Annotated in this window: 115 protein-coding genes and 2 tRNA genes (2 of these 117 cut by a window edge); 41 read left to right on the top strand and 76 right to left on the bottom strand. The window is 45.3% G+C overall.

The window, feature by feature from the left end; translation table 11 throughout:
- Positions 1-561, bottom strand: partial view of a GNAT family N-acetyltransferase gene (locus ACHWTJ_RS07480; protein WP_394679345.1) — the 5' portion only. The gene continues 12 nt to the left of window position 1, outside the view; the window shows 561 of its 573 coding nt (coding positions 1-561); the start codon lies at positions 559-561; the stop codon falls past the left edge of the window.
- Between the two features lie 130 nt (positions 562-691).
- Here ACHWTJ_RS07480 and ACHWTJ_RS07475 point away from each other — a divergent pair, with 130 nt between their 5' ends.
- Positions 692-1,903: an MFS transporter gene (locus ACHWTJ_RS07475; RefSeq protein ID WP_394679344.1), complete on the top strand. Its 1,212-nt coding sequence runs from the start codon at positions 692-694 to the stop codon at positions 1,901-1,903.
- A 16-nt stretch (positions 1,904-1,919) separates the two neighbouring features.
- Here the strand turns inward: ACHWTJ_RS07475 and ACHWTJ_RS07470 are convergent, their stop codons facing one another.
- The 3 genes from ACHWTJ_RS07470 to ACHWTJ_RS07460 form a co-directional block, all read right to left on the bottom strand.
- On the bottom strand, positions 1,920-2,477 hold the full coding sequence (locus ACHWTJ_RS07470; protein WP_294745923.1) for a DUF402 domain-containing protein: 558 nt from the start codon (positions 2,475-2,477) through the stop codon (positions 1,920-1,922).
- Between the two features lie 105 nt (positions 2,478-2,582).
- Positions 2,583-4,040: a 6-phospho-beta-glucosidase BglA gene (bglA, locus tag ACHWTJ_RS07465; protein ID WP_394679343.1), complete on the bottom strand. Its 1,458-nt coding sequence runs from the start codon at positions 4,038-4,040 to the stop codon at positions 2,583-2,585.
- A gap of 24 nt (positions 4,041-4,064) precedes the next feature.
- Positions 4,065-5,957, bottom strand: a complete 1,893-nt coding sequence (locus ACHWTJ_RS07460) for a beta-glucoside-specific PTS transporter subunit IIABC (RefSeq protein WP_394679342.1) — start codon at positions 5,955-5,957, stop codon at positions 4,065-4,067.
- Between the two features lie 164 nt (positions 5,958-6,121).
- Here ACHWTJ_RS07460 and ACHWTJ_RS07455 point away from each other — a divergent pair, with 164 nt between their 5' ends.
- Together ACHWTJ_RS07455 and ACHWTJ_RS07450 are read left to right on the top strand one after the other, a co-directional pair.
- Positions 6,122-6,832, top strand: a complete 711-nt coding sequence (locus tag ACHWTJ_RS07455; protein ID WP_294741201.1) for a GntR family transcriptional regulator — start codon at positions 6,122-6,124, stop codon at positions 6,830-6,832.
- An 18-nt stretch (positions 6,833-6,850) separates the two neighbouring features.
- Positions 6,851-7,306, top strand: coding sequence for a hypothetical protein (locus ACHWTJ_RS07450; RefSeq protein WP_223040433.1), 456 nt, complete (start codon positions 6,851-6,853; stop codon positions 7,304-7,306).
- A 92-nt stretch (positions 7,307-7,398) separates the two neighbouring features.
- Here the strand turns inward: ACHWTJ_RS07450 and ACHWTJ_RS07445 are convergent, their stop codons facing one another.
- Complete coding sequence (locus ACHWTJ_RS07445) at positions 7,399-7,740, bottom strand: hypothetical protein (RefSeq protein WP_294741198.1); 342 nt, start codon at positions 7,738-7,740, stop codon at positions 7,399-7,401.
- 321 nt (positions 7,741-8,061) lie between these two features.
- Between ACHWTJ_RS07445 and ACHWTJ_RS07440 the strand changes: the two genes are divergently transcribed.
- Complete coding sequence (locus ACHWTJ_RS07440; RefSeq protein ID WP_195864900.1) at positions 8,062-9,447, top strand: MFS transporter; 1,386 nt, start codon at positions 8,062-8,064, stop codon at positions 9,445-9,447.
- 42 nt (positions 9,448-9,489) lie between these two features.
- Here ACHWTJ_RS07440 and ACHWTJ_RS07435 read toward each other — a convergent pair whose 3' ends face one another.
- The 3 genes from ACHWTJ_RS07435 to ACHWTJ_RS07425 are packed head-to-tail and all read right to left on the bottom strand — an operon-like array spanning position 9,490 to position 11,422.
- Positions 9,490-10,122, bottom strand: coding sequence for an HAD hydrolase-like protein (locus ACHWTJ_RS07435; RefSeq protein ID WP_394679341.1), 633 nt, complete (start codon positions 10,120-10,122; stop codon positions 9,490-9,492).
- On the bottom strand, positions 10,119-10,613 hold the full coding sequence (locus ACHWTJ_RS07430) for an AAA family ATPase (RefSeq protein WP_394679340.1): 495 nt from the start codon (positions 10,611-10,613) through the stop codon (positions 10,119-10,121). Before ACHWTJ_RS07430 ends, ACHWTJ_RS07435 begins: the two co-directional genes overlap by 4 nt.
- Positions 10,610-11,422 carry an MBL fold metallo-hydrolase gene (locus ACHWTJ_RS07425; RefSeq protein ID WP_394679339.1) on the bottom strand — a complete coding sequence of 271 codons (813 nt, stop codon included), beginning with the start codon at positions 11,420-11,422 and terminating at the stop codon, positions 10,610-10,612. Before ACHWTJ_RS07425 ends, ACHWTJ_RS07430 begins: the two co-directional genes overlap by 4 nt.
- Before the next feature lie 130 nt (positions 11,423-11,552).
- Between ACHWTJ_RS07425 and ACHWTJ_RS07420 the strand changes: the two genes are divergently transcribed.
- The gene (locus ACHWTJ_RS07420) at positions 11,553-11,936 is read left to right on the top strand and encodes a VOC family protein (RefSeq protein ID WP_394679338.1); all 384 of its coding nucleotides are present in this window, start codon (positions 11,553-11,555) and stop codon (positions 11,934-11,936) included.
- 79 nt (positions 11,937-12,015) lie between these two features.
- Here the strand turns inward: ACHWTJ_RS07420 and ACHWTJ_RS07415 are convergent, their stop codons facing one another.
- On the bottom strand, positions 12,016-12,417 hold the full coding sequence (locus ACHWTJ_RS07415) for an Rrf2 family transcriptional regulator (protein WP_294741189.1): 402 nt from the start codon (positions 12,415-12,417) through the stop codon (positions 12,016-12,018).
- Between the two features lie 264 nt (positions 12,418-12,681).
- A complete protein-coding gene (locus tag ACHWTJ_RS07410) occupies positions 12,682-13,071 on the bottom strand; it encodes a thiol-disulfide oxidoreductase DCC family protein (protein ID WP_394679337.1) in 390 nt (129 codons plus the stop codon).
- Between the two features lie 193 nt (positions 13,072-13,264).
- Between ACHWTJ_RS07410 and ACHWTJ_RS07405 the strand changes: the two genes are divergently transcribed.
- Positions 13,265-14,008, top strand: coding sequence for an SDR family oxidoreductase (locus tag ACHWTJ_RS07405; RefSeq protein ID WP_394679336.1), 744 nt, complete (start codon positions 13,265-13,267; stop codon positions 14,006-14,008).
- Between the two features lie 55 nt (positions 14,009-14,063).
- Here ACHWTJ_RS07405 and ACHWTJ_RS07400 read toward each other — a convergent pair whose 3' ends face one another.
- Genes ACHWTJ_RS07400 through ACHWTJ_RS07385 form a run of 4 tightly spaced genes read right to left on the bottom strand, consistent with a single transcriptional unit; the run spans position 14,064 to position 15,802 of the window.
- A complete protein-coding gene (locus ACHWTJ_RS07400) occupies positions 14,064-14,522 on the bottom strand; it encodes an NUDIX hydrolase (RefSeq protein WP_394679335.1) in 459 nt (152 codons plus the stop codon).
- On the bottom strand, positions 14,494-15,219 hold the full coding sequence (locus ACHWTJ_RS07395) for an alpha/beta fold hydrolase (RefSeq protein WP_394679334.1): 726 nt from the start codon (positions 15,217-15,219) through the stop codon (positions 14,494-14,496). Before ACHWTJ_RS07395 ends, ACHWTJ_RS07400 begins: the two co-directional genes overlap by 29 nt.
- Positions 15,209-15,622: an RDD family protein gene (locus tag ACHWTJ_RS07390; RefSeq protein WP_394679333.1), complete on the bottom strand. Its 414-nt coding sequence runs from the start codon at positions 15,620-15,622 to the stop codon at positions 15,209-15,211. Before ACHWTJ_RS07390 ends, ACHWTJ_RS07395 begins: the two co-directional genes overlap by 11 nt.
- A 12-nt stretch (positions 15,623-15,634) precedes the next feature.
- Positions 15,635-15,802 (bottom strand): hypothetical protein, encoded by a 168-nt coding sequence (locus ACHWTJ_RS07385; RefSeq protein ID WP_294745884.1) that lies wholly within the window; start codon positions 15,800-15,802, stop codon positions 15,635-15,637.
- A gap of 126 nt (positions 15,803-15,928) precedes the next feature.
- Here ACHWTJ_RS07385 and ACHWTJ_RS07380 point away from each other — a divergent pair, with 126 nt between their 5' ends.
- Positions 15,929-16,852, top strand: coding sequence for a zinc-binding alcohol dehydrogenase (locus ACHWTJ_RS07380; RefSeq protein WP_394679332.1), 924 nt, complete (start codon positions 15,929-15,931; stop codon positions 16,850-16,852).
- Here ACHWTJ_RS07380 and ACHWTJ_RS07375 read toward each other — a convergent pair.
- Together ACHWTJ_RS07375 and ACHWTJ_RS07370 are read right to left on the bottom strand one after the other, a co-directional pair.
- Entirely contained in the window at positions 16,834-17,430 is a 597-nt protein-coding gene (locus ACHWTJ_RS07375; RefSeq protein WP_294741177.1) for a hypothetical protein, read from the bottom strand. The genes ACHWTJ_RS07380 and ACHWTJ_RS07375 overlap by 19 nt on opposite strands.
- A complete protein-coding gene (locus ACHWTJ_RS07370) occupies positions 17,431-18,162 on the bottom strand; it encodes a DUF5694 domain-containing protein (RefSeq protein WP_294741175.1) in 732 nt (243 codons plus the stop codon). It abuts the gene before it with no gap.
- Between the two features lie 109 nt (positions 18,163-18,271).
- Between ACHWTJ_RS07370 and ACHWTJ_RS07365 the strand changes: the two genes are divergently transcribed.
- Complete coding sequence (locus ACHWTJ_RS07365; RefSeq protein WP_394679331.1) at positions 18,272-18,625, top strand: hypothetical protein; 354 nt, start codon at positions 18,272-18,274, stop codon at positions 18,623-18,625.
- Positions 18,626-18,753: 128 nt separating this feature from the next.
- Here the strand turns inward: ACHWTJ_RS07365 and ACHWTJ_RS07360 are convergent, their stop codons facing one another.
- The gene (locus ACHWTJ_RS07360; RefSeq protein WP_294745864.1) at positions 18,754-20,106 is read right to left on the bottom strand and encodes a phenylacetate--CoA ligase family protein; all 1,353 of its coding nucleotides are present in this window, start codon (positions 20,104-20,106) and stop codon (positions 18,754-18,756) included.
- Between the two features lie 172 nt (positions 20,107-20,278).
- On the opposite strand from ACHWTJ_RS07360, the gene ACHWTJ_RS07355 reads away from it, so the two are divergent.
- Complete coding sequence (locus tag ACHWTJ_RS07355) at positions 20,279-21,133, top strand: effector binding domain-containing protein (RefSeq protein ID WP_394679330.1); 855 nt, start codon at positions 20,279-20,281, stop codon at positions 21,131-21,133.
- A gap of 55 nt (positions 21,134-21,188) precedes the next feature.
- Here the strand turns inward: ACHWTJ_RS07355 and ACHWTJ_RS07350 are convergent, their stop codons facing one another.
- Complete coding sequence (locus ACHWTJ_RS07350; RefSeq protein ID WP_394679329.1) at positions 21,189-22,538, bottom strand: phenylacetate--CoA ligase family protein; 1,350 nt, start codon at positions 22,536-22,538, stop codon at positions 21,189-21,191.
- Positions 22,539-22,783: 245 nt separating this feature from the next.
- Positions 22,784-23,173, bottom strand: coding sequence for a hypothetical protein (locus ACHWTJ_RS07345; RefSeq protein ID WP_294741164.1), 390 nt, complete (start codon positions 23,171-23,173; stop codon positions 22,784-22,786).
- 161 nt (positions 23,174-23,334) lie between these two features.
- Between ACHWTJ_RS07345 and ACHWTJ_RS07340 the strand changes: the two genes are divergently transcribed.
- Together ACHWTJ_RS07340 and ACHWTJ_RS07335 are read left to right on the top strand one after the other, a co-directional pair.
- Complete coding sequence (locus ACHWTJ_RS07340) at positions 23,335-24,759, top strand: NAD(P)H-binding protein (protein ID WP_394679328.1); 1,425 nt, start codon at positions 23,335-23,337, stop codon at positions 24,757-24,759.
- 121 nt (positions 24,760-24,880) lie between these two features.
- The gene (locus tag ACHWTJ_RS07335) at positions 24,881-28,468 is read left to right on the top strand and encodes a dynamin family protein (protein WP_394679327.1); all 3,588 of its coding nucleotides are present in this window, start codon (positions 24,881-24,883) and stop codon (positions 28,466-28,468) included.
- 54 nt (positions 28,469-28,522) lie between these two features.
- Here the strand turns inward: ACHWTJ_RS07335 and ACHWTJ_RS07330 are convergent, their stop codons facing one another.
- From ACHWTJ_RS07330 to ACHWTJ_RS07320, 3 genes are all read right to left on the bottom strand, one after another.
- The gene (locus ACHWTJ_RS07330) at positions 28,523-29,431 is read right to left on the bottom strand and encodes a LysR family transcriptional regulator (protein ID WP_294741158.1); all 909 of its coding nucleotides are present in this window, start codon (positions 29,429-29,431) and stop codon (positions 28,523-28,525) included.
- Between the two features lie 12 nt (positions 29,432-29,443).
- Positions 29,444-30,394 (bottom strand): magnesium/cobalt transporter CorA, encoded by a 951-nt coding sequence (gene corA, locus ACHWTJ_RS07325; protein WP_394679326.1) that lies wholly within the window; start codon positions 30,392-30,394, stop codon positions 29,444-29,446.
- Between the two features lie 95 nt (positions 30,395-30,489).
- A complete protein-coding gene (locus ACHWTJ_RS07320; RefSeq protein ID WP_294741154.1) occupies positions 30,490-31,038 on the bottom strand; it encodes a hypothetical protein in 549 nt (182 codons plus the stop codon).
- A 284-nt stretch (positions 31,039-31,322) separates the two neighbouring features.
- Between ACHWTJ_RS07320 and ACHWTJ_RS07315 the strand changes: the two genes are divergently transcribed.
- Both ACHWTJ_RS07315 and ACHWTJ_RS07310 read left to right on the top strand, forming a co-directional pair.
- On the top strand, positions 31,323-32,441 hold the full coding sequence (locus ACHWTJ_RS07315; RefSeq protein ID WP_394679325.1) for an NAD(P)/FAD-dependent oxidoreductase: 1,119 nt from the start codon (positions 31,323-31,325) through the stop codon (positions 32,439-32,441).
- Positions 32,442-32,483: 42 nt separating this feature from the next.
- Complete coding sequence (locus ACHWTJ_RS07310; RefSeq protein ID WP_294741150.1) at positions 32,484-32,807, top strand: hypothetical protein; 324 nt, start codon at positions 32,484-32,486, stop codon at positions 32,805-32,807.
- Between the two features lie 78 nt (positions 32,808-32,885).
- On the opposite strand, the gene egtD is transcribed toward ACHWTJ_RS07310, so the two are convergent.
- The 5 genes from egtD to ACHWTJ_RS07285 form a co-directional block, all read right to left on the bottom strand.
- The gene (gene egtD, locus ACHWTJ_RS07305; protein ID WP_394679324.1) at positions 32,886-33,842 is read right to left on the bottom strand and encodes an L-histidine N(alpha)-methyltransferase; all 957 of its coding nucleotides are present in this window, start codon (positions 33,840-33,842) and stop codon (positions 32,886-32,888) included.
- On the bottom strand, positions 33,842-35,122 hold the full coding sequence (gene egtB, locus ACHWTJ_RS07300) for an ergothioneine biosynthesis protein EgtB (protein WP_394679323.1): 1,281 nt from the start codon (positions 35,120-35,122) through the stop codon (positions 33,842-33,844). The genes egtD and egtB overlap by 1 nt, the downstream gene beginning before the upstream one ends.
- Before the next feature lie 123 nt (positions 35,123-35,245).
- A complete protein-coding gene (guaC, locus tag ACHWTJ_RS07295; RefSeq protein ID WP_394679322.1) occupies positions 35,246-36,229 on the bottom strand; it encodes a GMP reductase in 984 nt (327 codons plus the stop codon).
- A gap of 161 nt (positions 36,230-36,390) precedes the next feature.
- The gene (locus ACHWTJ_RS07290; protein WP_394679321.1) at positions 36,391-36,897 is read right to left on the bottom strand and encodes an NUDIX domain-containing protein; all 507 of its coding nucleotides are present in this window, start codon (positions 36,895-36,897) and stop codon (positions 36,391-36,393) included.
- Positions 36,884-37,441: a GNAT family N-acetyltransferase gene (locus tag ACHWTJ_RS07285; protein WP_394679320.1), complete on the bottom strand. Its 558-nt coding sequence runs from the start codon at positions 37,439-37,441 to the stop codon at positions 36,884-36,886. The genes ACHWTJ_RS07290 and ACHWTJ_RS07285 overlap by 14 nt, the downstream gene beginning before the upstream one ends.
- A 144-nt stretch (positions 37,442-37,585) precedes the next feature.
- On the opposite strand from ACHWTJ_RS07285, the gene ACHWTJ_RS07280 reads away from it, so the two are divergent.
- The 6 genes from ACHWTJ_RS07280 to ACHWTJ_RS07255 all read left to right on the top strand — a co-directional run bounded on the left by ACHWTJ_RS07280 (position 37,586) and on the right by ACHWTJ_RS07255 (position 42,303).
- Entirely contained in the window at positions 37,586-37,846 is a 261-nt protein-coding gene (locus ACHWTJ_RS07280) for a hypothetical protein (RefSeq protein WP_394679319.1), read from the top strand.
- Positions 37,847-38,089: 243 nt separating this feature from the next.
- The gene (locus ACHWTJ_RS07275) at positions 38,090-38,290 is read left to right on the top strand and encodes a cold-shock protein (protein ID WP_023468529.1); all 201 of its coding nucleotides are present in this window, start codon (positions 38,090-38,092) and stop codon (positions 38,288-38,290) included.
- An 83-nt stretch (positions 38,291-38,373) separates the two neighbouring features.
- Positions 38,374-38,739, top strand: coding sequence for a nuclear transport factor 2 family protein (locus ACHWTJ_RS07270; protein WP_294749975.1), 366 nt, complete (start codon positions 38,374-38,376; stop codon positions 38,737-38,739).
- Between the two features lie 124 nt (positions 38,740-38,863).
- Entirely contained in the window at positions 38,864-39,928 is a 1,065-nt protein-coding gene (gene serC / locus ACHWTJ_RS07265) for a 3-phosphoserine/phosphohydroxythreonine transaminase (RefSeq protein ID WP_394679318.1), read from the top strand.
- Entirely contained in the window at positions 39,929-41,086 is a 1,158-nt protein-coding gene (locus tag ACHWTJ_RS07260) for a phosphoglycerate dehydrogenase (protein ID WP_394679317.1), read from the top strand.
- A 14-nt stretch (positions 41,087-41,100) separates the two neighbouring features.
- Positions 41,101-42,303 (top strand): DUF1015 domain-containing protein, encoded by a 1,203-nt coding sequence (locus ACHWTJ_RS07255; RefSeq protein ID WP_294749981.1) that lies wholly within the window; start codon positions 41,101-41,103, stop codon positions 42,301-42,303.
- 75 nt (positions 42,304-42,378) lie between these two features.
- Here ACHWTJ_RS07255 and ACHWTJ_RS07250 read toward each other — a convergent pair whose 3' ends face one another.
- The gene (locus ACHWTJ_RS07250; protein ID WP_294741130.1) at positions 42,379-44,157 is read right to left on the bottom strand and encodes a glycoside hydrolase family 13 protein; all 1,779 of its coding nucleotides are present in this window, start codon (positions 44,155-44,157) and stop codon (positions 42,379-42,381) included.
- A gap of 194 nt (positions 44,158-44,351) precedes the next feature.
- On the opposite strand from ACHWTJ_RS07250, the gene ACHWTJ_RS07245 reads away from it, so the two are divergent.
- Together ACHWTJ_RS07245 and ACHWTJ_RS07240 are read left to right on the top strand one after the other, a co-directional pair.
- On the top strand, positions 44,352-45,065 hold the full coding sequence (locus ACHWTJ_RS07245; RefSeq protein ID WP_058705331.1) for a YebC/PmpR family DNA-binding transcriptional regulator: 714 nt from the start codon (positions 44,352-44,354) through the stop codon (positions 45,063-45,065).
- A 243-nt stretch (positions 45,066-45,308) separates the two neighbouring features.
- Positions 45,309-45,602, top strand: a complete 294-nt coding sequence (locus ACHWTJ_RS07240) for a hypothetical protein (RefSeq protein WP_023468536.1) — start codon at positions 45,309-45,311, stop codon at positions 45,600-45,602.
- A 40-nt stretch (positions 45,603-45,642) separates the two neighbouring features.
- On the opposite strand, the gene ACHWTJ_RS07235 is transcribed toward ACHWTJ_RS07240, so the two are convergent.
- Positions 45,643-45,894, bottom strand: coding sequence for a hypothetical protein (locus ACHWTJ_RS07235; RefSeq protein WP_294741127.1), 252 nt, complete (start codon positions 45,892-45,894; stop codon positions 45,643-45,645).
- Between the two features lie 356 nt (positions 45,895-46,250).
- Between ACHWTJ_RS07235 and ACHWTJ_RS07230 the strand changes: the two genes are divergently transcribed.
- The 7 genes from ACHWTJ_RS07230 to mnhG are packed head-to-tail and all read left to right on the top strand — an operon-like array spanning position 46,251 to position 52,050.
- Entirely contained in the window at positions 46,251-48,656 is a 2,406-nt protein-coding gene (locus ACHWTJ_RS07230; protein ID WP_394679316.1) for a Na+/H+ antiporter subunit A, read from the top strand.
- Positions 48,653-49,093, top strand: a complete 441-nt coding sequence (locus ACHWTJ_RS07225; RefSeq protein WP_214854251.1) for a Na(+)/H(+) antiporter subunit B — start codon at positions 48,653-48,655, stop codon at positions 49,091-49,093. Before ACHWTJ_RS07230 ends, ACHWTJ_RS07225 begins: the two co-directional genes overlap by 4 nt.
- A gap of 1 nt (position 49,094) precedes the next feature.
- Positions 49,095-49,436 carry a Na(+)/H(+) antiporter subunit C gene (locus ACHWTJ_RS07220; protein WP_023468540.1) on the top strand — a complete coding sequence of 114 codons (342 nt, stop codon included), beginning with the start codon at positions 49,095-49,097 and terminating at the stop codon, positions 49,434-49,436.
- On the top strand, positions 49,429-50,916 hold the full coding sequence (locus ACHWTJ_RS07215) for a Na+/H+ antiporter subunit D (RefSeq protein WP_394679315.1): 1,488 nt from the start codon (positions 49,429-49,431) through the stop codon (positions 50,914-50,916). Before ACHWTJ_RS07220 ends, ACHWTJ_RS07215 begins: the two co-directional genes overlap by 8 nt.
- A gap of 3 nt (positions 50,917-50,919) precedes the next feature.
- A complete protein-coding gene (locus tag ACHWTJ_RS07210; RefSeq protein WP_023468542.1) occupies positions 50,920-51,396 on the top strand; it encodes a Na+/H+ antiporter subunit E in 477 nt (158 codons plus the stop codon).
- Between the two features lie 47 nt (positions 51,397-51,443).
- Positions 51,444-51,680, top strand: a complete 237-nt coding sequence (locus tag ACHWTJ_RS07205) for a Na(+)/H(+) antiporter subunit F1 (RefSeq protein ID WP_369792030.1) — start codon at positions 51,444-51,446, stop codon at positions 51,678-51,680.
- Complete coding sequence (mnhG, locus tag ACHWTJ_RS07200) at positions 51,664-52,050, top strand: monovalent cation/H(+) antiporter subunit G (protein WP_294741118.1); 387 nt, start codon at positions 51,664-51,666, stop codon at positions 52,048-52,050. Before ACHWTJ_RS07205 ends, mnhG begins: the two co-directional genes overlap by 17 nt.
- A gap of 40 nt (positions 52,051-52,090) precedes the next feature.
- Here mnhG and ACHWTJ_RS07195 read toward each other — a convergent pair whose 3' ends face one another.
- The 22 genes from ACHWTJ_RS07195 to gltB form a co-directional block, all read right to left on the bottom strand.
- Positions 52,091-52,534, bottom strand: a complete 444-nt coding sequence (locus ACHWTJ_RS07195; RefSeq protein ID WP_294741116.1) for an Rrf2 family transcriptional regulator — start codon at positions 52,532-52,534, stop codon at positions 52,091-52,093.
- Between the two features lie 211 nt (positions 52,535-52,745).
- The gene (locus ACHWTJ_RS07190) at positions 52,746-53,618 is read right to left on the bottom strand and encodes a glycerophosphodiester phosphodiesterase (protein ID WP_294743339.1); all 873 of its coding nucleotides are present in this window, start codon (positions 53,616-53,618) and stop codon (positions 52,746-52,748) included.
- A 189-nt stretch (positions 53,619-53,807) separates the two neighbouring features.
- On the bottom strand, positions 53,808-55,049 hold the full coding sequence (odhB, locus tag ACHWTJ_RS07185) for a 2-oxoglutarate dehydrogenase complex dihydrolipoyllysine-residue succinyltransferase (RefSeq protein WP_294741115.1): 1,242 nt from the start codon (positions 55,047-55,049) through the stop codon (positions 53,808-53,810).
- Between the two features lie 35 nt (positions 55,050-55,084).
- Positions 55,085-57,925 carry a 2-oxoglutarate dehydrogenase E1 component gene (locus ACHWTJ_RS07180; RefSeq protein ID WP_294741113.1) on the bottom strand — a complete coding sequence of 947 codons (2,841 nt, stop codon included), beginning with the start codon at positions 57,923-57,925 and terminating at the stop codon, positions 55,085-55,087.
- A 311-nt stretch (positions 57,926-58,236) separates the two neighbouring features.
- Positions 58,237-58,965 carry an amino acid ABC transporter ATP-binding protein gene (locus ACHWTJ_RS07175; protein WP_294741111.1) on the bottom strand — a complete coding sequence of 243 codons (729 nt, stop codon included), beginning with the start codon at positions 58,963-58,965 and terminating at the stop codon, positions 58,237-58,239.
- Positions 58,962-59,606 (bottom strand): amino acid ABC transporter permease, encoded by a 645-nt coding sequence (locus ACHWTJ_RS07170; RefSeq protein ID WP_053453585.1) that lies wholly within the window; start codon positions 59,604-59,606, stop codon positions 58,962-58,964. The genes ACHWTJ_RS07175 and ACHWTJ_RS07170 overlap by 4 nt, the downstream gene beginning before the upstream one ends.
- Positions 59,607-59,637: 31 nt before the next feature.
- Complete coding sequence (locus tag ACHWTJ_RS07165) at positions 59,638-60,405, bottom strand: transporter substrate-binding domain-containing protein (RefSeq protein WP_294741108.1); 768 nt, start codon at positions 60,403-60,405, stop codon at positions 59,638-59,640.
- 201 nt (positions 60,406-60,606) lie between these two features.
- Positions 60,607-60,690 (bottom strand) — tRNA-Leu (locus ACHWTJ_RS07160).
- A gap of 42 nt (positions 60,691-60,732) precedes the next feature.
- On the bottom strand, positions 60,733-61,665 hold the full coding sequence (locus ACHWTJ_RS07155; RefSeq protein WP_294745796.1) for an alpha/beta hydrolase: 933 nt from the start codon (positions 61,663-61,665) through the stop codon (positions 60,733-60,735).
- Between the two features lie 21 nt (positions 61,666-61,686).
- A complete protein-coding gene (locus tag ACHWTJ_RS07150; RefSeq protein ID WP_023468553.1) occupies positions 61,687-62,028 on the bottom strand; it encodes a hypothetical protein in 342 nt (113 codons plus the stop codon).
- A 15-nt stretch (positions 62,029-62,043) separates the two neighbouring features.
- Complete coding sequence (locus tag ACHWTJ_RS07145) at positions 62,044-63,054, bottom strand: S66 peptidase family protein (RefSeq protein WP_394679314.1); 1,011 nt, start codon at positions 63,052-63,054, stop codon at positions 62,044-62,046.
- 188 nt (positions 63,055-63,242) lie between these two features.
- The gene (locus ACHWTJ_RS07140) at positions 63,243-63,605 is read right to left on the bottom strand and encodes a DUF779 domain-containing protein (RefSeq protein ID WP_294741101.1); all 363 of its coding nucleotides are present in this window, start codon (positions 63,603-63,605) and stop codon (positions 63,243-63,245) included.
- 22 nt (positions 63,606-63,627) lie between these two features.
- Complete coding sequence (gene adh / locus ACHWTJ_RS07135; protein WP_294741099.1) at positions 63,628-65,148, bottom strand: aldehyde dehydrogenase; 1,521 nt, start codon at positions 65,146-65,148, stop codon at positions 63,628-63,630.
- Between the two features lie 196 nt (positions 65,149-65,344).
- The gene (locus ACHWTJ_RS07130) at positions 65,345-65,869 is read right to left on the bottom strand and encodes a TraR/DksA C4-type zinc finger protein (protein WP_294741098.1); all 525 of its coding nucleotides are present in this window, start codon (positions 65,867-65,869) and stop codon (positions 65,345-65,347) included.
- Positions 65,870-65,937: 68 nt separating this feature from the next.
- Positions 65,938-66,735 (bottom strand): hypothetical protein, encoded by a 798-nt coding sequence (locus ACHWTJ_RS07125; protein WP_294741096.1) that lies wholly within the window; start codon positions 66,733-66,735, stop codon positions 65,938-65,940.
- A 265-nt stretch (positions 66,736-67,000) separates the two neighbouring features.
- The gene (locus tag ACHWTJ_RS07120) at positions 67,001-68,143 is read right to left on the bottom strand and encodes a mannitol-1-phosphate 5-dehydrogenase (protein ID WP_294745790.1); all 1,143 of its coding nucleotides are present in this window, start codon (positions 68,141-68,143) and stop codon (positions 67,001-67,003) included.
- 2 nt (positions 68,144-68,145) lie between these two features.
- The gene (locus tag ACHWTJ_RS07115) at positions 68,146-68,583 is read right to left on the bottom strand and encodes a PTS sugar transporter subunit IIA (RefSeq protein WP_294750377.1); all 438 of its coding nucleotides are present in this window, start codon (positions 68,581-68,583) and stop codon (positions 68,146-68,148) included.
- A gap of 34 nt (positions 68,584-68,617) precedes the next feature.
- Positions 68,618-70,048 (bottom strand): PTS mannitol transporter subunit IICB, encoded by a 1,431-nt coding sequence (locus ACHWTJ_RS07110; protein ID WP_050678286.1) that lies wholly within the window; start codon positions 70,046-70,048, stop codon positions 68,618-68,620.
- Between the two features lie 193 nt (positions 70,049-70,241).
- Positions 70,242-72,254 (bottom strand): BglG family transcription antiterminator, encoded by a 2,013-nt coding sequence (locus tag ACHWTJ_RS07105; protein WP_294750375.1) that lies wholly within the window; start codon positions 72,252-72,254, stop codon positions 70,242-70,244.
- Positions 72,247-72,540 carry a hypothetical protein gene (locus tag ACHWTJ_RS07100; RefSeq protein ID WP_294745780.1) on the bottom strand — a complete coding sequence of 98 codons (294 nt, stop codon included), beginning with the start codon at positions 72,538-72,540 and terminating at the stop codon, positions 72,247-72,249. Before ACHWTJ_RS07100 ends, ACHWTJ_RS07105 begins: the two co-directional genes overlap by 8 nt.
- Positions 72,541-72,698: 158 nt before the next feature.
- Positions 72,699-74,165 carry a glutamate synthase subunit beta gene (locus ACHWTJ_RS07095; RefSeq protein ID WP_394679313.1) on the bottom strand — a complete coding sequence of 489 codons (1,467 nt, stop codon included), beginning with the start codon at positions 74,163-74,165 and terminating at the stop codon, positions 72,699-72,701.
- Entirely contained in the window at positions 74,162-78,634 is a 4,473-nt protein-coding gene (gene gltB, locus ACHWTJ_RS07090) for a glutamate synthase large subunit (protein ID WP_394679312.1), read from the bottom strand. Before gltB ends, ACHWTJ_RS07095 begins: the two co-directional genes overlap by 4 nt.
- Positions 78,635-78,928: 294 nt before the next feature.
- Between gltB and ACHWTJ_RS07085 the strand changes: the two genes are divergently transcribed.
- Positions 78,929-79,771 (top strand): transporter substrate-binding domain-containing protein, encoded by an 843-nt coding sequence (locus tag ACHWTJ_RS07085; RefSeq protein WP_294741083.1) that lies wholly within the window; start codon positions 78,929-78,931, stop codon positions 79,769-79,771.
- A 2-nt stretch (positions 79,772-79,773) separates the two neighbouring features.
- Complete coding sequence (locus ACHWTJ_RS07080; protein ID WP_394679311.1) at positions 79,774-80,451, top strand: amino acid ABC transporter permease; 678 nt, start codon at positions 79,774-79,776, stop codon at positions 80,449-80,451.
- A gap of 88 nt (positions 80,452-80,539) precedes the next feature.
- On the opposite strand, the gene ACHWTJ_RS07075 is transcribed toward ACHWTJ_RS07080, so the two are convergent.
- Positions 80,540-82,381, bottom strand: coding sequence for a putative bifunctional diguanylate cyclase/phosphodiesterase (locus ACHWTJ_RS07075; RefSeq protein ID WP_394679310.1), 1,842 nt, complete (start codon positions 82,379-82,381; stop codon positions 80,540-80,542).
- Between the two features lie 145 nt (positions 82,382-82,526).
- Between ACHWTJ_RS07075 and ACHWTJ_RS07070 the strand changes: the two genes are divergently transcribed.
- A complete protein-coding gene (locus tag ACHWTJ_RS07070) occupies positions 82,527-83,156 on the top strand; it encodes an FMN-dependent NADH-azoreductase (protein ID WP_394679309.1) in 630 nt (209 codons plus the stop codon).
- On the opposite strand, the gene ACHWTJ_RS07065 is transcribed toward ACHWTJ_RS07070, so the two are convergent.
- The 6 genes from ACHWTJ_RS07065 to ACHWTJ_RS07040 form a co-directional block, all read right to left on the bottom strand.
- Positions 83,153-84,028: a helix-turn-helix domain-containing protein gene (locus ACHWTJ_RS07065; protein ID WP_394679308.1), complete on the bottom strand. Its 876-nt coding sequence runs from the start codon at positions 84,026-84,028 to the stop codon at positions 83,153-83,155. The two genes, ACHWTJ_RS07070 and ACHWTJ_RS07065, sit on opposite strands and share 4 nt — an antisense overlap.
- Before the next feature lie 28 nt (positions 84,029-84,056).
- The gene (locus tag ACHWTJ_RS07060; protein ID WP_394679307.1) at positions 84,057-84,923 is read right to left on the bottom strand and encodes a helix-turn-helix domain-containing protein; all 867 of its coding nucleotides are present in this window, start codon (positions 84,921-84,923) and stop codon (positions 84,057-84,059) included.
- 36 nt (positions 84,924-84,959) lie between these two features.
- Positions 84,960-85,841 carry a helix-turn-helix domain-containing protein gene (locus ACHWTJ_RS07055; protein ID WP_394679306.1) on the bottom strand — a complete coding sequence of 294 codons (882 nt, stop codon included), beginning with the start codon at positions 85,839-85,841 and terminating at the stop codon, positions 84,960-84,962.
- An 80-nt stretch (positions 85,842-85,921) separates the two neighbouring features.
- Positions 85,922-86,800 (bottom strand): helix-turn-helix domain-containing protein, encoded by an 879-nt coding sequence (locus ACHWTJ_RS07050; protein WP_394679305.1) that lies wholly within the window; start codon positions 86,798-86,800, stop codon positions 85,922-85,924.
- 11 nt (positions 86,801-86,811) lie between these two features.
- The gene (locus ACHWTJ_RS07045; protein WP_394679304.1) at positions 86,812-87,699 is read right to left on the bottom strand and encodes a helix-turn-helix domain-containing protein; all 888 of its coding nucleotides are present in this window, start codon (positions 87,697-87,699) and stop codon (positions 86,812-86,814) included.
- Positions 87,700-87,788: 89 nt separating this feature from the next.
- Positions 87,789-87,859 (bottom strand) — tRNA-Thr (locus ACHWTJ_RS07040).
- 437 nt (positions 87,860-88,296) lie between these two features.
- Between ACHWTJ_RS07040 and ACHWTJ_RS07035 the strand changes: the two genes are divergently transcribed.
- Together ACHWTJ_RS07035 and putP are read left to right on the top strand one after the other, a co-directional pair.
- Positions 88,297-89,472 (top strand): MalY/PatB family protein, encoded by a 1,176-nt coding sequence (locus tag ACHWTJ_RS07035; protein WP_394679303.1) that lies wholly within the window; start codon positions 88,297-88,299, stop codon positions 89,470-89,472.
- Between the two features lie 260 nt (positions 89,473-89,732).
- Positions 89,733-91,205, top strand: a complete 1,473-nt coding sequence (gene putP / locus ACHWTJ_RS07030; RefSeq protein WP_294741068.1) for a sodium/proline symporter PutP — start codon at positions 89,733-89,735, stop codon at positions 91,203-91,205.
- A gap of 56 nt (positions 91,206-91,261) precedes the next feature.
- Here the strand turns inward: putP and ACHWTJ_RS07025 are convergent, their stop codons facing one another.
- Positions 91,262-92,053 carry a class I SAM-dependent methyltransferase gene (locus ACHWTJ_RS07025; protein WP_394679302.1) on the bottom strand — a complete coding sequence of 264 codons (792 nt, stop codon included), beginning with the start codon at positions 92,051-92,053 and terminating at the stop codon, positions 91,262-91,264.
- 41 nt (positions 92,054-92,094) lie between these two features.
- Positions 92,095-92,409 (bottom strand): hypothetical protein, encoded by a 315-nt coding sequence (locus ACHWTJ_RS07020; RefSeq protein WP_035396953.1) that lies wholly within the window; start codon positions 92,407-92,409, stop codon positions 92,095-92,097.
- 204 nt (positions 92,410-92,613) lie between these two features.
- Between ACHWTJ_RS07020 and ACHWTJ_RS07015 the strand changes: the two genes are divergently transcribed.
- From ACHWTJ_RS07015 to ACHWTJ_RS07005, 3 genes are all read left to right on the top strand, one after another.
- A complete protein-coding gene (locus ACHWTJ_RS07015) occupies positions 92,614-93,096 on the top strand; it encodes a GNAT family N-acetyltransferase (RefSeq protein ID WP_064299696.1) in 483 nt (160 codons plus the stop codon).
- A 125-nt stretch (positions 93,097-93,221) separates the two neighbouring features.
- Positions 93,222-93,920, top strand: a complete 699-nt coding sequence (locus ACHWTJ_RS07010; RefSeq protein ID WP_294745765.1) for a queuosine precursor transporter — start codon at positions 93,222-93,224, stop codon at positions 93,918-93,920.
- Between the two features lie 59 nt (positions 93,921-93,979).
- The gene (locus ACHWTJ_RS07005; protein ID WP_294741061.1) at positions 93,980-94,336 is read left to right on the top strand and encodes a PilZ domain-containing protein; all 357 of its coding nucleotides are present in this window, start codon (positions 93,980-93,982) and stop codon (positions 94,334-94,336) included.
- A 68-nt stretch (positions 94,337-94,404) separates the two neighbouring features.
- Here ACHWTJ_RS07005 and ACHWTJ_RS07000 read toward each other — a convergent pair whose 3' ends face one another.
- Positions 94,405-96,075: an alpha-glucosidase gene (locus tag ACHWTJ_RS07000; protein WP_394679301.1), complete on the bottom strand. Its 1,671-nt coding sequence runs from the start codon at positions 96,073-96,075 to the stop codon at positions 94,405-94,407.
- 224 nt (positions 96,076-96,299) lie between these two features.
- Between ACHWTJ_RS07000 and ACHWTJ_RS06995 the strand changes: the two genes are divergently transcribed.
- The 3 genes from ACHWTJ_RS06995 to ACHWTJ_RS06985 are packed head-to-tail and all read left to right on the top strand — an operon-like array spanning position 96,300 to position 98,239.
- Positions 96,300-96,917, top strand: coding sequence for a hypothetical protein (locus ACHWTJ_RS06995; RefSeq protein ID WP_294741057.1), 618 nt, complete (start codon positions 96,300-96,302; stop codon positions 96,915-96,917).
- Positions 96,918-96,965: 48 nt separating this feature from the next.
- Positions 96,966-97,760 (top strand): thymidylate synthase, encoded by a 795-nt coding sequence (locus ACHWTJ_RS06990; RefSeq protein ID WP_294741055.1) that lies wholly within the window; start codon positions 96,966-96,968, stop codon positions 97,758-97,760.
- Entirely contained in the window at positions 97,757-98,239 is a 483-nt protein-coding gene (locus tag ACHWTJ_RS06985; protein ID WP_394679300.1) for a dihydrofolate reductase, read from the top strand. Before ACHWTJ_RS06990 ends, ACHWTJ_RS06985 begins: the two co-directional genes overlap by 4 nt.
- 45 nt (positions 98,240-98,284) lie before the next feature.
- On the opposite strand, the gene ACHWTJ_RS06980 is transcribed toward ACHWTJ_RS06985, so the two are convergent.
- Both ACHWTJ_RS06980 and fumC read right to left on the bottom strand, forming a co-directional pair.
- Positions 98,285-99,802 (bottom strand): diguanylate cyclase, encoded by a 1,518-nt coding sequence (locus ACHWTJ_RS06980; protein WP_294741051.1) that lies wholly within the window; start codon positions 99,800-99,802, stop codon positions 98,285-98,287.
- An 80-nt stretch (positions 99,803-99,882) separates the two neighbouring features.
- Positions 99,883-101,277 carry a class II fumarate hydratase gene (fumC, locus tag ACHWTJ_RS06975; protein ID WP_294745751.1) on the bottom strand — a complete coding sequence of 465 codons (1,395 nt, stop codon included), beginning with the start codon at positions 101,275-101,277 and terminating at the stop codon, positions 99,883-99,885.
- A gap of 116 nt (positions 101,278-101,393) precedes the next feature.
- Between fumC and ACHWTJ_RS06970 the strand changes: the two genes are divergently transcribed.
- The gene (locus ACHWTJ_RS06970; RefSeq protein WP_394679299.1) at positions 101,394-102,698 is read left to right on the top strand and encodes a hemolysin family protein; all 1,305 of its coding nucleotides are present in this window, start codon (positions 101,394-101,396) and stop codon (positions 102,696-102,698) included.
- Here ACHWTJ_RS06970 and ACHWTJ_RS06965 read toward each other — a convergent pair.
- The 3 genes from ACHWTJ_RS06965 to ACHWTJ_RS06955 are packed head-to-tail and all read right to left on the bottom strand — an operon-like array spanning position 102,684 to position 105,239.
- Complete coding sequence (locus ACHWTJ_RS06965) at positions 102,684-103,085, bottom strand: reverse transcriptase-like protein (protein ID WP_294741047.1); 402 nt, start codon at positions 103,083-103,085, stop codon at positions 102,684-102,686. The genes ACHWTJ_RS06970 and ACHWTJ_RS06965 overlap by 15 nt on opposite strands.
- A complete protein-coding gene (locus ACHWTJ_RS06960) occupies positions 103,078-104,037 on the bottom strand; it encodes a GTP-binding protein (protein WP_294741046.1) in 960 nt (319 codons plus the stop codon). Before ACHWTJ_RS06960 ends, ACHWTJ_RS06965 begins: the two co-directional genes overlap by 8 nt.
- A gap of 11 nt (positions 104,038-104,048) precedes the next feature.
- Positions 104,049-105,239, bottom strand: a complete 1,191-nt coding sequence (locus tag ACHWTJ_RS06955) for an HD domain-containing protein (protein WP_294749748.1) — start codon at positions 105,237-105,239, stop codon at positions 104,049-104,051.
- Positions 105,240-105,381: 142 nt separating this feature from the next.
- On the opposite strand from ACHWTJ_RS06955, the gene ACHWTJ_RS06950 reads away from it, so the two are divergent.
- A complete protein-coding gene (locus ACHWTJ_RS06950) occupies positions 105,382-105,867 on the top strand; it encodes a hypothetical protein (protein WP_294741042.1) in 486 nt (161 codons plus the stop codon).
- Between the two features lie 272 nt (positions 105,868-106,139).
- Here the strand turns inward: ACHWTJ_RS06950 and ACHWTJ_RS06945 are convergent, their stop codons facing one another.
- The 10 genes from ACHWTJ_RS06945 to ACHWTJ_RS06900 form a co-directional block, all read right to left on the bottom strand.
- On the bottom strand, positions 106,140-106,706 hold the full coding sequence (locus tag ACHWTJ_RS06945) for a deaminase (RefSeq protein WP_294741040.1): 567 nt from the start codon (positions 106,704-106,706) through the stop codon (positions 106,140-106,142).
- A gap of 49 nt (positions 106,707-106,755) precedes the next feature.
- Positions 106,756-107,964, bottom strand: coding sequence for a toxic anion resistance protein (locus ACHWTJ_RS06940; protein ID WP_394679298.1), 1,209 nt, complete (start codon positions 107,962-107,964; stop codon positions 106,756-106,758).
- On the bottom strand, positions 107,951-108,694 hold the full coding sequence (locus tag ACHWTJ_RS06935; protein WP_294741037.1) for a 5-bromo-4-chloroindolyl phosphate hydrolysis family protein: 744 nt from the start codon (positions 108,692-108,694) through the stop codon (positions 107,951-107,953). Before ACHWTJ_RS06935 ends, ACHWTJ_RS06940 begins: the two co-directional genes overlap by 14 nt.
- A 253-nt stretch (positions 108,695-108,947) precedes the next feature.
- Positions 108,948-110,291, bottom strand: coding sequence for a sodium-dependent transporter (locus ACHWTJ_RS06930; protein ID WP_294741036.1), 1,344 nt, complete (start codon positions 110,289-110,291; stop codon positions 108,948-108,950).
- Between the two features lie 179 nt (positions 110,292-110,470).
- Complete coding sequence (locus ACHWTJ_RS06925; protein ID WP_394679297.1) at positions 110,471-111,343, bottom strand: diacylglycerol/lipid kinase family protein; 873 nt, start codon at positions 111,341-111,343, stop codon at positions 110,471-110,473.
- The gene (locus ACHWTJ_RS06920; protein WP_394679296.1) at positions 111,340-112,857 is read right to left on the bottom strand and encodes an ABC transporter permease/substrate-binding protein; all 1,518 of its coding nucleotides are present in this window, start codon (positions 112,855-112,857) and stop codon (positions 111,340-111,342) included. The genes ACHWTJ_RS06925 and ACHWTJ_RS06920 overlap by 4 nt, the downstream gene beginning before the upstream one ends.
- Positions 112,854-113,585: an ABC transporter ATP-binding protein gene (locus ACHWTJ_RS06915; RefSeq protein WP_294741031.1), complete on the bottom strand. Its 732-nt coding sequence runs from the start codon at positions 113,583-113,585 to the stop codon at positions 112,854-112,856. The genes ACHWTJ_RS06920 and ACHWTJ_RS06915 overlap by 4 nt, the downstream gene beginning before the upstream one ends.
- Before the next feature lie 192 nt (positions 113,586-113,777).
- Complete coding sequence (locus tag ACHWTJ_RS06910) at positions 113,778-114,410, bottom strand: 3D domain-containing protein (protein WP_294741029.1); 633 nt, start codon at positions 114,408-114,410, stop codon at positions 113,778-113,780.
- A 348-nt stretch (positions 114,411-114,758) separates the two neighbouring features.
- Positions 114,759-114,968 (bottom strand): hypothetical protein, encoded by a 210-nt coding sequence (locus ACHWTJ_RS06905; RefSeq protein WP_023468601.1) that lies wholly within the window; start codon positions 114,966-114,968, stop codon positions 114,759-114,761.
- A 60-nt stretch (positions 114,969-115,028) separates the two neighbouring features.
- A protein-coding gene (locus ACHWTJ_RS06900; RefSeq protein WP_394679295.1) for an NUDIX hydrolase crosses the window boundary here: on the bottom strand, positions 115,029-115,343 show its 3' portion. Its footprint extends 288 nt past the window's final position; the window shows 315 of its 603 coding nt (coding positions 289-603); its start codon lies off the right edge, out of view — the gene reads right to left on this strand; it ends in the stop codon at positions 115,029-115,031.

Raw genomic sequence — 115,343 nt, 5'->3', positions numbered from 1 at the left:
AATATAATCTTCTCGTGTGATCGCATAAATCTTTAAATCCCAGAAACGCTCTTTAACGAATAAAGCACTCCGCGAGATTCCTTCGAACGTCATACCGATCTTTTCCATGACACGAGCAGATCCATCATTTGCAACAAAACAACGAGCTTGAATGCGCTCGAGTCCGAGTGTCTCAAAACCGTACTGTACGAGACGCGCTGCTGCTTCCGGCATCAAACCCTTCCCCCAGTACTCGCGCGACAGCGCATAACCGAGTTCTGCTTGCTGTTGCTCAAACGAGACTTTGATGAAATCAATCGTTCCGATGACCCGTCCGCTCGTTTTGTCTTCGATTACCCATGGTGCCGGATTCCCTAGTTCGTATTGGCGAAGGATGTGTTCGACGAATTGTTCAGAATCCGTGAGGCTTTTATGCGCATGCCAGCTGACATATCTTGCTGTCTCTTCATCTTTCGTATAGGCATAGATATCTGTTGCATCTTCTGTGCGAACCGGTCGCAAACGGAGTCGTTCCGTTTCAAGTACAGGCAATGCTTGATATAAATCGATGGTCGTTAACATGATCGAACCCTTCTTCCTTTGATTTTTTCCAAGTATACCCACTCTCCCATAAAAAGTATAGAGATATACGAAAACGTTATCAGGATTTTCTGGTATACTATTGGAAAATGATGTAAGAAAGGATGCTGTCATGTCTTCTCGGGAACGAATACTCCTAAGTGCGCTCGGTATTTCACAGTTTGGTGACTTCATTTATCTCGTTGCGATCAACGTCTACATCTATCGCTTGACCGGTTCAGCGTCAGCCGTTGCTGCGCTGTGGATCATCAGTCCGATCGTCTCTCTCATCATCAAGTCGTTCGCGGGGAGTTGGGTCGACCGATCCGACTTGCGTCGACTGTTGATTCAGACTGATTTGTTGCGTGCTTTCTTAATCGGTATTATGCCATTTCTACCACTATCGTTGCTTTACATCGACTTGATCGCCTTAGCCATCATCAAATCGGTCGTTGAACCGGCAACGTTGACTTATATCACGACGCTTGTTCCCCAAAACGACCGGACGTCGTTTAATGCCTATCGTAGTCTAATCACCTCAGGTGCCTTTTTGATTGGTCCGGCTCTCGCTGGTGGACTGCTCTATGTTGCTTCTGCTGATGTTGCCATTTGGCTCAACGCTGTCTCGTTTCTCGGATCAGCTATCCTGCTGATGCGCTTGCCGCGTTTTACCACTTCGGTCGAACGAGGGATGCGGCTGCAAGACATTATATCCGATTGGCGGCTTGTCTATCAGTTCAGCAAAAGCGCACGCTACGTAACCGGATTATACATCCTCGCGATGCTGATGATGATCGCGACACTTGCACTTGATACGCAAGAAGTCGTCTTTTTACAGCGAAGCATCGACTTATCGGAAACCGATTATGGTTTACTGATGAGTCTGACTGGGATTGGTTCCGTCGCCGGCAGCTGGGTCGTCGCCCGCTACGCTAAAACGCTCTCCGTTCGGATGATGCTGACGATCGGTTATGTGTTCGTCGCCGTCGGTTACATGCTGTATGCGAGTGCGAATTCGTTTTCAATCGTCTGTATCGGTTTCTTGTTACTCGGTTGTTTCCACGCATTTGCAGGGACCGGTTTCCTAACGTTCCAACAGACGAATATTCCACTCCACTTAATGGGACGCTTTACGAGTCTATACGGTGTCGGTGTCAGTCTGCTACAGATTCTAGCAATCGTCGCGATCGGTATGCTCGGTGACATCTGGTCGATTCGTTTCAGTACGCTTCTATTTGCCGGTCTCCTCGTAATCGTGACGATCTGTTTTCTTGGATTGATTCTCCTCCCGCGCAAGCAACAGTATTTCGCAACGAACGAGATAAACGAAGAACGACATGCCTAAAAAACAGGGAACCCCGTCAACGCGGTGTTCCCTGTTTAAGTTGCTGTTCTAACCGTTTTTTCATTACTTCGGCATGTGCGACGAGATGAAAAGATCCATCTTGTAATTGTTTTTGCAGTCGCTTCGCTTCTACCCAAGCGAGCGCATATTCCGCTTCTGAGACAATCCCTTGCTCACGTGCTGCTTCCAGTTCATCCGTATCGACTAATAAGACTTCTCCTGATGGCAAAACGATCAGATCGAGAAACAGATCCTCCCAGTAGACTCGTCCGTCCTCTACTCCGGTACAAAGACAGATATCGACATAGGTCTGTACTAACTGACCCGTGGCGTCAAACATCGAGGTCACGGCATGTTGGGCACCGCTTGGGAATTGTTGTACCCAGACGTAACCGGCGTCAGCAATTCGAATCGTTTCGTCACCATAACGGACATCTAACGGTAAAGCGACTTCAATCAGTTGAAGGAGTGTCACATGTCCTTTGAACACTTCGTTTTCTACTTGTTCATGAACATAGTGTCGTTGTGTGATGCGACGCCAGTCATGTCGATCGGCATAGCGTTTTTTGATCATTTACCGGTCCCCCGTTTTTTCCTTAGTGTGCCATACCCCACTACTTTTTCATTCTAATTCTTTTAAAAAAGAGGCAACGGATTTTTTCCGTTACCCCTTACTTCATCATTTGGCCGTCTCTGAACTGTGTAACGCAGCACCGTTCGTCTCGATGACGTGACGGTACCAATCGAACGAGTCTTTTTTCATCCGTTCCATTGATCCGTTGCCTTCGTTATCCCGATCAACATAAATCATGCCGTAGCGTTTTTTCATCTCACCTGTCGTAAAGGAGACGATGTCGATGACACCCCACGGCGTGTAACCGATCAACTCGACACCATCTTCGAGTACGGCTGCTTTGAACGCTTCGATATGCGCACGCAAGTAATCGATTCGCGCCGTGTCATGAATCTGACCATTCTCGATCGTATCAATCGCACCGAAACCGTTCTCGACGATGAACAACGGAATCTGATAGCGATCGTATAAACGATTCATCGCATAGCGCAGACCAACCGGATCAATCGCCCATCCCCAGTCGCTCGACTGGATATATGGGTTCTCGACACCATTCGCGAGACCACCGTTGACGATGTTGCCTGTGTTATTGACGACAGCATCATGTTTGACGGTCGTCGACATGTAGTAACTGAATCCAAGATAGTCGACCGTACCGTTTCGCAAGATTTCTGCATCACCGTCTAGGATCGGAACATCATACCCTTCCCGTTTGAACTCATTTAATGCATAAGACGGGTAGTAGCCGCGGACTTGGACGTCTGGGAAGAAGTAGCGCTGACGCATCGATGTCTCAGCGAGCAAAATGTCTTCCGGATGCGATGAGTACGGATAGATCGGTACGTGTGAGACCATTGCTCCGATTTCGAAATCCGGGTTGATCGCTTTCCCTTTTGCGACGGCAAGTGCACTCGCGAGCAACTCGTGGTGACCCGTTTGATACATGACTTCCATCGCGTTCTCTTCCGGGTCGAGGAGGACACCGGAATTCGTCCAGAGGAATAATGGATTGCTGACGTCCATCTTGTTGTTAATTTCATTGAACGTCATCCAGTACTTGACCTTGTCTTTGTAACGCGTGAAACAGACTTCCGCAAATTTTTCGAAGAACAGCGCTACTTTCCGGTTGCGGAATCCACCGTATTCACGTGCGAGGTGGAGTGGCATCTCAAAGTGCGACAGCGTGATGATTGGTTCGATGCCGTATTTCAGTAATTCGTCGAAGACGTCATCATAAAACTTCAGTCCTTCTTCGTTCGGTTCCGCTTCGTCTCCGTTTGGGAAAATCCGGCTCCAACCGATTGATGTCCGGAGACATTTCAGTCCCATCTCAGCGAACAGGGCAATATCTTCTTTATAACGGTGATAGAAATCAATCGCCTCGTGGTTCGGATAAAATTCATTCTCCTCTACTTGATCCGTGATGCGTCGTGCGACGCCGTGTGCTCCTGCCGTCAATACATCAACGACGCTCGGTCCTTTCCCACCAGCATTCCAGCCACCTTCGAATTGATGCGCCGCTAACGCACCGCCCCATAGAAAATCGTTTGGTAATGTCTTCATCTTCATATCCTCCTTCTTTTTCTCTTACTTGATGATCGTCAAAATCTGTGTATTTGCCGTCGTGACCGTCTCGTCCGTCGGTAGAATTTGCGCATAACTCTGTGTGTTCGTAATGATGATTGGTGTGATCGTCTCGAGTCCATGCGCTTCAATCGCTGTCGCATCAAACGTCATGAGGAGATCACTTGTCGTCACCGCCTCACCTTCTTTGACGTGAAGTGTAAACGGTTTGCCGTCAAGTGTCACCGTCTCAAGACCGACATGAATCAAGACTTCAACACCACTCGTCGACCGTAATCCAATCGCGTGACCTGATGGGGCGACCATGACGACGGTCCCGTCAAACGGGGCCGTGACCCGGTTGTTCGTCGGACGAATCGCTATCCCTTGTCCCATCGCACCGGATGCAAAGACAGGATCCGGTACATCTGATAAAGCAACGATCGTTCCTTCAAGTGGTGCGCGAAGCGTCTCTTCGTTTGTCAGCGTAGCGCTGACTTCTTGTTTTGCAACTAGTGTCGCTGTACTTGCAGGAGCTACGACCGGAGCAGCCTGCTCCCCGAAGCCGAACACTTGAATCAAGACGATCGGTAGAATCAAGGCAATCGCCGTTCCGATCAATAAGCCGATGATTGATGATGGATAGTCGGAGTCGATACCGTTGACGAGCGTCAATGGTCCCGGTAATCCGGCGTAGGCAAAGTAATATGGTTTAAAGAAACTCGCCGTGACAGCGCCGATTGCTCCCGAGATACAGCCATAGATGAACGGTTTCTTAAAGCGGAGCGTCACTCCATAGATAGCCGGTTCCGTGATACCGAAGATACCTGTCAGTCCTGCCGAGACCCCGACTTTTTTCGTTTCTTTGTTGCGTGCTTTTAAGATGACTCCGATGACGGCACCGATTTGGGCGATGACGGCAATCGTTTGGTAAGCCTGGAACGAGTCGCGTCCATATTGCTCGAAGTTCGCGAGCACCATCGGCGTGACACCCCAGTGGACACCGAAGATGACGATGACTTGCCAGAAGCCACCGATGATGAGACCAGCGACCGCAGGAGCATTCTCTGCTAAGTAGTTATACCCGTTTGCGATCCCCTCTGCACCCAGTGTCGTGATCGGTCCGATCAAGAGAATCGTAAGCGGCACCATCAACACCATACTGAAGAACGGGACGAACAACGGACGGACGACTTCATGGATCGTCTTGTTCAGGAATCGCTCGACATAAGACAGAATCCAGACGAGGAATAATGGCGGTAAGACCGATGACGTATACGTTGTCCCGGATAATGCGATTCCTAAAAACGTGATGGATTCACCAGCCGTGATGCGCGCTGCGATATCTGCCCATGTTGGACTGACAAGTGCCGCACTACAGGCGACCGCGATGAAGGCGTTGACCTTAAAATGATTCGCTGCCGTGATAGCAATGAAGATCGGCAAGAACGTAAACGGTGCCCATGAGATGAAGCTAAAGACTTCATAAGTACCCGTCTTCGCGAATGCTGGAAAAGCGAGCGTCGTCAAAATCAAAGTTCCCTGCAGAATCCCTGCTGCAGCTAAGATGTAGACGAACGGTGCAAAGACCGCTGACATCGTCGCAATGATTCGGTTGAGGACCGTCCCTTTCGGCGCCTCTTCCGTTTCCGATTGTTCCAAATTGACGAGCTTCAAAAATTCTTGATGGACTTCCCCAACGTGTTGACCAATGACGACTTGAAACTGCCCGCCAGACTCAACGACCGTAATGACGCCAGGTAATGCACTGACTGTTTCCTTGGCTGACGAATCCGATCGTTTCAAGACAAGACGAAGTCGTGTGGCACATCGGACGGCGCTGATGACGTTGTCTTCTCCCCCGACGGCTTCTAAAATCGAATGCGCCAATTGTTGATAATCGCGAACCTTGCCCATATCGTGTACCTCCCCTGAATATGACGCTTGAATACCCTTTCATTTTAATTGTACATGCACAATTAATCAATACATAAATAATTAAATTTAACATGTTATTAATCAAGAGAAGGCTTATGCTATACTGAAGAAAGAAAAAAGTTCGTAAGAAAAGAAGGTGTCTTATGCTGAAATACCAACAGACGGCCGATGAAATCGAACGGTACATAGAACAACATGAGTTGAAACAAGGGGACAAACTACCGATTCTCGAAGAGTTGATTCGTCAGTTCGCCGTCAGTAAAACGACGATGACAAAATCACTTGAGTTACTCGAACGAAAAGGGGTCATCTTTCAAGTCCGAGGAAGCGGGATTTTTGTCCGGAAGACGAATCGCACCGGCTACATTCGCCTGTTCTCGACCCAAGGATTCAAGCAGAATCTCGTCGGTCATACGATCGAGTCAACCGTTCTCGCACTCGAATCAATCGCTGCAACCGATAACATCGCGAAGAATCTCGGGATCGAGGCAGGTGAGACGATTTATTACGTCAAGCGAATCCGCTACATCGACGGCAAGATCCTCTGTCTCGAAGAGTCTTACTATCGTCAATCGATCGTTCCGTATTTGAATCGTGAAATCGTCGAGCAGTCAATCTTCGAATACTTAGAGACGGCACTCCAATTGAATATTGGGTTCTCGGATATGTATATGCACGTCGGGAAGTTAAGCGCTGAGTCGGCTCGTCATCTAGATCTCACCGAGGGCGATCCTGGATTAACGATTGAGACAGTATTTCATTTGACGAACGGTCGTCCGTTCGACTATTCCGTCATCACATACCACTATGAACATTCGCATTTCGTCGTCCAGGCAAATGGACTATATTTATGAGGAACGGAGCTAAATCAAATGAATCGTGAACTCATTCTGTATTATGGAATGCTTATACTCGGAATCATTACACTTTTTGGTGGTATCTTCTTTACGATTGATACATGGAAAGACTCGACAGAAACATTTAAAGACAAACTTCAGTTCATCTTTATCACGTTACTTGGAGTTGGACTACTTTACTGGACGGTCCCTAGCCTATCGCAAATCGTCTTCAAGGACTACGCTGTTATCAAAGGTGACTGTTATGTAGAGGAAAACTCAGGCAAGACACAATCCATGTCTATTATTTTCGACGCAACCGAGGATTATGAGGATTTTACCTTTCAAGATTATCCGGAATTAGGAGCGTACGGAGAAGACGTGCCCTATTTCTGTCGCGTCATTTCAACAAAGAACCATCGATTTCCGATTTCCTATAAAATCTACGATTTTAAGACACATAAACAACTCTCCTCTTCCGAAGATGATTAAAACAAAAAGGATTGCATGAGCAGATGCCCATGCAATCCTTTTGAAGTTCTTACAATTATGAGACAAGCCAATCGTTGTCTCATTTCATTGTGTTATAACCGAATTTCTTCTTTACTCGAATTTTCGAGATACAGTTCCCCATCAAACGTCGTCAAGGCAATCACTTTCCCGTCTTTTTCATACCACGCCGTCGCTCCTTCACGATCGAGTTCTTTCCAACCGGCTTGGCGAATCCGCGTTCCATAGAATAGACCCGGTCCATCGGTTTCCGAGACAAGACGCGTTTTGATTTTCCACTCACCTTGTTTTTCAACTGCCGTAGCAAATCGTGGCACCGGAAAACCGGATACCTTCGATTCTTGAAATCCAGCATACCAACCACCGACGACTACAATGAGTCCAAGACATATAATGGCGATCCATTTCTTTTTCATAAGCATTCTCCTTTACTTTCCACCCTCATTTTAAAATTACCAAAATATAGTCTTCTTTCCCTCATCCTAAAGGCCGATTACTGATTTTTTCGTCGTGAAAACACATGAAAATTGTTTCGAATTTATGAAAACACCCAAAAAATTTTCAATTTTTTTCATAAAAAATGCACACCTTTGTTCGTCCTTAGAGTCGCAACGGTTTGACAACTCCAGGCACAGAGCCATTTTCAGTCATTTTCAAGTGGTTAAGCACATTAGCAACTTGACTTCATTTCCTGCTATGGTACGATACGAACTTATTAAAGGGAGTGAACAGAACTTATGAAATTCAGAAAAGAAAAAGTCAATGTCGTTGACATGCAGCAAACCAAAAAAAGTGTCTATGCGACCGGAATTGGGAATGCGATGGAATGGTTCGATTTTGGTCTTTATTCCTATCTCGCAATCATCATCAGTCAAAACTTCTTTAGCGCTGTTGAAAATGATGAACTGAAGCTCGTCTTTACGTTTGCGACCTTTGCGATCGCTTTTTTAATGCGACCAATTGGTGGAATCGTCTTTGGACGCATCGGAGACCGACTCGGACGGAAGGTCGTTTTAACGACGACGATCGTCATGATGGCCGGTTCGACGCTCATCATCGGATTATTACCGACCTACGATCAAATCGGTATTTGGGCACCGATCTTGTTATTGTTAGCCCGCATTTTACAAGGATTCTCGACTGGCGGTGAATACGCTGGGGCCATGGTCTACATCGCTGAATCGTCACCTGATAACAAACGGAGTGCACTCGGAAGTGGACTTGAAATCGGAACACTCGGTGGATATATTCTCGCCTCATTACTGGCTACAACACTTTTCGTCACTTTATCGGATGATCAAATGGCATCTTGGGGATGGCGGATTCCCTTCATTCTTGGGGCACCACTCGGTTTATTCGGTCTCTATTTACGTCGTCACTTGGATGAATCACCGATCTTCGAAAATGAGATCAATGAAAATACAGAAGAGCCTGCGACATTCCGCGAAATTCTTCGCGACCACAAACGTGATATCATCGTTTGTTTCATCGCTGTCGCCTTCTTCAACATTACGAACTACATGCTCTTGTCCTACATGCCATCGTACCTCGATGAAGTCATCGGCATGTCAAGTTCGACAAGTACGATTCTAATTACTGGTGTCATGGTGATCATGATTCCGCTCGCTTACTTCTTCGGGAAGCTTAGTGACAAAAAAGGCAATCGCAATATCGTTCTTTTCGCGTTAGCCGGACTATCGTTACTTTCAATCCTGTCGTTCTTCTTGATTGGTCTTAAACCGCTCTTGTTCGTCGGAATCGGAATCTTCATCCTTGGCTTCTTCTTGGCAATCTTTGAAGGAACGATGCCGAGTCTTCTACCGAGTATCTTCTATACGGATGTCCGTTACCGGACACTATCGGTGACGTTCAACGTCTCGGTCTCAATCTTCGGTGGAACGACGCCACTCGTTTCGACATGGCTCGTCCATGCGACACAAAACCCGCTTGCACCTGCTTTCTATCTAACAGCAGTCAGCGTCATCGGCTTCGTCACGTTCTTCTTCTTCTTTAAGAATACAGCTGGTAAGGCACTGAAAGGGTCGCATCCAACTGTATCGAGTGAAAAAGAAGTCGCGTCGATCGCGAAGAAACCAGACGATGCCCTCTGGTGGGCAGAATAATTGCTATAAGTAAGAGCCGTCTTCCGCAGAAGACGGCTCTTTTTAGTAGACAGCACCCAACTCTTTTACGACACGGTCCGCGACTGCGAGTTCCTGCTCTTGCGCAAAATCGAACTGACAACCGATTGCTAACAGTCCGTTCGCATGCGCCGCTTTGAAATCAGATAAGCGGTCCCCAACAACGTAACCTGAAGAGATATCGTGCATCTTACAAATCTCCCGCACGAGTGCTGATTTATTACCGGAACGGATGTCTTCGATACTATAGACATGATCGATATAGGCTTCGAGTCCATATGTCGTCACGATTGCTGACAAGTAGGACGGCCACCCATTACTTGCGATATAAACAGAATGACCCGCTTGTTTCAAACGACTTAGCAACTCGATCGTTCCTGGATATAGGCACCCGTGACCCGCCTTGACTGCCTGCTCTATGCTACGTCGAAACTTTTGATCCGCAGCCTGTTGGTCTGTGGCTGAAAAGTCCGGTAGTAACGTCTGCCAGACTTCTGGTAACGAGACGCCCATGATCTGCTGATAGAGGGCGACTGGTGTCTCTCCCTCCCAGCGCCCCGTCTGACGCAACTCATGAAAGACATCTTCTAGCGCATGCGCAAGCACGGCATTCGTTTGAAACAACGTTCCATCCATGTCAAAAATGTAGTGTGTCATTCGCTCTCCCCTTTTTGCTCTTGTTTTATTTTCTGAATCATGGCTTCTATCGATCTATCCTCAGCAATCAGACGATCCGTCGGGCGGTGATCCCGATCAATCCACCAGCGTTTCATATCCGTCTCAGAAAACTCCGTCGGTTGCCGCATCGCATGGCGACGAATGGTTTCTTCGAATGTGACGTCAAAATAATACGCCGCGTAACGTGACGTAAAGCGACGTTCCAACCGGTCAATCATCTCACCGTACCAGTCCTGTGCAAGAATGCCTTCCAGCAGAATCGTTGCGTGGCGTCCGTCAGCAAGTCCGACCAACTCCTCGATCCAGCAAATCGCCGGATTTCCTGGTCCATCTTTTACGTTCAACATCTCCCTGCGGATGACATCTTGCGACAACAGGATGCTATCCGGTAAAACCGATCGTAACGCTTTGGCAAGCGTCGTTTTTCCACTACCAGAATTTCTGCGGATGACGATCAATCGCGACTTCATGTCGTGAACCAGTCCCCGTTCAAGGCAGCAATATACCGCTCTGCAGAGCGCGCCACTGCTTCAGACGCACCGGTTTCAATTTTCCGATGAAAGGCGTCATATAATTTTTCAAAGTGAAGCGGACGTAACGTTTCTGCTATTCGCGCGACCGTCTTTGCTGGAAGCGGAATCACATTCGGATAGCTGTACATGAAACTGACCCATGCCCGATCGGCAACGATCCGAACAATGTCTCCTGTCAACAATAGCCCCGCTGATGCATCTTTTCGTTCACAAATGACTGCTCCTTTGAAGTGACCACCGATGCGATGTAATATCAAATCTTCTGCTAACTCCAAGCTTTCACCACTCCAGAAGACGATGCGTTCGCTTGGTCGCGTCACGAATGACGCATCATCTTCATGAATATAGATTGGTACGTCAAAAGTCTCCGCCCATTCGACTTGTGTCGCGTAATAATGCGGATGTGATAAAGCAATCGCCTGAATTCCGACCAATTCGTCAAGCTGCTCTTTCGTTGTTGAATCAAGATATGTAATGCAGTCCCATAACAGGTTAAACGATTTTCCTTGGACAAGATATGCCGTCTGACCGATCCCGAACGCTGGTGTCGTCTGAATCGCATAGACGCCTGCTCCGTCGTCACTAATGACGTTTTGATACGTTCCTGACGTTTGCATGGCAGCGAGCGTGGTCCACGTTTGACCAATTGGATTAACATACTGTCGTTCCTCTGAGCAAATCGGACACGTTTCGCGCTCTGGATTGATTTGTTCGACACCACACGTCGTACAGATGATGGTTTCCATATCATCATTCCTTTCCAATTCGTAAATGATTTTCCTGATATATCATAACATATTCCATTTATAGGAATTAGAGGAATTAAGAGACGTTTATCGAAAGGAAATAGGTATCAAAAAGAAGGAGGAGATTTTTATGTCAATTTCGACCCATCTCATCGCACCCCGTATGAACGCTGTCTTTTTACATGTTCAGGATGTAAAACGTGCCGCCGCATGGTATCACCAGTTACTGCAGTTGCCGTTTGATGCGTCGTGTGTCTCGTCACCTGTTTACAATCTCCCACTCGAAGGTCCAACGAGTTTGACGCTCGACGATCATACGAATGACGCAACGTATCAACATCACCCTTCACCACATGCTTTATTTAATTTTTTTACAACAGATATTGATGCATCTTATCAGTTTGTGTTGTCGTTACAGGCACCCATCATCCGCGACATCGAGCGTTTCGATGATTTTTCTTACTTTACGTTTGCGGATCCTGACGGTAACGTCTTGATGCTCTGTACAGGATAAGACAAAAGCAGGTCGAACCACTGATGTGGCTCGACCTGCTTTGTTTAGGATGACGCTTTGACAGCTTCAAGTAGTAATTTCAATTAACCCATGTTGGCGCCATTAGATCAATCAACGTGTAAGCACTTAATGTTTCTTTGAAGGACGAAAACGCCCGATCAAATGCAAGACGCGTATTTTGTAAACTGCGATCGTCATGTGTTACAGACACGGTTTCCAGATAAGATACTTCTTCAAAAAGGTGAACGATTTCTCCCAGTGTGATCGTGTCCGGTGATTTTGCTAATCTAAAGCCACCATTACGACCCTGCACGGAAATGATGAGACCAAACTTACTCAATGCATGAACGATCTTCATTAGGTGATTCTTAGAGATACCATAATATGTTGCCACTTCTTGAATTTGTACGAGACGAGTCGGATGGGACGCCGAAAAAATAAGCACACGAATGGCATAGTCCGTAGAGCGAGTCATCTTCATGCATTTCACCTTCTTTTCTAATCCTTCATAATTAAAGATTAAAAACTCATTCTTCTCAAGAACCTTCAAAATGATCCTTTATTTAATTCAAGCGTGCATCTGCACATATATATCGACTATCTTAAAGGATTGGAAGGACTGAAATCTACAACTTTTTTCAGAAATAGGTAGAATGATATTTTAATTATCCTAATCTGTATGCTAAACGAGAAAAAATCCTTGTAAATAATAAAACCGCGACCAATTCGTCGCGGTTTTTCATCTTTAGTCGTGAAATCGAGCTCGCGTCTCTGGAGACAGCAGCGCGCACTGTTGCTTTTGCCCAAACCAACGATGGCGATTATTTGCAACGAAGTCATAGACGCGATCCCGAAGTGTACGTGGAACAATCTGAAGCACACTCAACAGACGCCATCCACCTTTTAAATGACGAGCAATCCGTAATGCAGCATCCGATTTGATATAGGGTACACCTCGGTCAATCACAACGACACTGTCAATCGTTTCCGAGAGATGATGACGCCGGACGAGCTCTTGCCCCGTCTCCCCTTGCAACGAAGCAAAATCATGATATCCTTTGTCTCGTTTCAAAATGAACTGGACACTCGCGTCACAGAGATTACATTCTCCGTCGAATAAGACGATTGCTTTCATGTTCGATTCATCCTTCCCAACCTGTTTAACGAATAATTTCGTACACTTTTTCTTTACGACACTTTAGGATAAAACATGCATCTATTTAGTATGTTAAATCTTGATAACGCTTTCTTTCGTTCTCTTTATTACGTTATACTGTTTTTGTAAACATTTGGTTTTTATGATTCCATTTACATGAAGGAGAATACATATGACGATACGACCGATTGCCATCGTGACCGGTGCCAGTCAGACACGCGACATCGGAGCTGCGATTTGCCGCCAGCTTGCCTCGTCTGGACATGACCTGGTCTTTACTTATTTTAAAGCAACAGCAGATTGGGTGGCTAGTTTTACGACCGAACTCGAAAATCATGGTGTCCGCGTCCTTGCGATCGAACTTGATTTAAGTCATCCTGATGCCGCTGACGATTTATTCGCACGCATTGAAGATTTTGGAACACCCAGCATCCTGATTAATAATGCTGCCCACTCGACGATGACAGATTGGCGAACACTTAATGCAACAAGCCTTGATCAACACTATGCCGTCAATCTCCGGGCACCGTTGTTGCTCGCGACACGTTTTACGAAACGATTCACTGAATCGAACCTAACGTCCGGTCGCATCGTTCAACTGACGTCCGGGCAGGATCTCGGTCCGATGCCTGACGAGATTGCTTACGCTACGACGAAAGGTGCCTTGTCGACGTTTACGAAGACTTACGCGACAGCCGTAGCACCGCTTGGCATCACCGTTAATGCGGTCAATCCAGGTCCGACCGACTCGACTTGGATGGATGAAGCAACCCGGACAACGCTTAAACCTAGTTTTCCGTTCGGTCGAATCGGTGCGCCAGAAGACGTCGCACGATTGATCCAATTCCTCGTCAGTCCTGACGGTGGCTGGGTGACCGGGCAAGTCATCCATTCCGAAGGTGGCTTTGAACGCTGAATATGTCGCATGTAAAAACATCCTTTTGACGTTAAAATCAGAAGGATGTTTTACGTTATCGAAAGACTGGACCCGGTTCCGTCAAAAAATCGTTCCAGGCGGTTTGATGCAGGTCGCTATAGAGTTCTGGCATCTGATCTCTTTCAAAAAAAGCAACATCGAGTGATTCATCGGCATCAATCGTCCATTGTCCCCCATTGATTCGGCAAACGGAAAAATGGACGATCGGTTGGGCGACATCCCCGTTTGGATACATCTCTTCGTATTTTGAATAGACACCACTCAAACGTTCGATCCTGACATGAAAACCGGTCTCTTCCAAAATCTCACGCTGTGCAGCTTCAACGAGCGACTCTCCTAGTTCCAGTGCCCCGCCGGGAAATCCCCATGCTTGTTGCTCCCGCCGTTTTTGAAGAAGAATGCGTCCCTCCTCGTCAAAGACAATCCCACCGGCAAAGTTCAACATCACTTTTTCCTGACCGACCTTACTGCGAAGAAAACGTATGTAGTCCATCTGTCGCTCCTTGAAGTTTGACGTGCTTCAGCCATGTGATCAGTTGCTCGATCATGGCATCGGTCACGGTATGATTGACACCTGGAAAAACGTCTAATACGGTCGTTTGCGCCATACCTGCTTGTACAGCGGTTGCGTGATAGAACTGCTGGATCGATAATGGAATGATGTCATCGGCATCCCCATGCAGGAGCAACCGCGGACGCTCATCCATCACGCTGATTGGATCGAGCTTCCATGGTACATCTGTTTCTTTGATGACCGGTCGCCCATCGCGCGCGCGAAATAAGCGTTCTGCTTCAAGATAGGCACCGCCCCCATTGATCGCAACGAGTGCTTTAATCGGCTGACGCGACATAATCCCGTGGGCAATGAACCCACCCATCGAGACACCGATCGCTATCACGTCTGAAACATGCCAGCCTAATTGTTCGATGATAGCTGTCGCTTCCGTAATCGATTGTTCGACGACGGACCAAAAATAGGTCGTCGTTACTTCTTTATCGTAAGGGTCATCAAACGGTTCTCGTTGATCATGTCGAACGAGTTCCGGAATGAAGACATCGTATCCTTCGTCAGCGAGTTGTTCAGCAAACGCTAGATAAGAGACAGCTGTCCCACCCCAACCATGATAGAGCAGGATGGCTCCTGTAGGTTGAGAGGCACGGACACAATGGACATGAAAATCAAGCTTCATTTTTTAGCTTCTCCTGGTTTAAGCGGACAATCGTTCTCGCGAAGTCATCTTCCGGTAACCGTTGTCCGTTCTCAAGAAACGGTTTCCAGTACGGTCGGATCTTAAATAACGAGACCGTATCACGATAGACTGTTCGACGAATGACTTGTTTTGTCGTCAACGGTAATCCGTTCTCGCTTTTAACCTGAATGCCACAAATCTGACCACCAATCGATTTTCCGTTCAACAGTTTTAATTGCGCGACTTCTCCTAGAAAACTGATCGTCGGTTGTGTGACGAAGGCGTGCACGACTTCTGACTTCACACGTCGTAATACCGTTTTTTCGATGACGACGGAAAGTCCAAGATAAACAGCTTGGTTGATGATATACGCACCGATTCGTCGTTTGGTCGTTAAATGCATGAATGGTCCTCCTTATACGTTAAAATAGACGACAGCGCCGAGTCCACTGACGGCAATCAAATAAAAGACGATCGCGAGTCGTTTGTGTGCGGCAGAAATATCCTTTCGGACGAGGATCTTACTATACCGAAACGTCAAAAATGCGAACACGAGCAATGCCAAAATCAATAATGGTTCCATTCAATCCACCCCCTATTCTTTCTTATTCTACATTATTTCTGGTTTCGAATTGTTATATTTTACAAGTAAAGTGATATATGCTTGATCCATGTGTCATCAATCCAACAATGAAATGAGGTTTACGTGTTGAACACTACAAAAATTTGCTGTCTTGTTGAGTCGAAGATGCCTGGTTATCTTGTTCGGGAACTGCCACCGCTTGGCATCCATGACGTCCACGTCCGCACTCTAGCCGGTGCCATCAGTATCGGTGCCGAACTTCCCCAATGGCTGGAACAAGATATGACCGAAACCAGTTATGACTATCCGCTCGAGACAGGATATGAAAGTTATGGCGAAGTGCTTGCAGTTGGTGACGCCGTCCAAATCGTCAAGCCCGGCGATCGGGTTGTCAGCTTCTATGGTCATCAAGATCAGGCGATCGTTCCTGAATCGAAGGTCCTCCCGGTTCCTGCTCATGTCTCACCACGTGAAGCCTTACTATTGATTCTGTCTTGTGACGCGGCAAAAGGCGTTCGAAAGCTGACATTGACACCCGACACAAGCGTCTTAGTTTCTGGAATGGGTACGATCGGTTTGCTGACGGTACATTACTTACGGCATTACGTTAACGTTCGTCATATTGATATCCTCGAGCCGCTTACGTCCCGAGCGGAGTTAGCGCGTCAATTAGGTGCACGTATTGTCACATCGGGTTCAAGTATGTATGACGTCGCCATCGAATGTTCCGGACGTCAAGCGGCCTTTGCCGAGCTTCAGTCTGCTGTTCGTCCTCATGGTGCAATCTGCGTCTTATCGGACGGCAACCGGGAAACCTTGATGTTGACGCCCGCATTTCACGCGAAAGAACTTCAGATCGTTGCATCGAGTGACGGCTGGGACTACCGCAAGCACGCAGACTGGCTCTTTTCAGATGATCGTCACGCGACATTGCCCGCATTGTTCGAACACGAGACTTCGTTTTCGGAGCTTGCCAGTTGCTTCGCTAGCTTAATGAAAACACCAGATCTCCCGATCAAAGTATTCGTTGATTATGAGCAGACGAGCTGAACACCGTTCGGATCCGTTCCTACGAGCGATACGTCGGAAAAGACTGCTTCTTGTAAGACGGTCTTCTCCCCGCGGACGGTTTGGATTTGTGAGATTGGTCGATCGAACAGTTTCGCTAAATCCGCCTCTAACCCTTCGCGCGGCGTCGCTAGGATTAGACGCTCAAGTGTCGTTCCATCAGTATCCGCAATTGCATCTTCATGGACTTGCAGTTCAATTCGTAATCCGTACGGTGTTTGCAAGAACGTCCGCCGCTCGTTCGCTTGGACTGTGAACGATAACGTTTCTGCGCGATCAAGAATTGTTTGCACGTCACCAGGCTGTATCAAAAATCCGATGTGATCGAAGCGAACTATTTTTCCGAATCCGATCGTCACATTGACCGCTCCCCGTTTCATTTCAATGATTCGGAATAAAATTTGATCCGTTCGAAAATCATCCCATGACAGAGGTGGATTAAATGACGAAAACTCTCCGTCCTTTTTCCCGATCCGCTGAGAAACGTGAAACCCGCGTGCCGTGTACCAGGCTTCTGTTTCTTCCAAATGTGGTGTCCAAATATGGTAGTGAAATAGCATTTACATACACTCCTTTTCGTTGTTCCAATCGTTCCACGTCATCACTTCGACTTGGTTCGAGTCATTCAAATATTGTCGTAATAACGGGAGGTGCGCAGCACCGTACAAACAAACGATTCGTTCGTTCGCCTGAGCGAGGTGCAGTAAACGATTTGCGATCTTTTGATTGCGGACTCGCCAGTAGCGTTCAACCCAAATCCGCCCGCTTTCCAGTCGTTCGATTTGATCATAGATTATAGCCGACGCTGCAATCGTTTCTTCAGCGTGCAATCGATCGAGCCATTCGGAGAAGGATAACTGCTCCATCGCGTGCTCTAACTGTTCAGTCCGATTCATCTCAGCCGCGACGATCGTCTCAAATGCTTTCGGATGATGTGATCGGACGATTCCTAAATCCGGTACGCCGGGTACGATTTCATTCCAATCGACCCCATAGAGATCTGCTATTCCTGCCATCCGGGCTAAGCGAAAGCCGATTTGTTGCCGTTCATTTTCGGTTAAATCGCTCTCGTGTTGATAGGTTTCATATGTATGTTGCAGGTCACTCATGCGTTCAGGTGCCGTCTCAAGGGCAACGCCTGTCGGTCGAAATGCGTTCAATCGAGCAACGACTTCTTGGATTTCTCGTTGCCTTCTCTCTGACGCGATATCAAATATTGCTGGACGAATCATGTCACCATTTGCCGGGCGATCGAGATGGAATATGCCTAAAAGTAAAATCTGAGGTTTCATCTATCTCCCTCCTTTTCCTTATTTTACCTTATACTTGGTAAAGGAAGCGACTTTTACCTATCATGAATTTACGTTACTATTCAACGAATACTCATATAAGGAGGTTCCGATGAAAAAGATATTCGTCATTGTGTTCATTGGATTTTTATTCGGATGCAGTCAAACTGATACAGAGGACGAAGTTAGTCATGCCATGATCGTCATTGTGAATAACAAAGAGTATAGCGGAACAGAAGCAGATGTGGATGCATTTAAGCAACAAGGAGAAAAAATTAGCACGATATTAAAGAAAACAAAAGCATATGAAATGCCCCAAGCGAACAGCCAATCGAATCTTTTTTCAGTCGGGTCCACCATCTATTCTGTTAAAGGAACAGAAGATTTTATTATCGTAAAAGACAAAGAAAATAAAAAATGGCTTTTAAAAAAGGTAAGGGATATCAAAAACAATTTGAATCAATGAGGCACTTTAACACTTTTAACGTGGTACCTCTTTAGAAGTACCAACAGCAGAGATGTTTTGTACTTTTACACGAGATATGGTGAGAAGCAATTAAAAAGTGGACAGATGGCGCCATCTGTCCACTTTTTTTATCCTGTTAAACTTGATTTAACGAGTAAAATTTTCCCGCTTTCCTCTGCATCGATATAAGAAACGGCTTGTACATCGAGATGGATATCACGACCGAATAAACGGTACAACCGTTCCATCAGAAGCCGTTCGTCTGATAGACTGAACCGCTCTGCGTCCGGAACGTAGTAGATCGATACGCTATCTGTCGTCATTTGAACATATTGAATACGCTCGATACTGTTTGGCAAATGTTTGACGATACTCGACAGTTGCGCTTCAAAAATCTTTTGTCCATCCGGTCTTTGGATGAAGGCCCGCCCCCTTCCGTCAATCGATTCGATGATTGGTCCCGGATGACCACAGGAACAGGTGCGCTGACTGAGCGTCATCCGATCTCCGACCCGGTAACGAATGAGGGGGGTTCCGTGTGTATCAAAACTCGTCACAAGAATCTCCCCGTCTGTATCGAGTTCGATGATCCCCATCTCATGGTGCAGATGTTTTTGACCAAACCGGCATTCCGAAACGATAGGTGCCCCTTCAGACGATGCATATTGATCAAAGACTGGTCCGTGAAACACTTCTTCGATGACTTGACGCTCTTGCGCGTCGATCCGTTCTGCCGTCGGGAAAATCGCAATCGGTTGACACGTCAAGCGGATCCCTTCTCGCTTCGCGAACCGGGCGAGCTCAATCATTGCTGACGGAAGACCATCGATCGTTTCTGGTTGAAAACGTTCGATAGCGTCAAGATACGCTGCCATCGTCCGTGGGGATATCCGTTTCACCGTGAACAGGAGTTGATTTTCCGCTCGATTCATCCGCCAGTAGACGTCCGTCTGTTGACGCTCCGGTACGAGATCCTGTGCCGTAAAACTGATTCGTCGCATGCCACGGTAGACACCGTGGGTCGCCTTGAAATAATCGAGATGGGCCATTCGAATCTGCATATCAGACACCGTATAGTGAACCTGAAGCGACATTCCCGTCGTCCCCCCTGTCTTCCCAAGAATCGGGGCCGCGACATCCGTCCGAATATCTTTCATTCGAGTACGCAATACATTTTTCGAAAGGACAGGAATTTGCTTCAATTCGGCTAAATCTGTTAACGGTAACCGGATTCTCATAGCAGCAAACAGTTCCTGATAGTAGACACTATGATGAGTACAGAATAAAAGAAAATTATTTAACCGCTCCAGTTGTTCCGCTTCCACGTCAATTTGCTTATTTTCCCGCTCAAGTAAACTTTGGAAGCGTTCCTGATAGACACGCCCATACCGTTCGCGATGCAATTGATACCCATAGAGGGTTGTGAAGAGGTGCTGGAGAAATAGAGGAGAGCGACTATAGATCTGCTCTTTGATACCCATGTCATCACGTCCTTTCGCAAGGGAAGTAACGATTACGATATCTCTACGATATCGTAAATAACTGACAGGAAGATGACAAAAACGTGGAAAAGTGCATCCTGACAAATTACTATCACCTTGGACAGGCCCGACGATCATCGCTCTACTATACTGATAACAAGGAGGTGACAAGATGTGGCTCGAATCGATTCAACGCGTCATTGATTACATCGAAGATCATTTAGAAGACTCGCTCGATCTCAACGTTTTGACAAGTGTGTCGCAGATGCAGACGTATCCTTTACAACGGACGTTTTCATTACTTGCGATGATGACGTTACCCGAATACATCCGTGGACGACGTCTGACGCTTGCTGCTCAACAATTGACACAGACGGACGAAAAAATCATCGATCTCGCTTTACGTTTTGGTTATGAGACGCCGGAAGCATTCACAAAAGCCTTCAAACGTCAGCATGGTTGTTCCCCGACGTTGATGCGAAACGAGCGACGTCCGATTCACGCCTATAACCGCCTGAGTATTCAGGTGACCTTGAAGGGACTGGAGCAAATGAATTACCAACTCATTGAACGACCGGCTTTGCAGATTTCAGGATGGCGAAAACATTTTCCGACGCAAGATGGTGCCCTACAACAACTGATTCCATTATTTTGGAATGATGTGAATCATTCCGGTAAAGATGCTACTTTGTTCAAACAAAATGACGGTCAGATTGAGGGTGTGGTTGGTGTCTGCTCCAATTTCACCGAAGTATCGATGGATTATTGGATCGCGACGACGACAACGGAAGTCCTGCCCGGTCAGGAAACGATGACGATTCCGGCGAGTCTTTGGGCGACGTTTCCAGTCGTTGGTCCGATGCCACATGCCATTCAAGAGATGTGGCAGCGTATCTATCAAGAGTGGCTCCCATCGCATAGATATGACCCACTGCCTCACGCCGAACTCGAAGTTTATTCGGCAGGCGACCCGTCTGCCGCCGATTATCAATCTGCCATCTGGATTCCGGTTTGTCCGCGCGACTGACAGTTTAAGGACATACGAAAAAGCGAGATCATCGATGATCTCGCTTTTTCGTATGTCATGCATACTGTTGTTTAATCAGTAACGTCTTTCCACTGATTTCTTTCGGAATTTCCGGTACCGCGCGCATGACGACATTCAATTGTCCCTCAAACAGTCGGTCCAGAACGAAAAAGAGTTTCTTCTCATGTTCTTTCTCGAAGCATCGCTCATCCGGAACATATAATAAAACAATCTCGTCTCGTGTCTCTTGAATATATTGAACGCGTTCGATGCAGTTCGGGAACGCTCGAACGATTCCCGCGAGTTCGCCCTCAAAAACACGGTGTCCGTTTCTAAGTTGAATGAAGCTTCTCCCCCGTCCGTCGATCGAAGCGATGATCGGACCTTGATGACCACAAGGACATGTTTCCCGACTGAGCGTCATCCGATCGCCGACGCGGTAACGGACGAGAGGTGTCCCGTGCGTATCAAAGCTCGTCACAAGAATTTCGCCGTCCTCATCGCGTTCAATGATACCCATCTCATAATGTAGATGTTTTTTCCCATACGGACATTCGGCGACGATCGGCGCCCCTTCTGACGACGCATACTGATCATAGATCGGCGCATGAAAGACGTCTTCGACGAGCGTTCGTTCTTCTGCCGTCATCATTTCTGCCGTTGGGAAAATCGCTTTAGGTCGAAACGTACAGGTCATCCCATATTTTTTAGCATATCGCGCAACTTCGATCATTCCTGAGGGCAAACCATCAATCGATTCCGGCTGAAACCGATTCAGTTGTTCAATGTATGCAGCAGCGGTTTTCGGATTGATGTTTTTAATCGAGAACAACATCTGATTGATGACTTTATTCGTCCGCCAATAAACCGGTGCCTTTTGTTGCGGGGAAGCGAGCGTTTGACCAGTAAAACTAGCTCGCCGCATCCCTTGATCGACTCCATGGGTCCATTTGAAGAAGTCGAGATGTGCCATTCGGATTTGCATGTCTTCCTTCGTATAATGAACTTGAATCGATTTACCGGTCGTACCGCCCGTTTTTCCTAGAATTGGAGCATGGACGCGCGCATGGATGGTCTCATTTTGTTGCCGTAAGATTTCTTTCGTCAAAGGGGGAATCTGTGTTAGTTCGTCAATCGATCGTAAAGGGAGCTCTAACGCAAGGGAAGAAAATAATTCTTGATAATACGGACTGTGCGTTTGGCAAAAATCAAGGAACTCGTTCAATCGATGCAACTGTTCTGCTCGAACGTCAATCGGTCGTCCTAACTTCTGTTTCAGTTCTTGTAAGCGTTGCTGATAGGTGGAACCGTATCGTTCATGGAACAGGCGACGTCCTTGTAAAGTCGTCAACAAATTTTGGATGAAAATCGGTGAGTGAAAGTAGATCGATTCTTTGAGCTGCATGATGTCACTCCTTCCATAGTTAGACCACCTTTTACTGATACTTTCATCTTATTTCCAATCACCGCCCATCTCAATTAGTTCTTCGTGAATAAACTTAGCTTTTATTTTCATGGCGATTTATTTTAATGAACTCTGATTCACGAACATCTTCTTATTGATTCTTGAACTTACAATTTTTCTTCCCTCACAAAAAATCCGATCGACGAAGAAGAGTACCTTCATTAATCGGATTCATACTAGAGTCGTTACGATTTTGCGACCTTTTGTAACATCTGACATCCGTAAGTCCGTAATTTAATCGCTTCGAGTACGAGCGACATCTGTTGCTCATCCAATCGTTCAATCAACTCGATGATTGTGATTGTCGTTCGTCCATTATACAGTTGAACAATCAAGTGGATGATTGCTTCTAACGCTGGACTCGGATAAGGTTCTGCCAGAAATTCACGATCAAAAAACTCACCACTATCCGGAAAGAAGTAATCCGAGAACCGTTCGAGCACTTGTGGTTGTCCTGTCGCAAGATACAGCATCGAGACCATCGCTGCATCTTCTCGGTGTTTCGGTTTTAAGCGTCTCCACAACAGATCGAACCGTCGTTCATGTCCCACTTGCATGAATTGTATCGACTGCATGGTTGAAGCCCCCCTTTGTTTTTATCACTTTCCTCGTCCATATCCATATCGTTTTATTCCCGATTCTTTTTATATTGAATCGTCCCATGTCAAAGTACCTGCGATTGAACCGACTCGATTGGGGGTACATTACAACAGATATAAGAGAGGAGTTTACATCCATGCCAACGCGCTTAGCTTTAGCCGGAGCCACCGGATACATTGGTCATAACCTACTGAATGAATTAAAGAAAAAATATGACGTCATTGCCCTTTCACGAAACGGTGACGACAAGGACAATGAGGAACGCGTCGAATGGCGATCGTGCGATCTCTTTTCTTTAAACGATACGATCGAAGGTATGAAAGGAGCGGACATCGCTGTCTACCTTGTCCATTCGATGATGCCTTCTGCCAAATTGACACAAGGATCGTTTGAGAATATGGACTTATTGTTAGCTGATAACTTCGCCCGTGCCGCAAAAGAAAACGGCATCCGGCAAATCATCTACTTAAGCGGTATCATCCCTGAGGAAACAGAAGACCTATCACGTCACTTAAAGAGCCGACTTGAAGTCGAACGCGTTCTCGGTGCGTACGGAACACCCGTGACGACGATCCGGGCTGCGTTAATCGTTGGTCCTAAAGGTTCATCGTTCCCAATCTTATCGAAACTCGTCAAACGCCTCCCCGTCATGGCACTCCCACGATGGACACGTAACAAGACCCATCCTGTAGCCTTACCCGACGTCATTCATGCCCTTGGTGAAAGTGTCGATCGTGACGACGTGAAAGACCGGGCTATTGATATCGGTGGACCGGAAGCAATGACCTATAAGGAAATGATCCTTAAAACAGCCGACATCATGGGTAAACGACAACCGACGATCGATATTCCTTTATTGACCGTGAAGTTATCCCGTCTTTGGGTGACGCTCGTGTCAGGGGAACCAAAAGAAACCGTCTATCCACTCGTTGAAAGCATGGTCCATGAGATGGTCGCAGATCCAGAAAAAATGATTCCCGGCATCAGTGACGGCAAAATCACATTCGAACAATCAGTCCGAGATGCGTTAAAAGAGGAGGAGGAACAAAAAGGATCTTCTTCCTCGTCTTCTTCGACACCAGACGTTCTTGACGTCCGTTCAGTCCAACGGGTCCTTTTACCAAAGGATCGAGATGCCGACTGGGCAGCCGACGATTATATGAACTGGTTGTCATCATTCGCCCGCCCCTTCCTATCGTCAACCGTGAAAGATCAAGTCGTTGGAATCCACATTCCGTTTTACGACCAACCGCTGCTGGAATTGACGAAGGAACCGGTTCACGATCGACACATGGCGACATACCGGATTACCGGTGGATTGTTTGCAAAAGTCGAGCAAGACAGCCGTGGTCGGATTGAATTCCGGCAAATTCCCGGTACGCAGGAATGCATCATTGCTATCCATGAATTCGTCCCTGCTTTACCGTGGATACTCTACAAGGCAACACAGGCGAATGTTCACCTGCTTGTAATGTATCTCTTCAAATTACACTTGTTGCGCCGGATTCATTCGACGGAACAAGAATCGACACGTGCGGACGAAATCGTTCCGTCCTCTTGATTCCGATCAAAAACGATTCGCCTCTTCCTTGGCGAATCGTTTTTGACGTTTGCAGAAGGATGACGAAACGGAAAAAATCGTGATACACTGGACGATGACTGAAAGAAAGGGGTTTCATTGCATGCGCTCATTTGAGGAACGATTATCGAACCAACTCGAGGCGACGGCTTCACTCGCCACATTGATTCAACCTTCAACGGATCAACTCCGTTTAGATAAACTAGATAAATTTGCTAGCAAACTATTAAAACGAGAGTTCACGATTGCGTTTGCCGGTCACTTTTCAGCTGGAAAATCGAGCATGATCAACGCCTTGACGGGTGAATCGGTCTTACCGACGAGTCCGATTCCGACGAGTGCGAACATCGTGACCCTTCAGCAAGGTGAGATGGATTCAGCAATCGTTCACTTTCATGAACAGCCGTCTGTTCGTCTGACAGCAATAGAGCAAGAGGAGCATCTTCAATCGCTTGGGAAAAGTGGTGATGTCCGACAAATCGATTTGACGCATGCCGCGTCCGCGCTGCCTCCTGGTCTCGTCTTGATGGATACGCCAGGCGTCGACTCGGTCGATGATGCCCACCGGGTCTCAACGGAGTCTGCCCTTCACTTGGCTGACATCTTGTTTTACGTCATGGATTACAATCATGTTCAATCCGAATTGAACTTCATGGTGACGGATGAATTACAAGCTGCCGTGCCGGAATTATATTTAATCGTCAATCAAATCGATAAACATCGTGACGATGAACTATCATTCGACGCCTTCCGTCGTTCGGTTCATGCGTCCTTCGCCGAACACGGTGTCGTGCCGAAAGGGATTTTCTTTACGAGCCTACGGAACCCAGCCCATCCGCATAACGATTTCACGGAAGTCGAACAACTCGTCAAACAAAGCATTCGCGACGCTCAACCGAAGTTGTTGACTTCTGCCGCTCTGACACTTGAAAGTCTTCACCAGGAGCATACACGTTATCTCACACGTCTCGTCTCAGAAACCTACGAGACGATGGCTGAGCAATTGAATGACACTGAGCGACAGGATCCGGCGAAAGTCGAAACCGAATTAGCGCGTGTCTCGCAACAGTTAGAAGCACGTCAACCGGACCGCTGGGTACAGACGTTTTCGCTTCATCGGGATCAACTTTTGAAAAATGCGACATTGATGCCGTTCGAATTACGCGAGAAGATGCGCCGCTTCCTCGAGTCACGTCAGAGTGATTTCAAGATTGGATTATTCCGTAGCGCGAAAAAAACGGAAGCGGCTCAAGCAGAGATCGCACAAGAGGTCCTCCGTGCCTATCAGACAGTGACCGCTTCTGAAATTTCGCTTCATTTACGTAACTTGATGAAACAATCGTTACGTGACCTTGGTCTTTTGCAGGATACGCATATCGTCGCAATCGATCAGCTCTCACTTGACCCACCGCTTTCCGTACTCGAAAGTGCCTTGCCAACCGGTATTACGATCACAGGTGAATCAGTGCTCCAGTTCACGAATCGTGTCGCCGAACAGACACAAGCATGGTTCGTCAAGGAAACGAACGCGTGGCGTGAGCTTATTCGTCAAGAGTTGACGGCAACTTTCCCGAAAGAACAAGCTGAACTATTGCAGCAACAGACGTTACTACAGCATAAATGGAATAGCGTTCAAGCATGGCAACAGGCTACCGTAGCACTCGAACGATATGAGCATGGCGTTGCGAGTCCATCCGACCAACAACTCGAACAGGCTCGGACGCAAGTTTCAATCTGGGAGGAGCAATTGATTCAGCAAGAAGCGGCGATCGTTTCCTTTACTGGGTACGAATCAGTGATAGAAACTACTGCGTTTGAAATTGCGACGACGATCAGTGAGCAACAAGCCGTCCGTTATGCACCGGAAGACGTCGCTCGAATCCGTCATCATCTGAATGGTCTTCAAGGTTTTGAAGATGCCGTCGCTTATTTGAATGACAAATTGGACCGACTGACACATCAATCGTTCACGATTGCCTTATTCGGTGCCTTCAGTGCCGGAAAATCATCGTTTTGCAATGCCTTACTCGGAGATAAGGTCCTTCCAGTCTCTCCGAATCCGACGACGGCATCAATCAACCGAATTCATCCGGTTGACGCTGCACACCCGCACGGCGTGGCAGAAGTCACGTTCAAGTCGGAAGCAGCGATGCTTGAGGACTTAAATGAAGCGATGGTCGGAACGATGACGTTCGAGTCAACGAAACAGGCATACGATACGCTCTTACCGCGTACCGCGTCACTGACGGATCCGTTCTTACGTGCTTTCTTGAAAGGATTCCCTGCCGTGCAATCCTTCATCGGTACCATCCAGACGGTCGATCAAGACGCTTTTAAACAGTATGTCGCGCAGGAAGAACGAAGCTGTTTTGTAGATGTCATCGATTTCTATTACGATAGCCCGCTAACACGTCTCGGCGTGACGCTCGTCGATACACCGGGAGCAGATTCAATCAATGCCCGTCATACTGAGGTCGCTTTTGATTACATCAAGAATGCGGATGCGATCTTGTTCGTCACGTACTTCAATCATGCCTTCGCCCGCGCTGACCGTGAATTCTTGATTCAACTCGGTCGTGTCAAAGACGCATTCGAACTCGATAAGATGTTCTTCCTCGTCAACGCAATTGATCTCGCTGCGTCTGATAGCGAACGTCAAGATGTCTTGAACTATGTCGCGACGGAATTGCAACGCTTCGGGATTCGATCGCTTCGACTGTATGGCGTCTCGAGCTTACAAGGACTCATCGAAAAGCAACAAGAACGATCGGATTCAACTTCCGGTTTACCTGAATTCGAGGAGGCATTCCATCACTTCCTAGCGGAGGATTTGACCGGTCTCGCCAAAGTATCGTTGTCTGAGCAGACGGAAAAGACCGTCCAGCGACTCGAACGATTTATCGCTGCGACTGAAGCGAATCTGTTGCGAAAAGAAGAACGGTTGGCTGAGTTATCTACTCTAGAACAGCAGGTCACGGATCGTTTCGAAGACAATCGCGCCGCTTTGATCGAACCTGCACTCAAAGCAGAGATCCATGAGCTGTTGCATCATGTCGTACAACGCATTTATTACCGTTTCCCTGACTTTTTCAAGGAAGCCTATAATCCTGTTCGTTTTGCTCAAACTGGCAAAGGAGTGGCATTACAGGATGCGTTAACGGAACTGTTAACGTTCCTTCGGTTCGATTTTGAACAAGAGCTCCGGGTCACACATTTCCGTGTCGACCAATGGCTCGAAGCTGCCTTGATCCGGCGTCAACAAGAGGAGCAACAGTTGCTAGAGCAATGGAACGAATCCTTCCAGCTCGCGCCTGTCACGGTCTCTCGATTAAATGACATGACGTTTGACGGACCTTTCGAAGATGCAACTCCTTATGTCGGCGTCAAACGCCACTTCCGGAATGCGAAAGCCTTCTTTGAAAAAAATGAGAAGGAGCAGTTGAAGGAGGAGCTGGCGACATTAACTAAACAAGAAGCACTCGCATATACTGCCACTCAAGAAGAACGCTTGCTCGCAGTCGCGGCGACACATCTGGACGTTTCTTTAACAGCCGTTTCAGAGCACCTGTTACGCCAAACACTCGAGCAACTTGAAAGTGAACGCGCGACTTTACAGGCACAAGAGACGCTGACCCCTTATAAACAAGCAGCTAAGCAGATTCGCAGTCTGACGCAACACGTCACTTCATGAAACATGATTATTCAACAAAAAGACCAGAGCGCGATGCGTTCCGGTCTTTTTTCTTCATCGCGCAGGCGTAGGCCAATACGACTGAAAATAGTGGACGATGTATTGATGAACGTGTCGGACGACAGGACGTAATTCTGTCCCGACGAGTCGGTTCAACGAGACATCCCATAACATCGGTGGGTCGAACGGGATGATTTTAATGTCATCCGCATGATGAAATCGTAGTATAGGCTCCGGTAGGATCGAGATGACGTCAAGTTCTTGGACCATCCCGATCAACAAATCCCATGCCCCTGACATGAAGAAGATATTCGGTTCTTGCTGCACTTTTCGAAACTCCGATAGTATTTGATGATGCAACATGAATCGGTCATTCAAGATGACGAGTGGTTCATTTCCGATATCACGATACGATAGCGCTTCTTTTGCTTGAAACGGGTGATTCGGACGCACGGCAACGACGACCTCATCTTCGATTAATCGAAAACGTTCGATACCATAGGATTCACCCGGTTCAATCAAAATCGCCAAGTCGAGTTCTTCAAGTAACAGTCGACGTTTCAGTTCAAACGCCCCCTCCTCGATGATTTCGAGTTCAATGCCAGGGTGTTCCGCCATGAACTTCGGAATCAGCTGCGAAAATAAAACTGGTAATATGACGGGTGGGATACCGAGACGGACCTTTCCTCGGACGACGTTCGAGCGTTCACGTAGATGACCCATCAATGCTTGATGACGTGTCAGAACGATCTTCGCATCCTCATACAATTGACGTCCCGTTTCCGATAATCCTATCAACCGTCCGTGCTTTCGAATGAATAGTTCTACTTGCTCCAGCTGCTCAAAGTCGCGAATCATCTGACTAAGCGCTGGTTGTGAGATCGACAAATGCTTCGAAGCACGCGTTAAATTATAGCCTTGCTCGACGATCGTTGTAAAAAAGAGCAATTGTCGAATATCCACTTACATCCCCCCTTATTCATCAAACCAGCGATTTTTTTTGAAGAACAGAATCATCCCTAAAGCGAGAAGTCCCATTGCCCCTAACGTTACGAAATAACCATACCGGGTCGTCAGTTCTGGCATATGTTCGAAGTTCATCCCATATATACCGGCGATGAACGTCAACGGCATGAAAATCGTCGTGAAGATCGTCAATGTCTTCATGATGCTATTCATCCGGTACGAGTTGAGAGAGATGAAATTATCTCGAAATTCAGATGTCATTAATCGGTTGTATTCAATCATTTCCGATAACTTCAGTAAATGATCGTATAGATCGCGAAAGAATGCCTGTTTCTTCGGATGAATCGATAACCGCTTCGATTCGACGACACGGTATAATAAGTCCCGCATCGGCATGACCGTCCGTGAGATTCGAAGTAACCGTGCGCGTAGTTCGAAAATTTCCTCCATCAACTGACGATCGTTTCCACGCGTCCGGTAGCGTTCCTCAAGTGCAAACAATTCATCTTCCGTCGCATGAACAATCGGAAAATAACCATCGACGATCTTGTCCATGATTTTATGGACGAGGTCGACCGTTTCTTGTTTGTCGAGGCGCTGGCTACACTGTTCAAACACGATATCAATTTCTGGCGAAGATTGCTCATGGTAGCTGACGAGATGACGGTCGCTAGCGAACAAATTGATTTCGCGACTCATCAACGTTCCTTCATCAAGCGCATGAAGGACAAAAAAGCTATGTTCTGTATAATATTCAAGCTTCGGGCGTTGTAAGTAATGGAAACAATCTTCAATCGCTAGCGGATGAAAATCAAAGACCTCAATCAATTTTTGCTTTTCTGTATCTGTCGGTTGATCGAAATCAACGAAATAGCGTGTGATGCCCGGTTCCTGTGTCCGACTTACATCATTGGTCAAAATGATTGTGTCATTCGCATCGATCAGTATACAACGAATCAACTTTTACTCCCCCTTTTCCTATGTAAGCGTACTATATTTTTTCAAATGCAACAAAAAAAGGATTCCTCCGTGGAGAAATCCTTTTCATATAGCAATCAGCCATGTTCAATATAAAAGCCGCTCCAATAGACTTGACGATACGTGAACTCTTTTCCACTCTTCGTCGTCACAAGCATCTCATCTTCTGCCATGACGGCAATTTTAATGGGTACTTCACCGTGATCCGTCAAATAATTGAGGATCTCAAGATGTCGATTCAACCAAAGACGACGGCGGAACCAACGAAAACGACTGAATGCCGCAGTAAAGTGGAGTAAGGCAAGCGCAAGGATAATTAATGCAAACGGAAGTGGAATATCGAACAACACAATCAAATATACATCTGCGATCAGCAAGGATAGCGAGAGACCCATTTCCGTCATCTCCATGAAAGATGCTTTATAGGTCGCAAAGTAGGTCATTACACGAAATAGGAAGATGACCGTAAGGTATGGTACGAAGTACATTTGAAACACATGGTCCGTGCCGCTGTTAACGAACATAAGCAACGGCAGGAAGAATAGCAATTTCCAGATTAGGATGGCGGAATAAAATAAAGTATGATCCGTGTAGCGTTTGCGTACGATGGCTTGACTCATATTCATTGCCTTCCCCTCCTTCATGATGGACCGTTTCAAAGTCGATGATGACAGGACATGATGCCTATAAGGGTATGTTTCCGAATTCAACTGTTTCTAATCGTCCAATTCACAGTTTTTAGAAACTGTATATTTAGTATACGTGATTGACTTCGGAAAGGTTCACTTTCCCCATCATTTCCCATCATTCGATGTGCTACCGATTCGACACCCGCTCTAGCTAGTCGCCCGGATCTTCTACTGCTACAATAAAAGATATTCCAATTGAACAGAATCGAGTTGAATCTTTCATGTACACCCATATCATCATCGGCGCCGGAATTCTCGGCGCCTCGACTGCCTATCATTTATCGAAGGCTGGTGAACGCGTCTTACTCGTCGATCGGAAGGAACCCGGTCGAGCTTCTCATGCAGCAGCCGGCATCATCTGTCCATGGATGACACAACGACGAAATAAGGCATGGTACCAATTAGCGAATAACGGGGCTCATTTTTACAAGACATTGATTCCTGAACTCGAAGCACTCGGTGAAACAAGTACGGGTTATCAGCAAGTTGGCACGATTGCCTTACACGAAACGTCAAAAATCGAAAAGATGGAGAAGATTGCGCAAAACCGTTTTCCGGAAGCTCCTGCCATCGAGCGCATCGAGCGACTCGATCAAGAACGTGTCAAGGCGCTTTTTCCGCTCGTCGAACAAATCGAGGATGCCTTATTCGTTTCCGGTGGTGCCCGCGTTGACGGACGTGCCTTATGTGCCGCACTGATTCGTGGTGCTGTCGAACACGGTGCGACTGTACTAGAAGGAGACGCTTCTCTTATCGTAGACAAGGGAGTCGTCACCGGTATAACTATGGAAAATGAACAGTACTCGGCAGAGCAGTTCATTTTAACGGCGGGCGTCTGGTTAAATGAACTGCTCCGCCCGCTTGAGCTTAAAATTGATTTGCATCCGGAGAAGGGACAGATTCTTCAACTCGATTTGACGGATTCTACATCCACGACATGGCCCGTCGTCATGGGACAACGCGGATTATATCTCGTCTCGATCCACGAAGGGAAATTGATCGTCGGTTCAACACACGAAAAACAGACCGATTATGACTTAAAGCCGACCGTCAAAGGGATGTATGCCTTATTGAATCGTGCCTTACCTGTTTTACCACGTCTCGAAGAAACGACGATTGATGAACTGCGTATCGGCTTGCGCCCGTATACGAAAAACTCCCTGCCGGTGATCGGACCGCTCCAAGATCATCCAAACGTGTTCCTTGCGAACGGACTCGGCGCATCCGGTTTGACGATCGGACCTTATCTCGGTAGCCAATTAGCGAAGCTTGCGAATCATCAAACACCTGATATCGAATGGACGACCTATGAACCTACGTACGTCTCACTTGATGCCTAACCAATTCAATGCTTCACATCGAAAGGAAGTACACCATTGTCCATGAAACCAGTAGTTTCACTTGAATTATTCGATGCTTTAGATATACGTGTTGGTACGATCCAGTCGATTGAAAATCGCATAGACGGCTCGATTCAGCTTGAACTACAATTCGATGGATTTACACGCCTCTTTTCACTCGACTGGGAATCACTGCGACCCGATGTTCATGAGTTGCTTGGAAAACAAGCGATTGCCGTACTCAATATACCTGGACGTACGCCTGAAGAGTCCGGTCGAGTGCTTGATATCGGTCGCTCGGAACAATGGATGCCGATTCTCGTCGTACCGGAACATCCGATTCCGGAGGGCGCACGTGTCGAATAAAGTAGAATATTTAGAAAAACACTCCCTGTGTCGCTTCTTAACGGAAGCTTTCACGCAGGAGTGTTTTTTGATGTGCCGTTACATTTTTTCTAAATAATGTACGCTGAATCGTTCATTGTCATCGATCCAGCAATTGACTGAATGAAAACCACTTTGACGGGCAAGTGTCTCAAACTCTTCTTTACTGTATTTATAGGAGTTTTCCGTATGAATCGTTTCCCCTTGTTTAAACGGAACAGTCACATCTCCAACTTGCACGAGTTGATCGAGTTGACTCCTAAGATGCATTTCGATTCGTCCTTTTTCTTCGTTATAAAAAGCATGATGTTCGAATCGTGTCACATCAAACGTTCCCTCGAGCATCTGATTCAAATGCGTCAACATGTTCAAATTGAATGCCGCCGTGACGCCGGCCGCATCGTTATAAGCCCGTTCAAGCACATCAACAGACTTTTTCAGATCAACACCGATCAAGAATCCATCTCCCGTTTCAAGAATTCGTGAGGAATGACGTAAGAAGCGCATCGCTTCCTCCGGTTCAAAGTTACCGATCGTCGATCCCGGGAAAAAGATGACTCGTTTTTGAGACTCCTCGACCGGTAAAGAAATCGATTGTGAGTAATCCCCACAGACCGCTTTAATATGCAGCGCAGGATACCGTTCCGACAATTGGCGTGCAGATTCCATCAGGAAGTCTTTTGAAATATCAATTGGCATATACGTGTCGAGATGTGTAAATGTCTCCAGTAACATCTGGATTTTTCGACTGCTGCCACTTCCATATTCAATCAGTGTATGCACATCCCCGATACTTCGTGCAATCTCCGCTCGATGCTGCTCCAAGATGGCGAGTTCTGTCCGTGTCGGATAATATTCCGGTTGTTGCGTAATCTGTTCGAACAATTGGGATCCGATATGATCATAAAAATATTTTGCCGGTAAGACCTTTTGTTCTCGCATCAAGCCTTCGATGACTTCTAAACGCATGTTTTGTTGCGGAGTATATAAATCGTACCCAATGACTGTCTCACGCATCACATGTCACCTGCCAATCGGAAGCCGCCAAATAACCAACGTTTATCAGGCGGGAAGAAGTTGCGGTATGTCTCGCGGATGTGATCGTCAGGCGTCACGCATGCTCCTCCACGCAGTACCATTTGATTACACATGAACTTTGCATTGTACTCTCCGAGCGCTCCCTCGAGCGGTTTACTGCCTGGATAAGAACTATAAGCGCTCGACGTCCACTCCCATACGTTCCCGAACATGCTCGCAAGCGTCGTCTCTGATTCTTCAACGGCTACCGGATGGAAGGTCCCGCTTCCCATCATATTACGTTTCGTGACGGAATCGACTTGGCGCGAAGCCCACTCCCATTCCGCTTCTGTCGGCAACCGTTTCCCTTTATAGCGACTATAAGCGTCCGCCTCATAAAAACTGACGTGACAGACCGGTTCATCGAGACGAAGTGGTTCGACGCCGTTCATCGTAAAGATCGTCCACTCCCCCGCGTCATCCTTCATCCAATATAACGGGGCTTTCCAGCCTTCTTTTTGAACCGTCGCAAAGCCGTCTGATAACCAATACTCTGATTTTTCATAACCCCCTGCTTCAATGAACGCTAAATACTCTCCATTCGTGACAGGACGCGTAGCTAGTTCAAACGGATGCAGCCACGTTTTATGACGTGGACTCTCGTTGTCAAACGCAAAACCGTCTCCTGTATGACCAATCTCGACGAGTCCTTCCTCGAATTGAATAAACGATGCTTCATTGACTGTATTTTCAGGCACATCTGGTGCCAACGACTTTGACTGATAAGCAGGTAACAGCGGATTCGTGAAAAAGTTATACTTCACGTCCATCAAGATCAATTCCTGGTGTTGTTGTTCGTGTTGTAGTCCCATCTCGACTAATGCTTCGATTTTTCGTTGGTCTTCTGGAGTCCGTTCTTCCTTCAAGAACTCGACCATTTGTCCATCGACATATGCCCGGTAAGCAATGATGTCTTCGACGGTCGGACGTGACAACATCCCTCGTTGTTGACGAGGCTGGTAAGGACCAATCGAGTTGTAGTATGAATTGAACAGATAGTTGTACTTCGGATGGAAAACGCGATAGTCTTCACTATATTCCTGTAGTATCATCCGTTCAAAAAACCAGGTCGTATGAGCGATGTGCCATTTCGGCGGACTCACGTCTGAACTCGCTTGAATGATGAAGTCTTCTGCTTCGAGCGGTTCAATCAAGGTAATTGTTTGGTTACGAACAGTGGCAAATTTTTCGATTAAGTACGATGTCGTTTCAAATAGCATGTCAATCACTCCCTATCCAAAATATTCCGAATCTTTTGGTCCATTTGATGTATACCCCTCCTATGGAAGAGTTATGCTAAAGAAACAAAAAAAGTCCGCTCCGTTAAGAGCGAACTGATCATTTTAATATATTTTATCACCGTTAAAGATCGAGTTCTTGACGACGACGTAGTCGACCGTCCGAATCGCTTGCAATTTGTTCCCGCCGGCATACGAAATTGCCGATTGTAAATCTTGCTCCATCTCAATCAACGTATCCACAAGACTCCCTTTATGCTCGACGAACATCTTCTTTCCTTCAACGTTCTTGCGTTCCCCTTTTTGGAACTCAGAAGCAGAACCGAAATATTCCTTGACGAGCACTCCGTCCACTTCATGTGTCTCACCAGGCGATTCTTCATGCCCTGCGAAGAGTGAACCGATCATGACCATCGACGCACCGAACCGGACTGACTTTGCGATATCGCCATGCGTCCGAATCCCACCATCCGCAATAATCGGTTTACTTGCTGCTTTTGCACACCAACGAAGTGCCGCGAGTTGCCAACCACCTGTACCAAATCCTGTCTTAATCTTCGTGATACACACTTTACCTGGTCCAATTCCGACTTTTGTTGCATCGGCTCCCGCATTCTCAAGTTCACGCACCGCTTCCGGTGTCCCGACGTTACCAGCGATGACGAAACTTGCAGGTAGAAGCGACTTGATGTGGCGAATCATTTGAATGACGGCTTCCGAATGACCGTGTGCGATATCAATCGTGATGTATTCCGGAGTCAGCCCTTCTGCTGCGAGCTGTTCGATCAGCTGATATTCCTCTTCCTTGACACCAACGCTAATTGAAGCGAATAGTTGGCGCTCTTGCATCATGCGAACGAATGCCAAACGACGAGCGGGTTCGAATCGATGCATGATATAGAAATAATCGCCTTCCGCTAAAAACAAAGCAATCGATTCATCAATGATCGTTTGCATGTTTGCCGGTACGACCGGAAGCTTGAAACGACGACCACCGAACTCGACTGACGTATCACATTCCGAACGACTACCAACGATTGATTTTGCTGGAATTAATTGAATATCTTCATAATCGAATACTACATCCATGAATAACACCTCTAATTACGAATATTTTTTAACATATTGGCGATAATCATTCGCCCCTTGACTACTATAACGAACTGTCCTCATAGTGTCAAAGAAATTTTCGCGCTTTTTAAGGTTTTTTAAGAACTTTATTCAGATACAACCAATTAAATGTTCGGTTTTTACTGGCTTTGACGTTGTAAATCTGTCAACCAATGTTCTTCCCAGTCAAAATAGCACGTTGCTTCGGATGCTTCAAACACATGATCAGGATAAGGGAGTGCTAGAGGTGGACGATCCTGTTTTGGGAAATATGCTAGTTGTTTCGATTCCCCATCAATCGCTTCGAGCGTTCCCCCGACTACCTTACACTCGAATACCGTCGCTACGTATTCCACTTCGTTTCCATCTGGATACGTCAAACGAAATGACTCTCCACCGAATGTCGCAATCAGACGAACCGGTCGGACGAATAGACCCGTTTCTTCATAGACTTCGCGAATGACTGCTTGCGCAGGAGATTCTCCTAGTTCGATTGCTCCAGCAGGCAAACTCCAAAACGGACCTCCTGGATCCTGAAAGAGGATGTGACCTGCTTCGTTTCGAATGATCGCGGCGACGCATGGTGTAAAAAGACGTTGCGTTCCGACAAGTTGGCGTAAATTAGCATAGTAATCAGAGATTGGCATGTTTTGACTCCTTCCGGTCTTCTTTTAATAGAGCAAACAAAATAAAGTCTTCCCAGGCATCGTTGATGAAAAGATTCTGTTTCGCGATTCCTTCTTTACGAAATCCAACTTTTTCAAGTACACGGATCGAGCCGATATTCTCTGGCATGACTTCAGCACGGATCCGGTGAAACTGGTGGACATCCAATAGATGGTCTACGAACAATCCGACCGCTTGAGCCATGTATCCTTTTCCACCATAGGCGGCATCCAACTGGTAGCCAATCATGCACGTCTCCGCTGGTCCCCGTTGAACGAACATCGCCGAAACATCCCCAATCAACTGGTCCGTCTCGCATAAAAAAACACCATACGCATAATAAGCATCTTGACGCATCAACTCTTGATGACGATGAATCCGTTCGCGTTGCCCTTCGATCGTGTATTGTTCTGGTGACGGCTTGATTGGCATCCAGTATTCAAAGTGATCACGATTTCGTAAGTTCACCTCAAGGACCGCCGCTGCATCTTCCAAGATGTACGGACGAATGTATACAGGAAACATATAACGCTCCTCCATTTCCATTATTATCTTTAGTTCAAGAAGTTTGCGTGTTTCATAATTCATGTAGCGGGAATCTACATAATAGTTTCATTACATTACAGTGACAGCATACTACAAAGAAGACTGTCGAAGAAGGAGTGACTTATGTATTCAGACACTGATTTGCTCAATCAAATCAAACAACGCGACCCTGTCGCGCTCGAACGCTTATACGATCGTTACGAAAAAACACTCTTTCTATTATTCCGTCGCACACAAGTTGATGATGCACTCATTCATACCGCGATGACACAACTATTCCGAACCGTATGGGAACAACCGACACGTTATCCGAACTTCCAAGGATTTATTTTGCATACATTACGACAACTCAGTAGTAAAAGAGAACATATTCCGATTCGTTGAAAGAATCAGTTATACTCTTTCGACATGAGCAGAATGAACCCTTCAATTCAATGATGTATTCAGAGAAGAACAGCTTCGTTTGTTCTTTTTTTGTTTTGTCCTTTCTTTTTCGATTCAGGCATGCTATATTATTAAGTAATTATTGTTGTTCGGTGGAGATACGAAGTGTTTCACTTTATATTCGATGAAATTGATCACGGTAGTAATAATCAGTGTGCCAGTCACACGCAGGAGGCAATACACATGGAACAAGGTAAAGTAAAATGGTTTAACGCAGAAAAAGGATTCGGCTTCATCGAGCGCGAAAGCGGAGACGACGTATTCGTACACTTCTCAGCAATCCAATCTGAAGGTTTCAAATCACTTGACGAAGGTCAAGAGGTTTCTTTCGAAGTTGAAGAAGGTCAACGTGGACCACAAGCAACTAACGTTGTAAAACTTTAATTTCTTTTAGACCCTGCTCACGCAGGGTCTTTTTTTTGTTTATATATGCTACACTAGCGATTCAGGAAGAAAGGAGATGTAACATGACACTCGAACAAACGATGCAACACCTTCAAGACGCTATGCTAAAAGGAGATTTATCACAAGTCTCGCCTCTATTATCTCCTGAATTCACGTTCATCGATGCGTTAGGGCGGTCATTCGATGCCGAGACCTACCTCGATCATTACGTGGATCCTGCAAACATCCGCTGGTTATCCCGGACCGATGATTTTTCATACATTGATCATTTCGAAGATACGGCAATCCAATATAGTTTGACAGAAGATCGATTTGAATACGGAACAACTCAATACGTTGGTCGTTTCCGGATCGTATCCATCTATCGTGCTACGTCAGATGGTTGGAAATGGCACTTTGGTCAATTGACATCTCTTGATCCGTCGTAACGGATTCAAGGGATGTTTTTGTTTTCATTTTCCATTCATCGTCAGTTGGAATTGCTTCTCATTTTTCATTCCGTTACACTTGAGTGGTACATATTTTCTGAAAATTCAAGAAGGAGTGTTCCTTATGACGGTTTATAACTTCTCTGCCGGTCCAGCAGTCCTTCCTGCCCCGGTCCTATTGAAGGCTCAATCCGAGCTACTCGATTATGAAAATTCAGGACAATCCGTTCTTGAAATGAGTCATCGTTCGCCAATCTTCGAATCGATTCGGGAGGCAGCTGAACAATCCTTACGGAGACTGATGTCGATTCCCGATTCGTACTCCGTATTGTTTCTTCAAGGAGGAGCTACACTTCAGTTCGCGATGTTACCGCAAAATCTGGCGACGAAGACCGGACGAATTGATTTCATCGATACCGGCGGCTGGTCGACGAAGGCGATTGCAGATGCCAAACTGTACGCCACGGTCAACGTGCTCGCCTCTTCCGCTGATCACGGGTATCGCTTCATTCCAGAAGGTCCGTTCACGTCAACAGCCGACTATTTGCACATCACTTGGAACAATACCCTCGAAGGGACGACGTATCAGACACCGCCTCATGTCGATGTGCCACTCGTCGCTGATGTCTCGTCATCGATTTTGTCTGAACCATTGCCAATCGAGTCATTCGATGTGTTGTATGCTGGTGCTCAAAAAAACCTTGGTGTCGCTGGTTTAACGGTCGTCATCGTGAAGAACGAGTTGCTTGATCGTGTTCCTGACACGATCGGTGCTTACTTACGGTATGACATCCATGCAAAACAGCGATCTCTTTATAACACGCCACCGACGTTTAGTCTTTATATGACGAAGTTAGTTCTCGATTGGATTGAAGAAACGGGACTCGAGACGATCGCGGCACGAAACATCTTACAAGCACGTATGTTATATGAAGCAATTGATCAATCCGAGCTTTTTCATAACCATGTAGCCGTCAAGGATCGAAGCCGGATGAACATTCCATTCTCGACCGGACGTGATTCAGAGGACGCTGCTTTCTTGAACTTCGCTGCGCGTCACGGTTTAATCAATCTTGCCGGTCACCGCTCGATTGGTGGAATGCGTGCAAGTCTCTACAATGCGATGCCGACCGAAGGGGTTACGGCACTGATTCACATCATGCACCGTTTTGAACAGGGGGAACGTTAAATGTATCAAATCCAACTATGGAATGATTTATCAGACAAAGGAATAAAACGATTCACAGACGACTATCACGTCCAGCGAGAAACGGAACAGCCAGACGCCTTTCTCGTCCGCAGCAAGGATTTACATGATATGCGCTTTCCGGATAGCCTCAAGGCCGTCGCCCGAGCCGGCGTCGGTGTCAATACGATTCCACTCGATCAACTTGCGAACCGCGGGATTCCTGTCTTTTCGACGCCAGGTGCTAATGCAAATGCCGTCAAGGAACTTGTCATCGGCAGTTTGTTTCTGACTGCTCGAAAACTCGTCCCAAGTCTGCTTTGGACGAACAACTTACGCGGACCGGATATTCCGGAGCGGATCGAAGCGAACAAAAAGCAATTCGTCGGAACCGAATTACTTGGGAAACGAATCGGAATCGTTGGACTTGGGGCAATCGGTGCAAACTTAGCCAACACTCTCCACGAGCTTGGCATGACCGTCACAGGCTATGATCCACACATGTCCGTTGAGTCCGCTTGGCGCGTCTCAAATCAAATTCAGCGAGCGACACAGCTTGAGGATCTCCTCGCGACAAGTGACTACATCACGTTGCACCTGCCGCTCGTTGACGCAACGACAGGTTTACTCGATGCATCACTCTTCTCGAAGATGAAACATGGCGCGACCCTACTCAACTTCTCGCGTGGCGAACTCGTTGACGAACAAGCGTTAGCCGAAGTGCTCCGGTCGGGTCGTCTGGCGAACTATGTGACAGATTTCCCGAACGCCTTCATCTTGTCCCTCCCCCGAGTCATTGCTTTACCGCATATCGGAGCATCAACAAGTGAAGCGGAGGAAAACTGTGCCATCATGGCGGTCGATCAACTGCGTCTGTTCCTTGAGACAGGAAACATCCGCAATGCTGTCAATTTCCCAGCCGTCGAGTTACCATTCACCGGAAAACGACGGATTACGATTGCTCACCACAACATTCCGAATATGGTCGGTCAAATCGCCTCGGTGTTAGCGCAAGAGTCGATCAATATCGCGAATATGATCAATGGTAGTAAAGATGCGATTGCCTATACAATTATCGATATCGATAACCATGCGGACGAGATAATTTCGCTCGATCGACTGAATCAGATTCCTGGCGTCTTGAAAACACGTCTACTTTAAAAGGAGTGATCCCCATGCCAACGTTTGAACCGTTTGCGGCGTTACGACCGGATTCAAAATATGCGGCAGACTTCGCTGCCCTGCCCTATGATGTCTATTCCCGCGAAGAAGCACGTTCTGAGATTCGGCGTCATCCGCTGTCTTTTTTACGGATTGATAAAGCAGAAGCTACCCTTCCGTCATTGATTGCTGAAGATGATCCACGCGTTTATCAGCAAGCAGCGCTTGCTTTCGAAGAGAGTCAAACAAACGGCATCTTACAGCTCGATCTGGACGAGACGTATTACATTTATCAGTTGTCAGATGGAACGCATACGCAATCCGGTTTCGTTGGATGTGTTGCCGTCAGTGATTATGAGACGAATCAAATTCGTAAACATGAATTCACACGTCCGGATAAAGAGCGCGACCGTGTGCGACACGTCGAGCAGTTACAAGCACACACGGGACCGATTTTACTTGCGCATCAGACGGATGAACAACTCGAAGCAATCGTCACGACGATTACTGCAGCTGATCCCCTGTATGACTTTACTGTCGATGGGATCACGCACCGGATTTTTAAAGTCATCGACCGCAATCATCTGTTGACGATTGGAAGCCAGTTCGCCCGTCACGACGCTCTCTATATCGCTGATGGGCACCATCGTGCGGCAGCGGCAGCCATTGCTGCCAGTCGGACGGATCAGGAGGAAGCACAACGTTTTCTTGGCGTCTCTTTCCCGCAGGATCAATTACGGATTCTCGGTTACCATCGCGTCGTTGAAGATTTGTACGGTCAATCCGTCGTTGACTTCCTCGAACGATTAGCCCATCGCTTTACGATTACAAAAGGACGTGCCGAACAAACGAAGCCTCATCAAATCGAGATGTATCTCAGCCAGCAATGGTATACTCTTTCGTACGATTCTAAACGAATAGGGACGAAAGCAAATCTCGACGTCTCGATTTTACAAGAAGAGTTGTTGACACCGTTACTCGGTATCGAAGATCCACGGACGGACGCACGAATCCAGTTCGTTGGTGGTCACAAGGGATATGCCGGTCTTGCGCAGATCGTCGACGCGGGACACGCTGCTGTCGCCTTCCACTTGCATCCGACATCAATCGAAGACTTAATGGCAGTTGCTGATGCCGGAGAAGTGATGCCACCAAAGTCGACTTGGTTCGAACCGAAACTTCGGAGTGGTTTATTAATCCATCCATTTCATATTTAAAGTAATACGCAACAAAAAAGGCAAGTCGTGGACGCAAGTATGTTCACGGTTTGCCTTTTCGTTCTGATGATGTTTTTATAGTTGCCTTAAAAGTGTAGCCGATAAAGCTGGTATTCGAACAGCTTCCGACACAGTTTCTTTATCTAATAATAAGAGATCCTCGAACATCCCTCCCAGAGCGAGCGACTGTGCTTCTTCACTTACATTGATTACGAGCAAGTAAACTTGTTCGCCCTGACGACGCTCGACGACTAGAAGTTGTTTGGATTCGTCGACTGTTTGGAAATGATAAGTTCCGGCATTTGCTAAAACCGGATGCTGTTTTCGGAGAGCAATCAACTGCGCAACGTGATCGAATAATTCACGGTTCTGCTTCGTCTCGTCCCACTCCATACACGCACGGTTGGCCGGGTCTTGCCCCCCAGTCATTCCAATCTCGTCACCATAATAAATGACAGGTGAACCCGGAAACGTCAAGAGTGTAGTGAAGAGTAACTTCATCCGGTCGGTATTTCCTTTCGCGCGCGTTAATGCACGCGGCGTATCGTGAGAGCCAATCAAATTGAACATGACCCCATTGACGTTTTGTGAATGCCAGTTCAAATTTCGACTGACTGCGTTCGAGAAATCACGGACCGTTGTTTCACCTGTCGCAAAACAAGTCAAAAAGCTCTCGGTCAATCCATAATTCATGACAGCGTCGAATTGATCACCGAGTAACCATGGTTGTGAGTCCGTCCAACATTCGCCAACGATATAACATGTTCCATTCGCCGCTCGGACTTCCTTTCGAAACTCGCGCCAAAACGCATGATCGACTTCACTCGCGACATCCAGACGCCAGCCGTCGATACCGAATTCCTCGACCCAGTAACGTCCTACGTGAAGCAAATAGTCTTTGACATCCGGATGGGCAGTATTCAATTTCGGCATGTTCCGTTCAAATGCAAACACTTCATAGTTTGGAATCGATGGATCGACCGGGAAGGAATCAATTGTAAACCAGTTAGCATATTTTGAGTCTTGTCCCTTCTCTAAGACATCCTGAAATGCGGGGTGATCTTCACTTATATGATTGAATACGGCATCGAGTAATACGCGGATCCCGTTCTCATGTAGCACCTCGATCATCTTCCGGAACGTTTTCTCGTCACCGAACGCAGGATCGAGTTTTAAGTAATCCAACGTATCATATTTATGATTCGATGGTGCTTCGAAGACTGGGCAGAAATAAATACCCGTAATACCAAGTCGTTTTAAATAATCGACGTGATCGATGACCCCTTGAAAATCTCCACCGAAGAAATTTTGAAAAGCTGGTGCCTCACTTCCCCACTCCTTCGTACCCGCTGGATCATTTGTCCGGTCACCATTCGCAAATCGTTCCGGGAAAATTTGATACCAGACCGTATCCTTCACCCAGTCTGGTGTATCGAAAACGTCGGTTGCATGAACGTATGGCACGGAAAAATAATACCCTGGGTGATCGAGTGGCGCATCATCATACCAGCCACGTTCCGTCAAAACGGCTGTCGTATCGCCATGAACCTCAAACCCATACCGTACGCGCTTTCGCTCTGGACGGATTGCAATGAACCAATAATCATACGTCGCATCATTTCCATTGTGTTGCATCGGTGTCCGCTCTATTTTCCATGATTTTTCTTTCTCCGGATCAAAATTCCAATCTCGGTCTTCTTCGTTTTCTGCTTCCCATTCATATGGATCGCCATGAATCAAATTTACTTCACGAACGTCATCCTTAGCCGTCATTAGTCGAACATGGACAGTCTCTTGGTCATATGCATAAACGAACGGTGATAATGCGCGATGAACTACCCCAGCCTGGTTCAAATTCTGCCACTCTCCCTTAAATTGATATTTCTCTATCGGTAAAGTTCCTTTCTTCCGCATCACTTAAACGTATTTAATAGAAAATCAAAGGTTCTACCGACATTTTAGTTCAGTCTGTCAGGTAGTTTAAGGTATACTGATAACGCATAGGAAATCACGGATTTCTGACATTACGGAAAGAGAGTGGATACGAAATGGGTCGTAAATGGAATAACATCAAGGAAAAAAAAGCATCAAAAGACAAAAATACGAGTCGGATTTACGCAAAGTTCGGTCGTGAGATTTATGTAGCGGCTAAACAAGGCGAACCCGATCCAGAATCAAACCAAGCACTAAAGGTCGTTCTCGAACGAGCGAAGACATACAACGTGCCACGTGCCATCGTCGATCGGGCGATTGAAAAAGCAAAAGGTGGAGCGGAAGAAAACTACGACGTCTTGCGTTATGAAGGGTTTGGTCCAAGTGGTTCAATGGTAATCGTCGAAACGTTGACGAACAACGTGAACCGAACGGCTTCTGACGTTCGTGCTGCATTCGGAAAAAATGGCGGAAACATGGGCGTGAGCGGATCCGTCGCTTATATGTTCGATGCGACGGCAATCTTTGCCTTCGAAGGTAAAACTGCGGATGACGTTCTTGAATTGATGATGGAAGCAGATATCGATGTGCGCGATATCCTCGAAGAAGACGAATCTGTCATCATCTACGCTGAGCCGGAACAATTCCATGCTGTACAAGAGGCGTTGAAAGCTGCAGGCATTACTGAGTTCTCACTTGCCGAACTCGTCATGCTCGCCCAAAACGAAGTCACGTTGTCTGAAGACGACGTTGCACAATTCGAGAAAATGATCGATGCACTAGAAGATCTTGAGGATGTACAACAGGTCTACCATAACGTAGAACTATAATCAAAAAGACAAGGGGATGGTCACGACCATCCCCTTGTCTTTTTGATTATAGTTTCTGTATCGGTTAACGCCCAAAATCGGTCACGCGCCGTCTGTATGTATCATAATGTATGAAACGCGTTTCATAACAAGAACAAAAAAGATTCATTTGTGATGTTTATTTCTTGAATTTAATGGGAATAGTAATATTCGGAGTTGATTATATCTTATTTTGCTTTGAAGAAATAAAAGGAGGAACGAACGATGACATATTCTTTAATTGAAACATTCAAACACATCGTAAGCGAGGCAACTAGCTTTAAGCGCGTTGATTTCGGAGGTTACGATATTTATATGCAGACAACAGATGGACGAACGATTACGGCACACATCCGCTATGATGGTGGTGGTACGGACTTCAATGAAGCTTATTTAATGCTTGAATCGAGTACCGGTCAACGTCGCACAGCGACCTTAACGCTTTATCAATTCGAACATCTCTCTTCTTATACTGCACACAGTGAACGGACACGTGCCCTAGTCACAACAAGTGCTTGATGATTATAAAACACGCCTCTCATTCGAGAGACGTGTTTTTTTAGTTCTCTTCTCGTTCTAAGCGCTCGAGTTCAGCGTGAGTTTGCGGAAAGCCATTCGCTTGCCAGTCTGCGCGATGAATGGAATCCAATTGTGTCAATCCTACCTCTGCCGGATCACTTTTAGCATCAACACTTGGCCGATGATCAATATCGTGAGAAGTCGTTTTTCGTTGTTGGTATTGTTGATATGCGATTGTTGCAATCGCCGCTAGACCACCTAAAACGACACCTGTCTTAAATGTTGCTCGCATGAATTTTCCCCCTCTGTGATCGATACGTAGACTCTTCATAAATGTACCCGTGTTCATAGATTTCGAATCCTTTTCATTTGAATTCGCTTGTTTTTCAAAAAAAATCAAAAAAAATTTTAGGTCTTTTCCACCGTGTTCCTACATATTTAACAAGCGAGTGAAAAAACGGCTCTATCCCTTATGCTTCAACGCTTCACGTCATGCAAGAAGGAAAAAGATACGCTATACTTGATTCAGAAACATCTTCAACGAACAAAATGAATCGTGTCTTCTATTGGACAGTTCCGAGCTTCAATGGCTTGCGTTCGCGTCCCTTTTTCATTTTTGGTCGTTGCTGTAACAAAGGAGGGAATTTCGTGTCCGTGATGCATGGGGCGATCCTACTGCCCATATTGATCAGTCTTTTCATCCCGCTTTTAGCGAAGCGCCTTCCGAACATTCATACCGGTTGGTTTGTACTTGTCGTACCTGTACTGCTCGTTTCGTATTTCAGCCGCTTTCTCCCTGGTACGATGTCAGGTGAGAACTTTACGGCACGCATGCCTTGGATACCATCGCTCGGTATCGATTTCGTCACCTATCTCGACGGCCTCGGCTTATTGTTCGCACTATTGATTACAGGAATCGGCTCACTCGTCGTTCTTTATTCCATTTTTTATTTAGATGCGAAAAAAGAATCACTTGGAACATTTTATGTCTATCTGTTGATGTTCATGACCGCCATGCTTGGGGTCGTGCTGTCAGATAACATGATCGTCCTCTATCTGTTCTGGGAATTAACATCGATTTCGTCGTTCTTATTGATTGCCTACTGGTACGAGCGAGAACGTTCTCGTTACGGTGCTCAAAAATCGATGCTGATCACCGTCTTAGGTGGACTAGCGATGCTTGGGGGAATTGCGATTCTCTCTACACTCAGTGGATCGTTAAGTATTCGTGAGACCTATGCGTCACTTGAGTCGATTCAAGGTGAACCCTTCTTTACGGTCGCCCTTGTTTTATTCTTGCTAGCTGCCTTCACAAAATCAGCTCAATTTCCGTTCCACATCTGGTTACCGGATGCAATGGAAGCGCCGACCCCTGTCAGTGCCTACTTGCACTCGGCAACGATGGTCAAGGCAGGGTTGTATCTTGTCGCTCGTTTCAGTCCTATTTTTGCGGATGAGTCGCTTTGGTTCTATCTCGTCTCATCTGTCGGAATATTCACCTTATTCTGGGGTTCACTCAATGCGGTGAAACAACACGATTTAAAAGGAATTCTCGCTTACTCGACGATTTCTCAGCTTGGATTGATCATGTCCCTACTTGGACTCGGAGCAGCCGCCTTGCACGTCGACGCGTTAGATGACGGATTATATACAATTGCAACAGTCGCTGCGATTTTTCACCTGATCAACCACGCGACGTTTAAAGGCAGTCTCTTCATGATGGCAGGAATCGTCGATCACGAGACTGGTACTCGCGATATTCGGAAACTCGGTGGTCTTGCGCAACTCATGCCGATCTCGATGTCGATTGCGATGATTGGGACCCTCTCGATGGCAGGTATTCCACCGTTCAACGGTTTCTTAAGTAAAGAGATGTTCTTGACGGGTGTTCTTGAAGTTTCAGGATCCGATTTGTTCCACTTGCCGTCTTACGGATGGATCATTCCGGTTCTCGCCGTCGTCGGAAGCATCTTTACGTTCGTCTACAGCATCTTGATCGTCCGTAGAACATTCTTCGGGAAACGCCAAGACGACAAGTTGCCGAAAACACCACATGAGGCACCGATTGGGATGTTAATCCCACCACTCGTCCTCGTCTCGCTCGTCGTCATCATCGGACTCTTCCCGAATCTATTGTCGGATACGCTGATCCGACCAGCAGTTGAAGCAGTCTTGCCGCAAGTCTTGGATGCAGGTGGCAAGATTGATGTGCATATTTCAATGTGGCATGGATTCAATACTGAATTATTCCTGACACTCGTGATCATCAGTGCTGGCGTAATACTGTATAAAACACTCCCACGTTGGCAATCGCTTTACAACCGGATGCCACGTGCTGTCTCACTGAATCATCAATATGACGCCTTGTTACGTCGTGGTGAACAGACATCGACACGGATCCACGATACGGTCATGACAGGCTACATGCGGTCCTACCTTGTCTATATCTTCGGATTCATCGTCATCTTGATTTTGACGGCATTATATGGGTTAGATGCTTTTCGCTTCGCGGTGGATCCAATTAGCTCGATTCATGCATATGAGATCATCCTCACCCTCGTTCTTATCTCAAGTGCCCTTTCAATCACCTTTGCACGATCGCGTCTGACATCGATCATCTTGCTCGGTGTGACGGGTTATACGGTTGCTCTGTTTTTCGTCTTGTTCCGAGCGCCAGACCTCGCCTTGACGCAACTCGTCATCGAGACGGTATCGGTCGCTTTGTTCCTGCTCGTTTTCTATCGTTTACCGGAAATCAGCCGGAAAGAAGAGCGCATTCCGTTCAAGCTAGGGAATGCCTTGATTTCAGCACTCGTCGGATTGACGGTGACACTCGTGGCCCTTGCTTCTCTCAGCCAACGATCGTTTAGTTCAATCGCCAAGTATTATATCGATAATGTCGCTGATCTTGCTGCTGGTGGGAACATGGTCAACGTCATACTCGTCGACTTCCGTGGCTTCGATACGTTGTTTGAGATTGCCGTTCTCGCACTTGCTGGAATCGGTATCTACACGATGATTAAATTCAGACGAACAGGAGGGATGGATAAATGAAAAAGCAGGCAAAAAAGCATACGAATGATGTCATCTTAGAGTCCGCGACTTCCTTTATCACGTTCATCATCTTCCTGTTTGCTGTTTACTTGTTCTTTGCAGGACACTATACACCGGGTGGTGGATTCATTGGTGGTCTCGTGACGGCGTCTGCTCTCGTCTTGATTTTACTTGCTTACGACATCAAGACATTGCGCCGGATTTTACCATTCGATTACAAATGGATCACAGCACTCGGTATGTTGATTGCTGTACTGACGGCTTCAGGAGCGCTTCTATTCAACGTACCGTTCTTCACACATGCCCATGATTATTTCAATCTGCCGTTATTCGGTAAGACATCGCTTCACACCGCGATGTTATTTGATCTTGGTGTTTACCTTGTCGTCGTCGGTGTGACGATGACGATTATTCAAACGATTGGGGAGAGTGATTGATATGGAAATCATCATGGCGATCGCCGCAGGCATCCTGACGATGTGTGCCATTTATCTCATTCTTTCGAAAAGTATTCTTCGCATTATTATCGGAACAGGGTTGCTCAGCCACGCTGCCCATCTGCTCGTCATGACGATGGGTGGATTAAAACGAGGCGCTGCTCCGGTTTTAAAGGACGGCGTGACTTCCTATACGGATCCACTGCCGCAAGCACTCGTCTTGACAGCCATCGTCATTAGCTTTGGTGTCACTGCCTTCTTCTTGGTACTCGCTTACCGCGCCTATCAAGAGCTCGGAACCGATAATATCGAGGAGATGAAAGGAACCGATTCGAATGATTAACTTACCGCTATTGCCAATCATCATCCCTTTGTTGACGGGTGTCATCTTGATGTTTTTCCCGAGACACCTCAAAGGACAACGGATCGTTTCCCTCTTTTCGACGATTTTGACTGTCTGTGCCTCCATCTATCTTGTGCTGACTGTCCGGTCAAACGGCATCTTAACAGTCACACTCGGTAGCTGGCCAGCACCTTTTGGTATCACACTCGTCTCAGACATGCTATCCGCTCTACTCGTCACGACGACGAGCATTCTTGTTCTTTGTATCATCTGGTATGCCATTGTCTACTTGAGCGTTTCCTATCAACGATACTACTATTTCATCGCCATTCAGTTTTTACTTGTTGGTGTCAACGGTGCGTTCACGACGGGTGATATCTTTAACATGTTCGTCTTTTTCGAAGTCTTCTTGATCTCGTCTTATGTTCTGATTGTTCTCGGCGGGAAGCCGGCACAATTACGGGAATCGCTCAAGTATCTATTGATCAATGTCATCTCGTCTGCCTTGTTCGTCATGACAGTTGCCTTCTTGTACGGTATCATCGGATCGCTCAGCATGGCGGATATCAGTCAGAAAATTTCAGAAGTCGGACAACCAGCAATCCTAAACGTCATCGCTTTGCTATTCCTAGTCGTCTTTGGATTAAAGGGCGCAATTTTTCCGCTTTACTTCTGGTTACCTGGTTCTTATCAAGTACCACCAACACCTGTTCTTGCCCTATTTGGTGCCTTGTTGACGAAGGTCGGGGTGTACGGGATTTTACGGACGTATAGTTTGTTCTTCTCAAACGAGATCGGAACGATTCATCAAATCTTAAGTATCCTTGCACTCAGTACGATCGTCATCGGTGTGATGGGCGCGCTCGCGACACGGGATGCGAAGCAAATTATCATTTACAACATCATCGTCGCGGTCGGGGTCATCTTGTACGGGGTTTCCCTCATGACGCCACAAGCTTTAGAAGGTGCGATTTTCTATCTTCTTCACGATATGTTGATTAAAGCCGCTTTGTTCCTGCTCGTAGGCATGATGGTCGGAATTGCCGGTTCGAGTAAACTAAAAGAAATGGGTGGCATGATTAAAGCCTATCCTGTACTCGGTTGGACGTTCTTCATTGCGGCGTTATCACTTGCCGGGATTCCACCGCTCAGCGGGTTCATCGGGAAATTCCTGATCGTTCGCGGAGGCATCGAAGCTGGTGAATTGATTGGACCAATCATTGTTCTACTATCCAGTCTGCTCGTCTTGTATTCGGTCGTTCAATTGTTCATGCGTGCCTTTTGGGGAACACCGAAGACCTACTCGGGTGATAAACAAGCGCTTGTTCCCAAGCTGCTTGTTCCTACGATTGTCTTAGTTGCGCTCAGCGTTCTCTATGGAGTAGGTGCTGAGGCGATGCGTCCACTGATTCAACAGGCCGTCGAACCGTTGACGAATCCAACGCTCTATATCGATGCCGTACTAAAAGGAGGTCGTTAATTCATGGCATTTCAAGTCTTGCTCAACTTATTTCTTGCATTCTTGTGGATGTTTCTCTCAAACAATTTCTCGGCCTCCGGTTTCGTCATTGGTTACGCGCTAGGGCTGATTGCGATGTTCGCTTTCCGTCGCGGCTTCAAAGGTCGCTTTTATCTCGGACCTGTCGTCGCACTCGTCCTATTGTTTTTCCGCTTTCTCTACGAGCTTGTCGTCGCGAACATCGATGTCTTGAAAATCATTTTAAAGCCGAAGTTAGATATTCAACCTGGTATCTTCGCCTATGAGACCGAACTCGATCAACCGTGGCAAATCACGTTGCTGTCAATGCTGATCACGCTGACACCGGGAACGCTTGTCGTTGATATCTCGGATGATAATAAGACACTCTACATTCATGCACTCCACATGCCAGAGGTCGATGAAGCGGTCGCTTCGATTCGCGATAGTTTTGAGAAAGCCATTCTGGAGGTGAGTCGGTGATGTTCGATATTTTAATCTATATCGCACTCGGGGGTGTCTTTCTCTCGATGCTTGGTCTGTTTTACCGGGTCATCAAAGGACCAAGTGTTGCGGATCGTGTCATCGCTCTTGATTCAATTGGTATCAGCTTGATTTCAATCGTGGGTCTTGTCTCGATCATCTTACGGACGAGCGACTACCTCGAAGTCATCCTGTTGATTGGTATACTCGCCTTCATCGGTACCGTTGCCTTTTCAAAATATATCGAGAAAGGAGAGATCATCGAACGTGATCGCAATCAATGAATGGATCGTCGCGGTCTTCGCCTTGCTCGGGATGGGATTTAGTCTCGTCACTGCGCTTGGTCTAATCCGCTTACCGGATGTCTATACGCGTGCTCACGCTGCATCAAAAAGCGCGACATTAGGTGTCATGTCGATTTTAATCGGCGTCATCATCTATTTCGTCACTGAAAATGGATTTTTCTCCTCTCGTGTCGTACTCGGTATCTTTTTCGTGCTCATTACGGCACCGATTGGTGGACATTTAATCGCTCGTGCTGCATATTACAGCAATGTGCCATTATGGAAATCGTCTGTTCGTGACGACTTGTTCCAGAATAAAGAACATGTGGAACCAAAAAAACGACAAGACGACGGATCATCGCATAGATAGGAAAAAACCCTCGTTTCGATTTACGAAACGAGGGTTTTGATTATGTTTGATGTATTGACGACGAGGCAAAGAGCAGATTTAACTCATCACGATTATCAAGTAGTTCTTCTAGCGTATGTTGTTCCAACTCCCGGATGAAAGCCCGGAGCGCTCGCCCCAACACACCTTTGAGACGACAACTTGGTTCGATGACGCAATGACCGTTGTTTCCGAAACATTCAACGATATCTAGTGGTTCCATTTGTCGTACGACTTTACCGATATTAATATCTTTAGGATCTTGAATTAAACGAAGACCGCCTGAGCGCCCTCTCGTTGATTCTACGTAACCTAGTTTCGTCAACTGTTGCGTTACTTTCATTAAATGATTCGATGAGATGCCGTAATGTTTGGCAATCTGTGGCATCGGCGTGATGACATCTCGGTTCACACCAAGATAAATCAACACACGTAATCCATAGTCCGTATACTGTGTAATTCTCACGATTCTCACTCCATTCTTTCCCAAAACTCCACTATTATCGTAACATGAAATATCCCAATCTCTATATTGTTTTATCCCAAGATTCATATATACGATTTTCTCTAAATAGATTACGCAAGAAATCAAATCTTAGATTTAAAATATATGATTTTCTAAAAAAATTCCTCTCTATTTCAGATCTGAAATAGAGAGGAATTTTTTTACTGGTAATTTAGATTTTTTGATATGCTTTGACAACGGCATTAAATCGATCTGCATAGTTCGTAAAGACACCTGTCACTCCATAATCTAGCATACGAACCATATCTGCTTTTTCGTTTACTGTGTACGGATGAAGTAACAAATCATGCTGACGGATTGCTGTGACGTTTTCACGAGTCAATGCTTTAAAAGAAGGACCGACTCCAACTGCATATTGACGAATTGCCGTTAATCGATCAGCTGTCAATGCTTTGACTTCGTTCGCTTCCATCAATTGAATCAGAGGGATATTCGGATCAAGCGTTTTTACTTTTTGTAAACTCGCTTCACTGAACGATTGAATTAAGACTTGACCAGGTTTTACACGATCACTTGAAAGGTCATAGGCTTTTAACGTATTCAATAACTTTTCTTCCATTCCTGGATAAACCTCTGGTGACTTTGTTTCAATATAATAGTTCGCATGCTTTCCATACGTCGAAAAAATTTCTTCAAGAGTCGGCACTTTCAATCCAGCGTATTCTTTTCGAGCAAGTGAAGGGTTTGCTTCATTGAACCAACTGCCTGCATCAAGCTTCTTAATTTCTTCAAGAGTCTTATCTTTGACAGCACCTGTCCCGTCCGTAGTCCGATCAACCGTTTCATCGTGCATCGCAATCAATTGACCATCTTTTGTCATCTGTAAGTCAATCTCGATGTAATCCGCTTTAAATTTCTTATGTCCCATTTCATAAGCTGGCATCGTATGCTCTGGTGCATACCCTGAAGCTCCACGGTGAGCGACGTTGATGATTCGATTGGGATCAAGCAATGATTTTCCCTTCGATTGTGCACCGACATCTTCTGTCGGAAGTCCTGTGCTTAATACGGCTCCTGCTACCATCGTTAATCCAATTTGTTTCAACATAATCAATTCCCCCTTGAAATATTCTTACAACTCCTATCCTAAATCGTTTGTATGAAGCTAATATAGAGAAGATGTAAATGTCCTTTCGTGATTTGATGACAAAGTGTTATCATGCCATAGAAAAAGACCCGCAACGAAACGGGTCTTTTCTTTTCAGTTCTCTGATCATGCTTCGAAAATCAATGATTCTGGATCTTCGAGTAAATCTTTAATGTGCTTCAAGAATGTAACGGCTTCTTTTCCATCAACGATTCGGTGATCGTACGAGAGTGCGACATACATCATCGGACGGTTTTCCATACGCTCGGCATCAATCGCAACAGGGCGCAGGTTAATTGCGTGCATTCCGAGAATCGCGACTTGCGGACCGTTCAAGATTGGTGTCGACATGAGTGAACCGAACGTACCACCGTTCGTGATCGTGAATGTACCACCTGTCAAGTCAGATAGACCGAGTTTGTTGTCACGCGCTTTGACGGCAAGTTGAATGATATCTTTTTCAATCTCAGCGAAGTTTTTCTTGTCCGCATCACGTACGACAGGAACGACGAGACCATCTGGTGCTGAGACCGCAATTCCGATATCGTAGAATTTCTTAAGGACAATTTCATCCCCTTGAATCTCAGCATTTAAATAAGGCATCTTCTTAAGTGCTGCAACTGCCGCTTTCGTGAAGAATGACATGAAGCCGAGCTTGACTTCGTTTTCTTTAACGAATTTCTCTTGGCGACGTTTACGTAGCGCCATGACCGCTGACATATCGATTTCGTTGAACGTCGTCAACATCGCTGCCGTTTGTTGAACTTCGACGAGACGATTTGCGATCGTCTTACGACGGCGTGACATCTTGATCCGCTCTTCCGGTTTCCCAGGAGTAGCAGCTGGAGCTGATGTCGGTGCAGCAGGCTTCGCAGCTGGTTTTGCTTGCTCACGTGGTGCTACTTCAAACGTCGCGACGTCTTGCACACGGATCCGACCAAGTGGATCTTGTGTCGCCACTTGTGCTAAATCGATTCCTTTTTCACGAGCCAGTTTACGTGCAGCCGGTGAAGCAATCGGACGATCCGCAACAGATGTACTTTCCGTAGCTGCCACAGCCACTGGTTGTTCCACTTTTTCTTCTACTTTTGAAGTTTCTTGTACTGTTTCTGTTGCAGCCGGTTTTGGAGTCTCGCCACCAGCAGAGATGACAGCAATCGTTTCCCCGACGCGGACTGTATCTCCCTCAGCAGCCATCACTTCCGTCAACGTACCCGCTTCATCTGACGGTACTTCGATGTTGACCTTATCTGTCTCGAGCTCAACGATGGCTTCCCCTTTTTCCACGTGATCACCTGGTTGTTTTAACCAAGATGCCACCGTTCCTTCAGTAATTGATTCGGCAAGTTCTGGTACTTTGATTTCCATCGTATTCTCCCCCTATGACTCGATTCTATCTTAAGTTATGATGTGTGATTTGATACGTGTGATGGTGCTGTTGGAGTAGAAGCAGTCGCTGTGAGCGCATCGTTGATGATACGTGCCTGCTCTACTTTATGACCTGACGGGTCACCTTCTGCTGTACTCGAACGACGACGACGACCGATGTAACGGACGGTTTGGATGCCGTTCGGTGCGACTGTCTCAAGTCGAGGTTCCATGAAGGACCATGCCCCCATGTTTTTCGGTTCTTCTTGCACCCAGACCATCTCTTCAACGGCTTCATAGCGCGCAATGACTTCTTGTAAGGCTTTCGCTGGGAACGGATACAACTCCTCGACCCGGACGATCTGTAGCCAATCGAGATTCTCATCTGATTTCGAAACGGCTTCAGCTAGATCGATTGCCATCTTACCAGAACAGAACACAAGACGTTTGACACGATCTGATGCTTCTCCCAGACCTGATTGTTCGATGACACGTTGGAAACTACCTTCCGTCAATTCAGAGACATCGGATGTCGCAAGCGGATGTCGCAAGAGACTCTTTGGTGTCATGACGACGAGCGGTCGGACTTCCTCTTTACCGAGAATCGCTGCTTGTCGGCGCAATAAGTGGAAATACTGGGCAGCACTTGACACGTTCGCGACCGTCCAGTTTTTCTCACCCGATAACGTCAAGAAACGTTCTAAACGACCACTCGAGTGTTCTGGTCCTTGCCCCTCATAACCATGCGGAAGCAACATGACGAGACCTGATGTTTGTCCCCATTTCGCGCGGCTAGCTGAGATGAACTGGTCGAAGATGACTTGACCCGAGTTCGCAAAGTCCCCATATTGCGCTTCCCATAATACGAGCGTTTCCGGAGCGAAGACGTTATAACCGTATTCAAAACCAAGTACACCTGCTTCAGACAACGGACTGTTGTAGACCGAGAATGAGGCAGTTGCTGTTGATAAGGCATGGAGTGGCGAGAAGCCTTCTCCTGTTTTCACATCATGAAGATTAATGTTCCGTTGTGCGAATGTTCCTCGTTCAGAGTCTTGACCGCTCAAGCGGATGGGTGTTCCATCCGAAAGAATGGAAGCAAACGCCAATGTTTCGGCATGTCCCCAGTCGATTCCGTTCTTCGTCGAGAACGCATCCGTCCGGCGCTTCAGGACCTTCTCAAGTTTATGGAACACTTGGAAGCCGTTCGGCCACTGTAATAATTCTTCATTGTACGCCGTCAATGTTTCAATCGAGACCCCTGTCTCGATGGTCGGAACGCCTTTAAAGACGACGTCCGGCATGACCCCACCATACTCTTTCTCCACATTCGGTACTTTTTCACGTGCCGTTTTCATTTGATCATTGATTGATGTTTCAATCGATTGAATTTCGTCAGCTGTCGCATCCCCGTTCGCGACAAGTTTTTTCCCGTACAAGACACGAATTGGATCATGTTTATGAATCAAATCGTATAAGACTGGGTTTGTGTTCATCGGTTCATCCATTTCGTTATGACCAAAACGACGGTACCCGATCAAATCAATCATGACATCCTTCTTGAACGTTGCCCGATACTCGCTTGCGAGCAACGCGACAGCGAGACAGCTTTCCGGCTCATCCGCATTGACGTGGAAGACTGGGATTTCATAACCTTTGGCAAGATCACTCGAGTAACGCGTCGAACGGGAGTCCGTCGGCTCCGTCGTGAAGCCGATTGTGTTGTTCGCGATGATATGAATCGTTCCGCCGGTGTTGTATCCTTTGAGATTCGCTAAATTCAATGTTTCAGCCACGATTCCTTGACCTGGGAACGCTGCATCGCCGTGAATGAGGATCGCTGCAGCAGTCGCTTGCTCTTGGCGTGGTGCTCCTTTTTGTGAGCGATCGTCTTGTGCTGCACGTGTGAAGCCTTCGACGACTGGGTCAACGAACTCAAGGTGCGACGGATTGTTCGCAAGTGTCATCCGCACGTTTCGTGTCTCTTGCTCGAGTTTGCGATTTAAACCGAGGTGATACTTCACGTCGCCCGTCCAACCGTACGTGATGCCGATTGACCCTTCAGATGGTACGAGGTCGTGGTTCGGTGCATGCTGGAACTCAGCAAATATCATTTCATATGGCTTTCCGAGTACGTGCGCCAAAACGTTCAACCGTCCACGGTGCGCCATTCCGATATTGATCGTCTCCGATCCGTTCGAAATGAGGTGCCCAACGATTGTGTCGAGCAACGGCACCATCGCGTCAAGTCCTTCAATCGAGAACCGTTTTTGACCAACGTATGTTTTATGCAAGTATTTTTCGAAGAGGTCCGTTTCAGCCAAGCGTTTGAACAACTGTTTCTTTTGTTCAGCGTCAAGCGTCGCTGTTAAAGCACCTTGTTCAATTTTTTGACGGAGCCATTTCTTTTCATCGAGATCATCGACATGCTGGAATTCAACTGCGGCTGCTCCCGTGTACTGTGCCTTTAAGTGTTCGATGCCTTCAAACGCGTCCTGTACACCAGTTGGTGGTTCCGGACAGACAAGTGAGACTGGCATTTTCCGAAGATCTGCCTCTGTCAGTCCATACAGACTTAATTCGAATAATCCTGTTTCTCGCGGATGGTCCTTCAGCGGATAGATATCCGCCGCAAGATGTCCTTTTGCACGAATTTGTTCCGCTAAACGATTCGCCGCAAGATATTTTTCAAAATCTCCCGTCTCGACTTGCATCGGTACGACTGGTTCCGTCACAGGTGCACCATGCTCTTCGAAATAAGCACGTGTCTCCTCATCAACAGATGTTTTGTCTTCTAAAAAACGCTCGTACAATTCAATGATGTAGCCAAGGTTTGGTCCATAAAATGCTTGTTGATCTTGCTCGTGGCCTGCCATGTACGGTTCCCCCCGTTTCTATATTTCTCCCCTTGCATCCAGTGAATACTAGACGCATTTCCAGCCCTCTACCTGTTAGCGCTTTCAAAAGGAATTGCATGGATGAAGCGCTGAACGTCATGAGAAGGAATGATCGTGTCATTCTTCCATGAAAGTGCCTTCGTTATTATATTACTACTCTTTTCCTGTGTGTGCATTTCGAATTCCCAAATTCTCGCGCTTAAATGTATAAGTTTTTCTTATGAGCGCTTAGCCAGTAATTTATGAATAAGTAAAAACCGGCGTATCCGTATTTAGATACGCCGGTTCCATCATAAAACTTTACTGAGGAACGATTGCGTCCGTTCATGCTGTGGGGAATCAAAGAGCGCTTGTGGCACATTCTCTTCGACGACATATCCACCATCCATGAATAAGACGCGGTCTCCGACTTCACGAGCAAATCCCATCTCATGGGTCACGACGACCATCGTCATGCCTTCAAGAGCAAGTTGTTTCATAACGGCAAGGACGTCACCGACCATTTCCGGGTCAAGCGCTGACGTAGGCTCGTCAAACAACATGATTTTCGGATTCATCGCGAGCGCTCGGGCAATCGCCACCCGTTGCTTTTGACCCCCAGATAATTCTCCAGGATAATTATCCGCTTTTTCCCTGAGCCCGACTTTATCAAGTAGTTCCAAAGCCCGTTTTTTTGCCTGTTCTTTATCCGATTTTCGTACTTTAATCGGTGCAAGCGTAACGTTCTCAAGCACGGTCTTATGCGGAAAGAGATTAAAATGTTGAAAGACCATCCCGACTTCTTCCCGAACTTTGTTAATATCGACCTTCGGATTCGTGATGTCAAAATCATCGATAATGACCGTGCCACCCGTAATTTCTTCTAGTCGATTTAAACAACGTAAAAACGTACTTTTTCCAGATCCCGATGGACCGATGACACAGACGACTTCTTTTTCGGCTATCGAGACGTTAATGTCTTTTAAGACTTCGTTCGAGCCGAATGATTTCTTTAGATTCTTTACTTCAATGATACTCATCGTAATGTAAACCTCCGTTCCAAGAACTTCGCCACTAGGGACAAGAGATAAATGATGACGAAGTACATTAATCCGACGACGGACCAGACGATGAATGGCTCAAACGTCGTTGATTGCTGAACCTGACCTTGTTGCGTCAAATCAGCGATACCGATGATTGATAACAACGATGTATCTTTTAAACTGATGATCGATTGGTTCGTAATCGTTGGTAACATCCGCCGGAATGCTTGCGGCAAGATAATCTGTACCATCGTTTGACGTCCTGTCATCCCGAGCGAACGCGCGGCTTCTGTTTGTCCCTTATCAATCGACTGGATACCAGCTCGAATGATTTCCGCAAAATAAGCACCCGCATTGATTGCGACCGTCAGTATCCCTGCATACATCCGGTCCATCGATAACCACTCGAGCGAGTTGAGTCCAAAATAGATGAAGAATAACTGGACGATGAACGGTGTTCCGCGAATGACATCGATATAGATGATCGCGATTCCGTTCAAAATCTTTGATGGTGACAACCGCATCAATGCGACGACTAAGCCAATCAGAAAGCCGACGATGACCGCGATGATGAAAATATACAATGTGACTTGAAGCCCTTCCAAGAAAAATGGAAATGCGGTTTTGACCACTTCCATTGGCTATCCCACTCCCTTATCGCCTTGCGACTTATTTCAGATATGTGTCAACGATTTTATCGTATTCACCGTTTTCTTTCAGATTCGCAAGTCCTTTGTTGATTTTTTTCATCAGATCCTCGTTCTCGCCTTTTAAGACAGCGATTCCGTAGTTGTCTCCGTTGAGACGGTCTCCGACAAGTTTTAATCCAAGGTTTTGTTGTTTGTTGGCGTATGAGATGACCGGATAATCTTCAATCAAAGCAGCTGCGTTACCGTTCTTCACTTCTTGGAACATTGCTGGGCTGTCATTGAACTGTGTGACCGTGAAGCCCAGTTTATCTGCATTATCCGTTGCATATTTTGCACCCGTCGTTCCCTTTTTGACGGCTACTTTTTTCCCTTTAAGATCGTTAACAGATTTAATACCATTCTCATCTTCTTTGACGACTAAAATAAGACCAGCTTTGAAGTATGGATCTGAGAATGTAACGACTTTCTTTCGTTCTGGTGTAATACTCATACCGGCAATAGCAACGTCCAGTTGATTTGCTTGAAGTGCTGGAATGATACCGCTGAAATCCATTGCTTCAAATTTAATTTTGAAGTTCTGATCCTTAGCGATCGCTTTCATAAGATCGATATCGATTCCCTTATACGTGTCCCCATCTTTATACTCAAATGGTGGATACGTAACGTCGATACCAACCTTATACGTCTTTCCTTCTGACGAGCCTTCATCTTTCGAACCGATACTACATGCACCTAGCACGAGAATACAGCTCATCAAAAGCGCTAACAAGATACTTCCTTTTTTCATGTTTGTTTCCCCTCTCCTATGTGTTAAAGATTGTTAACTCCACTTAGTACTTTCCCTGAAGAGTACCCTCTTTAAAACGTATTTTACCAGAAAAATTCTAAAAAGATAAATATTTCTGAATTTTTATTCGATGCAACCGTTTTCTATTCATTATCAAAAAGGAGGCAATCCCTTGATGGGATTGCCTCCTTCAATCATTTATGCCGCCGAGAGGACTTGAACCTCCACGGTGTTGCCACCACTAGATTCTGAGTCTAGCGCGTCTACCAGTTCCGCCACGACGACGTTGATTTATGATATTAATATAGCGGGTAACAAACTGAGTTGTCAATCATTTCGCAAGATGTTACGCACGAACTTCTCAACGACATCATCATACAATGCCGGATCCTCGAAATAGGCCATCGCATGAGCGGCATTCGGAATGACGACGAGCTCTTTATCCGTTGGACAAGCTTCATACAGCTCATACACCATGTCTGTCGGTACGAACGTATCCGCCCCACCATGGATGAACAAAATCGGTACTTGTGCCTTTTTGACCTGTTTCAGCGCTGATGCTTCCCGGAACGTGTAACCTGCCTTTAACTTCGTCAATACACTCGTCATGCCTAAGAACGGGAAGTGTGGTAGACGGTACATCCGCTTCATCTGATACGCAAGAACTGCATTGACGGACGTATAGGCACAATCAGAAATAATTCCTTTGATTTGTGGTGGGAGTCGTTCGCCACTCGTCATCAATACGGTCGCTCCTCCCATCGAAACTCCGTGCAAGAACAGTTTCGCATCCTGTCCAATCCGTTCAATCAGATAGTTCGACCAACTGAGACAATCCTCCCGGTCATGCCATCCGAATCCGATATAGTGACCGTCACTCATCCCATGTCCTCGATTATCCGGCATCATGACGTGGAAACCAGCCTGATGGTACAGATAAGCAAATCCAGCCAAATCCGTTCCGACTCCTCCATACCCATGCACGAGAATGACGATCCGATCTGACGGAACAGGAGACGGAAGGAAATGTCCGCGTAACGTCAAACCATCTTTCGCTTCAATCTCGATCCGCTCAAGCGGTTGCTCTTTGATCCACGTCTGTCCAGGTTGCATTAATCGGACCATCTCGTCACTCAAATCCCGATTATTCGATAAGAAAGGCTTCGGATTCGTGGCGATTGCCATCTCATAAAAATAATAACTCGCTGCTACTAATCCGGATCCGATGATTCCGATTCCAATTTTTGTTCTACGACGCATCTGCCCCACTCCTTCTTTCCGTTATAGCTCGATCTTCAGTTGAGCAGCATGGTCATCCTCTTCATCCTGCAAGACTTGTTGACGTAATCGTTGTTCCTGTTGCTGACGCCGGTAGGCGAATTCTTGTACGAGCTCTGTACCCGTGAATCCATCTTCGACGAGTTCGCTCAATAAATCCGTTTCTGTCTCGACGACCTCCCCCGGTCGTCGCATGACGAGAACATCTCCGACTTGTGCAATCAGCAATTCATCTTCTAGACGAAGTGCATCGTAAAAGGGTTCCGGTAACGTCATTCGACGTGTCTCCGGGTTGATATGGACGCGTTTATAAACGCCTAATGCTTGAAACTTACGACGTGCCATTGCGTGCTCTCCTTTTTAGTTGAACGTCAGATCGATTCGTGAATCTTTTCCTTGAATACGAACCGTTCCCGTCGCTCCATTAATTAACGTCACCTGCGGCGGCTGATGACCAATATCAAGATCATATAAGACTGGTAAGCCCGTCTCATCCGTTAGATATTGATACACGTCTAGCCACGTCAGATCTTCAGAAATCTTTGCAGACGTACGACCAAATAAAAAGCCAGCCGCATGGTCGAACCAACCAGCATACGCCATTTGTCGCAACGTCCGGTGCACCTCTGCCGAATTCGCTTCAGACACCTCAAAGTACCAGAGGATCGGTTCACCGTTGATCTCTTCACGCTGGAAACGCTGTACATTGCCATACGGTGTCCCAACCAGATGGCGAATCGTCTCCAGACACCCACCAATTAAACGTCCCGTCACTTCCGTTCGCTCATCCAGTGCTTTCCATTCTGTCGCTTCCGTCAGCTGAAATAATGGACCTGTTGGCCGTTCTTCGTTTGTCCACTCAGGTTGATAACGATCTGAAGCCCACTGTGTGACGGTTCCTCCAGATGGCGTCGAGAGCACCCGTCGCCACGCACTTGTCGTCTCGTCCCATTCTTCACTCCGAAGCTCAACGAAATTCGGACCATGTGCTGTCGCGATTCCCGTCTGAAGCGTCAGACTGAGCAATAGCGTACTAATGTCGGAATAGCCAAGCAGCCATTTCGTTTGGTAAGTAGTTGGCGTCAACTCAGGTAAAAGATCAATGGCGCGCTCCCCACCAAATGGCGGGATGACAGCATCAATCGTCTCATCCGTCATCATATGATTTAATTCTTCGGCGCGTTGTTTGACCGGCGCACTCTCAGCAAGTTGATGCGACCAAATCGTTTCACCCAAACGGACGTTCATTTGCCGTGCTTGTACCTGTTCAACTGCTCGTTCGACCCATTCTTGTTGCTGTTCACGTAATCCGGAGGAGGGCGCCGTCACTCCGATCGTTTGACCTGTCCAACCTAAAAATGGATATTTCATGGTGACCCCCTATAATGTCATAGTATGAAGCTATCTTCTCGTCAAAATATGAGTTCATTATACCGTTCTTATGCCGCTTTACCAACTTTTATCCTGTTCGAACGTCGTGATACGAACAAAAAACACGATTCCGTACAAGTGACCTGAATGAACAAGCCACCTCGACGAAACCGTGTATGATTCTTTCATTAGCTTGATGATGATAGTTCAGCGTACTCCTCTTGCGTGAACGCACGGGAGCGTGTCAAAAAACGTTTCCCTTCGACACCCTCAAGAGAGAACATTCCGCCTCGACCATCCACTACATCAATGATGAGTTGCGTATGTTTCCAATACTCATATTGATCTTCATGAATATAAAACGGACAACCACCGATCTCTCCCAGTTTTTTATCCTGATCTCCTAGGAATAGATCACCCTGTGCAAAACACATCGGGGAACTGCCATCGCAACAACCACCAGATTGATGAAACATCAACGGACCGTGTTTTTCTCTCAACTGGTCGATTAACTCTAGACAAGCTGCTGTCGCCTGAACACGTTCCACCATTTGTTTCCACGTCCTTTCCGACTTAGAAGAAACCAAGTTTATTCGGGTTGTAGCTGACGAGTAGGTTTTTCGTCCGTTGGTAATGATTAAGCATCATCTTATGATTTTCACGTCCGATACCTGACATTTTGTAACCACCAAACGCCGCGTGAGCTGGATATTGGTGATAACAGTTCGTCCAGACGCGCCCTGCTTCGATCGCACGACCAAACCGGTAAGCACGATTCATGTCGCGCGTCCAAACACCAGCACCAAGACCGTACAACGTATCATTCGCAATTTCGAGCGCTTCTTCTTCCGTCTTGAACGTCGTGACCGACAGGACCGGACCGAAAATTTCTTCTTGGAAGATTCGCATCTTATTGTGTCCTTTGAAGATCGTTGGCTGGATATAATATCCTTCTGCGAGATCCCCTTCGAGCATGTTGCGTTCTCCACCGATGAGACACTCCGCGCCTTCCGACTTACCGATTTCAAGATATGAAAGGATTTTCTCCATCTGTTCGTTCGAAGCTTGAGCACCCATCATGACGTCCGCATCAAGAGGATTTCCGATCTTGATGGCTTTGACACGCTCTAGAACACGTTCCATGAACGGTTCGTAAATCGATTCTTGAATCAAGGCACGCGACGGACACGTACAGACTTCTCCTTGGTTCAACGCGAACATCAGTAATCCTTCGATTGCTTTATCGAAGAAGGCATCATCCGCCTGCATGATATCCTCAAAGAAGATGTTCGGGGATTTCCCGCCGAGCTCGAGAGTGACCGGAATCAAGTTTTGTGATGCGTACTGCATGATCAAACGTCCTGTCGTCGTCTCACCCGTAAAGGCGATTTTTGCGATTCGTTTGCTTGAAGCGAGCGGTTTCCCTGCCTCGAGACCAAATCCATTGACGATGTTCACGACACCCGGTGGCAATAGATCTTCAACAAGTTCCATGAGTACCATGATGCTCGCTGGTGTTTGTTCTGCTGGTTTTAGAACGACACAGTTTCCTGCTGCGAGAGCAGGTGCTAATTTCCAGACAGCCATCAGGAGTGGGAAGTTCCACGGAATGATTTGACCAACGACGCCAAGTGGCTCATGGAAGTGATACGCTACCGTGTCTTGATCGAGTTCGCCAACTGAACCTTCTTGGGCACGGATGACGCCGGCGAAATAACGGAAGTGATCGATCGCGAGCGGTAGATCGGCGTTGAGTGTCTCACGGACAGCTTTCCCGTTCTCAAGTGTCTCTGCATAAGCGAGCATCTCGAGGTTTTCTTCCATTCGATTCGCGATTTTATTTAAAATGTTTGAGCGTTCCGTTACGGATGTTTTCCCCCATGCTTCTTTCGCGGCGTGTGCTGCGTCAAGAGCGAGTTCGATGTCTTCCTTAGTAGAACGAGCGACTTGGCACAATACTTTACCAGTGACAGGTGTCACATTATCAAAATATTCTCCCCCGACAGGTGCCGTCCACTTTCCATTAATGTAATTTTCATACCGTTCCTTGTACTGTACTTTTGACCCTTGCTTGTTCGGAATGTCATAAATCATGCGTTTTTTCCTCCCTCAACTAAAATGGTCAAGCAGTGAGACGGATGCTTGTATGCGCTTACATTTTAATATAGGCTAAAACAGCCCCCTCGATACCATCGTACCAAATTTAAATGAAAAGTCAAAAAATTCCGGTAAATATCTGTGGTTTTTTTCGAGAAAAAAACATCTCCATTTTCGGGAGATGTTTTGCCGGTCAAGACCGTGTCGGGTCAATGCCGTCTTCTTGGTCAGACGGTGTATCGGAACTACCGAAATCACTTACTTTCGAGAATCCATCCGTATCCCCGTCGATGTCTTTCCCGCGGGCTGTGACAGATGGATCCAGGACATCTTCTTCGCTTGGTCGCGAATTCGGATCGTTCTCGTTTTGTTCTGCTTCTTCCTGAGCATGCTCGATACATAATAACGTTTCCGGAATGATATCAAGACGTTCGATCTCGATGTCTTTTCCACAGACTTCACAAGTACCATACGTTCCGTCCTCGATTGCTTTTAGGGCACGATCCACATCAGAGAGCATATCCTCTTGCATGTCCGTGATCGCTTGATCGCGTTCCCGTAAGAATAATTCATCGCCGGAATCGGCAGGATGATTATCATAACTCGACAATTCGCCTTCATCGTAATCGGTATCCCGTTGTTCAATGTTTGATGTCGTCTTTTCTTTTTCCTTTAATAATCGTTGCTTGAATTCTTCTGTCTGCTGTTTAGATAACATGATTGTTCGACTCCCCTTCGTTAGAACCTCTGTTAAGAATGTAGCCTATTCGAAGAAGAGTTAAACCATTACGAACACTTATAAGAACGAATTGATCCATGAAGATCACAGATGACCGTCATACATTCATTCCCATCGTTAAAACAAATTTGATGTGATCGTCCGTTCTTGGATGTCGTGATGTCATCGATCCACAGTTGTGAAGCATCTGCCGAAGAAAGCATCGCGATTTTGTCACGAATCAAAAACAAGTCAAACGGTAACAGATTCAAGGATTGAATTGTTAACCCATGTTTACGAAAGAGTGGATCAAGCTGGTATTGCGAAAGACTATATAAAGATTTTTCCGTCCCACCAATCAGTAGTTGAATCGAATGTGACGGTTCATGGCTGTCAATTCGTTCCTTATGCAGGATGATTCGTCCGCGAACGCCTGATTCATCAAATATACGTTGTGTATCCTCTTGCGAAAACCGAGTCCCTCCTTCTTTGACCTTCAGCACGATATGCGCAAACTCCGCAAAGTCTGGTTTACCGATTTCGAGAGCAGGGATGTGACGTACTTCTTCACGTTCGATGATTTCGATTAAGTCCTGCTCGACTTGAAGACTGACCGTACCTGTTGAAAAGACGCGGACATCCATTACGAATTGATCAAGTACTGCATTCACTTCGATCGTGTACGTTAAATCTAGGTTTTTTTCTTGTTCAATTAATAGACGATTTAAGATGAGTTGATGCAGTAAATGGACTGGGGTACGTGATGAAAACTGACTCGAATAAATCAAATGCTTCGATCCAGATCCCTTTGTCGCTTTTGGTCGTGCTCCGTTTAATCTATATACGTTTACTTTATAATTCAACATATGTTCACCTTCTCTTACCTGAAAAATCGGAATAGAGATGTTCCGTTTATATAGCGTACAATGTATTTCAATCGTTAAATATTCGTTTTCGAATATTCCAAATTGAATATACAAATTGGAATCAATTTGTGTTAGTACATTCTTTATTATAAATGATGCATTTTACCTTCTGAATTTCGTATCACACGAATCCATTTTATCCAAACAATGTAAAAACACCTTATACATAATGTAAAAGGTGTTCATCATGCTATATGAATAAAACTTAAGCGATCGAATTGACTTCCTGTTGCATCGCTTCATAATGTTCAACAATTCGAGATCCGAGTGGATCCGTTGCGGACAATTTAAGATATGCGTTCAGCGCATCTTCGATTCCATGTTTTGTGATATACGCATTCAATTCAGAAGATTCTGAATCATTTGGATCGAAATAGGTCAGGGCTGCTGCGATCCCGCGCGCTAATCCATCTGCTTCAATCCCACGCTCCATCAATTCCTTCGCTGGTTTGACGAGTCGATCACTTGGACTCAGTTTACGAATCGGTGAACGAGCGACACGAATGATTTCATCATGAATTCGCGGGTTTTCAAAGCGCTTCATATTCTTTTGGATATATGCACTATGGTCAACCGGGTTAAAGCCGTACTTTTCAAGTAACAACCATCCTGTTTCGTAAAGGGCTGTCTGGACTCCTCGTCGGATGCGAGGATCCGTTAAACTTTCAGCAATCGTCTCTTTATGAAATAATGCTCCAAGGTACGAAGCAATCGCATGTCCTGTATTGACTGTGAACAGTTTCCGCTCGATGAACGGTTCGATATTTTCAACATACGTAACGCCTTCGATCCGTGGATAGGCTTCTGGTAATCCAGTCGTCTCAATCACCCATTCGAAAAATTCCTCCACTTCGACGTACAGAGGGTCTTCATGATGCTGAAGCGGCACGATCCGGTCAACCGCTGCATTCGGAAAATACCAATTCTCCTCTACCTGCTGATGTTTCGCCACCTCTGCTTGCAAGTGTTTTGACCCACCAATCATGTTCTCACACGCGATGACGTAGACAGGTGTCTGTTGATCACGTTGATGTAACCCTTCCGCGATCAAAGGAGCTACTTTCGACAACAAGCTCGGACCGACAGCTGTTGTAATCACATCTGCATCGCGAATCGCTGCAATGACTTGATCCGGTTCAGACAAACTGTTGAGCGCCGTTACGCCGTCGACTCTTTCACGTCCCCCTTGTTCAGAGGCATACCCTACTTCGTAGGTATGTCTCGTTTTTAATGCATCGACGACCGTCGTATTGACATCTACGAAACAGACTTCGTAACCCGTCTTGACGAGTTGTAACCCGATGAACCCACGTCCGATGTTACCGGCACCAAAATGGATAGCTTTCATGGTTACACCTCCGCTGTCAATAAGGCGATGATTTCTTCTTTTGATGTCGCTGCCACGATACGCGCGACGTTCTCCTCATCGGAGCAAATGACCGCGATATTCGATAGCAACTCGAGGTGTTCGTCCCCAACGCCAGCGATGCCGATGACGAGTCGTGCTTGTTCCGTTCCGAACGCTACGCCTTGCGGTACTTGTAGAATCGATAGTCCTGTTTTCTTGACCTGCGATTTAGCCGACTCTGTTCCGTGTGGAATCGCGACATGGTTGCCGATGTAGACCGTTGATAAAGCGTGACGCTCCTGCATTGAATCGATATAACCGGCTTCGACATATCCGTGATCGACGAGAAGTTGACCGGCAGCCGTAATGGCTGCCGTCTCGTCTGCGAATTGTTGGTCCAGTAATACGAGTTCCGGTGAAAGGTTCATTGTCGTTGTCATGTTTATTCCTCCTTGAATATCTCTATCTTTATTTTTATGAAATCTTGTTCCGTGCTGTTTCGATCTCATGGACGAGCTGGTCATAATATCCGGCATTCAAGAAATTATCGACTGATCGGTGTTCTGCCGTTGGGACCTGCTCCATCGCTCGCTCCGTCAAATCACGATGCGTGATGATTAGTTCAGCGTTTTGTGGCAATTGACTGATCGACGTATTCGTCACTTTGATCGGTAAGCCCGCTTTGTTGATTTTATTGCGAAGGACGGATGCCCCCATTGCACTCGAACCCATACCAGCGTCACAAGCGAAGATGATATGTTCGACTTCCGCAAGTGGTTTAGCATCAGCTGAAACGAGTGTCGAGGCAATCGATTGTTTGCCTTTCATCGCACTGACGTTCGCGCTTGCTTCTTCAAGTGATGTCTCTTTTGCTTTGCTTGTTTTCAATAAGACAGTCGAGACAACGAATGTCACAGATGCTGAAACAAGGACACCGGCGATCAATCCGACGTAAGAACCGCGGGATGCCATCGCAAGGACAGCGATGATACTACCTGGTGAAGCAGGTGCGACTAAACCGACATCAAATAGGACGAATGTGAGGATTCCACTCATACCACCTGCGATCATTGCAAGCAATAAGACCGGCTTCATCAAGACATACGGGAAGTAAATTTCGTGAATCCCACCGATGAACTGAATGAACGCAGCACCCGGTGCTGTTTTCTTTGCTGCACCAGAACCGAAGAACGAGTAAGCGAGTAACAATCCGAGACCCGGACCTGGGTTGGCTTCGAGTAGGAACAGTACCGATTTTCCTGCTTCATTTACTTGATCGAGACCAAGTGGGCTTAAGATGCCGTGGTTGATGGCGTTATTTAAGAATAAAATTTTCGCTGGTTCGATGAACAAACTAGCAAGCGGTAATAAGTGTGCACTGACGATCGCACCAACTGCTGCAGCCATGATGTCGTCAAGACCTGTCATGAGTGGTCCGAATACTTTGAATCCACCGAGCATCAACAACCCACCGATGATCCCGACCGAGAAATTGTTGACGAGCATCTCAAGACCTGGTTTGATTTTTCCTTCGATCAACTGATCGAACTTTTTGATGACGTATCCGCCAAGTGGTCCCATGATCATGGCACCGAGGAACATCGGAATCTCTGTTCCGACGATGACCCCCATCGTCGCGAGCGTCCCGACGACGCCTCCTCTGACGTCATGCATTAATTTCCCGCCCGTGTATCCGATCAGTAACGGTAAAAGATAGGTGATTGTCGGACCGACGAGTTCACCGAGTTCCTTATTTGGTGCCCATCCAGTTGGGATGAACAGTGCCGTGATGATCCCCCAGGCGATGAATGCACCGATGTTCGGCATGACCATACCGCTTAAAAAGCTTCCGAACCGTTGAACTTGTACACGGATGCCCCGTGCTCCATTTTGAGCTGTCGCCATTGCGTTAGCCTCCATTTCGTGTATGAGTTGATAAGATGATTGCTTTGCTATGACCTTATTGTAAGAGTACTGCAAGCGCTTACTCAATCTTTCCTAGTTCAGTCTTTGTCCAAGAAGTTGGACAGACTGAAAAGAAGCCTGCTTGACATAAAAAAATCCCTGTCACTTCAGGAATGGAGTGACAGGGATTTTTTCAAGTGTGACCTAGGAATTGATCAATGACCGTTCGAAACGTTCGATTCAAAAGCAGACGAATCGTCTGTTCCTCTCCGAACTCGAATTGATCCATTTGTTCGGGACTCTCGATGATCGCAGCACTGATCGAACTGAGTAATTCAAGTAGTTCATTCGATGTCTCTTCCGGTGCGACCAAGACGAGGAGCCGTTCGACGGATTGTAACTGTTGATCCATTCCGAGCAAGTCGATCGGTTCAGGCAATTCAAAGATGAGGAATCCCCCTCGTTGAATCGTCGCATCGCGTCCGTGAAACAGCGCAAGCCGCGTTCCCGGAATACCAAGACCTGACATCTCATGACGACGTAGCAATTGTCCAGAGAGCGAAACAGCTGACTTCGCCAATCCTTGCTCGACCATGCGTGTACTGATCTCAAACAAGAGCGATTCAATCCCATCGCCCACCCGCTCTAACCGTTCCATTCGGAATCCGTCCGATACTTGAATGGACGATGCAACGAGCCGATGCAATTGCTCAAGTTCGAGCCATTCCGTTTTCGTCTTTCGCGGTGCCGGCTGAAAGGATTTAGGCAAGGCGAGAATTAATTTCCGAATCCGTTCGACCTCATCCTGAGGAAGCAATGGGTTGACGAGAAGATGTGGTGGACGAATGTCAGGCAATGGTACAGTCGACAATACAAAGTCGTACGAGTCGATTGGTAACCGTTCGATGCCAAACAGGGATGAGTTATCGATGTGCTCGAGTTCAGCGAATTCTTGCCGTAGCCTATTCATCAGTAACTTCGAGGAACCGAGTCCAGCAGAGCAAACGACTAGAACACGATATGGAAGTTTTGGTGTCGGTTTGCTGAGAACGGCACCGAAATGCATGACCCAAAATGCTAAATCTACGTCTTCAAATGTCGCATCAGTGAAGATCGACAGTGCTGCTTGTTTGACCGCATCGAACAAGCGCGGATATTCCCGTTCGATTTGTTTGATGACATAGGACGGATTGACACTATTTTGACGGGTGTACGATTGAATATGCGAGACGAGTCCACGTTCTAGCGCATGATCCTTGGTAAAGTTCGTTCCATATAGTAAGGAGACATGCTCAATCAATCGTTTTACACGAAGGCGTGTGACGAGTTCTTCCGTATCTCCTGCGTCCGATTGAAAAAAAGCACGCAATTCTTCTGATAACCATTGGCGTTCGGCAATCGACAACGTGTCAGGTAATCGTTCTTCGACGCGTTCCACCCATTTGAGGATTTCGACCGGATATGCTTTTAACTCGTAACGCATTGGAAACTGATCTTTGCGTAACGCTTGTAACGCTAAGCTGAGTGTCGCACGCATGATTTGTCGGTCATTGAGGCGCCCTTCTTTCGTCAATGGCGCTATGACCGCGTACGCTTGATTGATCATCTCAAGCCAGGATGTTCGATTCATGCGTAACAGATGAGGTAATTGCCCAGCGTCGCCTTGTAACAATCGATAGAAAGCGAGAACATCCCATTGCGTAAAAATCAATGAAATCAGTAAACGGCGTTTGTTGATTTCTTCGCCGACGACTTCGGCACCAATCCCTTTTTTGCGCTTGATTTCAAGGTCATATTGTAGAAACCACTCATCAATCCGCTCTAAATCCTGGCTAACCGTGCTCGGAGCCACATACATCGCATGGGCGATTGCCTGTAATTTGACCATCCCTTCTTCTTGTAGTAGCCGATACGCTAACTCGACTTGACGATCTTCAGCGTTCGGTAATTGTTTATGTGATAACAAGAGTTGATCCCGTAATGCATGTTTGGCTTCGTCCGTTCCTTCAATTAAGAGGCCTCTGCCGCGGACATATGTCAAACGCAAATCATGATCTTCTAAAGACTGGGCAAGACGATCGCGTTCACGTTGAATCGTTCGTTCCGACGTCTCGAGCGTTTCCGCAATCTCTTGTATTTGAACAGGTTCCTCGCGTGATAAGAGAAAAAATAAGATATCATGTTCCCGTGGTGTAAATTCAGTCATGCAGCCTCACTCTTTTCTGCCAAGATTCGAGGATGACGTCATATTCAGTCGGATCAAGAATCCGATCGACTGGATAAACAGAACAATGTGTTTTCCATACGTGTCGATGGACGAGTTGTGTTTCTCCGACGATGAAAGATGCCTGATCAGGTAGTTCTGCGATCCGACATGTCTTGACGTCTGTCGTAATACCGCATTCAAGTAAGCGCTTTCTTAAAATCGTAGCCCCCATGATACTACTCGCCATTCCACTCTCACATACGAAATAGATGATTTCTGAATTCATTCGTCATACCTCCTCTTCATTTTATAAGAATAGCAGAAATATTTTCGATGTTTCACCTTGAAACAAAATCAATAGTTATTTTGGAACTGGCAGATTTCTTTGCCAAACACAAAAAAGCCTGGATTTCTGATAATGCCAGAAAATCCAGACGATGTAATTTAGCCGGTTTGTTGCATTGCTTTTAAATATTGTCCGACGGCTTCCGCTACTTCACGACCTTCGCGAATCGCCCAGACGATCAATGATTGACCCCGTCTTGCGTCACCTGCGGCAAATACACCTGGACGGTTCGTCGCGTAACGCGTCGTCTTGATTCTTCCTCGTTCCGACGCGACCATTAAATGTTCGAGTACATTCTCTTCGACACCACTGAATCCGATGGCGATCCAAACTTGATCGACCGGGAAGTAACGATCGCTCCCTTCGATTTCCTCGAAGATCACTGCCCCCGATTCATTTTTTGTTTTCGTCGTCTGAATCGTCCAGACACCGGTGACTTGACCCGATTCACTTGTTGTAAACCGTTTGATGGCGATCAAGTATTCACGGGGATCCCGACCGAATTGTTGAAAAGCTTCTGCGTACCCATAATCGATGGAGTAGAGTGACGGTGTATCGGGCCACATGTTGCCTGCTGCACGTGTCGTTCCCGGTTGTTCATGTTTACCGAATTGGACGACGGAGCGACAACGTTGACGGAGTGCTGTTGCCACACAGTCCGCTCCGGTATCGCCTCCACCGATGACGAGAATATCTTTATCTTTTGCGTCATGCTCAGCAGACAACGGTTCTTGCGAGAGCACGTGGCGTGTCACCCCTTTCAAATAATCCATCGCATAACCAACTCCACGCGTTGGCGCGTCCATCAATTTGCGTGGTTCCGTCGCGCCGACACATAAAATCACCGCGTCATATTCTGATTCAAGTGTCTCGAGTGTGATGTCTACACCGATCGTGACATTCGTCCGGAAGCGGATCCCTTCTGCTTCAAGCAAATCAACACGGCGCTGTACGACCTCTTTATCGAGTTTCATCGCTGGTATACCATATGTCAGTAATCCGCCGATCCGATCTTCCCGCTCATAGACCGTCACTTGGTGACCGGCTTGATTCAACTGATCGGCAGCCGCAAGACCGGCAGGACCCGAGCCGACAATGGCAATCGAACGTTTTGATCGTATTGCTGGAATTCGGGGCACGACCCATCCTTTTTCAAAGCCAATGTCGATGATCGTCCGTTCGATATCTTTGATCGCAACCGCAGGTTCATGAATCGACAACGTACACGATCCTTCACATGGCGCTGGGCAGACGCGACCTGTGAATTCCGGAAAATTATTCGTCTCAAGAAGGCGATCGAGTGCCTCTTGAAAGCGTCCTTCTTCTACGAGTAAGTTCCATTCCGGAATCAAGTTATAGACTGGACAACCAATCTTCACTTGATCAAATACTTCCCCTACATGGCAAAATGGGGTGCCGCAATCCATACATCGACTGGCTTGTTGACTCGCTTCTGCTTCCGTCAAAGCCGTCTTGTATTCCTTAAAATCACCCACTCGTTCGCTTGGATGTCGTTCCGTTCCACCCGAACGAGCAACTGTCATGAATTGATCGCGTCGTTTCATCGTACCCCTCCTGTTCTGCGCCCTAGATGTGTCTCAAATGCGAGCAACATCGCTTCTTCGGTGTTGTGTCCTTGTTTAGCGAAATCAGCCATCAACGTCGTCACTTTCTCATACGTCGAAGGAATGACGCGGATGAACGAATGAATGACATGATCCCAGTTCGCTAGAATCGCATCTCCCTGCTCACTTCCGGTCCGTGTGACGTGACGTTCGATGAACGTCTTCAGTCGCGCAATCTCTTCAACATGCGTGACAGGTCCCGTCGTAACAAGTTCTCGGTTGACACGTTGTAAAAATTGTTCCGGATGACGCGGCAAGACATAGGCGACACCACCTGACATACCGGCTGCAAAGTTTTTTCCGACATCGCCAAGGACAACGACGGATCCACCGGTCATATACTCGAGTCCATGGTTTCCGATTCCTTCGACGACGGCGACGGCTCCACTGTTTCGAACCGCAAATCGCTCACCTGCCTGACCGTTGACATAAAGTTCTCCACTCGTTGCCCCGTAAAGTGCAACATTACCAATGATCGACTGATCGGACGAGACGAACGAAATCGAACGTGGAGGATGAACGGCGATGATACCTCCGGACAAGCCTTTCCCGACGTAATCATTCGCTTCTCCCGTGACATCAAGCGTTACGCCGCGTGGTAAATACGCGCCTAAACTTTGTCCGGCAGATCCATTCAGTTCGAGTTTCAATCGATCCGTCGGCAGACCAAGAGCCCCAAATCGTCTTGTCAGCATGGCACCGGTCTGTGTTCCGATCGCACGGTCTGTATTTTGAATCGTTAAACGTAGTGTCTGAGGCTGACTGAAATCTGCCGACTCTAAATACGGCGCGATTTCACGCGCGTCAAAGGAACGCTCGACATGATGCTGTTGTTGTTCAGCCGGACCGTGTGTCACATGGACGAGTAGACGCGAAAAATCAAGACTCTTCGCTTTCCAATGCGTCCGTTGTCGCTCCGATGGTTCGAGTAGGTCCGTTCGCCCTACGAGGTCTTGCAGTCGTTTTACACCGAGTTTCGCTAAATGTTCTCGAACTTCCTCAGCAATGAACGTCATGAAATGGACGACGTCATCGGCAGATCCCGTGAATTTCTTACGGAGCTCTGGATCTTGTGTCGCGACACCTACAGGACACGTATCAAGATGACATGCACGCATCATGATACAGCCGACAGCGATGAGCGGCGCTGTCGCAAACCCATACTCATTCGCTCCGAGCATCGCGGCGAGGATGACGTCGCGACCAGTCAAGAGTTTTCCGTCGGTTTCAAGGACGACACGCTCGCGTAACCCATTTAATGTCAACGTTTGGTGGGTCTCAGCAAGACCAAGTTCCCATGGCAGTCCAGCATGTTGAATACTCGTCTTCGGCGAGGCACCCGTGCCGCCGTCATGACCACTGATGACGATGACGTCCGCAAGACCCTTCGCAACCCCAGCCGCGATCGTCCCAACGCCACCTTTTGCGACAAGTTTGACGCTAATCCGGGCTTGATCGTTCGCACGTTTTAAGTCATGAATCAACTGGGCCAAATCTTCAATCGAATAGATATCGTGATGTGGTGGGGGGGAAATCAATCCAACACCCGGTGTCGATGCACGCACCCGCGCAATCCACGGATAGACTTTTTCACCAGGTAATTGACCGCCTTCACCAGGTTTCGCACCTTGTGCCACCTTGATTTGTAATTCGTCCGCGTGAACGAGGTAATGACTCGTCACCCCAAAACGACCAGAAGCGATCTGCTTAATCCGACTCATCCGGAAGTCACCATTTTCATCCCGTTCGTACCGTTCCTCTTCTTCACCGCCTTCACCGCTATTACTCTTACCACCTAATCGGTTCATCGCGATCGCAAGCGTCTCGTGCGCTTCTTTAGATAACGAGCCGTAGGACATCGCACCCGTTTTGAAGTATTTAACGATTTCGCTGACAGGCTCGACTTCCTCGATCGGGATTGCCGTCGTCTCCTTGAACGTCAATAGATGTCGTAGCACCGTTACCGGTTCCTCCTGAATGCGTTGTGTATACTTTTGATAGAGCCGGTAATCATTCGTCCGGCATGCGTGTTGCAACAAATGAATCGTTGCTGGGTTGAAGGCATGATGTTCTCCCGCTTGACGGTACCGGAAGACACTGCCGGATTCTAAATGAATCCGTTCATCTGCAATTTGTTGTGCTCGGCGGACTTCTTCTTCCATTAGTTCAAGCGTCATTCCGCTTAATTGAGAAACCGTACCAGTGAAATGCTGTTCGATGACGGCGCGATCGATTCCGACTGCTTCAAAGATTTGCGCGCCCCGGTAGCTGAAGACCGTCGAAATGCCCATCTTCGACATGACTTTGACGACGCCTTCCGTGACTGCTTTTTGGTAACGTTTGTCGACATCCGTAAACCGATCGCCTACCGCTTCTTCAAGCGTCGCATATGCCAGGTACGGATAAATCGCATCCGCACCGTATCCGAGCAACATCGCGACATGATGGACTTCACGAATCTCTCCACCTTCAACGATTAAGCTGAGATTTGTACGTAATCCCTTGCGGATCAGCGCATGATGAATCGCACTCGTCACTAAAAGGATCGGCATCGGCAATGTACCGGGGCGTACGAGACGATCCGATAATGTCAATAATTCGTACCCATTCCGGGCAGCGGTTACAGCCTCATCAACGACCATTTCGAGCGCTTCTGCAAGCGAATCAGTAAACGTCGTCGAAATCGTTTTTTGCTTGAAGCCACTATGTTTAAGCGCATGGGCTTCGTCTGGTCGCAGAATCGGTGTCTCTAAGCGCACACGACGACAGTTCGCGCGGTTCGGCGTCAACAGCTCCCCTTGTCGACCAAGCCATGTCAGCGTCGAGGTGACAATCTCTTCGCGTAACGCGTCGATCGGTGGATTCGTGACTTGTGCGAACAGCTGTTTAAAATAACGGAACAAGGATTGAGGTCGTTCACTTAAGACCGCTAACGGTATATCCGTCCCCATCGCACCTAACGGATCCTTTTGTTCTTCGACGAGGGGGATCAGGTATTGATCGATATCTTCACGGGTATATCCGAAGTGTCGTTGTTTCGTACCAAGATCGACGAGCGTTTCCTTGAAGTCGTTACTTGAGAGGGACACGACTTCTTGAGCGAGCCATTCTGCGTAGGGGTGACGTGTCGCGAGTTCCCGTTTGATCTCTTCGTCTGCGATCAACTGACCGGACGCAAAATCGAGTAAAAGCAGTTCACCTGGTGCCAATCGTTTTTTGTACAAAATGTCTTGTTCACGAAGAGGGAGTACTCCTGCTTCTGACGACAACATGAAGTGACCATCGCGTAACAATACATATCGCGCTGGGCGTAAACCGTTTCGGTCAAGCGTCGCACCAATCTGTTTTCCGTTCGTAAAGACGATCGCAGACGGACCATCCCACGGTTCGATCATGCTGCTGTGGTACTCATAATACGCGCGCTTCGCAGGTCTGATCTCGGCATGTTCGAATGGTTCCGGTACGAGCATCAGTGCAGTCTCAGCGAGCGAGAGTCCGGACAGATGAAGAAACTCAAACGCATTATCAAGCATCGACGAGTCACTACCTGTCTCATCTAGAATCGGTAACACTTCCTCTGCCCGATTACCATACGTCGTCTCGGCCAGTCGACGTTCTCGACCGCGCATCGCCCGAATATTTCCTTGCAACGTATTGATTTCGCCGTTGTGAATCAAATAACGATTCGGATGGGCGCGTTTCCAACTCGGAAACGTATTCGTACTAAAACGCGAATGCACGATACCAAATCCTGATTGATAACGCTCGTCTCGTAAGTCATCGAAGTACGCGCGCAATTGATCCGTCGTCACGAGTCCTTTGTAAACAATTGTTTCACTCGAGCTACTCAGGACGTATTGTTCAAGACCGAGTTGCTCCGATTCACGTTCAAATGCGCGGCGAATCAAAAAGAGTGTTCGTTCAAATGTCAATCCTTCCATCGCCTGTGCACCTATAAAACATTGACGAATGACTGGCTCCGTGCGGCGAGCACCCGACCCAAGCACTTCTGACTGAACAGGTACAGTACGCCATCCTAAGACGTCTTGTCCTTCTGTCAAGATGATGGATTCTAATGTTCGTTCGAGTCGCATCCGTTCCCGTTCCTCACGTGGTAAGAACATCATGAAAACGCCATAATCCCCTTTTTTAGGGAAGGAAATGTGGCGAACCGTTTCACGAAACAAACGATCTGGTAATTGCGTTAAAATACCCGCCCCGTCTCCCGTCTTCGCATCGCTTCCTTGTCCACCACGATGTTCCATTTGACAAAGCATGGCCAATGCATGTTCAACAATTTCATGACTCGCTCGTCCTGTTTGATGTGCGTAAACCCCGATCCCGCACGCATCATGTTCCATACGAGGGTCGTATAATCCCTGCTGTTCAGGGTACTGATGAAATGTCATGGTAGCACTCTCCTTGCCTTCTTAATTTTCTGTATATTCAGTTAAATTATACTTTACACTCTTTTATGTTTATTCGCTACTATGCATAATCACCATTTTATTTAACCTTTGAAGATAGAAATACCATATATCAACATTGATAACGCTTACATAAACATGGATATTCATTCAATATTTTTTTTAGTTGAATTCTACACTTTGTGCGTGTATTACTTTGCCCGAACATAAGATTCCGTGGTATTTTTAACTATGAAAAGAGTTATTGATCATGGAAGTAGAGAGAGGAATCATACGATGAAAAAAACAATGCAATTTACGGGTCTCTTGATCGCAGGAAGCTCGATCTTATTAAGCGCATGTGGTCAGCAAGAGGAGAAGGCAACCGCATATGACAAGATTCAAAAAGATGGCACAATTGTTGTCGCGACGGCTGGTACACTTTTCCCGACATCTTACCATGAAGAGAAAAACAATAAGTTGACTGGATTTGATGTCGAAGTCGTCAAAGAAGTAGCAAAGCGTCTTGATTTGAAAGTGAAATTCAAAGAGATGTCATTCGACGGTATGTTGACAAGCGTCAATACAGGTCAAGTCGATCTCGCTGCTAACGACATTACGATCACCGATGATCGTAAAGAAAAATTCGCGTTCTCAAAACCATATAAATATACGTATGGTACGGCAATCGTCCGTAAAAGTGATTTATCAGGCATCAAGTCTCTTGAAGACTTGAAAGGTAAAAAAGCTGCCGGAGAAGCTACAACGACATATATGCAGATTGCTAAAAAATACGGTGCAAAAGAAATCACGTACGATAACGCGACGAACGATCAGTATCTACGAGATGTCTCAAATGGTCGAACAGACGTCATCTTGAATGATTACTACTTGCAAACACTCGCTGTCGATTTCTTCAAGGACTTCGATATTACGATTCATCCTGATATCGCTTATAATCCAAGTCAGGTTGGTTTAATCATGGATTTAGATAACAAGGAACTTCAATCCAACATTAACGAACAACTCGATAAAATGAAGGAAGATGGCACATTAAAGGAAATTTCGAAGCAATTCTATGCTGGAAAAGATGTTTCCCAAATGCCTGACGTCAAAACGACGATCGTTGATGTGAATTAACGATGTCTTCGATTGATTGGCGGTCCGTCTTCAATCCGGAATTGGCGGTCGAATCGTTTCCTTATATTTTAAGTGGACTGGGACAGACGCTATGGATTTCCTTGCTCAGTATGACCATTGGTCTCGGAATCGGGTTAATCCTTGCCCTTTGCCGTCTGTCTCGTTTTCGAGTATTGCGTATTGGAGCGAGCGCCTACATCTCGTTCATGCGAGGTGTTCCGATTCTCGTGTTGCTGTTCATGTTGTATTTTGGACTGCCGGTCATCAATATTCAACTGGACGCGTTAACAGCAGCAATTACCGGTTTTAGTTTGAATAGTGCTGCGTACATGGCTGAAATCATTCGCTCCTCCTTGTTATCGATTGATCGTGGTCAAGAAGAGGCGGCAGCTTCGCTTGGTTTATCGCGATATCGAACGTTCGTTGGTATTATTTTGCCACAAGCGATCCGAATCGCCATCCCACCGCTTTCAAACGTATTGCTTGATCTAGTCAAAGCCTCGTCGCTTGCCGCCATGATTACTGTCCCTGAAATTTTTCAAAAGGCAAAGATCGTCGGTGGACGCGAATTCGACTATATGACCGTCTATTTTGTGGTAGCGTTCATTTACTGGGGAATCTGCTCCTGTATCGCAGTCATTCAAGAGATTCTCGAGCGCCGTTTTGCCCGGTATCTCTGATTTATTATCTCGTATACGGCAATGCAAACAGGCGATGGAATGTGTCCATCGCCTGTTTGCTTATTAAATTAAATTGTGCGATACCTGTTTATCCTTCCCGATACATCGTTAAAAAATGTTCTAATTGCCGTGGTTGTAGTGGGCGGTGGAAGAGATATCCTTGTAACGTCTGACATCCTATACGTTCAAGCAATGTTGCTTCTTCTTCAATTTCAATTCCTTCTGCTACGATTGTCATATCTAATCGTTTTCCCAATTGAATGATCGTCTCGATCATCGCTCGTTTCTTTTCAGAATGAATTGCTTCTTGAACAATTTCTTTTGGAATTTTCAATTGATCGAACGGAAGTTCTACAAGCGATTGCATCGATGAGAAGCCGGTTCCAAAATCATCAAGTGCAATTCGTATGCCATACAAATGGAGTACGTTTAGCGTCTCTATGATTTGCTCGGTTCCTTCGATAAAAATGTGTTCCGTCATCTCGATTTCAAGAAGTGACGGAGGAAAACCTGTTTGCTTCAATATAGTGAGTACTCGATTCGTAAAATCAGGTTGTCGTAATTCCCACGGCGAAACATTCACTGAAATCGTTATAGGTTCCTTCCCTTCTTCCAACCAAGTTTTTCCCTGAAGACAGGCTTGACGCATGACCCATCGCCCTAATGTCTCAATGAATCGCGTTCTTTCTGCGAGTGGAATGAACTCAACTGGTGGAACAAAACCGTATTCCGGATGATTCCAACGAATTAAAGCTTCTACACCTGTAATTTTACGCGTTCGTGCATTGACTTGAGGTTGAAATAAAATAAAGAAGTCTCGATCTAATTCTGCATCGTATAAATCACGCGTTAGTTGAAGCGCTCGCTTCCTTTCATTTTGCGTTGCTAAGTCTGTGATCGCATACGTATTCTTTCGATTTGCTTTGGCTGTAAATAATGCAATCTCCGCATCATTGATGACATGATCTGTTGTTTCAGCGTTCATGTATGAAACACCGATGCTTGCAGTTACATTAATCTGCTTAAAGTCGATTTGAACACGCTCTGATACACTTATTAAAATGTCATCACATAGCGTTCGTGCATCGTGATGAGCTGGTGCGTGTAACAAAAAGGCACTCCCACTCGCTTTTGCAATCGTACAATCTGGAAAGCGGTTCATCAATCGCCGACCAATGATGTGTAATGTACGGTCACCAGTGCGGTAACCGAATGCATCATTTACAGTTTTGAAATCATCTAAATCCACGAGACAAATCATATCGCCGTCTTGTTTTTTATTATCCACTTCAATGACAAACGAAGAGCGGTTTGATAAACCTGTCACAGGATCCGTAAATGCTTGTTCTTGTAGACGGGCTAAGTAGTCAATATTTCTCTCGAGACGTGTCACATATTGATTATGAATCAGCAGACTGATAATCGTCGCAATTAATATGAGTCCGATCCGGGCGATATGGTCAGAAGCAAACATCGTCGTATTCTCTAGAAATGGAGTTTGATACCAAATATAAAGAAGAGAAACCGTCGTAATGCTTGTTGCATACAGCAGCATTGTCCGGTTGATGACGACTAAGGACGATAAAATGAAGAGAAGGGCACATGCCCAAACTGTTTGAACTCCCCGATCGATGAATGGAAAATATATATAAGGAATCAATAAAAAAACACTCGACATCATATGTGGTTTTAACCGGTCTGACAATGTACTTTTACCGATGAAGTATTGCACAACCCCGGCACTCGCAATGACGAGCGCGCGTATCCAATCCTCCCCGTTTAAACCGGAACGACTAAATAGGTTAGCAACAATATATAAAATGGCACCACAACTCGTCAAAACAAAAATGATCATCCCGAACAATTGATAATTTGCCCGAATTTCTCGATGATATTGCTGACTATTGGAAGAACGTCGCTGTGTTTTCACCGCCATCCCCTCTTTCTAGTTCCTGTCGTTTATTTTCCTTATCAGAACCGAAATAAAACCTGAATTTTCTAGAAATAATAAAAAAATGGGAAGTCATGATTTCGATTAGAATGGGAATAGATAGGTATAGAAAGGAGCGATCATTATGTCTCATTTACTATTTATCGAAGCAAACGATAGCACACATCAAAAAAAAGGCATTAGTTCTGAATTAAATGATGCCTTCCTGAATGCTTATCGTGAAAATCATCCTGAGGACAAAATCACCGTTTTGAATTTATTTGAGGAACGTCTCCCCTTCTTTGATTTAAAGCTTGCTAACGCGGCAGGTCGACTATTTAAAGGGGAGGAATTAACGGGAGATGATGCGATTCATGCGCAACGGCTTCAAGAATATTTAAACGGATTCTTAGATGCTGATAAGGTCGTTTTTTCATTTCCGATGTGGAACTTAACGGTTCCTGCACCGCTTCATAACTATATGGATTACCTCGCACAGGCTGGTCAAACGTTTCGTTATACAGCCGAGGGTTCGATCGGACTTGTTGAAGACAAACAAGTGCTGTTGATTCATTCACGCGGTGGTGATTACTCGACAAAAGAGAAAGCACCAAATGAACACGCGGTTCGCTATATGTTAGACTTATTAGCATTTTTCGGAATTGATGATGTATCGACAGTCATTTTAGAAGGGCATCAACAATACCCCGATCGTGCACTTGAATTGATTGAACAGGCACTTCGAGAGTGTCGACAATTTGGTATTTCATTTTAAGTGAGGAACAGAATATACTCTGCGTGTTCTTCCAGAAGCAGTTTTTCATGAATCGGCATATCAAATGCTCGAAATAAGGAATAAGCCATCGTAAAATCCCGTTGGATATCTGAGATATCACCACTCAATTGTTGAGTAAAGTATCCCCGTTGAAAGTAAAAGTGACCTAAATAATGACCGTCTTCCATCTGAAGACTTTCCTGAATACCTTGTTCGGTGATTTTTAGACCAGCAAGGTATTTTTTTTGCATAGACAGTTGTTGTCCATAATTATATAAAATCTTGATTCTAACTTTTTTTAATTCGATCGTTTCATATTTTAATTGAATCAAATTCTGAAAAAGGTCATCTGCCAATTCAAAATCACCATAATGGACATGCAGATTCGCCATCTCCAACTGAATCCGCAAATACAAAGTAGCTGAGTCAAACCAAAGGTGTTCCTTATTTAGTAACTGTTCGAATGATTGAACGGCTTCTAAGTAATGAAGTTGACCGCTTTTTTCCTGCACAATGATTTGATAAAATAATGCTAAATCACGTACTTGTTCATATCCTGCTGTAGACAATAGATGTTTGATCAGTTTAAGTGCATCTACATAATGATTAGTACGTAACAAATTTGCCAACTGTTCATCATACGATTGAAAGACATCACTTCGTAAATGATCTTGGAACAACATCGATAATGGTACTTTCAGCCGTTTTGCCACTTGTTGTAGCAAATCGATGGTAGGTGAATTTTTTCCGTTTTCGATTTTACTAATTTCAGCTTGGCTACAGATGCCTTCACACAACTCAGCTTGTGTAATCTTTTTTTCTTTTCGAATTCTTTTAATTTCATAGCCAATTGAGACAGGTAGATGTTTCAAAATATACTCCTTTCTTTCACTTTCACTATTACATTTGAAAGTAGAGAAATTGTTTTTTCCCTTTCAGGACTAGCGCGGCATGATTTTCATTATCAAAAGCAGTAAAAAGGGTGTAGGCATAGGTGAACGCATCACGAATATCGCGTTCTGGAGACATCAATTCTTCATAAAAACATCCCTTTTGATAATAGAAGTGACCTAACATCGCTGTAATTTTTCGTTCAACAGATAAAGCGATTCCTTTTTCAGTAATCTCTAGACCTGTTTCAAAATCATTTTGAAAATAAAGCTGTTGCGCATAGTTATATAGAACTTTACATAGTAACTTTTTTAGCGTATCGGTCGAATAATCATAGGTTAATAATTCTTGATAGATTTTTCTCGCGTATCGATATTGTCCGTTCAAATAATAATAGTTTGCGACTGACATCCGGATACGTAAGTAAAGAACAGGATACTCTGTTTCCATTTGTTGTTCATCCGATAAGCGAAGCAACTGAGAAATACATGTTCGATAATCGATATCTTTTTTCCCTTCACGAGCGACCCATTCAAAATAATGAATCAATAACTGAACGGAAGCTGGAAGGTTAATCGGTAAACGTTTCATGAATTCAAGCATCTCATCATATTGACGTTGCCTAGAAAAGTCCGATAGTTTTACATCATAGCGCTCAAATAGATTTATTTCATTTGAATCGATGAAGATTTGATCCATTGAAATACGTAACTTTTGAGAAAAACGTTGAACAAGATCAATCGTTGGTATTACTTTCCCAGTTTCAATCTTACTTAATTCCGCTTGACTGCATACACCCTTCGCTAATTCTTTTTGTGTCAATTTTCTTTCAATTCGTAGTTGTTTGATTTGTTTACCAAATGACTCGATACGCAACGATTCTCCTCTTCTCTCGTAAATTAAGAAGTGATCCTAGTCAGGCATTAACTGTAAAAAAGAACATTTCGTCTTTATAACGATTTCAGCATATTGTTTCATCTGAAAGGCAGAAAACAATTCATAGGCCATCATATAGTCATGTTTCGTCTGCATGCCGTCTACTTCCATCCGTTCATGAAACTCGCCACGCTGATAATAGAAGTGTGCTAAGTAGGATGTCTGTTTCAATTTTCGACTGAGCAGTATCCCTTCCTCAATGATACCAAGTCCCTTATCTGACTGATTCAATTTATATAATAACTTCGCATAATTATAAAGGACTTTAAGTCGTTCTTCTTTTAAACCGTTGATTTCTGCCGTTAACTGCAATACGTCATCAAATATTTTTTCTGCTTGTTGATACTGTTTGCACTCCGCATATAAAATGGAGAGCGCCATCTTGACTCGAAAGTAAAGAATTGGGTCCTGCACCTGTAAATCTTCTTGATCAATCAATCGTGTAAATAAAACTGAGGTCGTTCGATAATCAACATGATGCTGCCGGTAGGCAACTACGATTTCATAGTATCTTACTATGCGCCTTACTTCATCAGATAATCGACTCGAAGAGACTTGTTCTATAACATAGAGGCATTCATCAAATTTATTTTCTCTCACTAGCTTACGAAGTGTTTGATCAAGACTATGAGCATGTTCCAAACGATGTTCAGCATCATCTTTAACGAGTTTGGATACAGGTACACGAAGTTTTTTAGCAAGTTGATGTAATAACTCAACGGTCGGAATCACCTTACCATTTTCAATTTTGCTAATTTCAGCCTGGCTACAGATTCCTGCACTGATGTCTTTTTGTGATAAACTGTTCAGCTGTCGATAAAATTTCAATGTTTCCCCAATTTCGTTTATAGTTTCCATATTATTATCCTTCACAATTCAATTATCTACAATTTTTCATTAAAAAACCCTCTTTTTTAACATGAAGGTCTCGCTTTCTATTAATTCTCAAAAGAAAATAATAGATATTCTCTCTTTAAGTCAACGACCAACTCTTTCGTTGTTTGAAATTCAAATGCATGTAGCAATGTATAGGCAACCGTGTATGTTTTTTGAAATAATGGGTTGCCTACAGCTTCTTGATAGTTACCTAGTTGAAAATATAAATGCCCCAAAAGAAAGGTTTGTTGGGAATCTAAGCATAAATTAATTCCTTTTTGAATAAAAATATGTGCTTCTTCAAACATGTCTTGATAGAGAAGAATTTGAGCGTGATTAAAATAAATTTTGATCAAAGAAGTAACATATAAAGAACTTTCAAGTTTTTCTAATAACGTTTCAATTTCGATAAAAGCGCTTGTAGTTAAATGATACAACTCATGTTCAGCATATAGATTGGCAATTGCTGTTTTAATCCGAATGAATAAGGAAATGGATTCGTTCCAAACATCATATTTGAACAATAGATTGCTTAACAAGGAGGCGGCCGTTCTAAAATCAAATCGATCTTGTTTCATATCTACGATAATCTGAAAATAAGCACTTAATATAATTAAGTTTATGTTATCTTCATGATTATATTTTGAAATGAATTGTATAATTTGATCATAATTTTCCTCTCGCAATAAGTTTGAAATCTTATGATCAAAAAGCTCAACTTCTTCGTTAACATAAAGATTTTCGAATAAAATTGCTATTGGACTATTTAATCGAACAGCAATTTTCTGTAATAACTCTACTGTTGGTGAATTTAAGCCATTCTCGATTTTACTAATCTCAGCTTGGCTGCAAATCCCTTCACACAGTTCTTTTTGAGTCATTTTCTTCTCGATACGTAATTGTTTAACCTTTGTACCAATTGATGAAGTTAGATCATTCATCGTTATACTTCTCACTCACTTCCATCGATGGGGAATAGTAATAAATCGGATATATGTGTTTCAAGAATTTTTTGGTATGCGTGATTATTCGTCGCAATGAAAAATGAATACGCAATCGTGTACGATTCTTTTATACTTGTCTCAGTAGCTTGTAACGACTCTAAAAAGAAACCCTTTTGATAATAAAAATGACCGAGATATGTTAAATCCTGTAACTCTTTTGTCTCTTCTATGATTAATTCGACTTTTTGTAATCCCTCTTCAAATCTTTTTAATCTATATAAATTACGTAAATAGTTATACATTATTTTCATTTTAATTTTTTTGTACTCACGTGTTCGGTAAGGCAACTTTAACAAATCATCATATATTTGATGAGAATGGTTAAATTCTTCATGATTCGTATAAAGAACTGCAATCGCCATTTGAATTCTCGTATATAGTAGAAATGACTTTTCAATCAATTTTTCTTCAGCTACCAACTTCAATAATAATGAAATACACGTTCGATAGTCATTATTTCCTTTTTCATATTCAAGTAACTGTTGATGATAACGAACTAACGCTTGAACCTCAAATGTTCGATTCGTTTTAGCATAGTTATCTAAATCCTTTTTCATTTCTATATAAGTTTTTTCTCTCATATGCCGCAACATCTTTTGATCGATTTCATTCAATGTTTGAGCAACTATTTCGTCTTCAAAAAATTGCGTAACTGGGATTCGGAGTCTTCGACAAATTTGTTGTAATAAATCGATCGTCGGTGAGTTTCGATTATTTTCAATTTTACTAATCTCAGCTTGGCTACAAATCCCTTCACAAAGTGCTTTTTGTGTCATTCCTTGTTTTTTTCTTTCTTGCTTAATTTTATCGCCCACGGAATGAATGGCTGGATGCATAACGGTCACTCCTCAAATCAAAAATAATGAACTCACAAAAAAAGTCCTTCGTTTCAAGTATATATTACTTGAGACGAAAGACGTGTGTATGCTTCCGGCGAGAATCGAACTCGCACTGCAGCATTACCATTGCTGAGGTCTGCCATTAACCTACGGAAGCTTGAAAACCTGATTTTAGTATAACTTATAAAAAAAGACAAAACAAGAAGTCAACATGATTTCATGCAACTTCTTGTCACTTTTTTACAGTGTTGTTTTCGTTAATGAGTTATCATAGACGACTAAAACTGAATAATGTTCATCCGCTTTAGACGCGACGAATGTTGAAAACTTTAACGTAATAATGGCGTTTGACCCTACACCGTTGTTCTCAAAAAATTCGTTCAGTCTTTCTTCTAATTCTTCAGGCGATCGCCCAACGACTACTTTAGAATGCAACATGATCATCACTCCGTTCTGTTATGGTAGGTTCGAGTTAAGTAATTACCTGATAGTATTAATGTTAAACCTGTTATTTTCCGACTTGCTCCTTCCTCTCTTTATCCGCTATGGTGAAATGGAGTCATTCAACTTAAAAAGAACAGGATGTGAAGTCTGATGGAAAAGATTAATTTCGATGAAACGATTGAAAAACGAAATACGGGATCCGTCAAGTGGGACGGACTTCAATCGCTTTATGGATCAGATGAATTGATTCCGATGTGGGTCGCCGACATGGATGTTCGTCCACCGCATCATTTGACAGAACGATTGACAAGACGTGCTGCCACAGGTCATTTCGGTTACTCGATGTTTGAAGAAGAAGCAAAACAAGCGATTCAGCATTGGTTTCAGAAACGATATGATGTAACGATCACTACCGATTCCATTCTTTATTCAAGCGGTGTCGTTCCGGGACTTGCGCATACTGTCTTGGCACTGACCGAACCGAATGATCAAATCATCATCCAGACACCAGTTTATCCTCCCTTTCATCAGATTATTCAGAATAATCAACGGCAAATCGTTGAAAATCCACTTCTTTTAGACGGTGAGACGTACCGGACCGACTTCCCGCTTCTTGAGCAACAAATGCAGACTGCGCAGATGATGATTCTCTGTAGTCCACATAATCCAAGCGGCAAAGTCTTCACTCAAGAAGAACTACAGCGAATTGTGGCACTTGCAAAACAGTATGATGTGTATCTTGTGTCCGATGAAATCCACGCGGATCTCGTCTATCGAGGTTCCGTGCACACACCTATTCTTGCCTTTGATTATGAAAAAATCATTTTAGTCAGCGCACCATCCAAAACATTCAACATTCCGGGTCTATATGCGTCTTATCTGGTCGTACCAGACACTTCGATTCGTCAACGAATCGAGCGTGTTCAGCAACGCCATTTCGTTCATCCAAACGCGTTGGCTTCAACTGCCATTTCGGCAGCGTATGGAGATGCTGCGAGTGAACAATGGTTAGCGCAACTCCTCGATTATTTGGAAGAGAATCGTGACCATTCCGTTCATCGTATTCGTCAAGAAATGCCGAAATTAGATGTTATCATCCCGGAGTCTACATTCTTGTTGTGGATTGATTTCAAAGCTTTCGAACTCGATAGTAAAACGCGTGCTGATTGGCTCGTCAAGGAAGCAAAGCTCGCTTTGACACACGGTTCTTCATTCGGTTCAGGTGGAGAAACGTTCGAACGCTTAAATATTGGGTGTCCTCGAGCTCAGCTCGATCAAGCACTCGACCGCTTAAGCGTTGCATATGAACGGTTTTGGGCAAATTGATCAGAACTGAATGATCCTAACTATTTAGGATCATTCTTTTTTCAATTAAATATTCAGAAATTTTTAATTAGTAGAACTTTAATAGGGACTAAAACCGTCCCAACCCCTTCAGGCACTAGGCATGGTGGTACTTTTCATGAAAATGAAGTAACTTGCAAAGTCGTTTTATCCCCTGTAAGGTGGGAAACATATCATTTGGCGAACAGGTCAATGCGTGCTTGATCGCTGAAAAAACTATTGCATTTGGAGGATTTAACTTTATGACGCAAGAATGGATTTCGATCATCCTGTATCTTGTTCTCATGTTGGCAATCGGTTATTTTGCCTACAAGCGAACGACGAATACAGAAGATTACATGTTAGGCGGACGCGATCTCGGTCCTGGTGTCACGGCATTATCTGCTGGTGCCTCGGATATGAGTGGATGGATGCTCATGGGACTTCCCGGCGCCATGTATGCGACAGGTGTTTCAGCACTATGGCTCGCACTCGGATTATTGATTGGCTGTTACGTGAACTACTTAGTACTCGCCCCACGTTTCCGACTTTATACAGAAATGGCGAATGATTCGATTACGATTCCCGACTTCTTAGAGAATCGCTTTGAAGACAAATCACGTGTGCTTCGAACTGTATCTGCACTCGTCATCATTGTCTTCTTTACATTTTACACATCAGCTGGAATCGTTTCTGGCGGAAAATTGTTCGTCAGCTCATTTGGATTTGATTATCACTATGGTATGCTCTTGACGATTGCGGTCGTAATCGCCTACACACTTTTTGGCGGTTTTCTCGCAGTTAGTTGGACCGATTTCGTCCAGGGCTGTATCATGTTCATCGCACTCGTCCTTGTACCGATCGTCGCCTTGACAGACGTTGGCGGAGTCGATGGAGCATACAACTATGCTGAAAACTTAGACCCTTCCCTATTTGATCCATTTAAAGGAACAACAGTTCTTGGAATCATCGGATTCCTTGCTTGGGGACTTGGTTACTTTGGTCAACCACATATCATTGTCCGCTTTATGGCAATTCGTTCCGTCAAAGATTTAAAAAGTGCTCGTCGCATCGGTATCGGATGGATGTTCATCTCTATCATTGGTGCCATGATGACAGGACTTGTCGGAATTGCTTATTTTGAAGGACAAGGAAATGGACTAGGTGACCCGGAAACAGTCTTCATCCGTTTCTCGGACGTCCTATTCCACCCGTATATCACAGGGTTCTTGATGGCTGCGATTCTTGCAGCGATCATGTCGACGATTTCATCACAATTACTCGTTACTTCAAGTGCGTTGACAGAAGATTTTTATAAGACGTTCTTGAAAAAAGACGCATCGGATAAAGAACTCGTCCTGACAGGTCGAATTGCCGTTCTTGTCGTTGCCGTCATCGCAAGTATTCTCGCGTGGAATCCGTCAGCGACGATTCTTGCACTCGTCGGTTATGCATGGGCTGGATTCGGTTCTGCCTTTGGTCCGATCATCTTGCTTTCTCTTTACTGGAAACGGATGACGAAACAAGGTGCACTAGCTGGTATTATCTCAGGTGCCTTGACTGTTATCATCTGGGTTCAACTCGGACTTAGTACGACGCTTTATGAAATGGTACCTGGATTCTTCACAAGCTTGATCTTTACGGTCGTTGTCAGCTTGATGACGAAACAACCGGTCAATGCCGTTCAGGAAACGTTTGAAGAGATGGAAGACGAATTAAAAGACGCCGTTCAATAATCAGCAAATAACAAGTAAGACCTCTGTCAAAAAATTGGCAGAGGTCTTTTTTTGACTTACAGTTCAATCACGCCATAATGCAACTTCGACGTCTTTCGCTTAGTTCGTTCAAACCCAAACCGTTCAAACAAGGGACTCTCGTAATGTGCTTTTAACACGATGCGCTGACGTGCCACACGCTTCGCCTCCACCATCGCTTGCTCGGATAAGGCTTCATAATTCGCAAGCGTTCGTAAAGCATCGAGATGCGTCGATTCTTCGACGGTCTGTTCGAACATAGGATCAAAGTAGATGACATCAAAGGAATTATCCGGACATTCTTTCAAATAGGCGAGATGGTGTTTGACTCTCACTTCAATTCGTCGCATCGCTTGATTGATCGGTTCGTAGGATTCTTCCCACCGTTTTAATCCGTTCTTGACGATAAATGCTGTCTCAACCCGACTTTCTAAGCCGGTAATCTGACCTCGCTCTCCGATGGCATGACTCATGACGATGGCATCTGCCCCAAGACCAAGTGTACAGTCAAGCACACGCATCCCTTCCGATAAGCGTCCGATCGCAACGAGAGGGTCGCCTCCACCTGCATCAATTTGTTTGATGCGAAACACCGCACTCGAAGGATGGAAAAAGAACGATGTCGTCTCGCCTAATGGATATAAATCAAGCCGTTGTTTATCGACGACAAGCACCGGTAATCCTGTCTCCTGTTGCAAGTGTTCTATGCTTTTTTTCTGACGCACGACGTAGATAAAATGTATCGTATCATCCGCTAACAACTGCTTCACACGATGATGCACGTCGTCAGTCGGACGAAGACATGTCGTCAGTCCAATGGTTGGTTTCATAATGTGTTCCTCCACAAAAAAATAAGCTAGCCGGAGCTAGCTCATTTCTTTTTCTTCAATAATCCTTCGATATCTTCAATCAATGCTTTTTTCGAAATCAGGTCTTCTTGCTTTTCCTGTTCGACTTTTGCATCGACCGTCGTCCGCTTCATGAGTGCCTGAAGCGTCTCATCAATGCTTGACTTCAGATGATCGCGGTCTTCTTTATTAAGGGAAAGATCATGGTGAACTTCATCCCCTTGTTCATCTAATTGGCGTAAGCGTTCCGTCAATTGTTTCGCTTCACGATTCAAGTCCGAATACAATCGTTCGATTTGCTCTAGACGCAATTTGATTCCGTCACGTTCTGTGAACACGTTTTCCAGCCCCTTCCAGTATGCAGTTGTCTACATCATTACTTTACCATATTCCACGGGAATTAAAACAATCACAAGATGATTACAGAATGACTTTTTTTATATTTGTCACTACGCATCGGCTTTAGTTAATTTTTGCAATTGCACGGAGGGTATCGCTATAATGTAAACGAAGCATCAATTGGGATGAGGGAGGATTTTGTGATGGAATTGAGACGTCGAACATTACGTCATGTCGATCAAGCTGAGTACGATCATTTCTTGAAGTATGGCGAACAAGCATATGGACTGACTCCGCAAGAAATCAAAGGGTATGACCATGAGCTTGGAGAAGAGCGGGCTTTTGATTCCGTCGAGCACAGTTATCCTGAAGATTATTACTTTGATATCGTTGAAGCGGATACGATCGTGGGGCGGGTTCTGCTCTTAAAAATGGGTCACTACTTCCAACTCGACTTCATGGTGTTTGATCCCTATACGCGTCGGGGTCTAGCTACTCAAGCAGTTGCTGAAGCATTGACGTATTCCGGGGTACTAGATCGTCACGAAGTACGCGCGCGTGTCCTTGAACAATCACCGCACGCTTCGTTTGCAAAACGAATTTTGGAAGCGAATGATTTTACGTCGACAGAGAACTATTACGTCAAAGGAAGACGTCGTCGGTACTCTCTGCAACGAATGGGCTAAAGAACGTCCGAAAGACCATGGAACTCATGGTCTTTTTTTAATGCCCTTATCGCTTCATCACCTTTGACAGTTGATCGATTTCAGCGTACAATTTTCATCTGTATGAACAGAAAGGAGTACATCTCATGAACGAATGGTTATGGATCCCTTCCATTTTTTTAACGATGGGATTATTGATTTTCAGTTATTATTTATTTGGTAAGACAGGATTGTTGATGTGGATTGCCATCGCAACAATCATTGCAAACATCCAAGTTACACAAACCGTTGATATTTTCGGTTTCGTCTTTACGTTAGGGAACGTCGTGTATGGCAGTTGTTATCTAGCGACAGATATCCTCAATGAAAAATACGGAAAACAGGTCGCTCGTAAAGGCGTCTATATGGGGTTCTTCTCCCTGATCACGACGACCGTTCTCATGCAGTTCAGTCTCTTATATACACCACTTGCTGATAAGGCTGCACTCGAAACATCCGATTCCTTGCATTTATTGTTTGGACTCTTACCATGGATTGCTGTTGGCAGTCTTGCCGCTTATCTCGTCTCGCAACTATTTGATGTCTTTATTTATTCAAAGATCCGTCAGAAGACCGGCGAACGTAAACTTTGGTTACGGACGACAGGGTCAACCGTTTTAAGTCAGTTGCTTGATACGTTGACGTTTTGTGCGATCGCCTTTCACGATATGCCCTTCTCCATCTGGTGGCAAATATTCCTTACGACATATCTCGCAAAATTCGTTGTCGCTTGGTTCGCGACACCATTCATGTATTTAGCTAAGCGTATCCATCCGACGAAACGATCAACAGACGCTGCTGCATGACCTAAAAAAAGCTAGAAGACTTGACGAAATTGTCGGATAATGGGAGAGGAGGTGCCTACATGAAAATCAAACGGAATGAACCATTTCGATATACGCTAAAAAAACCAATAACAGGTGAATTTCATTTATTGAAAAATGACCAGCGTACTCCTAATGGACTGATGAAAATTCATAATATCTCACCGAACGGACTAGCAATCAGCACGGAATTAAAACTCCCCCTTCTGAAATCAATGAAAATTGTTGTTGAGTTCTCATTGATCGAGGGGCAAGAACCCTTGTGCATCGAAGGTCAACTACTGCATGAAAAGCCAGTTGGTCCCGAGAGACTGTATGGCATCCGCCTCTATCCGACTTCGACAGATCGGGAGACGATCATCGCTCAGGTTAAACAAGTCGCTCAATTGGAACGATAACGAATCACTGCAAAAAGAGGCACTGCTCACGCGAATGAGCAGTGCCTCTTTTATTTGTACGGATGAAATTATGCTTTAAACGTACGGAAGACGATAGCTTCGTATGGTCGTAACGTAAGTTCATCTGTAATGACTGACTCTTCGTAGTTTCCGATGACGCGATCTGACGTATCATGCGTAAATGGAATATTCACATCATGGTCAGCAAACGAACAGTAGACATACCATGTCTCCTCTTCAAGCGTTCGTGAGTAGGCGTAGACTTGCGGATGATCTTCGAGTAAGAGTTCATAGCGACCATAGACGACCAGTTCATGATCATGTCGTAGACGAATCAACTGTTGATAGTAATAAAAGATGGATTGTTCATCTCCAAGTGCCTGTTCGACGTTGATTTCCGGATAGTTCGGATTAACCTTCAACCATGGTGTTCCCGTCGAGAAACCAGCATTTTCTGATGCATCCCATTGCATCGGTGTCCGAGCATTGTCGCGCCCTTTGATGTGAATCGATCGTAACAGTTCAGCAGGAGATGCCCCTTGTTCCGTACGTTCTTTCCACATGTTCCGAATTTCGATATCTTCATAGTCCGCGATATCTTCAAAAGCGACGTTTGTCATACCGATTTCCTCGCCTTGATAGATATATGGCGTCCCTTTTAACAAATGCAATAATGTAGCGAGCATTTTAGCCGACTCGACGCGGTACGTCGTGTCATTTCCGAATCGACTAACGACGCGGGGTTGATCGTGGTTGTTCCAATAGAGCGAGTTCCAGCCCGTCTCATGTAACGCCGTCTGCCATTTGGTGAAGTTTTGCTTGAGTTTGAGTAAATCAAACGGAATGACGTCCCATTTCCCATTCGGACCTGAATCGAGATCCATATGTTCGAACGTAAAGACCATGTTAACCTCATTACGTGCCGGATCCGTATAAAGGATGGCGTCATCTGTCGTTGCTCCCGGCATCTCACCGACTGTCAGAACATCGTACTTGCCGAATGATGCTTCGTTCATCTCATGTAGAAATTCATGAACACGCGGTCCATTGATATAGTGTTCTCCACCATCCCCATACAGTGCTCCTGGATGGACCGTCGCATCTGGTAATCCGGGTGTTTTCGAAATCAAGTTGATGACGTCCATTCGGAAACCATCGATTCCTCGATCCAACCAACGACGAATCATCCCGTACACATCGTGACGCATCTGTTCATTTTCCCAATTCAAGTCAGGCTGCTTCTTCGAAAATAAGTGTAAGTAATACTCGTTTGTTGTTTCATCATATTCCCAGGCAGGACCAGAGAAAATCGAACCCCAGTTATTTGGTAACGAACCGTCTGGATTTGCTGGGCGCCACATGTAATAATCCCGATACGGATTGTCCTTGCTTTGACGCGATTCCGCGAACCATTGATGTTCATCTGACGAATGATTGATGACGAGGTCCATGACGATTTTGATATCTCGTGCATGTGCCTCATCTAAAAGACGATCAAAATCATCCATCGTTCCGAATTCCTTCATGATAGCTTCATAATCTCGGATATCATAACCATTATCGTCATTCGGTGAATCATAGACAGGACTTAGCCAAATGACGTCGATGCCAAGCGTCTTTAAATAATCCAACTTTTCGATGATCCCGTTCAAATCACCGATTCCATCTCCATTTGAATCATTATAACTACGTGGGTAAATTTGATAAACGACACTATCATGCCACCATTTACGTTCCATCCTCAACACTCTCCTCTTTTATGTACGTAACGTGCTACATATTGAGCAAACGATTGCACCAATTTGTAAAAGCGCTTTCAATTCTCACAACGTCATCTTAACATGTCCATGAGAGGGGCTCAAGCAAGAACCTCAACATATTTGATATCATGAAATATGAAATCCAAGTGTTTACTACATCCAAGATGATGGGAAAGAAAGGTATGAGAAAGGAGTGTGGACAAATGTATCGTCGATATTTGCTCTTCCTTGTCTGGGCGATTGCTATTGTCTTCATCTTATTATTTGGAAATAATCGTGTCTTTCCAGAAGGTTTCTTGATTTCGTTTTTACGTTTCGACCAAAGTCAATTTGATACATCCGCGTTAAGTTTATTTGCCTTACTCGGTATTTATCCGTTCGCTTTCTTTTTACTATTTCTAGATGAGAAACGATTCATGCGCCCCGGACCGCTCGTCGCAAGTATTGGATCGTTCTTCTTAGGTGCCTTCGTGTTGATGCCTTATGTCGCCCTCGCTATTCCAAGGAAAACGTTTCTTCCTTTTCGTCGTCGGGGATGGATTCCTACCGCCGTCGCCTTACTTAGCGTCGTGACGACATTATTACTTTGGATTGCTCTTGCTCGATCGGATTGGAGTATATTCCGCATCTACTTTGAGACCAATCAATTCGTTCGAACGATGACCGTCGATTTGTTATTATTCTACATTCTGCAAGTCTATTTGCTCCGGCGCATTCGTCTTCGGAATGCACAGACATTAGAGTGGCAAGACGTGATTCCGCTCTTTGGTTTATTCCGTTATCTGTTCGCAAGACATTTACCGACATCCTCAAAATCTTAATTTATGGTACAATGAAATTTGGATTTTTTTAAAAGGAGCTGTCATCCGATGGAACAATATCATGCACTTTGCAAACACATTTTGGAACACGGAACAAAAAAGGAAGACCGGACGGGAACAGGGACTCTCAGCGTGTTTGGTCACCAAATGCGCTTCTCCCTTCAAGATGGCTTTCCTCTCATTACGACGAAAAAGCTACATATGAAGTCGATCATCCATGAGTTGATTTGGTTCATCTCAGGCGATACGAATGTTCGTTATTTACAGGAAAATGGTGTGCGAATTTGGAATGAATGGGCCGATGAGAACGGAGATTTAGGTCCTGTATACGGTGCACAATGGCGCTCTTTTCCACGTCCAGATGGTACAACGGTCGATCAACTCGCACAAGTCATTGAACAGATTAAGACGAATCCGGATTCTCGTCGTTTGATCGTCAGTGCTTGGAATCCTGGACAAGTCGATGAGATGGCGTTACCGCCCTGTCATCTCTTGTTCCAATTTTATGTCGCTGACGGAAAACTATCATGCCAATTGTATCAACGTTCAGCTGATGTTTTCCTAGGCGTACCATTTAATATTGCATCTTATGCGTTACTGACACATATGATTGCACATGTGTGTGGACTTGAAGTTGGTGACTTCGTTCATACGCTTGGTGACGCTCATATCTATTCAAATCATATTGAGCAAGTCAATCTTCAGTTGACGCGTACCCCGAAAAAATTACCAACGCTTCGCTTCGCTCGAACAGTCGATCGTATCGAAGACTTCCGCTTCGAAGACATCATCATTGAAGGCTATGATCCTGATCCGCACATTAAAGGTGTGGTAGCCGTATGATCACACATATCGTAGCGTATACGAAAAATCATGTCATCGGTCGTGACAATGCGATGCCTTGGCATCTTCCAGCTGATTTGGCTCACTTCAAGCGTACAACGATTGGCAAACCGATCATCATGGGACGAAAGACGTTCGAATCCATCGGACGGCCGTTGCCCGGTCGAGAGAACATCGTCATTACGCGTGATCAGACGTTTGTAGCCGAAGGTGTAACGATATGGCATGATCTATCTGCTTTACAACCATACATCGATTCAGAAGAAGAAGTCTTTTTGATTGGCGGAGGAGAACTATTCGCTCAAACACTTCCTCTCGTACGACGCATCTATGTGACAGAAATTGATGCGACGCTCACAGGAGATGTACATTATCCCGATATCCCTCCTACGTTTCAGATCATGTCTGAAACGCATCATGATGCGGTAGACGGAAACGATTACCCCTTCGTTATTCGTCAATATGATCGATCATTATAAAATCAGCCTCATCCTTCCAAATACCGGAAGAATGAGGCTGATTTTTCATGGAATTTGCATGATCCACTCCGTGATCCATTCCTCCGCTTGTTGGTCTACATGTGATGCCATCACATAATCCGTTGCCCCTCGAGATAATGATTCCGCAAGACGGTCATCTTCTTGCTCCGCCACGACTAACATATCAATGATTGATTCTCGTTGTTTTCTCCATTCTTCTAGTCGCTGAAAGTTCTCAATTGCTAATTGATCAAGCGAAAGAATTGCCAATTGTAATGGTGCAGTCCGCTGATCGTCTAGTGGAATCACTTCGAAGTGATATTTCGGATGATCGGGCAAATCAAACTGACGGATTTGATTAAGCAGCCCTTCTTCGACACGGATATATACGGATGATTTTTCAATCGATATCGCTGTCGAATAGGAGATGACTTGATTACGTCCATTACGTTTTGCTTGATATAACGCCTCGTCCGCCTCTGCCGTTGCCTGAGCAAGTGAAGTATGTACATCTAATGAAAAAGACAGACCAATCGAAACAGTGACTTTTAATCCATTCGCAAAAATATGTCGTTCGACGCGTTCCCGTATTTTATTTATACTCGTGACTGCTTGAGACAATGTTTCTGCTGAAAACAGTAAAATGAATTCCTCACCACCAAATCGGATGAATTCATCGTCGAGACGAGCTGCCTGTTGAACTACGGTTGCTAGTTCGGAAAGAACTAAGTCCCCCGTCGGATGTCCATGTAAGTCATTGATTCGTTTAAAATGATCAAGATCAAAAATCGCCAGTCCAAATGTTCGTTGTTCTCGTTCCAGTCGCGCTAAACGGCGATCAAATGCACTCTGGAGATATTTCCGATTATACGCACCTGTCAATTCGTCAACCAAAATCGTCGATGATACGACTCTTAGTTTTCGTAAAAGCCGCGCAAGGCGGACATGACGCTCTTCGTTCATCACGGTTTCATCCCAATAGTCATCGGCACCCATCTCATAACTAATCTGACGAACTTTTGACCTACTTGGACCAACGATAATGACCGGAACGAATGAGGATTCCATCTGCTTCATAAGTTTTTTGAACAGTTCCATTGAATCAACGATACATGCGTAATCGATGATGACGGCGTCCATCGTAATGTCGTGCGAAATGGATAATGTATCTTCTACAGAGCTAAAAAATCGTGACATATAGCGCGCTTGTTCCAATGACTTTTTCCATTTGATATTTTCAAGAAAACGTCTTGTCACAGTGACGACTAATTCCTTTCGAACCCGATTAGCACGTGAGCGCTCCGATAACTGATCGACGATGGGCTGCAATAATTCTTTGACGCTTGGCTGATCAATGATAGCGTCTATCCGTTCCCAAGTGACCTTTTCACGGCTCACCTGATCGGCAAGTCCCTTAAAGAGATCCTCTCTGCCGAGTCCTTCCATCCAGCTCGCTAAGGCAAGCAATTCTGTACGTGGTACGGTCGGCATCCGTAATAATGTCTCCACCATGATGATTGTTTGTTGCAGTTGCTTTTCTGCCCGCTTTCGATTTCGCTCCATGCAATCCCCTCTCTTTCTATAGACCCGAAGAACATACCTCGGATAAAGAGAAAGCGAGGGAAATCCCCCGCTTTTTCAACTCACGCTTTTAAGTTCGGACGGACCATGTCTGCTGGTACGATCCATTGATCATATTGTTCTTCTGTTAATAAACCAGTCGCAAGTGCTGCTTCTTTTAATGTCGAACCTGACTGATGCGCTGCCTTTGCGATTTTCGCCGCATTCTCATATCCGATATGCGGGTTGAGTGCAGTGACAAGCATCAACGAACGTTCGACGTTCTCAGCGATGACGGACTGTTCTGGTTCGATTCCGATCGCACAGTGGTCATTGAACGAATGCAAGGCATCTGTCAGTAAACGAACCGATTGTATGAAGTTATACATGATGACCGGCTTAAAGACGTTGAGTTCAAAGTTTCCTTGACTTGCAGCAAAACTAATCGTCGCATCGTTTCCAAGGACTTGTGCTGCGACCATCGTCAACGCTTCACTTTGAGTCGGATTAACTTTCCCCGGCATGATTGAGCTTCCCGGCTCATTTTCAGGAATCGTGATTTCGCCGATTCCTGCTCGTGGACCTGACGCGAGCCAGCGAACGTCGTTTGCGATCTTCATCGCGTCCATCGCTAGCGCTTTGACCGCTCCATGCGTAAAGACGAGTTGATCGTGGCTCGTTAGGGCGTGGAATTTGTTTTCTGCGCTCGTGAATTCATACCCCGTTTCCTCACTCATCTTTTGCGCAGCCAAATCACCGAACTCAGGATGTGCGTTGATGCCCGTCCCGACTGCCGTACCGCCGATTGCTAATTCCGTTAACGGATCAAGCGTCCGTTCGATCATCTGCTTCGAAAGTGCAAGCATCCGGACCCAACCGCTGATTTCTTGACCGAGTGTGATTGGTGTAGCATCTTGCAAGTGTGTCCGTCCAATCTTGACGATATCTGCAAACGCGTTTGCTTTTTCGTCAAGTGTCGCTTGCAACGCATCGATTGCTGGAAAAAGTGATTCCAGTAAGACTGTTTTTGCCGCTAAATGCATCGCTGTCGGATATGTATCATTTGAACTTTGTGATTTATTGACATCATCATTCGGATGAATCGTCGTTTCACTGCCTTGTTCTTTCAACTTGCGTGTCGCGACCCGAGCGATCACTTCGTTGACGTTCATATTGGACTGAGTACCTGAACCCGTTTGCCAAACGACAAGCGGAAACTCATCATCAAATTTCCCCGCGATGATTTCGTCACACACTTCAGCGATGACACCCGCTTTTTCCGTCTCAAGAACGCCTAAGTCGCGGTTCGCAAGCGCCGCTCCTTTTTTCAGAACTGCAAAGGCACGAATGACTTCAATCGGCATTTTTTCCGTTCCGATTTTAAAGTTTTCTAGACTACGTTGTGTTTGTGCGCCCCATTCCTGCGCTTCCGGTACACGGATTTCCCCCATCGTGTCACGTTCTACACGGTATTCCATAAACAAATTCCCCCTTTTGATTACTTCTCTTCTAGTTTACCGGAAAGCTTGCAGAATGGGAATGAGGGAGACAGTTTTGGGGAATAGTTTATTATCGAAAAAGGAGTGAAGATTTCATGTGGTTGATAAATTTAATGATTGTTTTATTATTGATTCTGGCGAATGGTATTTTTGCGATGACCGAACTCGCTTTACTCTCTTCAAAACGGTCGAAATTAGAAAAGGCAGCGGACGATGGTAAAAAATCAGCTTATGTCGCATTAGAGTTACTGGATCGACCGACCGACTTGTTATCGACTGTTCAAGTCGGCATCACGCTGATTGGGATCGTCAATGGTGCATTCGGTGGTGCCGCCCTTTCTGGTCCTGTCATCAACTGGCTCGATCAATTCGGATGGATTGCTCCTTATGCCAGTACGATCGGCTATATTCTTGTCGTGACGATCATCACCTATATTTCGCTTGTTATCGGTGAACTCGTTCCTAAACGTGTCGCGCTTGTCAGTCCAGAACGGGTGACGATGTGGCTCGCTCCACCGATGCGATTCTTCTCGATCGTTCTGCGACCATTCATTTGGGTTCTGAGTAAGTCGACGAGTTCCATCTTCCGCTTAGTTGGTCTTGATCGATTGCAGACGGAAGACGAGACAGAAGATGAAGTCCGACAATTACTGATTCGTGGTACGAAAGAGGGGACGTTCAATCGTTCGGAAGCTGAGCAAGTCTCTCGTGTGTTTGATTTTCATGATTTATATGCGTACGAACTGATGGAGCCACGAACAGTTACAGAGTGGATTGACTTAGCCGATGATCCCGACACCATCTTACAAGAGCTCCGGCAAGCGCGACATCGAAACTTACCGGTTGGTCATGGAGATTTGGATCATTTCGTCGGTTTCATTGACGCAAAAGAAGTACTATCGACGGAACGACCTGTCCAAGAACTTGAACGACTGATTCAGTCTCCGCTCATCGTTCCCCGTCAATTAAAAGCAACCGTTTTACTTGAAAGGATGCGGAAGGAAACTGTATCGATCGCCTTTGTCCTTGATGAATATGGTGGTTTCCTCGGCATGATCACCTTATTTGACATCCTCGAAGCATTCGTCGGTGAGATTTCAAGCGTCGAGGAAGAACCCGAACTTGTCATGCGAAAAGATGGTTCGTTCCTAGCAGATGGGTTATTACACATCGATGATTTAAAGCGAACCCTCGGCTATACAGAAGACTTGCCCGGTGAACAGTTGAACGCCTATCATACAGTAGCCGGTTTAATCCTGTATACGTTAGGTGATGTACCAACGCGTGGTAGTGCTGTCGTGATTGGACCATACCGATTTGAAGTCGTTGACTTAGACGGACGTCGCGTCGATCAAATCCTGATTGAGCGCATCGAACATGAACAATCATGCTTCGTATAATCGTAATGCCTCACGTGCGACACGATCTGCTTTGTTCTCAGACCGTGGAATCCATTTCACGAAGGCGAGTGGTAAGAGTTGATAGCGTTCAAAGGCAGGATCAAAGATCGTCTGCGTTCGTTTGTTCTTGACGAATTCACGTTCGACTGCCAGTGCAACCGCTTCTGAATCCGTCCGAAACGAAATAACACTCTCGCCTTGTGCGATCAGTTCGTGTGCCCACTCGACGGCTTTCGCAAAAGCAATGAATTCTGCTTCATGATTATTGATTGCTTGAATTTGATACATTTTTTCCGTGACTTCGCCTTCGGAACTTTTACTAAAGAGTCCCACCGCGGCTTCATCATTTGAAGGACGGACCGTACCGTCAAAATAAAGTTCAACCATGTTCAATTGCCGCCTCGATTCCTTTTCGTATCGCTTGTTCATCTAGCCCTTTCCCAATGAAAACGAGCGTTGTCTTAGGTTGTTCACTGAACGGTTCTCGAATTGCTGTGCCGTAGATCATACCCGTTCCTTGCAAGATCACCTTTCGATTTGTATCTGCAAAGTGAATGATCCCTTTATAGCGATAGAGATCTTCCGCATACGCTTCTAACACCTCACGCAGGACCATTCCAAATCGATTTCGGTTCAAGGGTCGTTCTTCTACGATCGTCAATGCCGTGAAATCCTCAACCGATTGATGAATCTGATCCGTTTGTTGACTCAGTCGTACTTGTTCTTCTTTCGGAAAATGGAACGTTTCAAATAGTCGATTTGATTCCAGTCGACCCTGTTCCGTTTCAATAATGGCTGCAGAAGGATTTCGTTCGCGCAGTAAAGCGGTCAACGTTTCGCGCTTTGATACATCAACTAAATCCATCTTATTTAAGATAAGGACATCAGCAAACCCGATTTGTTTCACATTTTCTTGGAACGTCAATTGACGATCTAAATGATATGCATCAATGACCGTAACGACACTAGAAATCTGGTAGGACTGTTCAACTGCTGGTTCAAAATAGAACGTCTGAAGAATCGGTCCAGGGTCAGCCACACCTGTCGTCTCAATCAATAATCGATCAAATGATAATTCGCCATCTCGCCGGCGTTTTGCGATCCGTAGCAACGCGTCTCGTAAATCGCCGCGAATCGAACAACAAATACAGCCATTCGTCAGTTCGATCATCTCTTCGTCACTTCGTTCAATCAATGCTTCATCAATGTGAACAGAACCTACTTCATTGACAAGTAACGCAAACTTCTCTGTCGGTTGCGAAACAAGATGATTGAGTAACGTGGTTTTACCGGCACCTAAAAAACCAGTAATGACGGTCGTACGTATTTTGTCTTGCATGATTTCACTCCTTAGCGTCCTTGTTGCTGACGCCATTTTTCTTTTCGTGCATCGAGCAGATCGATTGCATGAAGATACCATGCATCTGCCGTTTGCGGCGTAACACTTGATCCCCACTCGCGTTTCCCATGGTGTGATAATACCATATGCATGAGACGGTGGTAGACCGCTCGTGGTAACCGAATATCTTCTTCACGAAGCGTTTGTTCGAGCACGAAGCATCCGTATGGCATATGACCCATCAACACACCGTCCGGGTCAAGCGCAATGCCTGCTAGTTCTTCTTCTTCTTCCGTTACCTGCAACAGTCTCGAAAAACGATCTGTCGATGCACCTGCATGTGTATATTCCCATAACTTTCCGATGTCGTGCAATAAAATACCGAGCAATAACTCATTCGGATTCGGTCGTTGATCTAACAGCGCAATCCCTTTTGCAGCTTGATAGAGCGCATCAAAACTATCATCCCAAGAAAATTGACGTATCTCTCGTTCAGAGGCTTGGAAAAGTTCATTTTTATGATCAGCTTCTGCTTCTTGAATACATTTGAGTAACGTTAAGTATGGTTGATCACTATCACAAATACCTCGACCAATCGTCAACATACAAGCTGTATGTTTAAGTAATCCACCGATATAGGCATGGTGATGAAATAATGCAGCTGGTCGCGTCGAAAAATCCGCCCAATATTGACGCAATATCGATAGTGCGATTTCGCGGTAAGGCGCATCCAATTGATCAATCAATCCAAGTAACTGATCACGGTACGTTTCAAGCGATTCCCCTGCCGGTAGCTGCGGCAAGAACTGTGTCGGTGAGGCATCATGAATCGGCGTGACGCGTTGAACCGTCAACGATTTATTACCGGACTGCGGCGGATATTCCTCTACCTTCGCCTCGACTCGAACAATTCGTGTCTCGAGATATGGACGGAGTGCCTCTTCTGCTGTTCCTTGATTGATCCATTGCTTTCCCTTACAAGATCCAGCGGGTGAATTGAACGTAAACTGCAGCCATTCTCGTCCGGTTTGACCTGTGCGGATTTCACCCGAGGCAACGAGTAACATTTCTTCGATTCGTTCACCCGGAACGAGCGTATCTAGCGAAAGTCCAATCGGTTGATTCGACTGATTGATGTCAAATGCATCATTTTCATTAGAAGGCATCGTCACTTCTGGAAGCGCCTTGAATAATTGAATCACGTCATCTCACTCCTTTTGTCTTCATTCATATCATAGCAGACACGATTTCTTCACGCCTACTATCAAACATATATTGTAAGCGTTTTCTAAATGAATTATGATGAAACTGGAAGTGAATTTTATGCTTAAAGGAGGAGAAACGATGATTCGACCACTTACTCATTTATACAGCGAGGCTGTCATAACACTCGACGAATGGAGTGCATCTGAAATCGTGACACGCGACCGTATTCGACAAGCTGTTCAATCGTATGATCCGTACAAACCGTATACATCGCATGCATTGGAGCAGTTATTACTTCATGAATTGCGTCATGCTTGTCATTCTGTCCAAGAACAGGGACTATCGTTGGCTGATGCACAAACAGAGCTTCTCATCCTCTCTGCTTTCCAAAGTGACGCTGGTTATCAGGCAGAAGAAATTCAAGATATGTCGCCGACTGCTATTAAACGACATCTTGCTTCTCTTGATGCCGTCTTCAATCGATTGTTACATCAATTATTTTTACATCAGTCGCAACCAGACATTTTATGTCAACGGTTCTTGACGATTCTCGCAGGTGCAGTCGCCACAAAATGCGCAATCCGTGCTAAACGTCTCAAGGAAGCGACACTTGTTCATCCATAACAAAAAAAATCCTGACTCTTAAGAGTCAGGATTTTTCATTCAACGACCTGGCATTCCAGCTCCTTGATTGGCTTTGTATGAAAATGCGGCGTTCCGCTTCGTCATATTCTATAGTCATCATGCCAAACTATTCAAGTCTTGTCAATTCTTTTCTAAAAAAAAGTGGACCGATTTTCGATTGAAAATCAGTCCGAATGGAAGAGTGAATAATTACCATGGCAATGCTTGATTTCATCATACAACGCAATGGAAGCGTTTACAACCCTTTTTCGTTAAATTTTTTCAAGAAAATATTCATTTGCGAGCGGCAAGTGGATGACTTCGATTCCACTTTGTCGCATTAGGTTCAATCCGTCCCCATATTCATAACCTGTCGAATAGACGACACGATCAATTTTTGATGCAATAAGCGCTAAACTACACGCATGACACGGACTATGTGTGACGTATGCTGTCGCATGACGCGCACTCGTCGAATCGGCAGCTAGCTTGCCGAGTGCATTGATTTCAGCATGAATCTCGTGTTGTTTCGACCATTCATGATGTTCCTCTTGATTTTCACAACGATAAAAAAGAATCCCGTTTCGTTCAATCGACTCTTCGGTAATCGAATGGTCAGATTTTGATGTATAGAGGATACCCTCTTGCTTTAAGTAAATTTCATTGCAGTTCACATGTTGACTGGGTGTTCCGTTTATCCCGATTGAAATCGGTTTTTCATCTTTGACGATGACACAGGCAACAGATTTTGAGGCACATTTAGAATGACGGTCTGCCATCATCCGAGCAAATAATAACCAAGTTGTGTCCCATTTCAATTGCTTCTCTTCATTATTCATTCAGAATCCTTCCTTTCATGAAGGAAAGGAACACGAAAAATCGTGTTCCTTAGTATGGTCGGTTTGGTAGTTCTCTGCTTTTTGAAGCGACTTCGATGACTTTTTGTTTTAGTTCGTTCTCCATTCGTTCTAATTCATGCTCAGCGTCGCGACGTTTTTGTTTTCCTTCTTGTTGAATACGTAACGTCTCGTCGAGCGTCTCAATCAAGTTTTGGTGCGCTACTTTTAACGATTCGACCGAAACGATGCCTTTTTCGTTTTCTTCTGCGATCTCGATCGACGATTCCTTCAACAACTTCGAATTTTGCTCCAGTAGCTGATTCGTCGTATTGGTGACATCCTTTTGCATTTCGAGTGCTGCCTTTTGACGTGACAGACTTAAGGATAGGACAACTTGGTTCTTCCAGAGCGGAATCGTATTGACGACTGCTGATTCGATTTTTTCCGCTAGGATTTGATTGTTTTGTTGAATGACACGAATTTGTGGCGCCATCTGCAAACTGATTGTTCGTGATAATTTTAAATCATGGATTTTCTTTTCAAAACGATCCGTTAATTGAATCAAGTCATTCAGTTCTTGTAATTTCGTCTGATCTCGCGATACTTCAACTTCTGTGCGTAGCGGTTCGATTTCATGTTGACGAACGTGAGCAATTTTCGTTTCACCGGCCGCGATATAGACGTTTAATTCCTCAAAATAACGTTTATTCTTTTGGTACATTTGATCGAGTAGCGTGATATCCTTCATCAACCCGAATTTCGAACGATCAAGATTGTGTACGACTTCCTCGAGATAAGCACTCATCTTCTCATACTGTAAGAAATACGTTTCTGCTTTTTTCTTCGCTCGCCCAATCACCGGTACGTTTGACCAGAAACTCTTCTTTTCTTGGAGTGTGTCTGGATCCATTTGACGGACACGTTGCATTAAGTCACTCAGCAATTTCCCTGCCTCACCGCCGTCCTTCATTTTTACTTCACTTAAGACTTGATCGGAGAATTGAGAGAGTTCACGCTGGACTGGTGCTCCGAATTGCATGACGGCATCCGTTTTTTGAAGATCAATTACTTGCAGCAGACGTTCGATCTTTTGTCGTTGTTCTGCTGGAACATCCGAAGGAATCATCTCTTCGACAGGTCGAGCCGGCATTTTGGGTGGTGTCTCTGCTATATTTAGATCGACCGACGGATCGGAGATCGTTGATTGATCTTGCTCATCAGGCCATTGTTGCCACGTTTCTTTATCAGAATGGGTCATGTCGGTAACTCTCCTCCTGTTTTCGTTGTTCAGTCTCTTGTGCTAAAACCTTCTCAATCGTCAAGAGTTCCCGTTCTAAATCAACGGTATCTCCCTCAAGCAATAAGGTTTGTTGTTGCTTCAATTTTTGACCGATCATTTTTAAATTCGAAATCAATTGATTTTTCGTATCAACTTGAACTTGTGCACCACGACGTTCCAAATCGGCGTATTTTTCTGAAATCGACAATAAGGAATCTAGGTAGAATGTAAAGAAGTCTCGGACTTTTTTGACGTCTCGCGGACTTTCATATAACTCTTCGAACAGTACATGTGCTTCGCGTGAAACCATCCGCATCTCACTTCTGATTTCACCATCTCGAATGGAAGGAACGATTTGATCGTACGTCTGGATTTTTGTGAATCCTTCTTCAATCGTTCGTTGCAAAACTTGAAGTTCTAAATCATCTGTCTCCTCAAAGCGTCGTGTCGCCCGTTCGGGTTTTAAGATGACGCTTCCTACAAACTCATCTTCGTCATCAAGAAGCAGTTTCTTTTTGACATTTTTCCGCTTGATTTCAGTCGATTTTCGCTCAGTCCGATATCGTCGTCCTGGTTTAGTCCGGTAACCACTCCAAATGAACCACAATCCAAGTGCGATGAATATTCCTGAAAAGTTGAAGGTATCAGCTAATTGTAGAAATACGAACATCAGACCGATGGAACCAAATATCCACCATGAAGACTTCATGTCATCCCCTCTTCCTTCTAACTGATTCTTTTATCTAGCCTACGTGTCTTTATTTTAACATTACGTAACGTTTAACAAAAAGTTTCCCGTTTTCTCGAAATGTTACGCCTCGTCTATTTATATTTCAACATACTTTTGTAGAAACGACATCAGACCGAAGAACGAACTGTTTGCCTTTTTTGCATCACTCTTTACATCAAAAAAGGTAGGCGACAAATATAGTCGACTACCTTCCGAGAGTTCTATTTACATATCAACCGAAGATTGGCCAAATGAGAATGATCAAAATTGCGATCGGACTCAAGTAACAGACGCTTACGCGCCATACAGGAACGATTTTTTTCATGAATGGACTTGTCACCAGTTCCTGCTCGACAAGAGTTCGGTCGAGTTTGTAACCGGCAAAAATTGAAATTAATAATGCACCAATCGGCATTAAAATATTCGAGACGAGGAAATCAACACTGTCAAAGAATGTTTTCCCCATGAATTGTGTATCACCTAGAATTCCAAATGAGAGTGCAGATGGAATCCCGACGATGGCGATCGCAAGTGTCGCAAGCCAAGTCGTCCGCTTTTTATCACGCATCGTCGCATTTTCTTTTCGATCCGTCAAGGAAGCAACGACGACCTCAAGCATCGCGATTGATGACGTGATCGATGCGAAAGCGAACAACAAGAAGAACAGTGTCAAAAATACCGACCCGAACTGGATCTGACTGAAAACAGTCGGCAAAACGATGAATAGTAAGGCCGGTCCTTCTGCAGGATCAAGACCTGAAGCAAAAACAGCTGGGAAAATCGCGAATCCTGCGAGTAATGAGACGGCGACATTCATCGCAACGATCCATGCTGCAGAACGATTGATTTCTCCACGTTCCTTCATATAGGATGCATACGTTAGCATCGCTGATACACCGAGCGATAAGGAGAAGAACGCTTGCCCAAGGGCACTCAGGACAGAAGTTCGATTGAGCACCGAGAAATCAGGCTGAATGAAGAACTTGACACCCTCCATCGCACCATCAAGCGTTAACGATCGTACGACAAGAATGATGAAACACACGAATAATAATGGCATCATGATCTTACTCATCTTTTCAATACCGGATTGAACACCTCGTAAAACGATCCAACATGTCAGAGCAAGGAAAATCAATTGCCCTGAGATGACATAGAGAGGTGAGGCTGAAATCGTTCCGAACAATTCACCGAGCGACCCACTGTCCATCGTCGTCAAGCGACCCGTAAAACCAAGAATAGTGTAAATCAAGACCCATCCACCAATCACGCTGTAGAAAGAGAGCAACAAGAAACAGGCGATGACACCTAGGACACCAATGAACGTGAACTTCTTATGACCAAGCGCTGAGAACGCTTGAAGTGCCGTTTTTCCACTTGTTCGACCGATTAAAAACTCGGCAATCAAGACAGGCAATCCAAGTAGCAAGGTAAACACAAGGAATAAGAGTAAAAAGGCGCCCCCTCCGTTCGTTCCAGTCGTATACGGGAATTTCCAGATGGCCCCCAGACCAATGGCGGATCCCGCTGCTGCTAAAATAAATCCAACTTTTGAAGCCCATGCGTTTCCTTTCATGGTGCTCCACCTCCTTTTCAAAATACTTTTTCATTGTACAGAAACAAATCGTGAAAGTCATCCTTTATCGAATATTTTCTTTAAAGCGTCAAAGCATAACCGCATATACGCACTGCATGAACGCAAAACAAAAAAGAGGAGGTCGCTACCACTTGCGACCTCCTCTTCAACTATCTTTATTATTGGTTGCCGCCGTACATACGAAGGTACTCCGGTAGCACTTTGACGGTAATCGGTGTATGAATCGCTTTTTCACCATCTGTATCGATGACTTTTGCTTCTTTCGTTTTTAATTGAAATCCACTCGTCAAGATGTGCGTAAACGATGGATCATTAGCGAGACCAATTTTCTGAAGGATGACATCACGGATTGTCGTCAGATTTACCTCATCAACGATCACTAAATCGAGTTTTCCATCATTATAAGCTCCATCCGATAAATTCGTCTCGATTCCACCGAGTGATTCTCCATTTGCTGCCAGGATCAATACTGCTTCACCAGTCATATGACGACCTTCATCTAAAATCAATTCATATTCGAAAGGTTTTGCTTCTAAGCTCGAGCGAATCGTCGATAAATAATATCCCATCTTCCCAAGGCGAGCTTTTTCTTCTGTATCAATCCCAATCGATGCTTCTGCGACGAGACCGACACCGAGAAAGTTCAAGAAATAGCTATCTTCGACTTGTCCGAGATCGACTTGAACGACATGTTGCATGGCAATCGCTTCTGCTGCAAGCCGTGGTGCCATTGGTAAACCAAGCGTTCGTGCGAAATCATTGCACGTCCCTCCAGGAATGATACCAAGTATCGGACGCTCTTCTAGTTTCGCAACACCGTTAATCGTCTCAAAGACCGTCCCGTCACCACCGATGACGACGACTGCATCAAACGCCGACGATTCTTCCGCAAAATGCATCGCATCTCCGGCTTGTTTTGTGTTTCGAATGACGATTTCATCAAATAATGTACTCAAAGGTTCAATGACTTCTCCAAGTAATCCAGTACCATTCGTTCCTGCTGTTGGATTACTGATCAGTAATAGTTTCATTTGATGATGCCTTCTTTCTTCAGATAATCACGAGCGACCTCATTCGCGGTCTTACCGCCGTAAGCGACGGCTTCGTTCATTTTCGACATCTCTTCATCTGAAATTTTACCTGACAATTGCTCAAGTGCTTGTTTTACTTCTGGATACTCCTCGATTGTCTCTTGGCGAAGTAACGGAGCTCCTTCGTATGGCGGGAACAATTGCTGATCGTCTTTTAGAACCACCATATCATATTTCGCAATCTCGGGATCGGTCGAATAGGCGTCAATGACATCGATTTCACCAGATTCGATTGCTTTATAACGCAGTTTTGGTTCCATCGTGACGACTTTCTTGAAATTAACACCATATTTATCTTGGATTCCTTTATAGCCATCTTGACGATCCTTGAATTCCAATGTGAATCCTGCCGTCAATTGATTCGCGACTTGTTTTAAGTCAGAAATCGTCTTCAAGTCGTAGCGTTCCGCTAATTTCTTTGGAACAGCTACAGCATAGGTGTTGTTATAGTTCATAGGTGGTAAAAGAGCCAATTGTTGTTTCTTGAGACCAGCTTTCGCTTGTTCGTACACTTCTTTTGCATCATTCGACTTTGGTTTTTCATTCGTCAAACTTGCGAGTACCGTTCCTGTAAATTCTGGATAGGCATCGATGTCTCCTGACTCAAGCGCTTTATAGACAAATGTCGTCTTTCCGAAGTTTGGTTTAACTTGAACCGTCAAATCCGTTTCATCTTCGATGACGATTTTATACATATTCATTAAAATTTCCGGTTCTATACCAAGTTTTCCGGCAACGACGAGATCCGGCTGTTCACTACGCCCGAATGCAAAAGGTGCGACGACGATTGCGACCATTAAGACGACTGCCGTAACGAGACGTGCCGTCTGTCGTTTTCGGGTCGCGACTTCCGTTTGACGTAGTAAACCATCAAATAGAAGAGCAAGGAGTGCTGCGGGAATCGCACCAAGTAACAGTAAATAGTTATCGTTACGGTCAATCCCGAGGAGAATGATCGACCCTAATCCGCCAGCACCGATCAAGGCAGCGATCGTCGCCGTACCGATGATCAGTACCATTGCCGTCCGAATCCCTGCCATCATTACAGGCAGAGCTAACGGAAGTTCAACTTTCCACAGACTTTGCATTGGAGTCATTCCACATGCTCGTGCCGCCTCTTTGATGGAAGGATCAACTTCAGCGAGACCCGTATAGGTGTTTCGAACGATTGGTAATAATGAATAGAGAACGAGTGCAATGATAGATGGAACTGTACCGATTCCGACAAGTGGAATCATCAGACCTAGTAGTGCTAATGATGGAATCGTTTGAATGACGGAAGTCACACCAATCGACCACTCACTCAAACGTTTGTTCCGTGATAAATAAATCCCAAGCGGAATGGCGATGATACATGCGATAAGTAATGAGATGACCGATAGTTGAATGTGCTCGATCAACGCTTGAAGCAATTCACTCTTTCGATCTTGATACGTTTCAATCAAGCCATTCATTCGACATTCCCCCTGACTTGACGCATGAACTCTTGAACGAACGGATCATTACTCGCCAATACCTCTTCCTTCGTGCCAATGAATGCGATCTCCCCAGCGTTCATCAAGCAAATACGACTACCGAGTTTTAGTGCTTCATTCATATCGTGCGTGACGAATAAAATTGTTTTTCCAAGCTCTTCGTTCAGATGCAACAAATCATTCTGCAATTGTTCACGGGAAATGGGATCGAGGGCGGAAAACGGTTCATCCATCAAAATAACGTCTTGTTCTGCCGCAAGTGCGCGCATGACGCCGACACGTTGTTGTTGTCCCCCAGATAGTTCACTCGGATATTTTTTCTTAAGCGATGTGTTTAAACCGGTCAGACGAAACAATTCATCAACTCGACGTGCTACCTTTTCTTTATCCCATTTTAATAATTCTGGCACGACACTGACGTTCTCTTCGATCGTCATATGTGGAAAAAGGGCGATCTGTTGCAAAACATAACCGATTCGCCGACGTAACTCGTGTTCATTGATTGACATGATCGGTTCACCGTCGATCCAAATTTGCCCCTCCGTATGATCAATCAATCGATTGACCATTTTCATCGTCGTGGTTTTACCGCAACCTGATGGACCAATTAAACAAAAAATCTCACCTTGATCAACAGTGAAGTTGATGTGTTGCACTGCTTTTGTTCCATCCGCATACGTTTTGCCGACATCCTTGAACTCAATCACTCCTCATCCCTCATTTCCCCTATTTATTATCTTTGTAAAATTCCCCTTTCTCTCACATTCCAAAACCTATTTTGTCCAATTGTTCCCCTGGTTTTCTAAAACGATTTGTTTTAAAACTAAATACTGATTCACCTTTACTAGCACAAAAAAAAGACGATGGCGTTTTACCCATCGTCTAGTCTTGATCTTCACTTATTCGAACGTCACCGTCACTTGACGACGTCCCCATTCTAATGCTTCTTGTTTTGAACCGACAAGGAGATCCATGATTTTCCCGCGAATCGCACCACCTGTATCGAGCGCAATCGCATCACCAAAACCGTCTACGTGTACTTTTGTTCCAAGCGGCACGACCGATGGATCGACAGCAACGATGCGACGTCCTTCGTATGTAATCGTATTCGTGACGTCATAACCCGATGCCGTTAGGGCACGACCATTATACAAACGACTTCCATTGTTTTCTGGATTCGTCGTATACGCTGTCGTTTCAAATGTTTCCGTACGTTTTGCCGAGCGCTCAGTCTTTACTTGCTTCAAGCTTTGTTTCACAACATGTCGTGCTTTCTTTTTAGCATCTTCTTTTGCTGCTTTATGCTCTACTTCCGCTTTTTGCTTAGCAATGGCTTTTAAGCGCACTTGCTTTTTCGCCTCTGCTCGTTCACGCTTCTCTTGAGCAGCTTGACGTTTCATCTCTAACGGATTTTGTACGATCGTCTTCTCTGTACCAATACCAATTTGTGCGGCTGATGCTTCATGGTGTGGTAGAAGAATAAATATGAATCCCGCTAAACAGAGGGATAATAGGAATGATGTTCGTTTCATATTGGTGCCAACCTTTCTCGCCGTTTTACGACCCGCACAACGTATCACGGTGACAAACCGTTTGAAAAGCGAACACTATAAATTGAAATATATCTGTCAAAAAGTAACGAAATGGTTACACGCTTACAAAAAACGCTCTCAATCGTTGTGTATCAACGTTTTTATATTTTGTAACCGTTCTGTTACGAATTAGTCTTTGTTACTTTTTTGTAATAAATGTATCTTTTCGATGTTTTCAGTTATTTTGTCCAATTCTTCAAAAATTAAAAGAATGTATGATTTCATTATTATTCAGTTCACTGGATGAACATAAAAAAGCACACCAATTATATGGTGTGCTTTCATACATTATTTTGTTTTACGTTCTAACAATTCAATCTCTGACTTCAATAAGACTTGTTTTTCGAACTCTAAGCCGAGTGCCTCAAAGTTTTTCGTGTGGGATACATCACCAACGACCGTATTTGTCAATACAGCCGTTACTTCTGCTACCCAGCCTTCTTTCGTTTTTACCATATCGCCAACGATATAATCGAATAACTCTTCTGTTTCTTCCATTTGACTCATCTCCTGACACGTTCAATTACAGTTAATCATATAAAATAACGACTGAAAAAGCTAGTCACGCGTCAATTGAGCTAAGAACTGGCGCAAGATTTTAGCGGTTAATCCCCAAATCAGATAATCCCCGTGCTCATAAAAGTGCTCCGTGACTGTATACGTACGATCCAGATAGGCTTCTCGATTCGCCATGCGTTCGGTCGGCACTTCCTTACCAGGGCGAATCCGCCACTCCATATCTCCTTTAATCGGCTTCGAAGTCATCAATTCAGTTAATGACACGAGAAAGACATGATCGACTTCAGCCGGAGAAGGATTAAAGTCCGTCGCATGGAGAATACCAAGATACGGGTAAATGATCGACCGGTTCGG

The sequence above is a fragment of the uncultured Exiguobacterium sp. genome, from assembly GCF_964277885.1.
In the GTDB taxonomy this organism is placed as follows: Bacteria; Bacillota; Bacilli; order Exiguobacteriales; family Exiguobacteriaceae; genus Exiguobacterium_A.
The sequence above is the reverse complement of the archived record's forward strand: the minus strand, read 5'-3'. Positions and strand labels throughout refer to the sequence as shown.

Excerpts from the sequence above, each read along its gene's own strand:
- ACHWTJ_RS07340 (WP_394679328.1), top strand. The coding sequence starts at position 23,335 with ATGCCAACGCGCTTAGCTTTAGCCGGAGCCACCGGATACATTGGTCAT.
- ACHWTJ_RS07220 (WP_023468540.1), top strand. The coding sequence starts at position 49,095 with ATGGAAATCATCATGGCGATCGCCGCAGGCATCCTGACGATGTGTGCC.
- ACHWTJ_RS07015 (WP_064299696.1), top strand. The coding sequence starts at position 92,614 with ATGGAATTGAGACGTCGAACATTACGTCATGTCGATCAAGCTGAGTAC.
- ACHWTJ_RS07270 (WP_294749975.1), top strand. The coding sequence starts at position 38,374 with ATGACACTCGAACAAACGATGCAACACCTTCAAGACGCTATGCTAAAA.
- putP (WP_294741068.1), top strand. The coding sequence starts at position 89,733 with ATGACGCAAGAATGGATTTCGATCATCCTGTATCTTGTTCTCATGTTG.
- ACHWTJ_RS07370 (WP_294741175.1), bottom strand. The coding sequence starts at position 18,162 with ATGAAACCTCAGATTTTACTTTTAGGCATATTCCATCTCGATCGCCCG.
- ACHWTJ_RS06920 (WP_394679296.1), bottom strand. The coding sequence starts at position 112,857 with ATGAATGGCTTGATTGAAACGTATCAAGATCGAAAGAGTGAATTGCTT.
- ACHWTJ_RS07005 (WP_294741061.1), top strand. The coding sequence starts at position 93,980 with ATGAAAATCAAACGGAATGAACCATTTCGATATACGCTAAAAAAACCA.
- ACHWTJ_RS07415 (WP_294741189.1), bottom strand. The coding sequence starts at position 12,417 with ATGAAGATGACTCGCTCTACGGACTATGCCATTCGTGTGCTTATTTTT.
- ACHWTJ_RS07350 (WP_394679329.1), bottom strand. The coding sequence starts at position 22,538 with ATGCAGCTCAAAGAATCGATCTACTTTCACTCACCGATTTTCATCCAA.
- ACHWTJ_RS07440 (WP_195864900.1), top strand. The coding sequence starts at position 8,062 with ATGAAATTCAGAAAAGAAAAAGTCAATGTCGTTGACATGCAGCAAACC.
- ACHWTJ_RS07170 (WP_053453585.1), bottom strand. The coding sequence starts at position 59,606 with ATGGAAGTGGTCAAAACCGCATTTCCATTTTTCTTGGAAGGGCTTCAA.
- ACHWTJ_RS06985 (WP_394679300.1), top strand. The coding sequence starts at position 97,757 with ATGATCACACATATCGTAGCGTATACGAAAAATCATGTCATCGGTCGT.
- ACHWTJ_RS07155 (WP_294745796.1), bottom strand. The coding sequence starts at position 61,665 with ATGCGTCGTAGAACAAAAATTGGAATCGGAATCATCGGATCCGGATTA.
- ACHWTJ_RS07145 (WP_394679314.1), bottom strand. The coding sequence starts at position 63,054 with ATGAAATATCCATTTTTAGGTTGGACAGGTCAAACGATCGGAGTGACG.
- ACHWTJ_RS07140 (WP_294741101.1), bottom strand. The coding sequence starts at position 63,605 with ATGGTGGAACGTGTTCAGGCGACAGCAGCTTGTCTAGAGTTAATCGAC.
- ACHWTJ_RS07165 (WP_294741108.1), bottom strand. The coding sequence starts at position 60,405 with ATGAAAAAAGGAAGTATCTTGTTAGCGCTTTTGATGAGCTGTATTCTC.
- ACHWTJ_RS06995 (WP_294741057.1), top strand. The coding sequence starts at position 96,300 with ATGTATCGTCGATATTTGCTCTTCCTTGTCTGGGCGATTGCTATTGTC.
- ACHWTJ_RS07275 (WP_023468529.1), top strand. The coding sequence starts at position 38,090 with ATGGAACAAGGTAAAGTAAAATGGTTTAACGCAGAAAAAGGATTCGGC.
- ACHWTJ_RS07035 (WP_394679303.1), top strand. The coding sequence starts at position 88,297 with ATGGAAAAGATTAATTTCGATGAAACGATTGAAAAACGAAATACGGGA.
- ACHWTJ_RS07475 (WP_394679344.1), top strand. The coding sequence starts at position 692 with ATGTCTTCTCGGGAACGAATACTCCTAAGTGCGCTCGGTATTTCACAG.
- ACHWTJ_RS06905 (WP_023468601.1), bottom strand. The coding sequence starts at position 114,968 with ATGGAAGAAACAGAAGAGTTATTCGATTATATCGTTGGCGATATGGTA.
- ACHWTJ_RS07260 (WP_394679317.1), top strand. The coding sequence starts at position 39,929 with ATGTATCAAATCCAACTATGGAATGATTTATCAGACAAAGGAATAAAA.
- ACHWTJ_RS07365 (WP_394679331.1), top strand. The coding sequence starts at position 18,272 with ATGAAAAAGATATTCGTCATTGTGTTCATTGGATTTTTATTCGGATGC.
- ACHWTJ_RS07255 (WP_294749981.1), top strand. The coding sequence starts at position 41,101 with ATGCCAACGTTTGAACCGTTTGCGGCGTTACGACCGGATTCAAAATAT.
- ACHWTJ_RS06990 (WP_294741055.1), top strand. The coding sequence starts at position 96,966 with ATGGAACAATATCATGCACTTTGCAAACACATTTTGGAACACGGAACA.
- ACHWTJ_RS07180 (WP_294741113.1), bottom strand. The coding sequence starts at position 57,925 with ATGGCAGGCCACGAGCAAGATCAACAAGCATTTTATGGACCAAACCTT.
- ACHWTJ_RS07210 (WP_023468542.1), top strand. The coding sequence starts at position 50,920 with ATGGCATTTCAAGTCTTGCTCAACTTATTTCTTGCATTCTTGTGGATG.
- ACHWTJ_RS07105 (WP_294750375.1), bottom strand. The coding sequence starts at position 72,254 with ATGACTGAATTTACACCACGGGAACATGATATCTTATTTTTTCTCTTA.
- ACHWTJ_RS06960 (WP_294741046.1), bottom strand. The coding sequence starts at position 104,037 with ATGCAAGACAAAATACGTACGACCGTCATTACTGGTTTTTTAGGTGCC.
- ACHWTJ_RS07320 (WP_294741154.1), bottom strand. The coding sequence starts at position 31,038 with ATGAATATGAGTCAAGCCATCGTACGCAAACGCTACACGGATCATACT.
- ACHWTJ_RS06945 (WP_294741040.1), bottom strand. The coding sequence starts at position 106,706 with ATGAATAATGAAGAGAAGCAATTGAAATGGGACACAACTTGGTTATTA.
- ACHWTJ_RS07045 (WP_394679304.1), bottom strand. The coding sequence starts at position 87,699 with ATGCATCCAGCCATTCATTCCGTGGGCGATAAAATTAAGCAAGAAAGA.
- ACHWTJ_RS07405 (WP_394679336.1), top strand. The coding sequence starts at position 13,265 with ATGACGATACGACCGATTGCCATCGTGACCGGTGCCAGTCAGACACGC.
- guaC (WP_394679322.1), bottom strand. The coding sequence starts at position 36,229 with ATGGATGTAGTATTCGATTATGAAGATATTCAATTAATTCCAGCAAAA.
- ACHWTJ_RS07285 (WP_394679320.1), bottom strand. The coding sequence starts at position 37,441 with ATGTTTCCTGTATACATTCGTCCGTACATCTTGGAAGATGCAGCGGCG.
- fumC (WP_294745751.1), bottom strand. The coding sequence starts at position 101,277 with ATGGAATACCGTGTAGAACGTGACACGATGGGGGAAATCCGTGTACCG.
- ACHWTJ_RS07345 (WP_294741164.1), bottom strand. The coding sequence starts at position 23,173 with ATGCAGTCGATACAATTCATGCAAGTGGGACATGAACGACGGTTCGAT.
- ACHWTJ_RS07080 (WP_394679311.1), top strand. The coding sequence starts at position 79,774 with ATGTCTTCGATTGATTGGCGGTCCGTCTTCAATCCGGAATTGGCGGTC.
- ACHWTJ_RS07085 (WP_294741083.1), top strand. The coding sequence starts at position 78,929 with ATGAAAAAAACAATGCAATTTACGGGTCTCTTGATCGCAGGAAGCTCG.
- ACHWTJ_RS07400 (WP_394679335.1), bottom strand. The coding sequence starts at position 14,522 with ATGGACTACATACGTTTTCTTCGCAGTAAGGTCGGTCAGGAAAAAGTG.
- adh (WP_294741099.1), bottom strand. The coding sequence starts at position 65,148 with ATGATTTATGACATTCCGAACAAGCAAGGGTCAAAAGTACAGTACAAG.
- ACHWTJ_RS06965 (WP_294741047.1), bottom strand. The coding sequence starts at position 103,085 with ATGGTTGAACTTTATTTTGACGGTACGGTCCGTCCTTCAAATGATGAA.
- ACHWTJ_RS07455 (WP_294741201.1), top strand. The coding sequence starts at position 6,122 with ATGCTGAAATACCAACAGACGGCCGATGAAATCGAACGGTACATAGAA.
- ACHWTJ_RS07240 (WP_023468536.1), top strand. The coding sequence starts at position 45,309 with ATGACATATTCTTTAATTGAAACATTCAAACACATCGTAAGCGAGGCA.
- ACHWTJ_RS07050 (WP_394679305.1), bottom strand. The coding sequence starts at position 86,800 with ATGAATGATCTAACTTCATCAATTGGTACAAAGGTTAAACAATTACGT.
- odhB (WP_294741115.1), bottom strand. The coding sequence starts at position 55,049 with ATGGAAATCAAAGTACCAGAACTTGCCGAATCAATTACTGAAGGAACG.
- ACHWTJ_RS06970 (WP_394679299.1), top strand. The coding sequence starts at position 101,394 with ATGTGGTTGATAAATTTAATGATTGTTTTATTATTGATTCTGGCGAAT.
- ACHWTJ_RS07435 (WP_394679341.1), bottom strand. The coding sequence starts at position 10,122 with ATGACACACTACATTTTTGACATGGATGGAACGTTGTTTCAAACGAAT.
- ACHWTJ_RS06910 (WP_294741029.1), bottom strand. The coding sequence starts at position 114,410 with ATGAAACGAACATCATTCCTATTATCCCTCTGTTTAGCGGGATTCATA.
- ACHWTJ_RS06925 (WP_394679297.1), bottom strand. The coding sequence starts at position 111,343 with ATGAAACTATTACTGATCAGTAATCCAACAGCAGGAACGAATGGTACT.
- ACHWTJ_RS07190 (WP_294743339.1), bottom strand. The coding sequence starts at position 53,618 with ATGGTAGCAGGAGCCGTATTAAGCACAGGACTTCCGACAGAAGATGTC.
- ACHWTJ_RS07110 (WP_050678286.1), bottom strand. The coding sequence starts at position 70,048 with ATGGCGACAGCTCAAAATGGAGCACGGGGCATCCGTGTACAAGTTCAA.
- ACHWTJ_RS07100 (WP_294745780.1), bottom strand. The coding sequence starts at position 72,540 with ATGAATTCAGAAATCATCTATTTCGTATGTGAGAGTGGAATGGCGAGT.
- ACHWTJ_RS06930 (WP_294741036.1), bottom strand. The coding sequence starts at position 110,291 with ATGAAAGGAAACGCATGGGCTTCAAAAGTTGGATTTATTTTAGCAGCA.
- ACHWTJ_RS07000 (WP_394679301.1), bottom strand. The coding sequence starts at position 96,075 with ATGGAACGTAAATGGTGGCATGATAGTGTCGTTTATCAAATTTACCCA.
- ACHWTJ_RS07095 (WP_394679313.1), bottom strand. The coding sequence starts at position 74,165 with ATGAAACGACGCGATCAATTCATGACAGTTGCTCGTTCGGGTGGAACG.
- ACHWTJ_RS07070 (WP_394679309.1), top strand. The coding sequence starts at position 82,527 with ATGTCTCATTTACTATTTATCGAAGCAAACGATAGCACACATCAAAAA.
- serC (WP_394679318.1), top strand. The coding sequence starts at position 38,864 with ATGACGGTTTATAACTTCTCTGCCGGTCCAGCAGTCCTTCCTGCCCCG.
- ACHWTJ_RS07290 (WP_394679321.1), bottom strand. The coding sequence starts at position 36,897 with ATGCCAATCTCTGATTACTATGCTAATTTACGCCAACTTGTCGGAACG.
- ACHWTJ_RS07130 (WP_294741098.1), bottom strand. The coding sequence starts at position 65,869 with ATGTTATCTAAACAGCAGACAGAAGAATTCAAGCAACGATTATTAAAG.
- ACHWTJ_RS07470 (WP_294745923.1), bottom strand. The coding sequence starts at position 2,477 with ATGATCAAAAAACGCTATGCCGATCGACATGACTGGCGTCGCATCACA.
- ACHWTJ_RS07125 (WP_294741096.1), bottom strand. The coding sequence starts at position 66,735 with ATGTTGAATTATAAAGTAAACGTATATAGATTAAACGGAGCACGACCA.
- ACHWTJ_RS07055 (WP_394679306.1), bottom strand. The coding sequence starts at position 85,841 with ATGGAAACTATAAACGAAATTGGGGAAACATTGAAATTTTATCGACAG.
- egtB (WP_394679323.1), bottom strand. The coding sequence starts at position 35,122 with ATGCTATTTGAAACGACATCGTACTTAATCGAAAAATTTGCCACTGTT.
- ACHWTJ_RS07375 (WP_294741177.1), bottom strand. The coding sequence starts at position 17,430 with ATGCTATTTCACTACCATATTTGGACACCACATTTGGAAGAAACAGAA.
- ACHWTJ_RS07310 (WP_294741150.1), top strand. The coding sequence starts at position 32,484 with ATGAAACCAGTAGTTTCACTTGAATTATTCGATGCTTTAGATATACGT.
- ACHWTJ_RS06940 (WP_394679298.1), bottom strand. The coding sequence starts at position 107,964 with ATGACCCATTCTGATAAAGAAACGTGGCAACAATGGCCTGATGAGCAA.
- ACHWTJ_RS07445 (WP_294741198.1), bottom strand. The coding sequence starts at position 7,740 with ATGAAAAAGAAATGGATCGCCATTATATGTCTTGGACTCATTGTAGTC.
- egtD (WP_394679324.1), bottom strand. The coding sequence starts at position 33,842 with ATGCGTGAGACAGTCATTGGGTACGATTTATATACTCCGCAACAAAAC.
- ACHWTJ_RS07150 (WP_023468553.1), bottom strand. The coding sequence starts at position 62,028 with ATGGCACGTCGTAAGTTTCAAGCATTAGGCGTTTATAAACGCGTCCAT.
- gltB (WP_394679312.1), bottom strand. The coding sequence starts at position 78,634 with ATGACATTTCATCAGTACCCTGAACAGCAGGGATTATACGACCCTCGT.
- ACHWTJ_RS07460 (WP_394679342.1), bottom strand. The coding sequence starts at position 5,957 with ATGGGCAAGGTTCGCGATTATCAACAATTGGCGCATTCGATTTTAGAA.
- ACHWTJ_RS06950 (WP_294741042.1), top strand. The coding sequence starts at position 105,382 with ATGATTCGACCACTTACTCATTTATACAGCGAGGCTGTCATAACACTC.
- ACHWTJ_RS07235 (WP_294741127.1), bottom strand. The coding sequence starts at position 45,894 with ATGCGAGCAACATTTAAGACAGGTGTCGTTTTAGGTGGTCTAGCGGCG.
- ACHWTJ_RS07410 (WP_394679337.1), bottom strand. The coding sequence starts at position 13,071 with ATGAAAGCAATCGTCTTATTCGACGGAGAATGTAATCTCTGTGACGCG.
- ACHWTJ_RS07205 (WP_369792030.1), top strand. The coding sequence starts at position 51,444 with ATGCTTGGTCTGTTTTACCGGGTCATCAAAGGACCAAGTGTTGCGGAT.
- ACHWTJ_RS07010 (WP_294745765.1), top strand. The coding sequence starts at position 93,222 with ATGAACGAATGGTTATGGATCCCTTCCATTTTTTTAACGATGGGATTA.
- ACHWTJ_RS07385 (WP_294745884.1), bottom strand. The coding sequence starts at position 15,802 with ATGGAACCATTATTGATTTTGGCATTGCTCGTGTTCGCATTTTTGACG.
- ACHWTJ_RS07355 (WP_394679330.1), top strand. The coding sequence starts at position 20,279 with ATGTGGCTCGAATCGATTCAACGCGTCATTGATTACATCGAAGATCAT.
- ACHWTJ_RS06980 (WP_294741051.1), bottom strand. The coding sequence starts at position 99,802 with ATGGAGCGAAATCGAAAGCGGGCAGAAAAGCAACTGCAACAAACAATC.
- ACHWTJ_RS06935 (WP_294741037.1), bottom strand. The coding sequence starts at position 108,694 with ATGAAGTCTTCATGGTGGATATTTGGTTCCATCGGTCTGATGTTCGTA.
- ACHWTJ_RS07025 (WP_394679302.1), bottom strand. The coding sequence starts at position 92,053 with ATGAAACCAACCATTGGACTGACGACATGTCTTCGTCCGACTGACGAC.
- ACHWTJ_RS07175 (WP_294741111.1), bottom strand. The coding sequence starts at position 58,965 with ATGAGTATCATTGAAGTAAAGAATCTAAAGAAATCATTCGGCTCGAAC.
- ACHWTJ_RS07120 (WP_294745790.1), bottom strand. The coding sequence starts at position 68,143 with ATGAAAGCTATCCATTTTGGTGCCGGTAACATCGGACGTGGGTTCATC.
- bglA (WP_394679343.1), bottom strand. The coding sequence starts at position 4,040 with ATGAAGACATTACCAAACGATTTTCTATGGGGCGGTGCGTTAGCGGCG.
- ACHWTJ_RS07395 (WP_394679334.1), bottom strand. The coding sequence starts at position 15,219 with ATGAAGCTTGATTTTCATGTCCATTGTGTCCGTGCCTCTCAACCTACA.
- ACHWTJ_RS07390 (WP_394679333.1), bottom strand. The coding sequence starts at position 15,622 with ATGCATTTAACGACCAAACGACGAATCGGTGCGTATATCATCAACCAA.
- ACHWTJ_RS07225 (WP_214854251.1), top strand. The coding sequence starts at position 48,653 with ATGAAAAAGCAGGCAAAAAAGCATACGAATGATGTCATCTTAGAGTCC.
- ACHWTJ_RS07115 (WP_294750377.1), bottom strand. The coding sequence starts at position 68,583 with ATGACAACGACAATGAACCTTTCACCGGAACTCGTATTACTGGACCAA.
- ACHWTJ_RS07420 (WP_394679338.1), top strand. The coding sequence starts at position 11,553 with ATGTCAATTTCGACCCATCTCATCGCACCCCGTATGAACGCTGTCTTT.
- ACHWTJ_RS07450 (WP_223040433.1), top strand. The coding sequence starts at position 6,851 with ATGAATCGTGAACTCATTCTGTATTATGGAATGCTTATACTCGGAATC.
- ACHWTJ_RS07215 (WP_394679315.1), top strand. The coding sequence starts at position 49,429 with ATGATTAACTTACCGCTATTGCCAATCATCATCCCTTTGTTGACGGGT.
- ACHWTJ_RS07425 (WP_394679339.1), bottom strand. The coding sequence starts at position 11,422 with ATGGAAACCATCATCTGTACGACGTGTGGTGTCGAACAAATCAATCCA.
- ACHWTJ_RS07245 (WP_058705331.1), top strand. The coding sequence starts at position 44,352 with ATGGGTCGTAAATGGAATAACATCAAGGAAAAAAAAGCATCAAAAGAC.
- ACHWTJ_RS07315 (WP_394679325.1), top strand. The coding sequence starts at position 31,323 with ATGTACACCCATATCATCATCGGCGCCGGAATTCTCGGCGCCTCGACT.
- ACHWTJ_RS07335 (WP_394679327.1), top strand. The coding sequence starts at position 24,881 with ATGCGCTCATTTGAGGAACGATTATCGAACCAACTCGAGGCGACGGCT.
- ACHWTJ_RS07360 (WP_294745864.1), bottom strand. The coding sequence starts at position 20,106 with ATGGGTATCAAAGAGCAGATCTATAGTCGCTCTCCTCTATTTCTCCAG.
- ACHWTJ_RS07280 (WP_394679319.1), top strand. The coding sequence starts at position 37,586 with ATGTATTCAGACACTGATTTGCTCAATCAAATCAAACAACGCGACCCT.
- ACHWTJ_RS07430 (WP_394679340.1), bottom strand. The coding sequence starts at position 10,613 with ATGAAGTCGCGATTGATCGTCATCCGCAGAAATTCTGGTAGTGGAAAA.